Below are 115,343 nucleotides of genomic sequence, written 5' to 3'. Positions count from 1 at the left end.
AGAATCACGACCACGTTCTTGATCGGCAGGGTCTTGTCGGCCGGCGGTGTGTAATCGCGGCGCACGGCAGCGGTGGTGGTATCCACCAGCTTGTCGTCGGGCAACACCAGCATGTCACGCACGGTCTGCTGTGCCAGTGGTTGCTCGAGGGTGGCTTTCCAGATGTTGTCACGGTCTTCGGACATCCGGCTCTTGGCCGCCGCCACCAGCGACAGCGTGCCGTTGAGGCCCAACTGGTTGGCGAAGTTCGAATCGGTGGTATAGACGTCACCCCAACGCAGCGGAGGCCCCTGGCGCAGGGTGCCACGGGCCGCGACCACGGCCACCAGCAGGCAGACGATGAACACCGCCACACGGCCGTACCACGGAGCGATCTGGCGCGTGCCGATGCTGCCGCCGCTGAACGGGCCGCGCGGCCGGGTCGCACGGTCGGCGCCCTTGAACGCCAGGCTCAGGATGATAGTGCCGCCGGCCCAGGCCAGCAGGTAGCGCACTACCGGGAAACCGTACCAGAGCATGCTCATCACGGTTTTCGGATCTTCCTTCACATACTGGAAGACCAGGCCGTTGAGGCGCTGGTGGAATTCACGGTAGAAGTCCATCTCCATCAGACCCAGGAACAGCGCAATGCTGGAGGTGACGGTCAGCCAGAAACGGAAGAAGCCACGGGCCGCCATGGCCCGGGCGCTGAACAGCGCCAGCAGCAGCGGAATGCTGAGGTAGACCACCAGGCGCAGGTCGAAACGCAGGCCATTGGCGAAGGCTTCGACAAAGGTCGAGGCCGGGGTGTCGAGGATCATCTGGCGGTTATAGACCAGCAGCGCCACGCGCAGCAGGCTGAACATCACCATCATCACCAGGGCGCAGAGCAATGTGTAGGCCAGGTGCGATTTGACGGTCGGTTGCAGCAAGCGATGAGTGCTTCGCTGCTGACTCAGGGCGTCCGGGATTGCCATGTCGTTTGAGGACCCTATTGGAGTTGGAGTGACAAAAAGAACAACGGCGCACCCTCTGCTGACCAAGACCTGGCCGGGGGTTTGCGCAAGAGCGCAGATGTTGCACGAACGGCTACGGCATTGCCATTAAATAACCGGCGGCAATAAAAGCGCGGGGGATTGTCCGCAAGATTTTGTGAAAATTTCGTGCAATGAATATCTGGAAACACAAAATGCCGGGGCCAAACCCAATATCAGGCCGAACCCTGTTGTGGCGAGGGGATTCATCCCCGCTGGGCTGCGCAGCAGCCCCCACCAATTGCAACTCGGTGTGTCAGGTTGATTGAGTTGTTTGGAATGGGGCTGCTGTGCAGCCCAGCGGGGCGGTGCGACGTCTCGCTAAATCCCCTCGCCACAAAAAGCCCCCTCAGCCAAATCAGTCGTTACTCGGCTTGTTGATCGCCCGCAATACATACTGTGGCATGGCAAACGCACCGAGATGAATCTCAGGGTTGTAGTAGCGGGTGACGATGCCACTGCCGATGAACCGCTCGTGCAGGGTTTCACGGGACAGTTTGCGATAAGCGCTGTCGGTCGAGCCCCAGGCGAAGGTCATGGCGCCACCGATGTAGGTCGGCACGGCAGCCTGGTAGAAGTGCCAGTCGGCAAACAGGCCTCGCAGGCGCCCGGCGGTGGTCTGCACTTCAGCCAGTTGCATGAACGGCGTGCCGTTCTGGGTCACCAGGATGCCGCCGTCGTTCAGGCAGCGATGGCAAGCCTGGTAGAAGTTCTCCGAGAACAATACTTCGCCCGGGCCGATCGGGTCGGTGGAGTCGGAAATGATCACGTCGAACTTCTCCTGGGTGGTGGAGACGAAGCGCATGCCATCGTCGATCACCAGGTTCAGTCGCGGGTCGTCGTAGGCGCCCTTGGAATGGTTGGGCAGGAATTCCTTGCACATGTCCACCACGGTGCCGTCGATTTCCACCATGGTGATGTGCTCGACGCCCAGGTGCTTGGTCACTTCCCGCAACATGCCGCCATCGCCGCCGCCGATGATCAGCACACGCTTGGCCTTGCCGTGGGCGAGGATCGGCACGTGGGTCAGCATCTCGTGGTAGATGAACTCATCGGCTTCGGTGGTCTGGATCACGCCATCGAGGGCCATCACCCGACCCATGCGCGGGTTCTCGAAGATCACCAGGTGCTGGTGTTCGGTGCGCACTTCGTGCAACAGCTTGTCCATCCGGAAACGCTGGCCGTAGCCTTCGTAGAGGGTTTCCAGGTAGTCGCCGGCCGGGGTGGTCGTCATGGTCAGGTGCTCCGATAGCTCACAAAGGCGCGCATTCTACGACGATGGGGATGACAGGTCGAACCTTGCAGGAGAGATGTAGGAGCTGTCGAGCGAAGCGAGGCTGCGATCTTTCCCCTGGTAATTGAGTCCAGAGTGAAAGACCAGGATCAAGAGATCGCAGCCTTTGGCAGCTCCTACAGCTCAGAGGAGCAAGCGTTCTTCAGTGAAACTGACGCCCCAAGCCCCCCGGTACGCCTTCGATGGTGGTGTCTTCCCAAGGCCCGTTCGGGCTGACGGAGCGGCTCCAGCCGTTGTTCCAGCGGTAGTAGGTGCGCTGGCGGTAGAAGGTGTTGGGCTGGTTATCCAGCACATAGACCCCAAGCTTGGCATCCCAGTGGCTGTTGCCCCCCGGTGGCGGAGCGAAACTGGCGGACGTGCGCGGCAGCGGCTTGGCCGGTTTGTTCGGGGTCACCGGTTTGCCCGGCACGGTGGACGGCACCGGTTTGGTGGTCGGCCCCGAGGGCGGAATGGGTGGCAGCGGCGTCGAGGGCTCCGGCGGACGATGAACCGCACAAGCGCTCAGGCCCAGGACGAGCGTCAGCAAAGTGATACGGGCGATGGCGGTCATGGTGCGAATTCCTGTCATTGGTCCGGGCTGTCGATGGTCAGTTGTTGCGGCGTCGTGGTGCTGCTCGCCAGGGGCTGGCTGCGGCCGATCCATTCGCCGGAGGTCGGTTGACCGGCGCGGGAAATACGCGCCACCAGTTGGACTTCAGGGAAGTTCGACAGTTTCAGTTGCGGCATCATCGCGTCCGCGTCCCCCAGCTCGACACTGACCGGCAGATCGGCGACGGTCAGGCGCTTGGCCGCCAGCGGCGCCGGCGGGCCGGAAACGGCGCGGGCAAAGATGAATACGCTGTCACCCGGCTGGACCTGGGCCTTGAGGGCCGGCGCCAGGTCGACACGCACCTTGAGCACCGCTGCCGTCTTCGCTGCCGGCGCCTGGGCAACCTTGCCGCCAGCGGCCTGGAGCCTCTCGGTGGCGCGGGCAATGCCGCCTTGCAACGCCTCGCGGGATTTGTCGCCCTCCGGCAGTTGCGCCAGCAGACGCCCCCAGTAATCAATCGCGTCCTGATAGCGCTCACCTTCAAACGCGGCGATGCCCAGCAGGCCCAGGCTGGTGACTTCCTTGGGATCGAGCTTCAGTGCTTCGTCGGTCAGGGCCTGGACCTTGTCCGACCATTTCTTGCCATCGGCAAAATACTGCGCCTGGGCCCACTGCCCCAGCAGCTCGGGCTGCCGACCCGCCACCGCCACGGTGCGCTCGTAGATCTTCGCCGCATCCGCCGGCCGATCCTGGGCCATGTAGGTACGACCGAGAAAATACAAACCCTCGGCGGAATCCGGTTGTGCCGCCACCGCCCTTTCCAGGCGCTGGGTCATTTCTTCCATCGACTGCGGCGCCTGGGCAAATTCGCGGGTCAGCTCGACCTTGTCGCTGGCGCCGAAATGCAGGTACAAGCCCAGGCCCAGCACCGGCACCAACACGGCGGCGAGCAACGGCAGCGGTTTGCCCATGCGCGACTCCCGCGGCGCTGCGGCGCCCTCGGTATCGGCGAGCAGTTCCCGGGCGGCTTCTGCGCGACCGGTGTCCAGTTGCGCGGCATTGAGCACGCCCTCGGCCTGTTCGGCCTGCAGCTCGGCGACCCGCTCCTGATACAGCGCCACATTGAGCGCGGTACGGTCCTCCTCCCGCTGGGCGCGACGAACCCGCAATACCGGGATCAACAGAAAACTCAGGGCAATCAGAAGAAGCAGACCTGCGGCGAGCCAGAAATCAATCATGCTTGGTGTTATCCAACAGTTGGTCGAGGCGCTGGCGCTCTTCGACGGAAAGCGTGTCCGGGGCGGCCGTGCGCTGGACCCGACGGCGGCGCACGATCAGCGCGATCACCACGAAGCCGCCGAGCAACAACCCGGCGGGGCCGAACCAGAGCAGCGCGGTCTTGGAAGACAGGGCCGGGTTGTAGCGCACGAACTCACCGTAGCGATCCACCATGAAGTCGATGATCTGCTGGTTGTCCTTGCCCTCGCCGAGCATGCGGAAGATTTCCTTGCGCAGGTCGGCGGCAATCGGGGCGTTGGAGTCGGCGATGTCCTGGTTCTGGCACTTGGGGCAGCGCAGTTCCTTGGTCAGCTCGCGAAACCGCTCGCGCTCGCCCTCGCTGGCGAATTCGTAGGTGTCGATGGCGGCGTGGGCCACGCCGGCGAGACTCAACCCCAGGACGAAGGCGGATAACCAGCGCTTCATGGCTTGGCCTCGTCCACCAGTGCCTGGTATTTGCCAGCCAGGTTCTCCCGCCACACCTGTTCGTCGATCACACCGACGAACTTGTCACGGATGACGCCCTTGGCGTCGATGAAGAAAGTTTCCGGAGCCCCATAGACCCCCAGGTTCAGACCCAGGGTGCCCTCTTCATCTCGAATGTCCAGTTGATACGGGTTGTGGAACTCGGCGAGCCACTTCAAGGCATCGACATTGACGTCCTTGTAGTTGACGCCGTAGATCACCACGCCGTTCTGCGCCAGTTTGTTCAACACCGGATGCTCGACCCGACAGGAAATGCACCAGGTGCCCCATACGTTGACCAGTGCCGGCTTGCCCAGCAGATCGGCACGGGTCAGGGTCTTGTCGCCCTGCACCGAAGGCAGGGTGAATTCCGGGAACGGCTTGCCGATCATCGCCGAGGGCAATGCGGACGGGTCCAGGAAAAGCCCCCGATACAGAAAGACCGCCATCACCAGGAACAGCGCCAGCGGCAATACCATCAACCAACGTTTCATGCAGTGGCTCCCGTCACGCCCAGGGCTTCGCGCACCCGGGTTTTCACCTTGACCCGATAACGCCGATCCAGTGCCGCCAGTGCTCCACCCAGGCCGGTGAGCAGGCCACCGAACCAGATCCAGCGCACGAACGGCTTGACGTGCACCCGCACCGCCCAGGCGCCGTCGCCCAGGGACTCACCCAGTGCCACATAGAGGTCGCGGGTGAAACCGGCGTCGATTCCGGCTTCGGTCATCACCGAGTTCTGCACGGTGTACAGGCGTTTCTCAGGATGCAGTACCGCCACTTCCTGGCCGTCGCGAATCACCCGCACCGTGCCTTTATCGGAGGTGAAGTTCGGGCCTTCGAAGTGTTTGGCGCCTTCGAACACGAATTGGTAGCCGGCCAGTTCCATGGACTGTCCCGGTGCCAGGCGCAGGTCGCGCTCGGCGCTGTTCTGGCTGGACAGCACCACGCCCAGGGCGCAGACGGCGATGCCCAGGTGAGCAACCTGCATGCCCCAGTAGCTGCGGGTCAGGGTCGGCAGGCCCTTGATCAGGCCTTTGTGACGGGTCTTGTCGAAGATGTCCCGTACACCGGCCAGCAGCACCCAGGCCGCCAGCACGAAGGTTGCCAGCACCGCCCAGTTGAAATCGCCATAGGCGATCCCGGCGACCACGGCCAGGGCCGCGGTGCCCAGCAGCACCGGCGTCAACATGCCCAGCAACCACTTGACCGGAGTGTCTTTCCAGCGCACCAGCACGCCGACCGCCATCACCACCATCAGGATCGCCATCAGCGGAATGAACAGCGCATTGAAATACGGCGGCCCGACGGAGAGCTTGGCCCCGGAGAGCGCATCGAGCACCAGCGGGTACAACGTTCCCAGCAGGATCATCGACGCGGCCACCACCAGCACCAGGTTGTTGCCCAGCAACAGCGTCTCCCGGGACCAGAGGTTGAAGCCGACCTGGCTCTTGACCACCGGCGCCCGCAGGGCGAACAGCGTCAGCGAACCGCCGACCACGAACAGCAGGAACATCAGGATGAACACGCCGCGCTCGGGGTCCGAGGCGAAGGCATGCACCGAGGTCAGCACGCCGGAACGCACCAGGAAGGTTCCCAGCAGGCTCAACGAGAACGCTGCAATCGCCAGCAGCACGGTCCAGCTCTTGAACACACCGCGCTTTTCCGTGACCGCCAGGGAGTGGATCAGCGCCGTGCCCACCAGCCACGGCATGAACGAGGCGTTTTCCACCGGGTCCCAGAACCACCAGCCGCCCCAGCCGAGTTCGTAGTAGGCCCACCACGAACCGAGGGTGATGCCGATGCCCAGGAACGCCCAGGCGACGATGGTCCATGGCCGCGACCAGCGAGCCCAGGCGGCATCGAGGCGACCACCGAGCAACGCGGCGATGGCGAAGGCGAAGGCCACGGAGAAGCCGACGTAGCCCATGTAGAGCATCGGCGGGTGCACGATCAGGCCGATGTCCTGCAGCAGCGGATTGAGGTCGCGACCATCCATCGGCATCTGCGGCAGGATCCGCGCGAACGGGTTGGACGTGACGATCAAGAACAGCAGGAAACCGGTGCTGATCATGCCCATCACCGCCAGCACCCGGGCCAGCATCACCTGGGGCAATTGCCGGGAGAACACCGAGACGGCGAAGGTCCAGCCGGCAAGAATCAACGCCCAGAGCAGCAGCGAACCTTCATGGGCGCCCCACACCGCACTGAACTTGTAGTACCAGGGCAAGGCGCTGTTGGAGTTGCTCGCGACGTAGGCCACGGAGAAATCATCGGTCATGAAGGCGTAGGTCAGGCAACCGAAGGCGAACACCATGAAGGCGAACTGCCCCCAGGCGGCCGGCTGGGCCAGGCTCATCCACAGGCGATCGCCGCGCCAGGCGCCGAGCAACGGCACAATGGCCTGCACCAGGGCCAGGCACAGGGCCAGGATCATCGCCAGGTGGCCTAACTCGGGAATAAAGATGCCAGTGCTCATCGATCAGCCCTCCTTCACGGGAGCAGGCGCCGACTGACCACTGTCTTTAAGAGCCTTGGTCACTTCCGGCGGCATGTATTTTTCGTCGTGCTTGGCCAGCACCTCGTCGGCCACCACCACGCCATCGGCGTTGAGCTTGCCCAGGGCGACGATGCCCTGCCCTTCGCGGAACAGGTCCGGGAGGATGCCGCGATAGGTGATGGTCACGGTCTTGTTGAAGTCGGTGACATTGAACTTCACGTCCAGCGAATCCCCGGAACGTACCAGCGAGCCCTTCTCCACCATGCCACCGGCGCGGATGCGGGTGTCCTTGGGCGCTTCGCCATTGGCGATCTGGGTCGGGGTGTAGAACAGGTTGATGTTCTCCCGCAAAGCACTCAAGGCCAGGCCGACCGCGGCACCGACACCCACCAGGATCGCCAGGATGATGACAAGACGTTTTTTGCGCAGCGGATTCACTGACCGTTCTCCCGGCGCAGACGACGCGCCTCTTGTTGCAGATACCGCTTGCGGGCCAGGATCGGCACCGTCACGTTGAGGGTCAGCACCACCAGGCAGATGCCATAGGCCGACCAGACATACAGGCCATGATGGCCCATGGCGAGGAAATCGCCGAATGAAGCGAAACTCATCGAGCGGCCTCCAGGCTGTTCCGGACTTCGGCCTGCACCCAACTGGCCCGGGCTTCACGCTTGAGCACTTCCAGGCGCATGCGCAGCAACAGCACCGCACCGAAGAAACAGTAGAAGCCCAACGCCGTCAGCAGCAGCGGCAGCCACATCTCCACCGGCATCGCCGGTTTTTCCGTAAGGGTGAAGGTCGCGCCCTGGTGCAGGGTGTTCCACCACTCCACCGAGTACTTGATGATCGGGATATTGATCACACCGACAATCGCCAGCACCGCGCAGGCCTTGGCGGCGCTCTCACGATTACTGATGGCGTTGCCCAGCGCAATAAGACCGAAGTACAGGAACAGCAGGATCAGCATCGACGTCAGTCGGGCATCCCAGACCCACCACGAACCCCAGGTCGGCTTGCCCCAGATCGCCCCGGTGACCAGCGCCACGGCGGTCATCCAGGCGCCGATGGGCGCTGCGCATTGCAGGGCCACGTCGGCCAGCTTCATCTTCCAGACCAGCCCGACCACGCCGCACACTGCCAGCATCACGTAGATCGACTGGGCCAGCATCGCCGTGGGCACATGGATGTAGATGATGCGGAAGCTGTTGCCCTGTTGATAATCCGGCGGCGCGAAGGCCAGGCCCCAGACCACGCCGATGCCGATCAGCAGCAGTGCGGCGATGCTCAGCCAGGGCAACAATCTGCCGCTGATGCCGTAGAACCACTTGGGTGAGCCGAGCTTATGAAACCAGGTCCAGTTCATTGCTGTTTCCATCACGGTTGCGGCTCGTCATCACGAACCGCCGGGGCGGCCTTACTTCTACGGAAGTGGTCAGTTTTTGACCAGGCCTCATTATTATTCGCCGACGCTGATCTTCAGGCCAGCGGCTATTGCAAAGGGTGTCAGGGTTATCGCCAAGGCGGTCAGGCTCCCAAGCCAGAGCAGATAACCGGTTGCCGGCATGCCTTGCAAGGCGGCCTGCAAGGCGCCGCTGCCGAGGATCAACACCGGGATATACAGCGGCAGGATCAGCAACGCCAGCAACAGGCCGCCGCGCTTCAACCCTACCGTCAATGCCGCGCCCACCGCACCGAGCAGGCTCAGTACCGGGGTGCCCAGCAGCAGCGACGCCAGCAGCACCGGCAGGCACGCGGCGGGCAACCCCAGCATCATCGCCAGCAGCGGCGAGAGCAATACCAGCGCCAGGCCGGAAAAAACCCAGTGTGCCAGTACCTTGGCCAAAACCAGAAGGGCCAGGGGGTGCGACGAAAGGACCCACTGTTCCAGTGAACCGTCTTCGAAATCACTGCGGAAAAGCCCGTCCAGCGAGAGCAGGACCGATAAAAGTGCCGCCACCCAGACCAACCCTGGCGACAAGGTTTGCAACAATTGAGTCTCCGGTCCGACCGCCAGCGGAAACAACGCAATGACGATCGCGAAGAATACCAGCGGGTTGGCCAGTTCGGCGGGACGGCGGAACAACAGACGCGCTTCGCGGGCGAGCAACAGGCCAAACACACTCATACGGCCCAGTTCCCCAGATCGATATTGCGATAACCGGACGGCATCCGGGCCAGTGTGTGGTGGGTGGTCAAGAGCACCATGCCACCGCCTTCGCAATGCCGGGCCAGGTGTTCCTCGAGCTGCGCCACGCCCTGTTTGTCCAGGGCGGTGAACGGTTCGTCGAGAATCCACAGCGGCGGGCTGTCCAGGTACAACCGGGCCAGGGCCACGCGGCGTTGCTGGCCAGCGGACAAGGTATGGCACGGCACGTCTTCGAAGCCGCGCAACCCCACCATGGCCAACGCCTGCCAGATCGCCTCACGACCGGAGGGCCGATGCAGCGCACAGAGCCAGCTGAGGTTTTCTTCGGGGGTCAGCAGATCCTTGATCCCGGCGGCGTGGCCGATCCAGAGCAGGTTACGGGCCAGTTCGCTGCGCTGGTCCTGCAAGGGCTGACCATTGAGCAGCACCTGGCCGGCGGTCGGCTGCATCAACCCGGCCAGCAGACGCAGCAGGCTGGTCTTGCCGCTGCCGTTGGGGCCACTGATCTGCACCATATCGCCGGGCGAGAGTCTCAATTCGAAGTGTTCGAAAAGCAGCCGCAAGTCTCGCTCACAGGCGAGGCCGACGGTTTGCAAGAGAGGACTGGTCAAGGGATCGCGGGCCTTATACGGTTTAAGTCGGCGGTGCAGCGGCCGTTAAAGAGATGCAGCATAGATGCATTGACGGCCTGTTCCACAGAGCTGCGTCAAACAATTGCAAGGTTTTCGCCACTCCCTGAAAGACGGGCGGCATTATACATGCGATGCCTCCAGGGGGCGTTCTCAATTAGTTTCCAGGGTAAGACCGCAGATGACAGGCGACATGAACATTCAGCCGCTGCCCCAGCCCACCGCAACGACGCGTATGCCGGCGGTCAGTGGCGAGCTGCTCAAACTGCTGACGCCGGTCGAAGGCCTGATCGGTCCCGGCCAGACGGCCAGTGCCGAGGTGCTGTCACTCAAGCAGGCCGACCAGACTTTCCAGCTACTGCTCAAGGTCACCCTGGACAGCGGCCGCCAGACCACCGTGCAGGCCACCAGCGCCCAGCCGCTGCCACAAGGCACCAGCCTGGCGGTGACCCAGCCGTCCGCCAGCAACCTGGCGATCACCGTGCAACAGGCCGTTGCCTCCAGCGTCGCGACCCTGACCCGTATCGACACCACGCAATTGCCGGTCGGCACCCTGCTGCAAGGCAAGGTGATTACCAGCCAGGCGTTGCCGCAGTTGCCGGGCCAACCGGCGGTGTATCGATCACTGGTGAGCCTGCTCAACACTGCGCAGGCTGGCAGCACCCTGGATATCGACAGCCCCCAACCGCTGCGTATCGGCACGCTGTTGAGTGCTCAGGTGCAGGACGCCCAGACGCTGAAATTCATTCCGCTGAGCAACCGCCAGGAACAACTGGCGGTGAGCCAGCAACTGGCAACCCAGGTGAGCCGACAAGGCTCGTTGGACAGCCTGATCAGCGCCCTGCAGAACCTGCCCGCCACGGATGAGACCGGCGTCGAGCTGCGTGCCGCGGTGACACGCCTGCTGGCCGGCCTGCCGGATGTGCAGCAACTGAGCACGCCCAAGGGCCTGGCCCAGGCCTTGGCCGCCAGCGGCGTGTTCCTGGAAAGCAAGCTGCTGGCCGGACAACCACCGAGCCTGGCAGCGGACCTCAAGGGCGATCTGCTGAAGCTGATCGGCCAACTGACGACGACCCTGCCCACCTCCACCAATCTCGGCGCGATCATTGCCGCCAACACCCTGGCCCAGGCCTTACCCAGCTTCGTGCGCAACGCCTTGGGCATGCTCGGCCAAGTCAGCGCAAAGCCACAACCTACTGGCTTCCCCCTGCCCTCCCGCCTGTTGAAGGGCCAGGACGATGAAGGCGACCTGGAACATCTGCTGCGCCTCGCCGCGGCTGCCGTGTCGCGCCTGCAAAGTCACCAGTTGTCGAGCCTGGAACAGACCGGCCTGACCGACGACGGCCGGTTGATGAGCACCTGGCAACTGGAAATCCCGATGCGCAACCTGCAGGACATCGTGCCATTGCAGGTCAAGTTCCAACGCGAAGAAACCCCGCCGCGGGAACAACCCAGCGAGCGTCGGGAAGAACGTGAGGCCAAGCAGCAGCTTTGGCGGGTCGAACTGGCCTTCGACCTGGAACCGCTGGGGCCGCTGCAGGTCCAGGCGCAATTGCTCAGCGGCAGCCTGTCGAGCCAGTTGTGGGCGGAACGGCCCTACACGGCGAACCTGATCGAACGCAACCTGGCGGCGCTGCGCGAGCGCCTGGTGACCTGCGGCCTGAACGTCGCCGACCTGGACTGCCACGTCGGCACCCCGCCCCAAGGCCCCAAGACCCGACTCGAACAACGCTGGGTGGACGAAACCGCATGACAACCCACACCGAACCACGGCAGGCCATCGCCCTCAAATACGACGGCCATCACGCCCCGACTCTCACCGCCAAGGGCGACGAAGCCCTGGCCGAGGAAATCCTGCGGATCGCCCGGGACAGTGAAGTGCCGATCTACGAGAATGCCGAACTGGTGAAACTGCTGGCCCGGCTGGAACTGGGAGAAAGCATTCCGGAGGAGTTGTATCTCACCATTGCCGAGATCATCGCATTTGCGTGGAATCTCAAGGGCAAGTTTCCCAAGGGGTTCGACCCGCATGCGCAGAGTGTCGAGAAGGATGTGACGGAGCGTGGGGACGATTACTGAATGCCGGCGGCGACGCTGAATACAAGCAAGTTCCCCACTGCAGAGCGTCCCGGACTGATCGTTGGCTGACGACGCGGCCAATTTTAAGTCTGTAAATCCTGTGGGAAATAACTGTCTATGGTGACGGAGTTTGTTCCGGCTGGACCGAGAAACAACCCAAACCCTGCTAACCCGTTTCCCCAAACCTAGCGCAACAACCGGTTTTAATGGGCTTGCATCATGGGGCGCGGGAAAATCACTCACCAGGATATCCACCTGAACTTCCTACAGCCCGGTTGCGGCTACCAAAATCGCTGCCTAAAGTTGGCCTGTCGCTGACATCAGTTGGCGAAGGGTTTCGCAGCCCTTAAGATTGATACCTTGTTCGCCATGTACGGCCGGCTTTCGGTTGCGCATCGTTTCATGGCGGTTGTGCGTGGGAGACCTTCGGGTCTGCCGGGTCTTGGTGTTAATCCTCCGGTCTGCGAACCCGCGCATAGCTGCCACCCATCCTGTTTCGCAGCAGAACGGTGGCAATCCAATTTTCATCAGGATTAACACCATGACAAGTCAGCATCCGCTCAACCACTTCACCCCCATGTCTCACTTCGCCACCGAACATCCCGTCCTCCTCATTGATGCAAACGCCCCACTGGGTGAGCTCCACAGCTGCCTTAACGAACGCCTCGAGGCCGTCCTCAAGTACCTCAATCTCATGGCCTGCACCACCCTGCCCGACTATGCCGAAAACGACATTAATACCGTCACCAACATTGCTCGGATCCTGGTTCAGGATGTGAGCGATGTGTTTCGGGTAATCGAAGTGCGGGGATTTGAGGCATCTGAGGGACAGTAGCGGTTCCAGGCATACAACCCGTCTCGGCGGGTTGTTGCTTTTCTGGTTCGCATTCAGAAGCGGTGGAAAGCCTTCTGGGAACGTTCAGTAAGATTAAGGCTCCACTTTTTTGGTCTTTGTCTTGGACGCAAAGTAGCCACCAGCTCTACCGAATTTCACTCAGGAGCAGGCTTTCCAATTTGTCTATAGAATCAGTGCCCATTGAGTAGACTACGTTACGAAAAATGACTCCAAGCGCCTGATTTTAAGAATTTATGTGCTGAGAGCTGAGGATTTGCGATGAAAATTGAATACCTCGAGATCGAAGGCTTCAAGAGCGCGGTAAACATAGTCCTGCGGGATGTGCCACCCTTTACAGCTCTAGCCGGCTCGAACGGTGCAGGTAAGAGCAACATTACTGACGCGCTGGCCTTTCTGGGTGCGGTAGTGAAGCGAGGGGCTGCCCAGGCAATACGTGACTTTGGGGGATTCCAGCAGATTCACTGCTTCAAGCATAGAAAGGAAAAACGTACGACGATCTCCTTTGCGCTCAGGATAAAGCTCAAAGAAGAGGTGTTCGACTACAGCTTGAAAATATCCGGGATAGACCGGGTACCTCAAGTACTTGAAAGCTTAAAGATCAACGGCAAACAGGTCATTGATCGCAAGAGCAGCAATGAAACGCAGATTGCTTTAAGTGACGCCCAGGGTCTGCAGCTCTTGCCTGAATACGCACAGGACATGACTGCGCTCATGCTGCTCAGCCATTCGCCACTGTATCGCATGCTTACCAATATCCAGGTATTCCGGATCGATCCGCTAGAAGCCAAGGAACCTGACAGCTCAACAGCAGATGCTACGACACTCGATAGCCACGGTCGGAACGTGGCAACCATGTTGTCAGTTCTGGAGAAAAACGAACGCTTTCGTGACCAGGTACTGGAATGGATCGAGTTGATAGTTCCGGGAATGGAGAATGTCTCTACCGAGAAGCAAAGGTTGGATGGCTCAACGGTGATCACCTTCAAGGAAGAAGGAACAAAAGCTCGGTTCCCGGCACGGCTGATTTCTGATGGTACGATTTATGCCCTGTGCATCATGACCGCTGTATTAAGCCGTGCAGACAAATCAGGCATCACAATCATAGAGGAGCCCGAACGAGGCATTCATCCGAAAGCTATCGGTGAGCTGGTCCAGTTGATGCGTGAAAATGCGTCCGTGGAACACCCAGTTCTCATCACCACCCATAGCGAATCCGTTGTCCGGAATCTTGATCTTGAAGAACTGTGGCTCGTGAATAAAGAGGATGGCAAGACCAAGGTCAAATGTGCTTCGGACTCAAGGGTCGATAAAAAAGATATCCCGCTGGACACAGCCTGGCTGGCCAATCTTTTTGATGGAGGCCTGCCATGGTAAAAGTTGGATTCATCGTTGAAGGCGACAGCGAAAAAATCGTTATCGAATCCGCTGACTTCAGAGCGTTTCTGCTGGAAAATAATTTTGAACTGATCAATCCCGTGGTCAATGCCAAGGGAGGCGGTAATCTTTTACCGCAAAACATCGACGCCTATCTGGCGCGCCTGGATCAGCAAGCAGTGGATAGAATCGTTGTGCTTACCGATCTCGAAGACGAAGAGTCAGTTGATGTAGTCAGAGAGCGCATCTCGAACGCACGAATCGATATCACATTTGTCGCTGTAAAAGCGTTGGAAGGATGGTTCCTGGCTGACTCAAGTGCAATACGCAAATGGCTTGACGTCCATCACTTCGATGAGCCTCAACCCGAGCAGACACTGAACAAGCCTTGGGACCGCCTCAAAGAAATATCAAATGAGCTTGGTAAACGCGGTCCGGGCAACAAGACCGCATTTGCAAAGAAGATGGTCAAGCATTATGGCTTCAGCATTCGCCAAGCCGCCACGCACCCAGAGTGCCCAAGTGCGAAGGAACTTGTCAGCTACTTCACGAAGCAAGGACAAGCCTAAGCGCAAGACAACCTGCGAGGCTGTAATCTCTTGTAGCTTGCCGCTCAAGGCTCTTAGCCGCCTCGATGCAACTTACTCATCAACTCCGCCTCGGCCTGGGTCAAGCCGCAGGCCTGGGTCAGTTCGTCGACACTGGCGCCCATGCCCACCAGCCGTGCAGCCTGGGCAAAGGACAGGCTCGAGGGGTCGCGCTGTTCCAGTTGGGCCAGTTTGTCCGGCAACGGGCTGAGCACGGCACGCAGCTCATGGATGGCTTCACCCATGCGCACGGTACCGTTCTGGTAATCGTCGACACGCTTGGCCAGGTCCTTGATGCGCTGATCGCGCAGCGCATCGCCCTGGGCCTGCTGAGCGGCGATCTGCCGCTGGCCGCGTATGTACGCCAGGAACATCGCCAGCGTGCCTGCCCAGAAAAGGAACAGGACAATGACTGCTACCTCAAGAATCAATCAGATACTCTCCAGTTCCGACCACTCTTCTTCGCTCATCATTTTTTCCAGCTCGACCAGGATCAGCAACTCGTTGTTCTTGTTGCAGACGCCCTGGATGAACTTGGCCGATTCTTCGTTACCGACGTTAGGCGCGGTTTCGATTTCCGACTGACGCAAGTAAACCACTTCAGCCACGCTGTCGACCAGGATGCCGACCACTTGCTTGTCGGCCTCGATGATCACGATACGGGTGTTGTCGTTGACCTCGGTGGAGCTCAGGCCGAAACGCTGGCGGGTGTCGATCACCGTGACCACGTTGCCACGCAGGTTGATGATACCCAGCACGTAGCTTGGCGCACCCGGGACCGGAGCGATCTCGGTATAGCGCAGCACTTCCTGCACGCGCATCACGTTGATGCCGTAGGTTTCGTTGTCGAGTTTGAAGGTGACCCATTGCAGGATCGGATCTTCGGAACCCTTGAGAGACGACGCCTTATCATTCATACCCTGACCCCTCGAAAAACCGCCTGTGGCGGTGTGTTCTGCGCCGTGACGCTGTGCGCCACCGGCTGTGTTATTTCGGTTTCTGGACCGGCTTGGTGCCGCCCAGGTGTTTTGCCCCGCCACTGGCGATCAGCTCAGCCAGCTCGGAAACGTCCAGCAAGGCGCACATGTGCTCGATCACCGTACCGGCCAGCCATGGCCGTTGCCCTCGATGGCTGCGCCACTTGATCTCATTCGGGTCCAGGCGCAGCGAACGGCTGACCTGGTGCACCGCCAATCCCCACTCGTAACCCTGTACCGAAATCACGTATTGCAGGCCCTGGCGAAAATCATCGCGATAACGGTCCGGCATGACCCAGCGTGCGGTATCCAGGACCTTCAGGTTGCCGGACTGGCTCGGCAGGATCCCAAGGAACCAATCCGGCTGGCCGAACAACGGCGTCAATTCATGCCCGGCCAGGGAATAGATCGATCCCAGGCACACCAGTGGCACCGCCAGGGTCAACCCGGCGACATCGAACAACAGACACTCGAACGGCTCCGCGGCCCAGGCCGGACGGTCGTCCGTCGGTACCGGCGGCGGTGTGTTGCTCGGTGGCGGCAGATGAACTTCCACCACCGGCGTCACCAGGCCCTGCAACAACGGTGCAACGGTGGAAACCGCAGACAGCAGCGGCGCAGGCGCCTCCATGACTTTCACCGGTGGCTTGGCGAACGGTGTCTCGACCGCTGCGGCAACCACTGGCTTGCGTGCATCACGGGCCTGCTCCTCGAGCACGGCCGCCTGAAACTCATCCAGCACACCTTCGGGCTCGACGGGCGCGGGCAAAGCCTCGGGCACCTTCGGTTCCGGCGGCAATTCTTCGGTCGCTTCCTGCAACAGCCCGTCCAGGTAGGACTGCAAGGCCATTTGCGGACGCGAGGTTGTCTTGATCGGGCGGTTCATGAAATCTGTGCGCCGCATATAGACGTTATCGGCATGAGTGCCATGAGACTTGAGCCCGCAGAGCTTTTAGACGCGTTCAATCAGGCCACCTGCTGAGGAACAAGCTGCTGGGCCAGCAGGTGCTTGAGCAACGCCCGATAGGCCAGCACACCGCGGCTTTTGCCATCGAACTGTGAAGGGGTCATACCGGCGCGGCTGGCATCGCGCAGGCGCGTGTCGACCGGGATATAACCTTGCCAGATGTCGTCCGGGTACATGTCTCGCAACACGCGCAGGGTGCCCATGGACGCCTGGGTGCGACGGTCGAACAGGGTCGGCACGATATTGAACGCCAGCGACTGCTTGCGTGAGCGATTGACCATCGCCAGGGTATTGACCATCCGCTCCAGCCCCTTGACCGCCAGGTGCTCGGTCTGCACCGGGATCACCAGTTGCTGGCTGGCCGCCAAGGCATTGACCATCAATAAACCCAGCAGGGGCGGGCTGTCGATGATCGCGTAATCGAAATCCTGCCACAGCTGCGCCAGACTCTTGGCGATCACCAGGCCCAGGCCGCCCTGCCCCGGCGACTGCCGCTCCAGAGTCGCCAGCGCGGTGCTCGACGGCAACAGGGAAATCCGCTCATCACTGGTGGACAGCAGCAGTTGCCCCGGCAAGCCCTCGGGCACCGTGCCGCGGTGCAGGAAGAGGTCGTAGTTGCTGTGCTCCAGGCTATCGGGATCGTAGCCGAAATAGCTGGTCATCGAGCCGTGGGGGTCCAGGTCGACGATGACCACACGCTTGCCCGCCTCGGCCAGCAAGCCGGCTAAAGCGATGGAAGAAGTGGTTTTACCCACCCCACCTTTTTGATTGGCAACTGCCCAGACTCTCATTCAGATCGTTCCTCCCGGCCGAGACAGGCTCGACCGAGAAATAGCTCGGTTATAAAGCGGGTGACGGAGAATTGACGGCACTCTGTCTTCCCGGTGTCTTGACCGGGGTCGGTGCAGTTTGTGTGCCAGCCCGCTTCAATGCCGCATCCGGCGTTGCGTTGGCCGTGCCGGTACCGGTCAGGCTGCGGCGTACATCGAGGTTGCGCGACACCACCAGCACCACGCGCCGATTTTTTGCCCGCCCCTCGACAGTGGCATTGTTGGCGACCGGCTGGAACTCGCCATACCCCACCGATGCCAGGCGACCAGGGTTCACCCCCTGCATGGCGAGCATACGGACGATGCTCGCCGAACGCGCCGAAGACAGTTCCCAGTTGGTCGGATACTGCGCGGTGCGGATCGGCTGGTCATCCGTGAAGCCTTCCACATGGATCGGGTTGTCGAACGGCTTGAGGATCGCCGCCACCTTGTCGATGATGTTGAACGCCATGTCGCTGGGCATGGCGTCGCCGCTGCCGAACAACAGGCTGGAGTTGAGTTCGATCTCCACCCACAACTCGTTGCCGCGCACGGTCATCTGGTTGGAGCTGATCAGGTCGCCGAAGGCCGCACTGATGTCGTCGGCGATGCTTTTCAACGGATCGCTGCCACCGGCGATGCCGGCATCGACCTGCTCGGCGTCACGGACCAGCGGCTTGGCCGGTGTGGTCGTCTTGGGTCGCTCGTCACCAATGGGGATCGGCTTGAGGGCGCGGTCCGAGTCGGTAAAGACGCCGATCAACGCCTCGGAAATGACCTTGTACTTGCCCTCGTTGACCGAGGAGATCGAATACATGACCACGAAAAAGGCGAACAGCAACGTGATGAAGTCGGCGTAGGACACCAGCCAACGTTCGTGGTTGACGTGCTCTTCATGATTCCTGCGACGCGCCATGGTCCATTACTCCCATCAGTCCATGAAGCCCTGGAGCTTCAATTCAATGGAGCGCGGGTTTTCACCTTCGGCGATCGAGAGGATTCCTTCCAGCAACATTTCGCGATAACGCGACTGGCGCAAGGCAATGGATTTGAGCTTGGCGGCAATCGGCAACAACACCAGGTTGGCACTCGCCACGCCATAGATGGTGGCGACGAACGCCACGGCAATGCCGCTGCCCAGTTGCGAAGGATCGGCCAGGTTGCCCATCACGTGGATCAGGCCCATCACCGCCCCGATGATACCGATGGTGGGCGCATAACCGCCCATGCTTTCGAAGACTTTGGCCGCTTCGATATCGCGGCTTTCCTGGGTATAGAAATCCACTTCCAGGATGCTGCGGATGGCTTCCGGCTCGGCGCCGTCTACCAGCAGTTGCAGGCCTTTTCGCGAGTAGTTGTCCGGTTCGGCATCGGCCACCCCTTCCAGGCCGAGCAGGCCTTCCTTGCGGGCGGTCAGACTCCAGTTCACGACGCGATCGATACCACCGGCCAGGTCGACCCGTGGTGGAAACAGAATCCAGACCAGCACCTGTATGGCACGCTTGAACGCGCTCATGGGCGATTGCAACAGCGCGGCGCCGATGGTGCCACCGAGTACGATCAACGCGGCCGGGCCGTTGGCCAGGGCACCGAGATGACCGCCCTCCAGATAGTTGCCACCAATGATGGCGACGAACGCCATGATGATGCCGATCAGGCTGAGGACATCCATTACAGGCATGCCTCGACCAGGTTTTTACCGATGTCGTCCAATCCATACACCGCGTCGGCCAGGTCCGCTTTGACAATTGCCATCGGCATGCCATAAATCACACAACTGGCTTCGTCCTGGGCCCAGATCGCACTGCCGCCCTGCTTGAGCAGGCGTGCGCCTTCGCGACCGTCGGCGCCCATGCCGGTCAGCACCACCGCCAGAACTTTGTCACCGTAGGATTTGGCTGCGGAGCCGAAGGTAATGTCCACACACGGCTTGTAGTTCAGGCGTTCGTCGCCGGGCAGGATTTTCACCGCACCGCGACCGTCGATCATCATCTGCTTGCCACCCGGCGCCAGCAGCGCCAGGCCCGGACGCAGGATATCGCCGTCCTCGGCTTCCTTGACGCTGATATTGCACAGCTTGTCCAGGCGCTCGGCGAAGGCCTTGGTGAAGGCTGCGGGCATGTGCTGGATCAACACGATGGGGGCCGGGAAGTTGGCCGGCAACTGAGTCAGGACCCGTTGCAGCGCCACCGGACCGCCCGTGGACGTGCCGATGGCGACCAGTTTATAGGCCTTGCGCTTGGGCGCCGGCGACGATGCGCTGACTGGAGCCGGGCGCGCGGGCGCAGGGGCTGGAGCACTGCGTACCGGCGGCGGATTGAAGCCGCCCGACGACGGCGCAGGTGCAGGTGCAGGTGTAACCACAGGCGCCGGTGCCGCTGGGGTGTAGCCACTCACACGACGGTTGCTGCGGGAAATGCTGTGGACCTTCTCGCACAGCAACTGCCGGACCTTGTCGGGGTTGCGCGAGATGTCTTCAAAGTTCTTCGGCAGGAAATCCACCGCACCGGCGTCCAGCGCGTCGAGGGTGACACGGGCGCCTTCGTGGGTCAGGGACGAGAACATCAATACCGGGGTCGGGCAGCGCTGCATGATATGCCGCACGGCCGTGATGCCGTCCATCATGGGCATCTCATAGTCCATGGTGATCACGTCCGGCTTGAGTGCCAGGGCCTGATCGATTGCCTCTTTGCCATTGGTTGCGGTACCGACGACCTGAATCGTCGTGTCCGCCGAAAGAATTTCCGAGACGCGGCGGCGGAAGAACCCCGAATCGTCCACCACCAGGACTTTAACTACCATAAACACTCCGTTAGACGAGGCGCGGCGCCGGGCCACGCCCCTCCAGAATCAAATACGCCGTGCGGCGTAACGCTTGAGCATGCTCGGCACATCGAGGATCAGCGCGATGCGGCCGTCGCCGGTGATGGTGGCGCCGGACATGCCCGGGGTGCCCTGGAGCATCTTGCCCAACGGCTTGATGACCACTTCTTCCTGGCCCACGAGCTGGTCGACGACGAAGCCGATCCGCTGGGTGCCCACCGAAAGGATCACCACGTGGCCTTCGCCCTGCTCCACATGCGCCGCGGAGCTGACCAGCCAGCGCTTGAGGTAGAACAGCGGCAGAGCCTTGTCCCGCACGATCACCACTTCCTGGCCGTCCACCACGTTGGTGCGCGACAAGTCGAGGTGGAAGATCTCGTTGACGTTGACCAGCGGGAAGGCGAATGCCTGGTTGCCCAGCATCACCATCAGAGTCGGCATGATCGCCAGGGTCAGCGGGACCTTGATGAGGATCTTCGAGCCTGCGCCCTTGACCGAGTGGATGTTGATCGAACCGTTGAGCTGGGAAATCTTGGTTTTCACCACGTCCATGCCCACGCCACGACCCGACACGTCGGAGATCTCGGTCTTGGTCGAGAAGCCGGGGGCGAAGATCAGGTTGTAGCACTCGGTGTCGCTCAGGCGGTCGGCGGCGTCCTTGTCCATCACGCCGCGTTTGACGGCGATGGAGCGCAGCACGTCGGGGTCCATGCCCTTGCCGTCGTCGGAGATCGACAGCAGGATGTGGTCCCCCTCCTGCTCGGCGGCCAGGATCACCTTGCCGCTGCGGACCTTGCCCGAAGCTTCGCGCTCTTCCGGCGATTCAATGCCGTGGTCGACCGCGTTGCGCACCAAGTGGACCAGCGGGTCGGCCAGGGCCTCGACGAGGTTCTTGTCGAGGTCGGTTTCTTCACCCACCAGTTCCAGGTTGATTTCTTTCTTGAGCTGGCGAGCCAGGTCACGTACCAGGCGCGGGAAGCGCCCGAAGACTTTCTTGATCGGCTGCATCCGGGTCTTCATGACCGCGGTCTGCAGATCGGCCGTGACCACGTCGAGGTTCGACACGGCCTTGGACATGGCTTCGTCCTGGCTGTTAAGGCCCAGGCGCACCAGGCGGTTACGCACCAGCACCAGTTCGCCGACCATGTTCATGATCTCGTCCAGGCGCGCAGTGTCGACCCGAACGGTGGTCTCGGCTTCACTGGTCGGTTTTTCCGCCGGTGCAGCCGCCGCCGCGGCCGGTGCACGGGCAGGCGCAGGCGCGGCAGCCGCTGCTGCAGGCTTGGGTGCGGGTGCGGGCGTCTCGGCCTTGGGTTCCGGCGCCTTGGCGACGGGTTTGGGCGCAGCCTTGGCGGCGGGTGCGGCGGTCGTGCCGGCAGCGGGCGCAGCAGCGGCCGTGCCGACCTCGGTGAACTTGCCTTTGCCGTGCAAATCGTCGAGCAGCGATTCGAATTCCTGATCGGTAATCAGGTCGCTACCGGCCGCTGCGGCAGCGGGCTTGCTCGGGGCAGGCGCGGAAGCAATGGCCGACTCCAGGGCGTCGACGGCAAAGGTACCCTTGCCATGCAACTGATCGAGCAGGGCTTCGAACTCATCGTCAGTGATGTCGGAGCTGTCGCCTGCGGCTTTCGGCGCGGCAGGGGCTGTCGCCGGGACAACCGCATCGACGGCGAACTGGCCCTTGCCGTGCAGTTGATCGAGCAGCGACTCGAACTCCGCATCGGTGATTTCATCGCTGGCCGCGCCAGCATCGGCGGGTGCAGTCACTACCGGAGCCTGGGTCTGGGCCTGGGCTTCGGCCTTGACAGCACTCAGGGAGTCCAGCAGTTGTTCGAATTCGTTATCGGTGATATCGCCCGATTCCTCGGCGACCGGCTCCTCGACCGCAGGTTCTTCAACCATGGCTTCGACCGGAGCAGCTTCGTCAGCCGATTGCGGCTCGGCCAGGCGCGACAGCGCGGCGAGCAACTCAGGCGTGGCGGCGGTGATCGGCGAACGGTCACGCACCTCACTGAACATGCTGTTGACCGCATCCAGCGCTTCAAGCACGACGTCCATCAGTTCCGAATCGACGCGACGCTCACCCTTGCGCAGGATGTCGAACACGTTCTCGGCAATGTGGCAGCACTCCACCAGCTCGTTGAGCTGGAGGAAGCCGGCGCCTCCTTTTACAGTGTGGAAACCGCGAAAAATTGCATTGAGCAGATCCGCATCATCCGGTCGGCTTTCCAGCTCGACCAGTTGCTCGGACAGTTGCTCTAGAATCTCGCCGGCCTCAACCAGGAAATCCTGAAGGATCTCTTCATCGGCGCCGAAGCTCATTAATGGCTGCTCCTAAAACAGGGCTAAAACTCAGAATCCAAGGCTGGACAGCAAATCGTCCACATCGTCCTGGCCGGACATAACGTCTTCTCTTTTATCGGCATGAATCTGCGGACCTTCACCCTGAGAGAGATGTTTTTGTGGATCTTTTTCAGCAAGCATCGCCTCACGGTCGTGTTCGATGCCTGCAAAGCGGTCGACCTGGCTGGCCATCAACACCAGTTTGAGCAGATTGCTTTCGACTTCGGTGACCAATTGGGTGACGCGCTTGATCACCTGGCCGGTCAGGTCCTGATAGTCCTGAGCCAGCAGAATATCGTTGAGGTTGCTCGCTACCGCGCGGTTATCGGTGCTGCTGCGTGTCAGAAAACCGTCGACCCGACGCGCCAGGTCGCGGAATTCTTCCGCCCCGACTTCACGACGCATGAAACGCCCCCAGTCGGCGCTCAAGGCCTGGGCTTCATCACCGAGGCCATTGACCAGCGGCGTGGCGCTTTCCACCAGGTCCATGGTGCGGTTGGCGGCGGCCTCGGTCAGCTTGACCACATAGGACAGGCGCTCGGTCGCGTCAGTGATCTGCGAGACCTCTTCGGCCTGGGGCGTGTTCGGATCGATCTGGAAATTGACGATGGCGCTGTGCAGTTCACGGGTGAGCTTGCCGACTTCCTGGTACAGACCACGATCCCGGGTCTGATTGAGCTCGTGGATCATCTGGACTGCATCGCCGAAACGACCTTTTTCGAGGCTGTCGACCAGTTCGCGGGCATGTTTTTTCAGGGTCGATTCGAAATCGCCCATTGAAGCTTCATTATTCTCCATAGCTCCCCCGTGGCGCCGTTAACCGATGCGTTCGAAGATCTTTTCGATCTTTTCTTTCAACGCCTGGGCCGTGAAGGGTTTGACCACATAGCCGTTCACACCGGCTTGGGCCGCTTCGATGATCTGCTCGCGCTTGGCTTCGGCGGTGACCATCAGCACCGGAAGATGCTTGAGTTTTTCGTCGGCGCGCACATGGCGCAGCAAGTCGATACCGGTCATGCCGGGCATGTTCCAGTCAGTCACCAGAAAGTCGATGCTCCCGCTGTTGAGAACCGGGATGGCAGTGGTGCCATCGTCGGCCTCGACCGTGTTGGTGAACCCAAGGTCACGCAACAGGTTTTTTATGATCCGCCGCATCGTTGAAAAGTCATCAACGATGAGGATTTTCATGTTCTTGTCCAATTCGACCTCCAAGCAGTCTTAAACGCGTGCAGCACCTGAACGCGCCATTTCAATCAATCCGGTACAGCATTCGACAACGGCCCGGGACACCGGTACCGACTGTCAGCGCGCTCGCCACTCCCCCAAACGCCCCCGCAAACGGGCGGCGCACTGGCTGTGTAACTGGCTGACCCGCGATTCGCTGACCCCCAGGACCTCACCGATTTCCTTGAGGTTCAGCTCTTCGTCGTAGTACAGCGCCAAGACCAGTCGCTCACGCTCCGGCAAATTGGCAATCGCATCGGCCAGCGCGCTCTGGAAACGTTCGTCTTCCAGGTCACGCGCAGGCTCCATGTGAGTACTCGCGCCATCCTCGTGCAGCCCTTCATGATCGCCGTCCTGCAACAGGTCGTCGAAACTGAACAGGCGGCTGCCCAAGGTATCGTTCAAAATCCCGTAATAATCATCGAGACTCAACTGGAGTTCGGCCGCAACCTCGTGATCTTTAGCGTCTCGCCCGGTTTTCGCTTCAATTGCGCGAATGGCGTCACTGACCATGCGGGTATTGCGGTGCACCGAACGGGGTGCCCAGTCGCCCTTGCGGACCTCGTCGAGCATCGCGCCGCGAATGCGGATACCGGCGTATGTCTCGAAACTGGCGCCCTTGCTCGCGTCGTATTTGTTCGCCACTTCGAGCAGGCCGATCATGCCCGCCTGGATCAGGTCTTCGACCTGGACACTGGCCGGCAAGCGTGCCAGCAAGTGATAGGCGATGCGCTTGACCAACGGCGCGTAACGCTCGATCAGTTCGTATTGGGCGTCCCGTGCCGATTTTTTATAGAGGTGGTTGTATCCGCTGGCTGTCATAACACGGGCCCTGCTGTTTGTTGCACGAGACGCTCGACGAAAAACTCCAGATGCCCGCGCGGGTTGGCCGGCAGTGGCCAGGTATCGACCTTCTGGGCGATCGCCTTGAACGCCAGCGCGCATTTGGAACGGGGAAAGGCTTCATAGACGGCACGTTGTTTCTGGACCGCCTTACGTACGCTCTCGTCGTACGGCACGGCGCCGACGTACTGCAGGGCAACGTCGAGGAAGCGATCGGTGACCTTGGTCAACTTGGCGAACAGGTTGCGCCCTTCCTGCGGGCTCTGGGCCATGTTGGCCAGGACGCGGAAGCGGTTCATGCCGTAGTCGCGGTTCAATAGTTTGATCAGGGCGTAGGCATCGGTGATGGACGTGGGCTCGTCGCAGACCACCAGCAGCACTTCCTGGGCGGCGCGCACGAAGCTGACGACCGAATCACCGATGCCGGCCGCCGTGTCGATCACCAGCACATCGAGGTTGTCGCCGATGTCGCTGAAGGCCTGGATCAGGCCGGCGTGCTGGGCCGGGGTCAGATGAACCATGCTCTGGGTGCCGGAAGCGGCCGGCACGATGCGAATCCCGCCCGGCCCCTGCAACAGCACGTCGCGCAGTTCGCAGCGGCCTTCGATCACGTCCGCCAGCGTGCGTTTGGGGGTGAGCCCCAGCAACACGTCGACGTTCGCCAGGCCCAGGTCGGCGTCCAGCAGCATGACCCGCCGGCCAAGCTCTGCCAGAGCCAGGGACAAGTTCACTGACACGTTAGTCTTGCCGACGCCACCTTTGCCGCCGGTCACCGCGATCACCTGTACGGGATGCATGCTGCCCATGTTCGTTCTTTACCTGTCTTACTTAGACGAAGGCCACATTACTGGCTGCGCGTTCACATACGGAACATTGCCTGGCAGACCATCGATGTAGGTACAAAAAATATTCATGATTACCTCAGCCAACCTGCTTGGTCGGGCTGTGGTAGATATCAGCGAACATGTCAGCCATGGCTTCTTCGCTGGGTTCGTCCTGCATTTGCACACTCACGGCGCGGCTGACCAGTTGGTGGCGACGCGGCAGATGCAAATCATCCGGAATCCGCGGCCCATCGGTCAGGTACGCCACCGGCAGATCGTGACCGATCGCCAGGCTCAATACCTCGCCCAGACTTGCCGTTTCGTCCAGCTTGGTCAGGATGCAACCGGCCAGTCCGCAGCGTTTGTAGCTGTGGTAGGCGGCGGTTAGAACCTGTTTCTGGCTGGTGGTTGCCAACACGAGATAATTTTTTGACCTGATGCCGCGCCCGGCCAGGCTTTCAAGCTGCATGCGCAGGGCCGGATCGCTGGCTTGCAGGCCGGCGGTATCGATCAACACGACGCGCTTGCGCAACAGCGGTTCCAGCGCCTGGGCCAGGGATTGACCCGGATCCACATGGGTCACCGACACGTTGAGGATCCGGCCCAGGGTCTTGAGTTGCTCCTGGGCGCCGATGCGGAAACTGTCCATGCTGACCAGGGCAATGCTCTGGGCGCCGTATTTGAGCACATAACGGGCGGCGAGCTTGGCCAGGGTGGTGGTCTTGCCCATGCCGGCCGGGCCGACCATGGCAATCACCCCGCCCTCTTCCAGCGGCTCGACTTCCGGCGTGGCAATCATCCGCGCCAGATGCGCCAGCAACATGCGCCAGGCCTGGCGAGGCTCGTGGATATCGTTGATCAGCGCCAGCAGGTCGCGAGCCAATGGGCCGGACAGGCCGATGCGTTGCAGGCGGCGCCACAGGTTCGCCTGGGCAGGACGGCTGCCTTGCAGTTGGTTCCAGGCCAGGGAGCCGAGCTGGACTTCCATCAGCTCGCGCAGGCTGTTGAGCTCGAAACGCATCGAGTCCAGGGCACGCGGATCGACGCCAGCAGCCGGTGCGGCTGGAGCCGGCGCCGGACGACGCGGCTCGGCCGGGGTCGGCTCGATCAGCGGTTCGGCAGCGGTCAGCGGCAGGCCTGCGGTCAACGGCTGACCGGCAAACAATTGACGATTGGTGCCCGCGACGGCCTCGCCCTCGCTGCTGCGCAGGCTCAGTTCGGCCTGGGCGCTGGCGATGCGCGATTGGGTCTTGCGCAGCTCATCCTCAAGCTCCATGTTCGGAACCCGCGGGGCCAGCGCAGACAGTTTGTAGTCCAGGGCCGCCGTCAGCTCGACACCACCGGCGATCCGGCGGTTGCCGATGATGGCTGCTTCGGCGCCCAGCTCGTCACGAACCAGTTTCATGGCCTGACGCATATCGGCGGCGAAAAAACGCTTCACTTGCATAACCCACTACCTCAGCCGTTGGGCCCTACTGTCGCAACAATGGTCACTTGCTTGTTGTCCGGTATTTCCTGGTACGCCAGCACATGCAGCCCCGGGACCGCGAGGCGACCGAATCGCGAGAGCATCCCACGAATCGGACCCGCCACCAGCAGGATCACCGGTTGGCCTTGCATCTCTTGCCGCTGAGCTGCTTCGATCAACGAACGTTGCAGCTTCTCGGCCATGCTTGGCTCCAGCAGGACACCCTCTTCCGAGCCTTGCCCTGCCTTCTGAAGACTATTGAGCAATATCTGTTCCAACCTTGGCTCCAGCGTGATCACAGGCAGCTCCGACTCAGTGCCTACAATGCTTTGGACGATTGCACGGGATACGCCGACCCGCACCGCAGCCACCATGGCGGCGGTATCTTGACTCTTGGAAGCGTTGTTGGCGATGGCTTCGGCAATACTGCGGATGTCGCGTACCGGCACCTGTTCGGCCAGCAGCGCCTGCAAGATCTTGAGCAACTGCGACAACGAAACCACACCCGGCACCAGCTCTTCGGCCAGTTTCGGCGAGCCTTTGGCCAGTACCTGCAGCAATTGCTGGACTTCTTCGTGACCGATCAACTCGCTGGAGTGCTTGTACAGAATCTGGTTCAAATGGGTCGCAACCACCGTGCTGGCGTCCACCACGGTGTAACCGAGGGACTGGGCCTGGGCCCGCTGACTGATTTCAATCCACACCGCTTCCAGGCCAAAAGCTGGGTCCTTGGCGGTAATGCCGTTGAGCGAACCATAGACCTGACCCGGGTTGATCGCCAGTTCGCGGTCCGGGTAGATCTCGGCTTCGGCCAGGATCACCCCCATCAGTGTCAGACGATAGGCGCTGGGCGCCAGGTCGAGGTTGTCGCGGATATGCACGGTGGGCATCAGGAAACCCAGGTCCTGGGACAGCTTCTTGCGCACCCCCTTGATCCGCGCCAGCAGTTGGCCGCCCTGGTTGCGATCCACCAATGGAATCAGGCGATAGCCGACTTCCAGGCCGATCATGTCGATAGGTGTCACGTCGTCCCAGCCCAGTTCCTTGGTCTCCAGGGCACGGGCCGGCGATGGCAGCAGTTCCTGCTGGCGCTTGACCTCTTGCAACGCCTGGACCTTCTGCACGTTCTGCTTCTTCCAGAACAGGTAGGCACCGCCTGCCGCCACGGCCGCCATGCTCAGGAAGGAAATGTGTGGCATGCCCGGGACCAAGCCCATCACCGCCATCAGCCCGGCGGCCACGGCCAGGGCCTTGGGCGAGGCGAACATCTGCCGGCCGATCTGCTTGCCCATGTCTTCGGAGCCCGAAGCACGGGTCACCATGATCGCCGCAGCTGTGGATAACAACAGTGATGGCAATTGCGCCACCAAACCGTCACCGATGGTCAGCAAGGCGTAAACCTTGCCGGCGTCACCGAAACTCATCTGATGTTGGAAGATACCGACGGCCATGCCGCCGATCAGGTTGATGAACAGGATCAACAGGCCGGCGATGGCGTCACCACGAACGAACTTGCTCGCACCGTCCATGGAACCGTAGAACTCGGCTTCCTGGGCCACTTCCAGACGACGGAGCTTGGCCTGGCCCTGATCGATCAGGCCGGCGTTGAGGTCGGCGTCGATTGCCATTTGCTTACCGGGCATGGCATCGAGGGTGAACCGCGCGCTCACCTCGGAAATACGCCCGGCACCCTTGGTGACCACCACGAAGTTGATGATCATCAGGATGGCGAAGACCACGATACCGACCACGTAGTTACCGCCAATCACCACCTCACCGAAGGCCTGGATCACCTTACCGGCGGCGGCATGACCCTCCTGGCCGTGGAGCATGACCACGCGGGTGGACGCCACGTTCAGCGCCAGGCGCAACAGCGTGGCCACCAGCAGAATGGTCGGGAACACGGCGAAATCCAGTGGGCGCAGGGCATACACGCACACCAGCAGCACCACAATCGACAAGGCGATGTTGAACGTGAAGAACACGTCCAGCAGGAACGGCGGTACCGGCAGCATCATCATGGCGAGCATGACCAGCAGCAACAGCGGCACGCCCAGATTGCCCCGGCTGAGGTCTACGACGTTGCTGCGCGCGGTGCTGAGTAACTGAGAGCGATCCACCAATATTCCCCGTTCCTGTGAAGCAAACTTTTGACGCCCGAAACGGGCGCAGACGGGGTATTGCAAGAAGCCTTCCAACTTTTGCCAGACCTTGGAATACAAGCCTGGGACCAGAAATATGAACCCTGTGGGAGCGAGCCTGCTCGCGATAGCGGTGGTTCAGCAATGAAGGTATTGGCTGGAAGACCGCAATCGCGAGCAGGCTCGCTCCCACAGGTTTTGTCGCCAACAGAACCTGGCGCAGATTATTCAGGATCGCGGCGCAGGTCCGGCGGGATCGGCAGGTCCTTGAGCGGATCGGGGCGCTTGCCCTTGCCGGCGCGGTGCTGGCGGATCTGGTAGACGTAGGCCAGGACCTGGGCCACCGCCAGATACAGGCCGCCAGGAATCTCCTGGTCGAGTTCGGTGGAGTAATAGATCGACCGCGCCAGGGCCGGAGACTCCAGCAGCATCACTTCATTGGCCACGGCAATCTCACGGATTTTCAGCGCCAGGAAATCACTGCCCTTGGCCAGCAATACCGGGGCGTTACCCTTTTCCGGGTCGTATTTGAGCGCCACGGCGTAGTGGGTCGGGTTGGTGATGACCACGTCGGCCGTCGGAATCGCCGCCATCATCCGTCGCTGGGATACTTCATGTTGCAACTGGCGAATCCGCTGCTTGACCTCCGGTTTGCCCTCCGAATCTTTGTACTCGTCGCGAACCTCCTGCTTGGTCATCATCAGCTTCTGCTTGCTCTGGTACAGCTGGATCGGCACATCGATGGCAGCAATCAGGATCAGGCCGCAGGCCATCCACAAGGTGCTCCAGCCCACCAGTTGCACGCTGTGGATAATGGCCTGCTCCAACGGCTCATGGGCGATGCGCAGCACATCGTCAATGTCCGACTGCAACACCGCCAAGGCCACAGACAGGACCAGCAGGAATTTCCCGAAGGCCTTGAGCAGTTCCATCAGGGCCGAGGTGGAAAACATGCGCTTGAGGCCCGCCATCGGATTCATCCGACTGAACTTGGGGGCCAGGCTACCCGCTGCGAACAACCACCCCCCCAGGGAAATCGGGCCGATGAACGCAGCCAGCAGGAGGAAGATCAGGATCGGCTGCACCGCCCCGATCGCGATCTTGCCCGAGTGCAACAGGTATTGCGCCATGGCGCCCGGACTGAGCAGCACTTCGCGAGGCAGGGAGAAATTCAGGCGCATGATTTCCAGCAGGTCCAGGGCCAACCCACCCCCATAGATCAGCAGCCCGCCAGCACCGGCCAGCATCACCACAAGGGTATTGAGCTCCTTGGAGCGCGCGATCTCGCCCTTCTCCCGGGACTCGCGCTTGCGCTTTTCCGTAGGGTCTTCTGTCTTGTCCTGGCCACTCTCGCTCTCGGCCATGGTTCAGCGCGCCTGTGCCATGTCGCGTAGCAGCTGCAAGGCCTGGGTGGCCAGCGGCTGATACTGATTGAGAATATCCCCCAGGCTGACCCAGAAGATCACCATGCCCAGTACAAGAGTCAGCGGAAAGCCAATGGAAAAAATGTTCAGTTGCGGCGCCGCCCGGGTCATCACGCCAAATGCGATGTTGACCACCAGCAAGGCCGTGATCGCAGGTAGCACCAATACCATCGCCGCCCCCAGGACCCAGCCGAGCTTGCCGGCAACCTCCCAGAAATGGTTGACCAGCATCGCACTCCCAACCGGCATCGTGGTGAAGCTCTCGGTCAGCACCTCGAATACCACCAGGTGTCCGTTCATGGCGAGAAACAGCAACGTCACCAACATCGTCAGAAACTGACCGATCACCGCCGTATTAACGCCGTTCGTAGGGTCGATCATGGATGCGAAAGCCATGCCCATCTGAATCGAAATGATTTGCCCGGCCACCACGAACGCCTGGAAAAACAGTTGCAGCGAAAAACCCATCAAGGACCCGATAAGAATCTGTTCGGCCACCAGCATCAGCGCACTGAGGTCCAGGGCATGAACCTGTGGCATCGGTGGCAACCCAGGCACGATGACCACCGTGATTGCCAGTGCGAAATACAGGCGCACGCGCCTCGGCAGCAGGGTCGTACCGAAGACCGGCATGCTCATCAACACGGCGGTGACGCGAAACAGCGGCAAGACGAAAGCCGCCACCCAGGAGCCGATCTGGGTATCCGTCAGCGCGAGCATCGACATCGGGTCAGCCGATCAACTGCGGAATACTGCCGTACAGCCGCAGGATGTATTCCATGAAGGTTTGCACCAGCCAGGGCCCGGCGACGATCAGCGTCACCAGCATGACCAGCAGGCGCGGCAGAAAGCTCAGGGTCTGTTCGTTGATCTGGGTCGCGGCCTGGAACATCGCCACCAGCAGGCCCACCAGCAGACTGGGGACCACCAGGATGGCGACCATGACGGTGGTCAGCCAGAGCGCTTCGCGGAACAGGTCTACCGCTACTTCAGGAGTCATATCGCCCTACCTGCAAATGGTCTAAACACCGCCGAAACTGCCCGCCAGGGTGCCGATGATCAAGGCCCAGCCATCCACCAGCACGAACAGCATGATCTTGAACGGCAAGGAAATGATCAGTGGCGACAGCATCATCATACCCATCGCCATGAGTATGCTGGCGACCACCAGGTCGATGATCAGGAACGGGATGAAAATCATGAAACCGATCTGGAACGCGGTTTTCAGTTCGGACGTCACGAACGCCGGCACCAGGATGGTCAGCGGCGCCTGGTCGGCACTGGCGATGTCGGTGCGCTTGGACAGGCGCATGAACAGCTCCAGGTCGCTGCTGCGGGTCTGGGCCAGCATGAAGTCCTTGATCGGCACCTCGGCCTTGGCCACCGCGTCCTGGGCGCTGAGTTTTTCCGCCAGGTAGGGCTGCAGCGCATCCTGGTTCACCCGGTCGAACACCGGGGCCATGATGAACATGGTCAGGAACAGCGCCATGCCGGTAAGGATCTGGTTCGATGGCGTCTGCTGCAGACCCAGGGCCTGGCGCAGGATCGAAAAGACGATGATGATCCGGGTAAAACTGGTCATCAGCATGACGAACGCCGGGATGAAACTCAGCGCGGTCATGATCAGCAGGATCTGCAGGCTGACCGAGTATTCCTGGGCTCCTTGGGCATTGGTACCGAGGGTGATGGCCGGGATCGACAACGGATCGGCGGCGAACGCCAACGGCGCGGCCAGCATCAGGGCCAGCGCCAACAGAATGCGCAACGGCATTACTTCTTATCCTTCTGATCTTTACCCAACAGTTCCATGAGGCGCTGGGCAAATTCGGGGGTGGCCTGGTCGGTGGCGGGCACCTGCACCGGCTCCTTGAGGACATGCAACGCAGTAATGGTGCCCGGGCTCAGGCCCAGCAGAATCTGTTCGTTGCCGACCTGCACCAGCACCAGCCGGTCCCGCGGGCCGAGCGCGCGGGAGCCGACGATGTCGATGACCTGCCCCTTGCCGGCGGGCCCCGCCTGCTGCACGCGCCGCAGCAGCCAGGCGAGAAAGAAAATCAACCCCAGCACCAGCAACAAGCCGAGCACCAATTGCGCCAGTTGTCCGGCCATGCCGCTGCCGGCCGTCGAGGCAGTGGCCGCGGTGCTCGCGGGCTCGGCCGCCAGAACGCTGAATGGCAGCATCAGGGCGGTAGCGAAAAGACCTTTCACTCAGCGCAGCTTCTTGATGCGTTCGCTCGGGCTGATCACGTCCGTCAGGCGAATGCCGAACTTCTCGTTGACCACCACCACTTCGCCATGGGCGATCAGGGTACCGTTGACCAGCACGTCCAGCGGCTCACCAGCCAGGCGATCCAGCTCGATCACCGAGCCCTGGTTGAGTTGCAACAGGTTACGGATGTTAATGTCGGTGCTACCCACTTCCATGGAAATCGACACCGGGATGTCGAGAATCACATCCAGGTTCGGCCCGTCCAGCGACACCTGTTCGTTGTTTTTCGGCGCGCTGCCAAACTCCTCCATCTGCAGGCGATTGGACGAACTGGCACCCGTGTCGGCGGCCAGCAAGGCGTCGATGTCGTCCTGCCCGGTTTCACCGGCTTCTTCCAGGGCGGCAGCCCACTCATCGGCCAGCGACTGGTCGTCCTGGTTGTTCATATCATTAGCCATCATTTGTCCTCGGCGGGCAAAAAATCAGTTAAAAACCAAATTCAGCTACAAACTAAAGCGTTCGACATTGCTCAGCGGCGTTCGATCGGCTCGATCACCTGCAACGCCAGGTTGCCTTTGTGAGAACCCATCTTGACCTTGAAGGCCGGTACGCCATTGGCGCGCATGATCATGTCTTCGGGCATTTCGACGGGAATGATGTCCCCCGGCTGCATGTGCAGGATGTCCCGCAGGCGCAACTGACGCCGGGCAACCGTCGCGCCGATCGGCACATCGACATCCAGCACGTCCTGGCGCAAGGCATTGATCCAGCGCTCGTCCTGATCGTCGAGGTCCGATTGGAAACCGGCGTCGAGCATTTCGCGCACCGGCTCGATCATCGAGTACGGCATGGTCACGTGCAGGTCCCCGCCGCCGCCATCGAGCTCGATGTGGAAAGTCGATACCACGATGGCTTCGCTCGGACCGACGATGTTGGCCATGGCCGGGTTCACTTCCGAGTTGATGTACTCGAAGTTCACTTCCATGATCGCCTGCCAGGCTTCCTTCAGATCGACGAAAGCCTGCTCCAGCACCATGCGTACGACCCGCAGCTCGGTCGGGGTGAACTCACGCCCCTCGATCTTGGCGTGACGACCGTCACCGCCGAAGAAGTTGTCCACCAGCTTGAATACCAGCTTGGCATCGAGGATAAACAGCGCGGTGCCACGCAACGGTTTGATCTTCACCAGGTTGAGGCTGGTGGGTACATACAGCGAGTGCACGTACTCCCCGAACTTCATCACCTGCACGCCACCGACCGCCACATCGGCGGAACGACGCAGCATGTTGAACATGCTGATGCGGGTATAGCGGGCAAAACGTTCGTTGATCATCTCCAGGGTCGGCATGCGTCCGCGAACGATGCGATCCTGGCTGGTCAGGTCGTAGCTTTTGACGCTGCCCGGTTCAGCAGCGTTTTCGGTCTGTACCAGGCCGTCGTCGACGCCGTGCAACAGCGCGTCGATTTCGTCCTGGGACAACAGGTCCTGCACGGCCATGGCGGGTTCCTACTGCAATACGAAGTTAGTGAAGAGCAACTGTTCGATCACCACTTTGCCGAGCTCTTTCTGAGCCACTTCCTGCACGCTGGCCGTGGCTTTCTGACGGAGCATTTCCTGGCCGACCGGGGTGGCCAGGGTGTCGAAATTCTGTCCGGAGAACAGCATCACCAGATTGTTGCGGATCAGCGGCATGTGCACCCGCAGTGCTTCCAGGTCCGCCTGGTTACGACCCAGCAAAGTGATGCTGACCTGCATGTAGCGTTGACGGCCATTCTGGGTGTAGTTGGCGACAAATGCTGGCGCCATGGGCTCGAAAATCGCCGGCTGCTTGCCCACAGGCGCAGCCTCGACCACCGCCGCCGGCTTGCTTTGAGCGCTGTGCATGAAATACCAGGTCGCCCCCACGGACACACCGATGGCCAGGAGCACACCCACCACGATCAGGATGATCATCTTGAGTTTGCCTTTGGTTGCGGGGTCCTTTACAGCTGCTGCTTCGCTCTTCGCCATGCCAATAATCCGTCACTAATCGGGGGTTTACGGTTGCATGGCAAGGCAGGAGCAAGTGTTATGCCAGAAGCAATTTGCAACACCCGAAAACAACTGTGGGAGCGGGCCTGCTCGCGAAGGCGGTGTGTCAGTCGACTAATGTTCAACTGATCTATCGCTATCGCGAGCAGGCTCGCTCCCACAGGATGTAGTGCGCCGGGTCAGGCGTAGTAATCGACCGCGCTGGTACCAATGACGCTGGTGGTAGCGGCCGCCACTTCAGCAACGCTGGCCGGCAGGTGTTCATCTGCCGAATCCACCCGTCCACCGGATGACGACGTCCGTCCGGCCTGGGCCTGCTGCTGCGCCTGCTGGTTCTGGTTCTGCGAGCCACGGGACTGATCGGACACGTTGACGTCGACCTGGCCCATGCCCTGCTGGGCGAAACTGTCCCGCAAGCGATGCAACTGGCCTTCGAGGGCTTCGCGAACGCCGGTGTGGGCACTCATGAACGTCACTTGGGTCTGTTGATCCGGCACCATGTTCACCCGGATGTCCAGGCGACCGAGTTCAGCGGGTTGCAACTGGATGTCGGCTGCCTTGAGATTGACGCTCGACAGGTACATCACCCGGTTGACCACCTCTTCGGTCCAGCCACTCTGGTTCATGGCGATGGGCTGGTTGACCGGCACCGCATTGGCGGTCTTGGGCGTAGCGGCCTGGGTCAGTGCCGCCAGGCGGTTGGCGAAATCATCCACGCGGGTGTCGCTGGTAGCCGAGCCCAGATCCTTGAGCCCCTCGCCGATCAGGCCACTGAAGGCCTTTTCCCCACCCTGGCTGCCAGGGCCGGTACTGTTCTGGTCGGCTTGCACGGTGAGCATGCTTGCCATGCCGGCGGCAAATGTCTGGGCCGACGTCGGCTCACCGTCGAGCGGAGCGGGGGTGACTGTCTTCGACTGGCTGGTAGCGGAAACGTGGCCGCCCTGCTCCATCGCCAGTCGCAACGCCGGCAAGGCATCGAGCGGATCGGCATCGGGGTCGAATTCCGGATCCACCGGCGGCGCAGCCTGGGCTGCCACAGCCAGCGGAACGACCGGGGCCGCCACCGTAGCCGCTACTTGCGGCACCGTCGCGGCGTCCACCACAGGCACGGGCACCACGTCGGCTTGAACCACAGGCGCAACCACCTCCGGCGGCAACATCGGGTCGACGGCAGGATCGGCAGGCGCCGCGTCCGCCACCGGGTTTTCGGTGTCGGAGGCGGCATTGTCGTCATTGTCAGCCGTGTCATCGGCCTTGACCGGCTTGTCGGCAGGCAAGGCTTTGCCGCTATCGGCAACCGTCGGCTCCGGGGCGGCAGCCGTTTCATCACCAGCGTCCTTTTTGACGCTGTTGTCGGGCTTATCGCGCACCGGCTTCATGGATGGCTCAGGGGACGACGAGGATTTGACGGGCGCCTGCTGGGCGAAGACCTGAGCGAAGCTGGAGGCTCTAGTGCCGAGGTCCGGAGCCGCTGCCGGCGGATTGACGGCGGCCTGCGGCTTGGCCTGGGCAGTGGCCTGAAGCAGTGTATTGGGCGTAACGGGCATAAAAGGTCTCCGCTGCACTGAAATCATAGGTACAGTCGAGACTGGACAATGCAAGGGATGGGCCAACGCCTGGACAGTGGCGACGCCCGGTAGTCAACGTTCAGCAGTGAAAGCCTTCGCGCTCTTCCCTGCAAAGATTGCGGACATGAGCAAATTCGCTGTCGATTTCGCTGACCAGCTTCTCGATGCCCCCCAGGGAGGGCTGTTTGGCACGCTGTTCCAGCTCACCGCACAGTTCGGCCAGGCGGATGGCGCCCATGTTGCTGCTGCTGCCCTTGAAGCTGTGGGCGGTGGCGCTCAGCTTTTCGGCATCGCGGGCTTCATGCAGCACGCGCAGGCGTGCCTCTGAGTCATTGAGAAACGTATCCAGTAATTCCAGATACCCTTCCTCCATGACTTCCTTCAACGTGCTGAGCACGTCACGGTCCAGATGAATCTCGTTCACTTGTTCGCTCCCTGATCAAGAGTGGCGCGGATTATGCCAGAGCCTCCCAGAAAAACTCCACACGGACACTACGACCATCGTCTGACCAACGGGCCTGGTGACTCAACTGACGCACCAGGCTTACACCACGTCCCGACAACCGATCACTGTCCAGCGGCCGGGCCAGCACACGACCGACATCAAAGCCCTGACCGCTGTCCTCGACCTCGATCACCAGGCGACCACCGTCGCCGTGGGGTGTGACATGCAAGTGTACCCGGATGTGACCGGTGTCCAGTTCATCCAGTCGGGTACTGCGCTCCATGTAGTACCGGGCAAAGCCCGACGCGTCGCGCTTGATGCTCGAATCGAGCCCTAGCACCCCATGCTCCAGGGCATTGGAATAGAGCTCCGAAAGCACACTGTAGAGAGCGCCACTCTGAGCCCTGAGCCCGTGCACCTCAAGCAGCAATTGCAGCAGGTACGGCATCGGGTTGAAGCGCTTGAGCGTCTGGGCCCGAAACTCGAAACTCACCGACCAGTCCAGCGGACTGGACTGGCCGCTATCGGAATAGACCGGTGGCGGCGGATTGAGTTGCGTCGGCGCGACCATGCGAACTTCGACCATGCTGAAATCGTCGCGGGCCTCGCCGCGAAAGTCCCGCAGGGCCTGCTGGATATCTTCGAAAAGACAGTCGGGCTCACGGTTGGCGGCAAACACCTGTTGCAGCCGCTCCACACCGAACAACTGGTCATCGGCATCGCTGGTGTCGATGACGCCGTCAGATAGCAGGAATATCCGGTCACCCACCGCCATGGGATGCACTTCGGTACGATCATCGAATAATTGCGGCGTGAGCACCCCCAATGGCAGGTGCCGTGCCGGCAGCGGCGTGCGCACGCCGCTGAGGCTGTCATGCAGGTAGCCATCGGGCATGCCGCCATTCCAGATTTCCACGGTGCAGCGCTGGAAACCCAGGCAGAGCAGCGTCGCACAACAAAACATATCCACCGGCAGGATGCGTTTGAGCTTGGCATTCATCTCCCGCAGGATCTGCGCCAGGCCATAGCCTTTGGCGGTCATGCCGTAGAACACTTCCGCCAGCGGCATCGCACCGACCGCCGCCGGCAAGCCGTGCCCGGTGAAATCCCCCAGCAGGATGTGCATATCGCCGGCCGGATTGAACGCAGCCAGCAGCAGGTCGCCATTGAACAGGGCGTAGGGCGATTGCAGGTAGCGGATATTCGGCGCACTCAAGCAGCCGGAATGGGCGATCTTGTCGAACACGGCCTTGGCGACCCGCTGTTCGTTGAGCAGGTAATCGTGGTGCCGGGCGATCTGGTCGCGCTGCTCGACGACCGTGGCCTGCAATCGGCGCAAACGGTCCATGGCCTTGATCTTGGCGGCCAGGATCACCTGGTTGTAAGGCTTGGCGAGGAAATCGTCACCGCCGGCTTCCAGGCAACGGGCCAGGCCTTCGCTTTCAGTCAATGACGTGAGGAAAATGATCGGCACCAGTTGGTCGCCGGCCAACCGCTTGATCTTCTGCGCCGCCTCGAACCCATCCATGACTGGCATCATCGCATCCATCAGCACCAGGTGCGGACGTTGCTCCGTATAGATTTCCACCGCTTCGGCGCCATCGGCTGCGGTGAGCACGTGATGGCCCTGGCGGCGGACAATGGTCGACAACAGCAGTCGGTCAGCGGCACTGTCTTCGGCAATCAGGACCGTCAGCGACTCCAGATCGGACAACATGGCTGTCGATCAGGCTTTGCCCGGATGGACTTTGTCCTGATGGGCATGCCCTGCCTGCGGCTTGTCTTTCTCCGACTTGTCGTCCTTCGGGCCGTCGATATCGAACAGCTTGTCGAAATTGGAGATCGCGAGAATCTTGCGCACATCCGCGCCGCAGTTGGTGACATTCACGTCGGCATCTTCGCCACCGGCATGATCACGGAGCAACAGCAGCATGCCCAGCGCGGAGCTGTCGAGGTAGGTTGTATCCTTCAGGTCCACGACGTAGATTTCGGGCTTCCTGTTGAGCCTCTCGTAGGACTCGCGAAACTCCTGATGCCGTCCGAAATCGAATCGACCCTTGATCGAAATCGTCAGCTTCTTTCCATCATCGGATACTTCGGTAACGACTGACATAGTTGGCTTCCCTGTCATGGACATACGTGTACAAGGTTTAGCATCTGGTAAAGGACTGAGCAAGGTTTTGGAGCACCCAACCGACAAAATCCCGACTTCATGATCAAAACGAATCCTGGCGTGGCAGGCGCTGGGACAATTCATCCAGCAGTTTTTGTTCGCGCTTGTCTTCCAGTTGCCGCGCCTCATCGATATAGCGCTGCACCAGTTTGCGCAGCCCCTCCACCCGGGCAAAGGCTTCTTGCCAGCTCTGCCGCGCCTTTTCCAGGTTGTTCTGGTGCCAGACCAGACTTTGACGCTGCTGGTCGATGGCGGTGCCCAACTGCGCAAGGAAGCCCTGGTAACCCAGCAACCACTGGCCGGAAACGCCATGGCTGCCGCGCGCGATCCATTGTTCCTGGTATTCGAAGCGGAAATTCTCCAGGTCCGCCAGCTTGCTTTCAGCGACGGCCACCTGCCCCTGGAAATAGGCCAGTCGCTGGACAGCGGTTTTCTCGGCCTTTTCGGCCATGTCCACCACCGGCGCCAGACGTGCCGCACGACTCGTGGCCACGGCCGATTACCCGCCGGCAACCGGGGCGAAGATGGTCTGCAGGTGCGCTTCGCTGGCGCCCATGCCGATGTTGTCGTTCAGGCTCTGGCGCAGGTAGACAGCCATCGCCGGATAGAGGTTGATCGCGGTATCGGTTTCACGGTCGCCACCCGGCACATAGGCGCCGACGCTGATCAGGTCGCGGCTTTGCTGATAGCGCGACCAGTATTGCTTGAACTGCTGGGCCCGCTTCATGTGCTCGGCGCTGATGACCGACGGCATGACCCGGCTGATGGACGCCTCGATGTCGATGGCCGGGTAATGACCTTCTTCGGCCAGGCGCCGGGACAGGACGATGTGGCCGTCGAGCACGCCTCGCGCCGAGTCGGCGATAGGGTCTTGCTGGTCGTCGCCTTCGGACAGCACGGTGTAGAACGCCGTGATCGAGCCGCCGCCCTTCTCGGCGTTGCCGGCGCGCTCCACCAGCTTCGGCAGCTTGGCGAACACGGAAGGCGGGTAGCCCTTGGTCGCCGGCGGCTCGCCGATGGCCAGGGCGATCTCCCGCTGGGCCTGGGCAAAACGGGTCAATGAATCCATCAGCAACAGGACATTCTTGCCCTTGTCGCGAAAATACTCGGCAATGCGGGTGCAATACATGGCGGCCCGCAGGCGCATCAATGGCGCATCATCCGCCGGCGATGCCACCACGACAGAACGCTTGAGGCCCTCTTCACCGAGGATGTGCTCGATGAACTCCTTCACCTCGCGACCCCGCTCGCCAATCAGTCCCACCACGATGATGTCGGCTTCGGTGAAGCGGGTCATCATGCCCAACAGCACACTCTTGCCCACGCCTGTACCGGCGAACAGGCCCAGCCGCTGGCCGCGCCCGACCGTCAACAAACCGTTGATGCAACGAATGCCCACATCCAGCGGGACGCTGATGGGGTCGCGCTTGAGGGGGTTGATGGTCGGGCCGTCCATCGGCACCCAATCTTCGGCCTTCATCCCACCCTTGCCGTCCAAGGCCCGTCCGGCCCCGTCCAGCACCCGACCGAGCATGCTCATGCCCATGGGCAAGCGACCGGTATCGGCCAGAGGCACTACGCGCGCGCCCGGAGCGATCCCGGCGACGCTGCCCACCGGCATCAGGAACACCTTGCTACCGGAGAAGCCCATGACCTCGGCCTCGACCTGCACCGGGTGGTAACTGTCGTCGTTGATCACCAGGCAGCGACTGCCCATGGCGGCACGCAGGCCCTCGGCTTCGAGGGTCAGCCCGACCATGCGCAACAGGCGCCCTTCGAGAATCGGCTGGCCGGCCAGCTCGGTAGCCTCGGCGTAGCTACCCAGGCGCTTGCCGAAGCTGGTGCGTTCAAGACGCATCGCGGCCATCCGGCTCGGCAGCAATCAACTCGGCACCGTCCGCGGCCAAGGGCTCGTCCGGCAACTCCAGGCTCAGGTCGGCGGTAGCCGGGTGCAGGGCCTGCTCATGCAATTGGTCGAACAGCTTGGCCATGATCTGGCCGATACGGGTTTCGATGGTCGCGTCGATACGGCTGTGCTCGGTTTCCACACGACAACCGCCCGGCAACAGGGTTTCATCCTCGACGATGCGCCAGGTTTCCTCATGGCGCTCGCGCAGGGCTTTGACCAGTTCGAAATCCTGGGGATTGATGTACAGCCGCACGTTGCCCACGCCCAGCGGCAAAAGCTTGAGGGCCTCGCGCATGACGTGCTCGATCTGGCTCGAATCGATGGCCAGCTCTCGCTGGATGACCTGCCTGGCGATGTGTTGCACCAGCCCCACCAGGGATTTTTCAATCTGGGTGTCCTGCTCGGCGATGGGCTCGAACAGGTTGAGCATCAGCGATTCCAAGGCCCGCAGCTTGGCCGTCAGCGCCACGTCAGCTTCCTGACGGACCTTGAGCGTGGTGCTGTGGAAACCTTCCTTCTCACCGATGGCAAAGCCTTCGTTGTAGGCTTCCTGGCGAATGCCTTCGACTTCTTCGAGGGTCAGTGGCTGGACTTCCTCCAGCGGCACCTCCTCCATCTCCGGCAGTTCTTCCACCGGCTCAGGCTCAGGCTCCGGCACATGGGGATCGAAGCTGGGCAGCGACCAGACGTCGAAACCGCCGACGTCCCGGGCGCGGATCAGGCCGCTGGGTGAATCATCACTCTTGGCAGACATAACGACCTTAGATCATCTCTTCGCCGCCCTTGCCACCGAGCACGATCTCTCCGGCTTCGGCCATGCGGCGGGCGATGGTGAGGATTTCCTTCTGCGCGGTTTCCACGTCGCTGACGCGCACCGGGCCCTTGGCCTCGAGGTCGTCGCGCAACAGTTCGGCCGCCCGTTTGGACATGTTCTTGAAAATCTTCTCCTTGACACCCTCGTCCGAACCCTTGAGCGCCAGGACCAGCACGTCGGAGGACACCTCGCGCAACAGCGCCTGGATGCCACGGTCGTCGACATCGGACAGGTTGTTGAACACGAACATGAGGTCTTCGATCTGACCGGACAGGTCTTCGTCGAACTCGCGGATCGAGTCCATCAGTTGACCTTCGATCGAGCTGTCGAGGAAGTTCATGATGTCCGCCGCGCGCTTGATACCACCCAGGGTGGTGCGCGAGGCATTGGAGTTGCCCGAGAACTGTTTCTCGAGAATCTGGTTCAATTCTTTCAGGGCCGCCGGCTGCACGGTGTTGAGCGAAGACACCCGCAGAATGATGTCCAGTCGCACCTTGTGGTCGAAGTTGCCCAGCACTTCGCCGGCCTGATCCGGGTCGAGATACGCCACCACGATTGCCTGGATCTGCGGGTGCTCGTAGCGGATCACATCGGCCACTGCCCGCGGTTCCATCCATTTGAGGCTGTCCAGGCCGCTGGTATTGCCACCCAGCAGGATCCGGTCGATCAGGCCGTTGGCCTTGTCCTCGCCCAGGGCCTGGGTGAGCATCTTGCGCACGTAGTCGTCGGAACCGACGCCCAGGCTGGTCTGATCGCCAACGATGTCGACGAACTCGCTCATCACCTGCTCGACCTGCTCGCGGTGCACATTCCCCATCTGGGCCATGGCCACGCCCACACGCTGGACCTCCTTGGGCCCCATGTGGCGCAGCACCTGGGCGGCGTCGGTCGAGCCCAGGGACAGCAGCAGAATCGCGGCTTTGTCGACCCGGGACAATTTGGCAACAGCGGCTCGATTATCACTCATCTGCGTTGATCCACTCTTTCACGACCTGGGCCACACGACCCGGGTCTTCTGCCACCAGACTCTTGATGGCGTTCAACTGAGCGTCATAACCTTCGCTCGGGCTTGGCAGCAGAATGCTCTGCGGCCCGCCGAGGCTGACGCGATCGTTAGCCAATTCGCCATCCAGGCCGCCCATGCCTCCCAGCTCTACATCGCCCAAGCCAGCCAACTGCTTGTTCTTGCCGCCATTGGTAATGTTGTTGAGCACCGGACGCAGGACACCGAACACCAGCACCAGGATGAACACCACGCCCAATACTTGCTTGACCACATCCCAGAACCAGGGTTGCGAATAAAACGGAATATCGGCGATGACTTCACCACGCTCCGAGGAGAACGGCACGTTGACCACACTGACGCTGTCGCCACGGCTGGCGTCGAAACCGACGGCGTCCTGGACCAGGCGAGTGAAGCGCGCCAATTCGTCGGCGCTCCATGGCGCACGGCTGGTTTCGCCGTTGGCCGGATTGACCTTGACCTGGTCATCCACCACCACCGCAACCGACAGACGGGTCAAACGGCCCTGCTGTTGCTTGGTGTGGCTGATGGAGCGGTCGAGCTCGAAATTCTTGGTCGATTGTTGACGCTTGTCGGCCGGGTACGGCGCGAGCATCGGCTGGCCGGTGGCCGGGTCCATGATCTGCTGGCCGTTGGCGTCGACCAGCGGCTGGCCTGGCTGCACCATGCTCGCGGAGGCAGTAGCACCACCGGTGGTCTGCGGTGCACTGGCCGGCGATGGCGGCTGGTTGCTCAGGGCACCGGGTACGCCTTGCGGGCCATTGCTGGCGGTGCGCTGCTCGTTCACCGACTGCTCGCTGCGCAACGCCGGTTGATCGGGGTTGAACTGCTCGGACGTCGATTCGACAGCGCTGAAATCCACGTCGGCCGAGACTTCGGCTTTATAGCGATCGTTCCCCAGGATCGGTTGCAGGATGTTGTGCACCCGCTGGGTCAGCATGCCTTCCATGCGACGGCTGTAATCGAATTGCTTGCCGGCCATGGTCAGTTCGGAATTTTCCGCCTGGTCGGACAGCAAGGTGCCTTTCTGGTCGACCACGGTGATCTGGGACTTGCTCAACTCGGGCACACTGGTCGCCACCAGATTGACGATGGCAAGGACCTGGCCTGGCTCCAGGGAGCGGCCGGGATACAGTTCAACCAGGACCGACGCGCTTGGCTTGCGCTCGTCGCGCACGAACACCGAGCTTTTCGGAATCGCCAGGTGCACACGGGCACCCTTGACGTTGTTCAGGCTGGAGATAGTACGTGCCAGCTCGCCTTCCAGGCCACGACGATAACGGGTCGCTTCCATGAACTGGCTGGTGCCCAGGCCCTGGTCCTTGTCGAGAATCTCGAAACCGATGTTGCCATCGGTAGGCGTCACGCCGGCGGCGGCCAGCTTCAGGCGCGCACGCGCCACGTCGTCGGCCTTGACCAGCAAGGCGCCAGAATTCGGCTCGACGGTATAGGGAATGTCGGCGGAAGCCAGGGTTTCCATGACTTGCTTGGCATCCATACCCGCCAGGCTGCCGTACAAAGGACGGTAGTCTGGCTGCTGGGACCACAGCACCACGGCGAAACCAATTGCCACACTGGCAGCCAGGCCGACCAACAGGCCCACCTGACGCAGCATGGTCATCTCGGAGAGGTTTTCCAGGAAGGACAGCCCGAACAACGGCGGTTTGCCGTCTGGCGGGGTGGCTTTGGCTGGAACGTTATCTACGGCTGCTTCTGCCATGACTCAATAGTTTCCTTAGACCGGCATCTGCATGATGTCTTGGTAGGCCTGGACCAGTTTGTTGCGAACCTGGGTCAGTGCCTGGAACGAGACAGTGGCTTTCTGCGAAGAGATCATGACGTCGGTCAGGTCGACGCCACTTTTGCCAATTTCAAAAGCACTGGCCAGTTGGTTCGACGCCTGCTGGGTATCGTTCACTTTATTGACGGCCTGACCCAGCATGTCGGAAAAACTGCTGCCGCCCACCTGGGGGACCGCAACCGATTTGGGCTGCGACATGGCGTCCATTTGCATGGCCCGCATGTCCAGCATCAACCGATTAAATTCAATACCTTGGCTCATGGTCTACTCTCTCTGGCGGCCCGCGTTTTTTTGACGCTTACTCGATGGGTACACAGGTGTTAGCAACAAGGGTGCCAGCTCCATGGCGATAGCAATAAACTCATGTGGGAGCGAGCCTGCTTGCGAAAGCGGTGGGCCAGTCAACATCTGCATTGGCTGACCCGACGCTTTCGCGAGCAGGCTCGCTCCCACAAGGAAATTACCGGTTTACACAACTCAACTGGCGAACAGATAGGCCTCCACATCCATCCCCGCGTCACGCATCTGCGCCAGTTTGTAGCGCAGGGTGCGCGGGCTGATACCCAGGCGTTCGGCCGCTTCCTTGCGACGGCCGCGTTCGGCGCGCAGGGTATCGATGATCATCTGGAATTCGCGCCGCCGCAGGTCATCCTCCAGCGCACCGGCCGACTCGCTTTCCATCTCCACTTTCAGCGGGGCTGGCGCCAGTGTCGGCAACGGCGCGCACGCCACGGGACCTGTCAGGCAAAAATCTTCCGGCTGGATCAAACCACCCTGCTGCAGAATCAACGCACGCTGAATGGCGTTATCCAGCTCCCGCACATTACCGGGCCAGGGATAAGCGATCAGGCAGGCCCGTGCCTCGGCCGACAATCTGGCCGCTGCATGCTTCATTTTATTGACGTGCCGGGCCAGCAGACGCTCGGCCAGCGGCAGGATATCGGCAGTGCGCTCGCGCAATGGACGCCAGGCGAGAGGAAATACCGACAGACGGTAGAAAAGGTCCTCCCGAAAACGACCCGCTGCCACTTCACCGGACAGGTCACGGTTGGTGGTCGCGACTACGCGAATATCCAGGCTGATGGGTTTGCGCCCCCCTACCCGCTCCACTTCCCGCTCCTGCAATACCCGCAACAGCTTGGCTTGCAGCCCCAAGGGCATTTCGGAAATCTCATCAAGCAGAATGGTGCCACCGTCGGCCTGCTCGAACTTGCCGGCCTGGGCCGCAATGGCGCCGGTAAACGAACCCTTTTCGTGGCCGAACAGCGTCGCCTCGAGCATGTTGTCGGGAATCGCCGCGCAGTTGATCGCGATGAACGGTTCGTTGGCGCGACGGGATTGCTGGTGGATGTAGCGCGCCAACACTTCCTTGCCGGTACCCGACTCACCGGAAATCAACACGGTTGAATCGCTGCGCGCGACCCGTGCAGCCAATTCAAGCAATTGTGCGCTGGCTGGCTCGAGTGCCACCGGGCCGTCCCCCTCGACCACAGGAGCGCCCAACGCATGACGAGCCACCAGATCGAGCAGTGCCTTGGGCTCGAACGGCTTGACCAGGTAATCCGCCGCCCCCTGACGCATGGCGTCCACTGCTCGCTCGACAGCGCCATGAGCCGTCATCAGCAAGACCGGCAACTGAGGCTGCCGAGCACGCAACAGCCCAAGCAGTTGATGGCCGTCCATGCCCGGCATGTTTACATCGCTGACCACCAGACTGAAGGTTTCCCGACCCACGGCCAGCAGCGCATCTTCCGCCGAGCCGACGGCAGCGTAATCGTGCCCGGCCAGCACCAGCGTGTCGGCCAGCGCTTCGCGCAGGGCCCGGTCATCCTCAACCAGCAACACCTTGATCGCCATCGACTTCACTCCACCTCCGGCGCACCGGAAAACAGCGGCAGGAGCACCAGCGCACAGGTGCCACGCCCCAGCCGCGAACGCAGTTGCAATTCTCCCTGATGAGCACGGGCCACAGCCTTGACCACAGTCAGGCCGAGGCCGGTCCCGGTGGTCTTGGTCGTGAAGAACGGCTCGCCGAGACGCGCCAGCACTGCTGGTTCGATACCGCCACCATTGTCACTGACACACAGGCGCAAGGTATTGTCGCGGCGATACAGGTGCACCTTCAGCCGTACGTCTTCGCCACTGGCCTGGATGGCATTTTCGATGAGGTTCAACACTGCGCCCACCAGGGTATCGCGGTTGCAGAGCAGCTCCCCGGCATGGCTATCGCACTGCCAGCGGATCGGCAGATCCCGTACATGGGTCGATGCCGCTGCCTGCAGGGATTGCAGCAGGGCCTTGGGGGTGATGCGGTCGGTCAAGGGCAGCTCGCCACGGGCGAACACCAGCATGTCCCGCACCTGATGCTCGAGTTCGTGAAGGCGCTCTTTCAGGCGCCCAGCGAAGCGCTGCTGGGTTTCCATCGGCAGTTGCTGTTCGGTCAGATGACTGGCGTACAGCAGCGCGGCGGACAGCGGCGTGCGAATCTGATGAGCCAGCGATGCAACCATGCGACCGAGGGACGACAGGCGCTCATGACGAGCCAACTGGTCCTGCAGGTGACGGGTTTCAGTCAGGTCGTTGAGCAACACCAGCTGTCCGGGCTCGGCATCCAGCGAGCGTGTCGAGATGGACAGGCGCCTGCCGTCCTTGAGGGATACTTCATGGCCGTCATCCTCACGGGGAGCAAAACAGCGAGCAATGACGTGTCGCCACAGCTCACCTTCGAGGGGCAACCCGAGCAACTCGCAGGCCGCCGGGTTGGCTTCGCGAACGAAACCATGGGCGTCGATGACGATGACACCGCCAGGCAACAGGTCGAGCAGATTCTGCAAGCGATTGGCCAGACGCTCCTTTTCCGCCAACTCTTGCATGCGCTGGGCGCTGACCACCGCCAGCTCGCCCTTGAGCTCGGTCACCCGGGCTTCGAGCAGGCTGTAGGAATCGGTCAACTGGCTGGACATCTGGTTGAACAGCGAAAACGCCTGCTCAAGTCCAGGCCGGCTTGCCTGCTCGGCGGACGGCATGAGCCCCGACTCAGGGACAGGAGACATCTGGACGTGGGCGGCTTGGCTCATCGAACTCTCTCGCTTGGCTGACCGTCAGTTAAACGGACTGTTGAGAGAGCTTTAGCAATAGCCGTGCCGGAAAGCGGTAAACATGAATCGAGCTGTCGCGGGGGCTTTGTGGCGAGGGGATTTAGCGAAACGTCGCACCGCCCCGCTGGGCTGCATAGCGGCCGCAAAAACAGGGCCGCTTCGCGCCCCAGCGGGGCGGTGCGACGTTTCGATAAATCCCCTCGCCACAAAAAATCAGGCGGTCATGAGACAGGCGTCAATCATCCGCCTGTTCATCGCCTTCGCGACGGCTCATGCCGTACTTGCGCATCTTCTCCACCAGGGTGGTGCGACGGATGCGCAGGCGTTCCGCTGCACGGGCCACGATACCGTTGGCGTCGTCCAGGGCCTGCTGGATAAGCCCTTGTTCCAGGCCACCCAGGTAATCCTTGAGATCCAGGCCTTCCGGCGGCAGCAAGGCATTGCTGGTGAAATCCGGTGTATGGCCATTGATCGCCACGCGCTCTTCCAGGTCGCTACGCAGGGAGTCGACCATTTGCTCGTCTTCGTCGTCGACGTAGCGGAATTTCTTCGGCAGCTCCGCCACACCGATCACGCCATAGGGGTGCATGATCGCCATGCGCTCCACCAGGTTGGCCAATTCACGAACGTTGCCCGGCCAGCCATGACGGCACAGGGACATGATCGCCGCCGAATTGAAGCGGATCGAACCGCGCTTTTCGTGCTCCATGCGCGAAATCAGCTCGTTCATCAGCAATGGAATGTCCTCGACGCGCTCACGCAACGGGGCCATCTCGATCGGGAATACATTGAGGCGGTAGTAAAGGTCTTCGCGGAAACTGCCGACCTCGATCATGCTCTCGAGGTTCTTGTGGGTCGCGGCGATGATTCGAACGTCGACGCTCTGGGTCTTGTTGCTGCCCACGCGCTCGAAGGTGCGCTCCTGCAGGACCCGCAGCAGCTTGACCTGCATCGGCAACGGCATGTCGCCGATCTCATCGAGAAACAGCGTGCCACCGTTGGCCAGTTCGAAGCGCCCGGCCCGGCTGGTGATCGCGCCGGTAAAGGCGCCCTTCTCGTGCCCGAACAGCTCGCTCTCCAGCAACTCGGCCGGAATTGCACCGCAGTTCACCGGCACGAACGGGGCTTCGCGACGCTTGGAGTGGTAATGCAGATTGCGCGCAACCACTTCCTTGCCGGTGCCCGACTCACCCAGGATCAGCACACTGGCGTCCGTATCGGCGACCTGCTGCATCATCTGGCGCACGTGCTGGATCGCCCGGCTGGTGCCAACGAGGCTGCGGAAAAGGTTGGGTTCGCGATGCCTGCCGCGCTCACGGGCCTGATCGTACATCTCGCGATAAACCTGGGCGCGATGCAGCGAATCGAGCAATTTGCTGTAGCTGGGCGGCATTTCGAGCGTGGAAAGCACTCGACGACGCTGGTCTTCGGGCAAGTCAAGGGAAGAATTTTCGCCCATTAACAAAACCGGAAGGAACTCATCCCAGGTTGAGAGTGTCTTTAACAAGCCCAAAAGAGACGCGGGGGCATTTACGGTCCCGATCAGGACGCAAATGACTTCACGACTGGACGCCAGCGAGCCGACGGCCTGCTGCCAGTCATGACTTCCGCACGGTAAATTTTCTTCGCCAAGAAAATTTAAAATCACCGCCAGGTCGCGGCGGCGGACGCTATCGTCATCGATCAGGAGAATTTTGGTTTCACGCCACATGCAATAGCAACTTCCCTAGTCAACTCAGTGCCCGAAATTAGGGGGCAAGCTAGACGCTTGCAGACTTGTCATGCCTGTAGACGCCTGAAATCTGTAAACAGCTACTAGTTAAGTCAAAAAACGGTGCACAGTCAAATTTATGGCGCACTTTGTTCGGATTAACTGAGCATTAACCGAACAGATGGTATACCTTTGCGGCGTTTTGCGCTTGATGGATCTGCTGCATCTCGTCGACGACCGCCTGACGCTCTCCCGTCGCCGCTTCCAGCAACTGCCGATACACTCCCAGCAACTGCTCAAGATTTATCCGCAGCGCCGCCTCGTCCACCTGGGCCTCGCCCAGAACGTCTTCCATGCAGGAACGGCAAGCCAGGTCCAACTGACCGATTGCCTCCCAGTTTCGCTCGGCCAGGGCATCGACCAAGGCATCGCGGGTTTGTTCGATTCGCTGCAGGACAAGACTCATGGGAGCACTCCTTAGAATTGCGGACCAGGTACGGCAATAGCATCCCAGCCTTCCTTGACCGTGCGAAGCAGATCGGCGACTTCGTCGAGGATTTTCGGATCGGCCTTGACGTTGGCTTCGGCCAGACGCTTCATCATGTAAGCGTAAAGAGCATCCAATTCAGCGACCGACTCAGCCTGGTTTTCCAGGTCCAAGCCCTCACGCAAACCACCGACAATACCGATGGCCTTGCTGATCAGAATGCCTCTGTTTGCAATATCCTTGCGCCCCATCGCGCCCTTGGCCTGGGCGATACGATCCAGCCCGCCCTCCATGAGCATCTGCACAAGACGATGGGGGCTTGCCTCGGAGGTTTGCGCCTGGGCACCAATCTTCTGGTATTGGCGAAGGGCCAACATCGGATTCATGTTCTACCTCATCAAAAAACTCAAAAAACTTCGGTTCGTATAAATAGCGTATCGACGCTGCGTCAAAAAACTTTAGACCGAAAAGCCGAAAGCCCGGAACGTTGTCACAACGTTGCCGGGCTTTTTTGCATCGCTCGATGAATCAGCTGTTCTTCTGCTGTGCCGATATCGCCTCGAACATGGAGGTGATGTTATTGGCGGTGGCTTTCAGCTTGCCGACCAGCTCATCCATCTTGTTGTATTTTTTGGTCAGTACGGCCGTCAGAGTTTCGACCCGACGATCCAGGGCCTCCTGATCGCTCGCCAGGCGGGTCTGCGTTCTGTTCAGCGTCGCTGTCCGTTGATCAAGGATTCCGCCAGTCTGAGTGTAGGGTTCGATAGCCTTGCCCATACGCTCCAGCAAACCATTGGTACCGGTGAACATCGTCTGGACTTCACCACTGAGCTTTTTATCATTCATCGCTGTGGTGAATGTGGTGCTGTTGAAGTTCAACGCCCCTGTCTTCTGGTCGGTGGTGATACCCAACTGGGCCAGCACCGTCAGTTTGTCGCCAGCCCCGGTTTCCGACAACGGACCACGAATCGACGCGAGGACCGAACGCGGCATCGCATCACCGGTCAGTTTTGCCGGCACGGTCAGTTTACCGTCAGCATCGAGCGAAGGCTTGGTCAGCGCGGTGATGCTGTTGGCGACGGCGTTGTACGCATCGACAAACTTCTGAATGGATGCTTTCAAGCCATCATTGTTCGGCGCAACGGTAACGGTCGAGGTCGCACTCGCCCCCCCACTGAGCAAATTCAATGTCAGTCCGGAAATGGCCTGGCTTACCGTATTGCTTTTGCTGGTCAACGACATGCCGTCGACGGAAAACTTGGCATCCAGCGCCAGGGCACCAATGGCCCCCGCCGAAGTGGCCGTCAGTGCCGCACCACCGGCCCCCACGACGTTCGTCCCATCGATCTCCAGCCCAGCGATACCACTGACCGAGATGTCGGAACCAGCCCCCGTGGTCGTCGAACCCAGCACCAGGCGCGAACCAAAGGAGTCGGTCACGATGTTGGCACTGAAGCCCGCAGCCTTGAGGGACGAGTCCGCGTTGATCGAGTCACGAACCGATTGCAGGGTCGCACCGGCGTCCACATTGAGGTTGTAGTTGACGCCATTCTGCGTGATGGTCAACGTGCCGCTCGGAATCGCACTGGTAGTGCCACCGGCAAAGGCCGCCGTGGTGACTTTGGAAGACGTTGCGATGTTATCGACCTTGATCGCATAGGTACCGCCCACCGCAGAGTTGCTGGCGGTGGCCGTGAGAACGGTGGGGGAAGAGGATGTTGCAGCGAAACCGGCGAATTGCGGGGTCGTTGTACTGGCCAAGTCCTTCATGGCGGTATTGAAAGCTGCCAACAACGACTTCAGGGTTCCCACCCCGGAGATACTATTGGTAGTCGTCGTCGTCGCTCGGGTGATCTGACCTTGCTTGGCGGCCTTGTCGGAATCGACCAGCGCCTTGACGATCGCAGTGGTATCAAGGCCAGAGCCTAGACCCAAGCCAGGTAGAATTGGACTTGCCATGTGGGACTCCCTTCAGTGTGTCGCCGGCCTTTTGACCTTTACAACGCCCAAAAGAACATAGCTACAAAATTCGTGCCGGTTGTCAGGCTTCGGCGCTGAACAACAAGCTGTTTGCATCATTCAAACTGTTCGCCAGCTTCAGAACTTCTTCGTTCGGGATCTGGCGAATCACTTCACCGGAACCACTGGCAATCACTTTAACCACTACTTTGCCTGAAGGCTCATCGATGGAAAACTCCAGATTACGCTTGACCGATTGAACGAACTTCTCGATCTCCTGGACAGCTTTCTTGAGTTTTTCCTGCTCGGCAGCGGCATCTTTAGGGCCTTCCTTGACCGGCGCCACAACCAAAGCGTCGGCTTGAGGCTTCTCCACTGGCTTGTCGACTACGGTGGGTGCCGGCTTCGCCGCAGGATAAGACAAGTTCAGCTTCACGCTCATATCCATGTCCATCACCTCTTGAACGGAAAAAGCGAGAGAGTACGCAAGCGCACTCCCCCGCTAAAACTCATCCGGCTATTACTGAAGCAGCTTCAGTACAGCGGATGGCAGTTGGTTGGCCTGGGCCAGAACCGAAGTGGAAGCTTGTTGCAGAGTCTGCTGCTTGGTCAGCTGGGCAGTTTCAGCAGCGAAGTCGGTGTCTTGTACGCGACCCAGTGCAGCACTGGCGTTTTCGTTGATGTTCTGCAGGTTGGAGATGGTGCTGGCGAAACGGTTCTGAGCAGCACCGAGGTCGGCACGAGCACTGTTGATGGTATCGATCGCGCTGGTGATTGCATCCATGGCAGCCGAGAAGTTGGTTTCAGCAGTAGCGCTGTCGGAACCAACGATGGTGATTGCCGAGTCAACACCCAGGGCCGCGGCGTCAAAACTGGCGCTCAAGGTCAGGGAGATCTGGTTGTCAGAACCGGTGTTCGAACCGACCTGGAAGGTCATGGTGCTGGCAGTACCGTCGAGCAGGTTCTTGCCGTTCAGGTTGGTGCTGTTGGCGATACGGGTCAGTTCGTCGCTCATCTGCGAGAACTCTTTGTTCAGGGCGACACGGTCGGTTGCGCTGTTGCTATCGTTACGGGACTGGATGGCCAGTTCACGCATACGTTGCAGAATGTTGGTCTGCTCCTGCATCGCGCCTTCAGCGGTCTGCGCCATGGAGATACCGTCGTTGGCGTTTTTGATCGCCATGGTCTGACCGCGGATTTGCGAGGTCATACGGGTAGCGATCTGCAGGCCGGCGGCGTCGTCTTTGGCGCTGTTGATTTTCAGGCCGGAAGACAGGCGGGTCATCGAAGTGGACAGAGCGTCGGAAGCCCGGTTCAGGTTCTTCTGAACGTTCAGCGATGTAGTGTTGGTGTTTACTGTTAAAGCCATGACGAATTCCTCGTTGGTTGGGTACTGCGGCTTTCCGGCCCTTTGGCAACCGCCGGGGGTGTGGCCTAGAGAACCTTCGTAATAGTTATCGTCGGGTTGGGAGCTTGCTTGAGGGCTTTTTTCAAAAAATTTGCTAGCAGGTGGCCATCCCTTGAGAAACAAGGGCTTAGCGCAGGGGAAAGGCTCGAAAAATGGCGCCAGAAATCTGCACCAGCACATTGTGGGCAAAAAAAATGTGGGAGCGGGCTTGCTCGCGAAAGCGGTAGATCAGCTTGTGCTGAACCGACGCCTTCGCGAGCAAGCCCGCTCCCACATCACATCTCAGTTTTTTGATCAGTCGCGATAGAGAATCGCGGAGCCCCATGACAGGCCAACACCAAAACCACTGATCGCCACACGCTTCCAGCTGGCATCCAGGGCATGCTTTTCCAACAGCAGTGGAATGCTCGAGGACACAGTATTCCCGGTCTCGACCATGTCCTTGATGAACTTCTCGGGCTTGTCTTCGAAACGGCGCGCCACGGCATCGACAATCGCCGCGCTGCCCTGGTGGATGCAGAACGCGTCGATGTCGCCAGGCTGCAGTGACGACTCGCCCAGCAGTTCGTGCAAATGAGCCGGCACTTTCAGCAAGGCAAAGTTGAACACCTGGCGCCCGTTCATGAAAAACACGCCGTCACTGACCTTCAGATGCGGTGCTCCGGAACCGTCGGTGCCAAACTTCGCCTTGCCCAGTTGCCAGATCGCCCCCTCCCCCATCCAGGTTGCGGTGGCGGCATCGCCAAACAACATGGTGGTGTTGCGATCTTCAGGATCGACGATCTTCGAGTAAGGATCAGCCGTCACCAACAGGCCATTCTTCAGCCCTGCGGCCTCCATGAAGCCTTTCAGGGCATAGATGCCGTACACATAGCCCGAGCAACCCAGGGAAATGTCGAACGCTGCCACATGGGTCGGCAGGCCCAGCTTGTCCTGTACGATGGCTGCGGTATGAGGCAACCCTTCTTCGTCACCGTTCTGGGTGACGACGATCAGCGCATCGATCGACTCGCGCTTGAGCTCGGGATTGCTGGCGAACAACGCGTTCACCGCTTCGACACACAGATCCGAAGTTTCCTGGTCAGCGTCTTTGCGCGGCAGGAACGCCGAACCAATCTTGCCAAGGATGAACTCTTCATCCTTCTCGAATTTGGCACCCTGAGCGTAGTTATCCACACCAGCGGTCGGCACATAACTCGCTATGCTTTTTATGCCAATCATCATGGCTTCCCGATCATGAACAGCGACTAGGTTCACCCCCGAAAGCTCAGGGGCGCTTCAAATGGTTGATTTCCAAGGGCGGACGCCTGGTCTGGCGAACGGACGAGCCTCCACTCCATGGAACACAATACAGTGAAGATGCACTTTATGACCTATGCGTCACGCCGTTTTGTCCTGAAGGGGCATTTTTTCACGACAAACGAAGCCGTGTCACTTCCAGAGGCGGTGTCGAGCACCGGACAAAAATCCTGGAGATGGCGGCGTGATCAGAGGGGGAAGACGCCGGCAGGTTTCAGTTGCCGGCGTTGAGGGAAAGCCTTGTACGGCTGGGGTTACGCAGCCGGTGCGTCCAGCAAGTCGATCCAGGGTACGTTGCGCACCGGTCCCAGGGCGAAACCCGCGCCTTCCAACGCCAGGTTCCCGTTGTAGAATCGATCCTGGGCCAACGCCTCGGACCACTTTTCACGCAGTGCCGCACGCGCCTGTGGCTTACTCGCCAGTACGCCGGACTGGATAACCTGCACATGCGGCGTCCATACCGTCAGGTACCCGGCCTGTCCGACTCTGAGGCACAGGTCCACATCTCCCAGGGCCTCATCGAACAAACCGCTGTCTATGCCGTCAGCCGCTTCGAACAACTGCTTGGAAATCATCAGGCAGGCAAAGGACACCGCCGAGCAATTCTGCTCGACGACAAGTCTGTTCATGTAGCCTCTGGCAGTCTTCGGTTCGCCAACGAATGCCGAGCCGACTTCGCCGTTCAAGCCCAGGATCAGGCCCGCCTGGGTGACACGTCCATCGCGCTCGATCAGCTTGGCACCCACCACTCCGACCTCCGGACGCAAGGCCTGATTGAGCAGCGATTCGATCCAGTTGACGTTCACTACTTCGCTGTCAGCCGCCAGCGTCACCAGATAGTCGCCCTTGGCCTCCTGGCTGGCCGCGTTGATCAAAGAGCCCGTCGCCATGTCTTGCTCGATATCCAATAAGTGAACACGACTTGCCTGGTGTCCCTGCCCCTGGAGCCAGGTACGCAGCACAGCGTTGTCTGCCGCGGCGGCGCAGAGCAACACCTCGTAGCGCTGATATCGCGTGCGCTGCAGCACGCTGAGCAGACAGCGTTGAAGGGACGTCAGCTCGCAAGCACCATGGATGATGATCGACACCATGGGCCGTTCGGCAAAGCGATAGTCGATTTTATGCGTGCCCGGCACGACCGCGCTCACATCGGCCTGATAGCCACGAACCGCCAGATGACGCAACAGGGTCTTGCGCTCATCGGCGTTGTCTTCCACCGTCGGCGCCTGGCAAATCAGTAGCGGCTCATCCAGGTGGGCAAGCCTCTCCAGGCCGTCCTGCTCGATCAGGCGCAACAACAGATCGAACTCCATCGCATTCTTGAACTCGCGCGAATAACCGCCGAGCTTTACCAACATCTCGCGTCGTACCAGCCAATGCCGCGCCATCAACGCCGGGGAGCTTTGCAGCAAATCAAGGTTGAACCCTGGCCGGAAGACATCGGCCAGCGTCCCGTCAGGCTGGCGATGGACCTCATCCATTGCCACGGCCTGGCACTGTGGCGCGGCCAACAATTCCACACCCGCACGGAACAGACCGCCCGGCGTCAATTCATCGCCGGCCTCGGCCATGACCATCCAATCACAATCGCTCTGGCTGATAACCTGATTGATTTTGTCGACGTAGTTGCTTTCGTTGACTTTGACAAAATGCAGGACCTGCTTTGGTGTCGTCTCGGCCGGCAGGTCACCGGTAGTAAACACGACAATCTTGAACGCCCGGCAATAGCCATTGATCACGCTGTCGAAGGTTGCCTGCATCTTGAATAGGTCGGCGTCCAGATCCAGGATCAAAATGCCGAAACTCGGTCCACCTTTGCGACTGGCCAGGTATTCGGACACTTTCCGGGCTTCACTGGCGCTTGGTTCACGCGCATCGAGCCAACGCAGCAACTGACCGGAGCGCGTGGCGTCGAACAACCTCGCGGTGTTTTCAAAGGCCGCCGCCTTGAGCCGTTTTTCCCAGGCCCGGAGCATTTGCACGTAGCGCTTGTCACCCTTGGCTTGCATGACCTCGAGCAGCTGCTCCACCAGGTCCTGGTTGAAGGCATAGCTCAGGAAAGCCCTCGCCAGCTGTTCATCAAGCGGCTCGGCGCTGGTGTTGCGCTGAGGGCGAGACAACTCCTTCTGCTTGAGCATGACCGCTTCCAGTTCCTTCAACTGCACCGTCCCGCTTGGCGCCGCATGAAGCAGAAACTCCAGGGAAGTGAGCACGTCGAAAAAAGCCTGGTTATAAAAGGGCAACTCAACGTATTGCGTCGGCTCGAAACGCCGAACCGGTTCGCCACGCCGTGAGTCCCAGGTCGACTCGAACAATTTCCCGGCCTGCGGCACCGAACGTTCGACCAGCTTCTTGAGCATGGTCCGAACCTGCTCCCGCACCGAAGCATCAGTACCCAAGACTTGGGCCAACATAGTGCCCATGCGTTCCTGTTCAGCGGCCACTCGCAAGTCCTCGGTACCAGCCGCCATGCCAACCGGGTTCCGTGGCTTCGCCACGCGACTGCGCTCGTGTATAGCGTAAGGAATGTCCAGCAAACGGACCTTTGCATCCGCCACCACCCCAAGGGAATGGCCAGCCTCCTGCAACCGGGAATCAAAACCGACGGGCAACGAAGCGTAACTGCGTCGCAAGGTTTCAGTGCGCGTGAGGGCATTCACCAGGGATGGGCAATCCTCGGCAAACACGGCTAACCGAGCGTCAGCCGATGCGTTGGAGTAACCCTCACGTCCCTTGCGATCGAGCAAGTAATAGTCGACACGGTCGGCATGCGCTTCGAACGCCAGGCCATAGCCTTGGCAGGCACCGTATTCAGTGTGCGCTTCCAGGAAACTCAACGCCTGCTCGAGCCCCTGGGGTAACAGGAAACCCTCGGCATCGGCAATCGCCAGGTAAGGGGTGGCGACTCGCTCGACAGCCTGGCGAACCTTGTCGCCGAAACCAATGGCCGTTGGCGCGTGCAGGTATTGCACGCCGGGGCACGCTGCCGTGATACCAGCGTCGATCAGGCTTGATGAATCGATCACCAGTACGGCAAATGAACTGTCGCGGTAGTGACGCAACGCCCGCCGCAAGGCAGTCGACTGGTCGTGAGCGAGCAGCACCAGGGTAACCCGTTCATTGAACGGCGCAGTCGATCCTGCTGGGACATTGCTTTGCATATTCATTCCTTAACGAGTGGGTGGCCGCACCAGCGATGGCGGGAGTCTCGCGGTTGAAACCCATCAATCCGGCAGCCAACCATTGGCCCAATACTGCAGGTTGTCGCCGCGCAAGATAAAATCGCGCAGCACCACTTCACGTAATTCGTCGCCCATCCGGTAGCTGGCAATCGGATCCGCCAGGTGCATACGGATTGCCTCCAGCCATTCTTCGGTGCTGTTGGTGAGGACCCGTGTACAAGGCAAGTGTCCCCGGTATGCCTCGGTATCCGAACAAATGACCGGATAGCCGCACGCACCGTATTCCAACAGGCGAAGATTGCTTTTGCAGTCGTTGAAAATATGGAATTCCAACGGTGCCAAGGCCAGGTCGAGATTCAGGCTGGCAAGCTTCTTCGGATAATCCGCCAGGCTCACGCCCTGATGAAACTCATGGATATAGGGCTTGAGTAAATCGGGACACATGCCAAAAAAAACCCATTCGACTTCATCAGCCAATTCCCGGACGACATCGGCGATGAGCTCCAGGTCGCCGCGGTGGCTGGTGCCCCCTCCCCAACCGATACGCGGCTTGCTGGAGGTTGCACGTTGGCTTCTGAGCCGGTTCCACAGGCCAGCCGCCAGCATGTTCGGCACGACGCGGATGTCGTGGTGCATGCTGGACAGGACGTCCGCCAGCGGATGGGTTGACACCACGACCCGGTCACACAGGCCTATCCCTTGGCGCAGCAAGTCCTCAAGGTTGTCCGGCATGTTGCGGCGGTGTTCGTTTTTTTCCGGAACCTTGGCGATGTAGTCATCCAATTCGTAGATGCGCATGGCGTTGGAGTAAGTCTTGACCTGAGTGATGTCCTTGAACTTACCGACGTTATAGCGACCTTGAAGGATGATCACATCCGGCGACTGGCGCTCGATGTCGATGATCGAAGGCGTATCGTAGGCCACACGCCCCACGATTCGTCCAGCCGCCTCCAGCTCGAATAACGGTTGACTGACCCGGTAATGCCCCACCGCCGAAGTATTGACCGCCAGCCCCAGGATCGAAGGGACGTTGCGGGTGACCAACGGATTCCAGCCGGTGCGTGGTCCGGGCTCGAGACTGAAGCTTTTCCCGGTCAGGGTCAGGTTACGGTTGTAGGCGGGATCGTTGGCGATCCTGGGCAACCAGCGCTGATAGAACGCTTCTTGTTCATGCTCCAGCCGCTGCTTCCATGCAGGATCACGACTGGCTTCCACACCGGCCGCCAGCACGACATCGCTGTAAGGTGTAGTGACGATCAGGTAACCGTTTTTTCCGACCTGCTGGCATAACTCCAGAGAGTTGATCCGCTGCGTAGTGATCGACTCATCGAAGCCGCCAGCTTCCTCCAGAACCTGCTTGCGCACCAACAGGCAGTGATCGCCGACAGCGCTCCAGTTCTGCACCGTCTGCAGGCGCTGCATATAGCCGCCAGACGTTACCGACTCGTTGACGAAAGCCCTGCCTGCCAACCCACCCAGCCCCATGACCATGCCGGAGTCAATGACCCGGCCTTGCTGGTTGAGTGTGCGGGGTCCGACGATCCCCACCTCGGGACGCAGCCCATGATTGAGCAACTCATCCAGCCAGGCAGCTTCCAGCAGGATGCAACTGGGGTTGAGCAACAACAGGTACTCACCGCGGGCATGCTGGGCGGCGAAATTGCGGATCACGGCTTCGCTGCCGCTTCCCGGGTGCAGGAGTATCCGCAGCTTTTCACTGCCCAGCTCCGCCATGGCCCGTAGCCAATGCTGCAGCTCGGGGTTTTCACTGGCGTTATCGACAATGATGATTTCGTAATGCGGATACACGGTCGTGCTGATCAGGCTGTTTACGCAACGTTCCAGCGCGCCCAGGTCATCCTTGACGCTGATGACGATGGACACCAGAGGGCGCGTATCGAACAGGTATTCGATACGCGGGACCAGCGCCAGGAGCGGCCCCGGATGAAGCCGGTGCGGCACACCGATACGCTGTAGATGAGTGCTGATCAGCCGGGCGTTTTGCTCGATGACCTCGGGCAACGACAGCCATTGGGCAAATGAAAACATCGATTCGACCTGGACTTCCGGGATGTGACTGATGACCTGCGGCCCATCCGTCTCCACCAATCGCCAGATCAAGTCATGGGGCGCCAGCTCGCCCAGGCTCGAATCGAATCCGCCCGAGGCCAGGAATCGGGCACGCTCGAAGGCGAGTGTCCGGCCGACATAGGGATAACCGCGCATCAGGTCCAGATTGAAGTCGGGCTTGAAAATCGGCTCCACCGACTTGTCATCCACCAACGCACCTTCATCGCTGTAGATACAGGCAGAAGCCGGCGAGCTGACAATCCGGTCGGCCATTATCAGCAGCGCAGACTCCGTCAGTCGATCGCCGGCACGCAGCAGATAGAACCAATCAGCCCCGTCCAGTTGAGGCAACAGCCCATTGAGTTGCTGCACCCAGTCCGCTTGCAGGCCAAGGCGCAGGACATGGTTGTCCACGGCCTGGCGCCCATTGGACAGCAGCAGCACCGATTCGCAGGCATAGGCTTGGGCAGCGATGCTCTGCAGGGTAATACCCAACGCATAAGGATCGTCCTGCTCATCGATGATGACGGGTACGATCATTGGTCGATAGGCCCAGCGAGCGATCTGCCGGGACAAGACTTGCTTGCGTAATGGGCTGAAATGTCGACACGCCAACCATTGCACATAGAGGTCTGCGTAACTTTCGATGTCAGTACCGACTTGCGAACCGATGACACCCTGGCGAGTCGCAATGACCGAGTAAACGTTGATTTCCTCCCACTCGGACGTCTCTGGGTCCTTGTTGTGCTCCAGCGCCAGGTAGCGCACCCAGCCACTGGCTGGCGCCGGCTCGCCGCTGCGCTGGGTCAGCATTTCCTTGAGCCACGTCAGCTCCACCGTGGCTGCGTCAAGCATCTTTGCCTGACGCGCCAGGCGCTCCGGATGCAGCCGCTGGCCGCTTCCCTCGGCGTAAAGCTGAACCAGATTACCCCGACGCAACAGGCAGATGAACAAGGCAAAATCGAGGACAGCCTCAAAACCTTCACCGGGCCGGGCCAAGGCCGGCAACAAAGCCTCGACATCTGCGCGACGCATTAATGCGCCACTGAAACCGCCGAGAATATTGCGGGTGGTTTTTTCAAAATACGCCAGCATGTCGCTGCCGTTGAACATCGCATCGAACAGCGTGATGCCGGTGTTTTCAACACGTACCGGCAAGGCGTAATTGTCTGCATCGATTAAATGATGCTTGTTGATCACCAGCGATACTTGCGCATGCTCCTGCAAGATCGCCGCCTGCTGCTTGACGCAGAACGCCAGCAACTGGTCGTCATCGCACAGGAACTTGATGAATTCGCCCCGGGACTCTTCAAGGCAGCGCAATAGATTCTGCTGGAATCCCAGCCGACTCGGGTTGCGCAGGTAGCGCACCGCAACATGGGAGCCCATGCCAATTTGCTGAACAATCTGCTCGATTTCATCGGTGCGGCAATCGTCGCAGATGACAATCTCGAGATTCTCGTAGGTCTGCTCGAGCGCGCTTTGCAAGGCGAGGCGGAAAAAGCGAGGGTTGAACGCGGGAATGGCAATGCTGACAAGAGGAGCTGATTTCACACGCATGGCTCTCAACCGTTGGGCGCCAACTCAGGCGAGAGCAGGACGTCCTGGATCGTATAGAGGAACGAGTCAGGGACCGCTTATAGCGTCACGGTCCCTGCCTGAATCACATTTTGTTGAACAAGCCCAATTGAGCGATCTTGCTGAAGGCCAACTGCGACGCCTGCAGCATAGTCTGCTGCAAGGTCAGGCGCGTCATCACTTCGGCCGGATCGGAATCACGGATTGCAGACTGGGTTTGCGAGTTCGCCAGGACAAAGCTCTGATTGGTATCGCTCTGGGTATCGAGCGCCTGCCCGCGGCCGCCGACCGAACTCAGTGCACTGGTCAACTGGTCGGTGCCACTGGCCAGGTTACCAATACCCGAAGCCAATGCCGCATTCAGTTTCTGGATAGCGATGTTGTCGCCATCGGCTGGCGTGTTCAAAGCCGTCCGCAACTGGCTCACGGTGTCCAGGATGTTCTGCGTCTCATGGGTATTGACCGCGATGCTGAACTGATCGTTGGCGGCCGGGGCACCGTTGAGGGTAAAACTCACACCGGATGCAGTGGCAACGTTGCCCGCCAGCGTGCCGCTGGACACCGGTTTGCTGTCAGCAGTCAGTGGCGCGGCGTACAGATCGAAATCCGTGGCGCTGGTGAACTTCAGCACCGCCGACCCCGTCGGAAAGCTGGCGTGGTACGCCACCGGATCGGTGATTGCGCTACCGGTGATCTGGGTTGCGGTGGTATTGCCCGGGCTGCGGGCCGGAGCGAACGAGTCGGGCTTGGCGGCCAGGGTGAACGTATGGCCAGGCAAGACCGTGCCGGCAACATCACCCGCCTGAAGGTTGACGTTCAATGTCAAGTCTACGCCACGAAAGCTCACCGTCTGCCCGGTCTGGTTGTTCGGCTCGATGACCCCGCCCTTGCTGGCTTCGGCGGTCACATCATTGCCACTCGAATCGGTGATTTTCAACTGGGTGCCGCTGGCAAACTCCACGGTGTACGGCTCGCCACTGCGGAACTGGCTGTTGTAGGTCACACTGGAGGACACTTGGCCGTTGGTCAGCACGACACGCCCGTCATCCACCGCCGGCGCGGTCATGGTGACCTGGCTGCGACTGGTGTTGATGGCTTGCTGGAACGCATCCCAACCCGTGCTGTTGGTGGCCATGGTCATGGTGTCGCCGATCGGCAGGTCAAGGGTGACCTGGTCACCGTTGTAGCTGTAGCTGCCATCGTCGTTATGGGTGAACGGTACGACATCGCCCTTGGAACCGGCAAAGATGTATTTGCCGTTTTCATCCTTGGTGTTCATCAGGCTCAGCAGCTGCTCTTCGATCGAGCCCAATTCCGAGGCAACCGCTTTGCGGTCCGAGTCGGTGTAAGCGGCGTTACCGGCACTCACGGCCAATTCCTTGGCGCGCTGCAGCACATTGCCAATACTGGTCATGACCGCTTCGGTCGTGCCCAAAGTTGCCTTGATGGTGGTGACGTTGGTTTCATATTGGGAAAGCATCGAAGCCTGGTTGCCCAACTGCAGCAGGCGCGAAGCGCCCACCGGATCATCAGCGGCGGTGTTCACACGCACCAGGCTGCTGGCTTCTTCGCTGGTCTTGACCACCTTGGCGAAGTTCTTCTGGTAGTTCGCAGCCGTGCTTTCGTAGAACTGAGAGGTAGAAATGCGCATGGGCTACGGCTCCTTAAAGACTGTTGATCAATGTGCTGAAGATTTGCTGCGCCGCCTTGATGATCTGCGAAGACGCGGTGTAGTACTGCTGGAACTTGACCAGGTTGCCGGTTTCCTCGTCCAGGTCCACGCCTGACAGCGAGTCGCGGGCGTTCTTGGCGTTGTTCAGGATCGCGCCGGTGGCAGCGCTGTCGAGCTTGCCCTGGGCAGCCTTGGAACCTACGCCTTCCACCAGTTTGCCGTAGGCATCACTCAGGGAAATACCACCGCTGGAGGAACCGGTGTCGACGGTCTTGGCGGTCTGCAAACCGGCCAGGATGGTGCCGTTACGGTTGTCCAGGCTACCCGCCTTGCTGACGCTGACGTTGATGGCGGCACCGTTGGACGGTGCTCCGGCGATGGACATCGCGAAGCTGACGGTGCGCTGCACCGGCGGCACCGACGAATCCATGATCGGGTTGCCGCTGGCGTCTTTCAGCGGAACGCTCAGATTCAACGTGTTGCTTTGACCAGGGGTGATCGTGCCAGCGCTGAGTGTGTTGCCCTGGGCATCGAGCAGTTGGTAAGCCTGGCTGGTGCCATCGGCTGAGGTCGCCCCAAACAACACCTTGACCGGCATGGAGGTCTTGATGCCGTTCTGGATGACGGTCGTCGTCGCCGCGTCGTAGATATCCAGGTTGGTCGTCAGGGTCGGCTGGCCGCTGGCCGGAATGGTCAGCGTGCCGCTGCCGCCCGCCGCGATGGCGGCACCCAGCGGCGCAGCGATCGCCAACCGCTTGGAGTCGGTCATCTCGGTCTTGATATTGCCCGCCGCGTTGCGGGTCGGCGTGATCTTGAACGAGTCGCCGGCCGCCGCGGTGCCGTTGGCAAAGGTCATCGAGAAGCCGTCGATTACCGGTGGCGGCGTGGTCGCGGTGCTGAACGCGCCCATCGACGAGCCATCGGGCAGGCGCTGGACGGTGTAGTTGGTGCCGCTGGTAAACGTCACTTTGTAGTCGTTGGTGCTCAGTTGGCCGGCGTCTGTGATGGCCACGTTGAAATTGCCGGAACCTGCACTGTTGGTCAGTGCGGCAACGCTGCGCTGACTGACCTGCGCGGCACTGTTGATGTCGTTGAACAGATTGGAACCAAAGGCACCGTTCATGTCGATGCCCGACGCCTGCACCGTGTTCATCTGGTCAGCGACCACCAGGGCGACGCGGCCCAGTTCGTTCATGGCCGGGTCGAGCACGGTGCTGCGGTAGCGCATCAGGCCGCCGATTTCACCACCGGTGAGCACCGAGGTGAGGTCCATGGAGCTGGAGCCGCTGTTGAGCTGGATACCCATGCGGCCCGGATCGTTCTTGTCCGGTACGGCCTGCAGGGTATTGACGATAGTGCCCATCACCAGCGGCTGGCCGGAGCCCAGGTAGATGTCCAGGCTGCTGCCGTTCTCCACGACCTGGGTGCCGGTGAACGTCGACAGCTGGCGAATGGCTTCGCCACGGGAATCCAGTAGGTCATTGGGCTGGCCGCCCGTGTTGGAGACCTCGGCGATTTTCTTGTTCAACTGAGCAATGGTGGAGGCCAGGTCATTGACCTGATCAACCATGTTCGACAAGTTGCCGTTGATGTTGTCACTCTGCTGCGTCAACTGGCTGGAAATCGAGTTGAACCGGTTGCTCAAGGCCTGGGCATCGCTGAGCAGCAATTGACGGGATGCATCGTCGCCCGGCTTGGCATTGACGTTCTGCACCGAAGCGAAAAACTTGGTCAGCGCGCCGTTGAGGCCGGTGCCGCTGTCCGAGAGCAGGGAGTCCAGGGGTGTGATCTGGCCCTGGAAGGCCGCCGCATCGCTGTTGAGCGAGGTGGTTGTTTTCAGCTGTGCTTCAAGGTAGGAGTTGTAGACCCGACGCACGTCGGCCAGGGTCGTGCCGGAGCCAATGAACACGTTGCCGTATTGATTGGAGGCCTTGGTGGCCTGCACGGTCTGCTGACGCGAATACCCGGCGGTATCGACGTTGGCAATGTTGTTACCCGTGGTCACCAACGCGGTCTGGCTGGCTGACAGACCCGACATCCCTATATTGAGCAAACTCATGGTTCAGACCTTATAAAGTCGTGGTGGCGCCTGCGGATGCGTAGTTCTGGGAACTGGTCATCTGCCGGGCTATATGCGAAATCTTGCTGGCGTAGTGCGGGTCAGTGGCGTAACCGGCCTTCTGCAACTCGCGTACAAACTGTTCCGGGTTATCGGCCGACTTCAGCACATCTTGATAGCGACTGTTGCTTTGCAGCAGATTGACCAGGTCATGGAAGCTGTCGCGGTACGAGGCGTAGGAACGGAACTCGGCCGTTTCCTTGACCATCTCGCCATTGCGGAACTCACTGGTGATCGCCCGCGCCGAATCGCCCTTCCAGTTCTGGCTGGCCTTGATGCCGAACAGGTTGTGGCTGCTGCTGCCATCAGGCTGGCGCATGACCGATTTGCCCCAACCGGTTTCCAGGGCCGCCTGGGCCACCAGGTAACGTGGGTCGACGCCGATGCGGTCCGCCGCTTCCTTGGCCATTGGCAACATAGCGTTGACGAATTCGTCGGCATCGCGGAAGGCTTTGCGGGCCGGTGCCAGCGGTGGTTGTGCCACGGCGCGGCCATAGACCTGCATATCCCCGCCCGACTCGGAAGCCTTGAGCGCGGCCAGCCAGTCGCCATTGGCCATTTCGCCAGTGGCGGACTTGGTGGCGGCGCGATCCGAGCGGATGTTCTGCGTCGACCCATCGGTATTGGCATTGGTCGATGCCGAAGGCACCAGCCCGGCCAGCAGGCGGTCGGCCAGTTTCGGCGGCAAGGCCAGGCGGCGCTGGTTGAGCAATTCCATGTCGTTGCGATGGCCGCCCTCGCCCGCCTCTTGCGGCGCACTGACGGCCCGCGAGGCCCAAAGCGGGCGCTGGCCGTTGATGCGCGACAAAGGGCCGTCGGTGGGCAGGGTTCCGGCAGCCACCGGGGTGGGCACCGCCTTGATTTTGTCCAGCGCTGCTTGCTGCTTGGCAGCCGATGCCGCGGCCGCTTCGCCCGGCGCCACCGGTTTGTTCTTGGACATTTGGCGCAACAGGACATCCGCCAGACCGATACCGCCACCCTCGCGGGACATGGAAACGGCCAACTGCTGGTCGTACATTTCCTGATACTGCTTGGCTTCAGGCGTATTCATGGGATTGTCCTTGCCCAACGCCTCGGTGGCCGAACGCATGGACTTGAGCATTTCGCCAAGGAACAGTGACTCGAATTCCTGGGCCACTTTGCGCAGGTTGCCGTCGCTGTTCTTGTCGCCAACCTTGAGCTGGTTCAAGCGGTTCAGGTCCGAGTAAGAACCTGAATCCCCACTGATCAAAGCGCCCTTGCGCATATCCATGGTTCGATCCTCAGATCACGATCAGGTCGGCTTGCAACGCGCCGGCCTGCTTCAAGGCTTCGAGAATCGCCATCAGGTCGCCCGGTGCCGCGCCGACCTGGTTCACCGCCCGGACGATTTCATCCAGGGTAGTGCCCGGGCCGAACTTGAACATCGGCTTGGCTTCCTGTTCGGCATTGACCCGCGAACGGGGCACCACGGCGGTCTGGCCGTTGGACAACGGGCCCGGCTGGCTGACGATCGGATCTTCGGTGATGGTCACCGTCAGGCTGCCGTGGGTCACGGCGGCCGGCGAAACCTTGACGTTCTGGCCGATCACGATGGTGCCGGTGCGCGAGTTGATGATGACTTTCGCCACTGCCTGGCCCGGATCGACCTCAAGGTTCTCCAGGATCGACAAATAGTCGACCCGCTGGCTCGGATCCAGGGGCGCGGTGACGCGGATCGAGCCGCCGTCGATGGCCTGGGCCACGCCTGGGCCGAGCATGTCGTTGATCTTGTCGACGATGCGCTTGGCGGTGGTGAAGTCGGAGCGATTGAGGTTCAGCGTCAGGCTGTTGCCCTGGTTGAAACCGCTCGGCACCGCACGTTCCACCGACGCACCGCCAGGGATGCGACCGGCCGACGGAACGTTGACGGTGATCTTCGAACCGTCGCGCCCCTCGGCGTCGAAACCGCCCACCACCAGGTTGCCCTGGGCAACGGCGTAGACGTTGCCGTCGATACCCTTGAGGGGCGTCAGCAGCAAGGTGCCGCCGCGCAGGCTCTTGGAGTTACCGATGGACGACACGGTGATATCCACCTGCTGGCCGGGCTTGGCGAACGCCGGCAGATCGGCACTGATCGACACGGCAGCGACGTTCTTCAACTGGACGTTGCCGGAACCTGCCGGCACCTTGATGCCGAACTGCGACAACATGTTGTTGAAGGTCTGCAGGGTGAACGGAGTCTGGGTGGTCTGGTCACCGGTGCCGTTCAGGCCCACGACCAGGCCGTAGCCGATCAACTGGTTGGAACGCACACCGGAAATGCTGGCGATGTCCTTCAGACGCTCGGCGTGAGCGCTGAAGGCTGCCGTCATCACTAACGCACCGACCAACAGCTGTTTGAGGTTCAACCGCTTAAGATTCAACTGGGCCACCTAGAAAGGGAACTTCGGGCTGAGGAAGAAACGGTCGAACCAGCCCGGCTGACTCGCATCGGCAAAGGCACCGGTACCCGAGTACGTGATGCGCGCATCCGCCACACGGGTGGAAGAAACGGTGTTATCGGTGGCGATGTCGTCGGCGCGAACCATGCCGGCGATGCGCACCAGCTCGTCACCGGTGTTGAGCGTCAACCACTTCTCGCCGCGCACGACGATGATGCCGTTGGGCAACACGTCAGCAACGGTCACGGTGATGGAGCCGGTCAGGCTGTTGCTCTGGCCGGACTTGCTGTCACCCTTGGTGGCCCGGTCGGAGCCATAACCGGCGTTGAGGCTCAGGTCGTTGCTGCCGATCGGGTTGTTGGTGGTCAGGCTGGAACCGAACAGCGACGTCAGGCCGACGCTGGTGTTGCTGGTCTTGTCTACCTGGGAGTTGGCGTTCTTGCTCGCCTGGGTCCGCTCGTTCAGGGTGATGGTGATGATGTCACCGACCCGGAACGCCTTGCGGTCGCTGTACAGGTTCTGCTCGAAACCGGCCTGGTAGATCGAGCCATTGTTGGCGGCGGCCGGCAACGGCGTGCGCGGCAACACCGGAGCATAGTACGGGTCATTGGGCCTGGGCGTTGGCGCGACACACCCCGCAAGCGCGGTGATCCCACTCAGTGCCAGTACAGATACAAAGCGTTTCATGACCCTACCTCTCGGTGTTGCAGGCGCCCCTGGGGCCGCCCTATAGAAGTGATTACAGATTCTGCGTAACGAACGAAAGCATCTGGTCGGCAGTGGAGATCACCTTGGAGTTCATCTCGTAGGCGCGCTGGGTGGTGATCATGTTGACCATCTCCTCAACGGTGCTCACGTTGGAGGTTTCCAGGGTGTTCTGCAGCGTGGTGCCGAAACCATTCAAACCCGGGGTGCCGATCTGCGGCGCGCCGCTGGCAGCGGTTTCCAGGAACAGGTTGTTGCCCACCGCTTGCAGGCCGGCCGGGTTGATGAAGTCGGCGGTCTGCAGGTTGCCGATCACCTGGGCGGCCGGGTTGCCCGCCACGGTGATGGACACGGTGCCGTCGCGGCCCACGGTGAAGGTCTGGGCATCGTTCGGGATGATGATGGCCGGTTCCAGGGCGAAACCGCTGGCGTTGACAATCTGGCCGTTGGAGTCGAGGTGGAAGGTACCGTCACGGGTATACGACGTGGTGCCGTCCGGCTGCAGGATCTGGAAGAAACCGCGACCGTCGACGGCCATGTCCAGCGGCTGCTCGGTGGTTTGCAAACTGCCGGCGGTGAAGTTTTTCTGCGTGCCGACAATGCGCACACCGGTACCCACTTGCAGGCCCGACGGCAGTTCGCTGTCCTGGGTCGACTGGGCACCGGGCTGGCGCTTGATTTGATACAGCAGGTCCTGGAATTCGGCACGATCACGTTTGAAACCCGTGGTCGAAACGTTCGCCAGGTTGTTGGAAATGGTGGTCAGGTTGGTGTCCTGGGCGGACAGACCTGTTTTGGCAACCCACAGAGCCGGAAGCATTCGATTCTCCTCGTACGCCTGATTTTCGGCGCGACGCTTTAATTAATGGTTAGATCTGCAAGACCCGAGCCATGGCCTCGTCGCCTTCTTTGGCGGTGTTCATCATTTTCACGTGAAGCTCGAATTGCTTGGCCAGGGCCAGCACCGAAGTCATCTCGTCCACAGCATTGACGTTGCTCGCTTCCTGGAACCCCGACACCAGTTGCACGTTGGCGTCGATCGGTGCCGGCTGGCCGTCCTTGGTACGGATGGAACCGTCCAGGCCCTTGGTCATGTTCTTGAGGTCCGGGTTGACCAGTTTGATGCGGTCCACTTCAGCCATCACGCGTGGGCCTTCGCCCATGGCACGGATGCTGATGGTGCCGTCCTGGCCGATTTCGATCTTCTGCTCCGGCGGCACGGCGATAGGACCGCCGTTACCCATCACCGGCATACCGTTGCCGGCCCGCAGCACGCCCAGGGCGTCGACATTGAGGCTGCCGGTGCGCACGTAGCTTTCACCGCCGTCAGGGTTCTGCACGGCCATCCAGCCCGGCCCGCTGACCGCCACGTCGAGATCGCGACCGGTTTGCACCAGAGCGCCCGGAGTGAAGTCGGTGGCAGGCCGCTCGGACATGGCAAACGCCCGCGCCGGAAAGCTGTCGCCGAACACCGGCATCGAACGTGCCTGCTCCAAGTCTTTCTGAAAGCCATTGGTGGAGATGTTCGCCAGGTTGTTGGCATGGGCCCGCTGCGCCAGTGCGTTCTGGCTGGCGCCGGTCATTGCCACATAAAGGTACTTGTCCACTGTCGTTCCTCTGCATGCCGGACGTTTGCCGCCCACTGCTGTACTGCTCAGCCATAAGCAATTTGCAGACCAACTTTTTTCTGGCGGCTCGAGCCCAGGCAAACAAAGGACTTGCAGGGTTTTTGCGGGGAAGAAGGAAATGTATCGAAGACGAAAAACCGGCGGTGACATGCCGGTAAGTGGCAAGAGTCAGCCTCACAGCTTGCTCACGACAGCGGCGGCGTCACCTGTATCGATCACCGCGCATGAGGCTCAATCACAAGCAAGCCTGCCTCCACCCTTTAGGCAGCGTTCGGCCCTTACCGAGGAGTTGGCCGATTTTTTGCTGGAATCCACACATCAAGAGCCAGTTGCCGGTTTCATGGCGTTGCGACCGTCGATATTGACGGCGGTAACATGCCAGACCGAAAGGACTCTCGAGCTGCGTGCCATTTTTTAGTCAACCCGAGCAGTGTACCCATGGCCAACTCCATCACCGTTACCAGCCCGCTCCTCCCGCCTCTGGAGGAGTTCATCCCTTACCTGCAGCGGATCTGGGACAGTAAACGCCTGACCAACGGTGGTCCCTTCCACGAACAACTGGAACAGGAGCTGGCCGAATACCTCGGTGTCCAGCATATTTCGCTGTTTTCCAATGGCACCCTGGCATTGGTGACGGCCCTACAGGCGCTACGTATTACCGGTGAAGTCATCACGACACCGTATTCATTCGTCGCTACGGCTCACTCGCTGCTGTGGAACAACCTCAAGCCGGTGTTCGTAGACATCGATCCGGTCACCAAGAACCTCGATCCGCAACGTATAGCCGAAGCCATCACCCCGGCCACTTCGGCGATTCTGCCCGTTCATTGCTATGGCATTCCCTGTGATGTCGAGGGCATCCAGGCCGTCGCCGACACCTATGGACTCAAGGTCATCTACGATGCCGCACATGCGTTCGGTGTCCGCCATAATGGCGCGAGCATTCTCAACAACGGCGACCTGTCGATTCTCAGCTTCCACGCCACCAAGGTATTCAACACCTTCGAAGGCGGCGCCATCATCTGCCCTGACGCAAAGATCAAGCGCCGCATCGATTACCTGAAGAACTTCGGCTTTGCCGATGAAGTAACGGTCATGGCTCCCGGCATCAACGGGAAGATGAACGAGCTGCAGGCGGCATTCGGCGTGATGCAGTTGCGCCACATCGACGAGGCCCTCGGTCGTCGCAAAAAAGTGTTCGAGTACTACCAGAGGGCGCTGAAAGGCATCGCCGGTATCAGCCTGCTGGAGCAACCGCAGGGGCTGGACTGGAACTATGCCTATTGTCCGATCCTGGTCGACGGTGAGCGTTTCGGGGTAAGTCGGGACGAGCTGTACGACCGTTACCGCGCAGAAAACATCCTGGTACGCCGGTATTTCTACCCCCTCATCAGCGAATTCCCGATGTACCGCGGCCTTCCCAGTTCGGATCTTTCTCAGTTGGGGAATGCCTACGAGGTGTCCCGCCAGGTGCTATGCCTGCCGATCTATCCGGACCTCGATCCGCAGGCCCAGGAGCAGATCATCGAGGTGCTGCTCAAGGCCCGGGTGGCATGAGCCTGGCCCACACCTCGAATGCCTGCGCCGCGGCAGCGGACCGGCAGCATCGGATTGCCCTGATGCAACCTTATTTCCTGCCCTACCTGGGTTACTTCCAACTGATCGCCGCGGTCGATTGCTTTGTCATCTATGACAATGTGCAGTTCATCAAGAACGGCTGGATCGAACGCAACCGTTATCTACTGGGCCAGGAACCGAAGTGGTTTCGGGTGCCGTTGACCAAGGGCAGTCACACGCAGCAAATCATGGAGAAGCGCATTTCCGAGGCGTTCGACCCTGGCGATATTCTCAACCAGCTGAGCTTCGCCTATCGCCGCGCACCTCACGTTTCACGCATGCTGGCGTGGCTGGAAGCGCTGCTGGTCGCGCCAGCCCGAAGCATTGCCGAGCTCAACGAACGGATATTACGGGCCTGCTGCAGCCTGATCGGGCTGCAAACCCCGATCACCCGTTCCAGCGACCTGCCGATTTCCGCCGACAGCAAAGCCCAGGACCGGGTCCTTGAAGTGGTTCAGGCAAGCACTGGTACCCATTACCTCAATCCCTTCAACGGTGGGCATCTCTATCAGGCCGAGGCATTCCAGCAAGCGGGTATCACCCTTGAATTGCTCAAGCCTACCTTACCCGACTATCGACAGGGTTCGGATGAACACCCCTTCGTGCCCGGTCTGTCGATTCTCGACGCCCTGATGTACAACGATCCGCAAACGGTAGGCGCCTGGGCGAAATGCGGGGAAATTGTCCGTGCCTGAAGCCATCGGCGGTTATTTCGAACTGGAGCTGCGTAAGGGGCAACATCCTTATCCGCAGGCAGTGGGCTTCAACTCAGCCCGCTCAGCCTTCAAGGCTTTGCTATTGGCGCGCAAGCTGCGCCGGGTTCATTTGCCTTTTTACATATGCGACGTCATGCAGGACGTGCTGCACGGATCCGGCATCGAGGTGTTGCGCTATGCACTCTCCGAACAGCTCGAATTGCCGGTCTTCCCGCCCCTGGAGGCCGATGAGGCTCTGCTGTTCGTCAATTACTTCGGACTCAAGACCGACTACATCGGCACAGTGCTTGCCGCACGCTACGGTCAACGACTGATCGTCGACAATTCCCAGGCGCTGTTTTCAGTGCCGCTGCCCGGGATTGCGACCCTGTATTCACCCCGCAAGTTCGTCGGCGTTCCCGATGGTGGCTGGTTGGTCAATGGGCCAGCTGATCTGCCGCAAGCCGAGAGCAGCCGCTCTCAGGCACGTTTCGGCGCGCTTCTGGGTCGCCTCGAAGACCCTCCTCAAGATCACTATGCGGTGTTCCAGGCATTGGAACAGGCACTGGAGAACGACGGCATCAAAGCCATGGCCACCAGCACAGCCCGCGTGCTCGACAGCATCGATTACCAGGAAATCGCCAGGCAGAGGATGGATAACTTCGCGCAACTGCGCCAACGCCTGGACCATTGCAACCGCTTCTGCAGTTGGCCCGCACAGCCTGTTGCCACTCTGTGCTACCCGCTGTTGGCCAAATCCGCCGAAACGGCGACCCGGCTGCGTACTCAACTGCTGGAACAACACATCTATGTGCCTGGTTATTGGCGCGAAGTGCTAAGTACGGCCACCGCGCCGACCATAGAAAGAGACTGGGCAGAATGCTTACTACCGCTACCGATCGACCAGCGATACAACGTCGATGACATGAATCGTCTTGCCGACGCCATCCTTCAGAACACGGGGAAATCATGAGTATTCAAGGTCAACACGTCCTGCTGAGGGCGTTGGAGCTCGAGGACCTACCGCTGCTGCATCAGTGGTCCAATGACGAGGCTCTCTGGAGCCTCCTGGGCGGCTGGCATTTCCCCACCTCACGGGAAGCACAACGGGAGTGGTTGCTGAGCCTCAAGAGCGACTCCCTCAACCAGCGCTTTGGGATCGAGGTTCAGGGCCAGGGCCTGATTGGTACGGCGAACCTGGTCAGCATCGACTGGAAGAACCGCACAGCCGAACACGGCATGATGATCGGTGCCCCATCCCTGCGCGGCCAAGGCCATGGCACCGACGTGATTGCCACAGTGATGCGCTACGCCTTCGACGAACTGGGCCTGAGCCGCCTCTCGACTACCATCATTGAGTACAACGCCGCCTCCCTGGCGACCTATACCCGCAAGACCCCCTGGGTTATTGAAGGCGTGCAGCGCCAGTGGTACTACCGCAAGGGCCAGCGCTGGGACCGCATCCTGCTCGGCGTAAGCGCTGAAGAGTACCGTGCCTGGCAAGCCGCCCGGGGAGACACTCCATGAATCAGGCCTTACAAGCGCTGCAAGCGAACGGCTACGCCTGCCTGCCGTCCCTTATTACGGAACCGCTGCTCGGCCAGTTGCGTGAAGACCTCGCCAGCGCCATAGAACGTTGCCGTCGGGTACAGCTGGAAAACGGTATCACCCAGAGGACCGAGCAAACCGCACACCATATCCTTGCTCAAGACACTCATTTCGTCGAACTGCTCGACCGGTTCGCCGGATGGGGGATCGTCGACCTCTTGCGACATATGCTCGGCGGCGCAGCAATCCTCAATTCATTTGGTGGTCTGAACAACCTGAACAGCACCGACGCCTATGTGCGAAATGTGCACCGGGACGTGCGCTCCTGGTCAGCCGAATCCATGCAGATGGCCCAGGCCCTGGTGCTACTCGACGACTTCACCCCCGACAACGGCGCAACCCTGTTTCTGCCAGGTTCGCATACCGCACCTGAAAAACCCGACCCTCAGGTATTCGAAGCCCAGGCCCGCAAGGCCCTCGGCAGTGCCGGTTCGATTTACTTGTTCGACTCACGCATCTGGCATGCTGCCGGCGTCAACCGCACCGACCTGCCACGACGCTGCCTGACACTGACGTTCACACGCAGCCATTTCAAACCGCAATTCGACTATTGCCGGGCGCTTGGCGACGAATTCTGTCTCGCGCAGACACCGGCGCTGCAACAACTGCTGGGGTGGTATGCCCGCACTCCCTCGACCCTTCATGAGTGGTACCAACCTGAAGAACAACGTTTCTACAGGAAAAGCCAGGAATAACGCCATGTCCACACGCGACTACAACAAAGAATTTCAAGATAACGCTCACCGCAGCTATTTCTACGATTTCGACTCGCGCCTGCGACGCTATATGCTGGACAGCTTCGGCCCCTGGCTGGCGGAGGGGCCGACCTTGGAAATGGGCTGCTTCGAAGGCGCCTTCACGGCCCTGTTCGCCGAACGCTTTGCCGACCTGACAGTCATCGAAGCGGCCAGCGACCTGATCGAAGTCACTCGGAACAAGGTCGGCTCAGGCGTCAGTTTCGTCTGCAGTACCTTTGAAGAAGCCGAGCTGCCACCACGCTTCGCCAACATCTTCCTGATCCACACGCTGGAACACCTCGACGACCGCCAGGCGGTGCTCAAGCGCATTCACAGTTGGCTCGCCCCGGGTGGTCGCCTGTTCATCGCCGTGCCTAACGCCAATGCACCGTCGCGCCAGATCGCTGTCAAAATGGGCCTGATCGAACATAACAGTGCAGTGACCGAAGGCGAACGCCTGCACGGCCATCGGGTCACCTACACCCTCGACACACTGGACCACGAAGTACGCAGTGCCGGTTGGCGAGTCAGCCAGCGCGGCGGGGTGTTCTTCAAGCCACTGGCCAACTTCCAGCTGGACAAGGCGCTGGAAACCCAACTGATCGATGACCGCTTCATGGACGCCTGCCATGCCCTGGGCATGGTCTATCCAGATCTTTGCGCCAGTGTCTTCGTCATCTGTGAACAGCCCTCCAGCCCCAAGGCGACCGTATGACCTCTCCATCTCTGCATGGCCAGCCGCGTCACCCCTACTACATCGCCGCTCCGGACTATCGGGAGACCTCCTCGGGGGTGTGCGTGCTGCACTACCTGTGCCATGCGCTGAATCTGGCCGGCTACGAAGCCTATGTCACACCATGCAAGGTCAATCCGAAACTGCGCACGCCGATTCTTACCGACGAGGTACGCCGGCACCATCTGTCGTTAGGCCTGGCGCCGATCGGGGTCTACTCCGAGGTCATGGATGGCAACCCGATTGGTACGCCGATCGTGGCTCGCTACATTCTGAACCGTGAAGGTTTCCTCACTGGCCGTGCGATCAACGCGCAGAAATCTGACCTGTTCTTCTATTACACCCAGGATTTTCGTGGCAATAGCAAGAGCGATAACCTGCTCCTGCTGCCAGTCATCGACTCGCAACTGTTCTCGCCGCCAACCGATCCCGTGCAGCGCAGCGGCAATTACCTGTATTTGCACCGCTTCGACAGAACCAAGATCGACTACTCGCTACTGCCGGGCGATATCGAAGTCCTGAGCCTGGCCAACCCGAAGACCCTTGCCGAGCTGGCGCAGATTTTTCGAACGGCTTCAACGCTCTACAGTTACGAAATCTCGGCAACGTGCACCGAAGCCATGCTCTGCGGCTGCCCGGTTGTCTATATGCCCGGCGGTCACGTCAAGACCCAGCCGTTCATCGAACAATTCGGTGACGCCGGTTCGGCACTCTTTGACGAGCCTGGCGGACTGGAGCGCGCCCGCGCCACGGTGATGCAGGCTCGCAAGCGTTGGCTGGACATCGAGAACGCCTTCTGGCCCCAGCTGGAACGCTTTCTCGATATCACTCAGCAGGCCGCCATCAAGCGGGTAACCGACAGCCATGTTCCCTCGGTCAGGGACTGGCTGCGCAAGCGTGTCCTCACACCAATCCAGCAACAGCTGGTGGATCAGCGTCGCCAACAACTCAGCGGACAAACCAGCCTGACGCTGTTGATACTCGATCCCCTGGGCGATATGAATGCCTTGAGCGAGACCCTGGAAAGCGTGGCGCTGTGGCAATCGCGCACCTCGATCAGGCTGCGCATGACGGTCCTGAGCACTGTGCAGGGGCCTGCCAGCCTGCCCGGCAGCCTGCGCTGGCTGACCTGCGCCAACCCAGGCGCCAGAGAATTGAACGAAACGCTGCAAACGGATGACAGCGACTGGATCATGCTGCTGACCGCCGGCGAAGAATTCTTGCCCGGCGGCACGTTGATGCTCGACTTGGACTTGCCCGGTGCCGAAGGCTGCCGGATGATCTATTGCGATGACATGTATCGCTCGGCTGATGGCCCAAACCCGGTGTTCCGACCTGACATCAACCTCGATTACCTGTTGAGCTTGCCATTGACCCTGGCCAACCATTGGCTGATCCGACGCGAGCAGGCCCTGCAAGTCGGCGGTTACGACCCACAGGTGCCCGCGGCGCTCGAACTGGATCTGATCCTGCGACTGATCGACACCGATGGCATGAACGGCATTGGCCACCTGAGCGAACCGCTGGTGGTCTGCGACACACCAAAACTGACCGACAACCCTGACGAACTCAATGCCCTGCAGCGGCACCTGAACAATCGCGGCTACCCGAACGCCAGGATCCGGCAGGAACCGAGCAGGCATTACCACATCGAGTATGGTCACGACCAACAGCCCCTGGTGTCGATTCTGATCCCTACCCGGGACCAGCTGACGCTGCTGCAACGCTGCGTGGAAAGCCTGTTGTCGATGACGCGCTACCCGCACTTCGAAATCATCCTGATCGATAACTGCAGCCAGACCGAGGAGGCGCTCAACTGGCTGAGCGAGATGGATTCGATTGGCGGCGACAAGATACGCGTCGTCCGCTTCCCATATCCGTTCAACTTCAGCGCCATGAACAATCTTGCGGCCAGCCAAGCGCGCGGCGAGTACCTGGTATTGTTGAACAACGATACGGCAATCATCCGCGAAGACTGGCTGGACGAATTGCTCAACCATGCCTTGCGCCCCGAAGTAGGTATTGTTGGCGCCAAGCTGGTTACCCCGGCCGGCACCATCCAGCAGGCAAGCCTGATCACCGGGCTACGCGGTCCAGCCGGCAGCCCGTTCATCGGTCAGGCCGCCACTGGCGGCGGCTATCTGCAGCGTCTGCAGGTCGACCAGAATACCAGCGCGGTCAGCGCGGCCTGCATGATGATCCGCACGTCGCTCTATCTGGAAGCCGGCGGTATGGACGAAACGCTGTTCCAGATCACCTGCAACGATCTGGATCTTTGTCTGAAGGTGAAGAGTCTTGGCTACCTTAACGTCTGGACACCGCGTGCGGTGCTCTTGCATGAGGGCGGGGCAACCTTGTCAAAGGCCGACAAGAGCGAGTTCAACGAGCAACGCTTTGCCACAGAACAAGATCAAGCCTTGAGCAAATGGCTGAGCGTCCTGTCCACTGACCCCGCCTACAACAGCAACCTGTCATTGCGCGGCAGTGGCTTTGAGCTGGAAGCCATCAATGAGCTGACCTGGCGGCCGCTGACCTGGCGACCCCTTCCGGTCGTATTGGCTCATCCCGCGCAGTCGGCACAAACCGCCAACCAGCGCGTCATCGAACCATTCACTGCCTTGCGTGACGCTGGAAAAATCGAAGGTTGCCTCCACAACAGCCTGCTGCCGGCGACGACGCTGGAACGCTATAACCCCGATGTCATCGTCTTCCAGCACCAGGACGACCCGCTACGCCTGGAACAGATGCAGCGCATCAGCGTCCTCTCCAAAGCGTTCAAGGTCCTTGAACTGGATACGTTGACACCGGAGAACCCGCAGTGGCTGACGTCACTGCGACAAGCGGCAAGCCTGGTCGACCGCATCATCGTGGCGACGCCTGCGATGGCAGAAGCCTGTGCCGGGCTGCACCAGGATATCCGCGTCCTCGAAACACGTCTGGGCCACAAATGGCGCGACCTGCCGCAGATGCGCCAGACCTCTGGCATCCCTCGCATCGGCTGCGCCATCGACCCGGCGCAGCCCTTCGTCCAACCCCTGATCCTTGAGCTGATGCAAGTGTTGGCAGGTCAAGTGGAGTGGGTACTCTGGGGCGATGTGCCGACGTACCTGCGACCGCTCGCCAACGAGGTTCATGACGACGTTCACGACAATCCCGATGTCATGGCCAGCCTCCAACTGGATATCGTCCTCGCCCCCCAAGGCTTCGGCCCGACCCGAGAAACCGCAAATCTGCTCCAGCATCTGCAATATGGCGCTTGCGGCTACAGTGTGATCGGCAGCGACACCACTGATTATCCGGCCGATCTTGCAATCACGCGCGTAGCGAACAATCGGGAACAATGGTTGAAAGCGATCAGCGACCACCTGGCCGACCGGGACGCATCACGGCAGCAAGCGGCCCGACTGCGCGAGCAAGTGATCAATAGCTGGGTCTTCGACGACGCCTACGCGGCGCGCTGGGTTCAGGGATGGTTACCCGACTGACCGATATCCGGGCGAAACGACTGGGGCAGTGCACGCGGCTTTGAAGAGCCACTATGCGGGCCTGCCCACGTCATATTCGCGCAACTTATTGGCGATGGTGGTATGGGATACCCCCAATCGCTTGCCCAACTGCCGGCTGCTGGGGTGTTCGGAGTAGAGCCGTTCCAGCACCGCTTTCTCGAATCGCCCGACAATCTCATCCAACCCACCGTCCAGGGAGAAGTCGCCCAGGGGCTGGCGCACGCCGTAGTCCGGCAGGCGGATGTGCTCGGCCTTCACCTTCCCACCGTCGCACAGGGAAACGGCCTGGAACAGCACGTTTTCCAGTTGCCGGACATTGCCCGGCCAATGGTAATGACTGAGGCGGTCCATTGCCGCCGGGGCCAGTTTCGGCAGCGCACAGCCGATCTGGCGACTGGCCTGGTCGAGAAAGTGCTCCACCAGCGGCGCCAGGCCATCGAGGCATTCGCGCAACGGCGGGATGTGCAGGGACAGGACGTTCAAGCGGTGATACAGGTCCTGGCGAAACTCGCCTCGGGCACAGAGTTCGGACAAATCCACCTGGGTCGCGCAGATCACCCGGACATCCAGGTACACCTCTTCATCGCTGCCGACCCGACGGAAGCAGCCGTCCTGCAAAAAGCGCAGCAGCTTCACTTGCAGGCGCGGGCTCATTTCCCCCACCCCGTCGAGAAACAAGGTGCCGCCAGCCGTCAACTCCAGCAGGCCGAGCTTGCCTTCGGCACGGGCGCCTTCGAAGGCACCGGGGCCGTAGCCGAACAGCTCGGTCTCGGCCATGGACTCCGGCAACCCGGCGCAGTTGAGCGCCATCAACGGTGACTGTCCGCGCGGGCTCGCCAGGTGGCAGGCCCGGGCCAGCAATTCCTTGCCGGTGCCGGTTTCGCCTTCGATCAATAGCGGCGCGTCCAGCGGGGCCATGCGCCGGGCTTCGCGGACCACCGCAGCCATCACTTTCGAGCTCTGGAAAATACTGTCGAAGCCGCGCAGCTCCTGCTTGCGCACGTTATAGATACGCTCACCGACCCGGTCGGCCCGATGCAGCGTCAGCACCGCGCCGGCCATGGCCTCGCTGTCGTCATGCTCCGATTGCAGTGGAGCGATGTCGGCCAGGAACACATCACCCTTGACCTTGACCCGTAGCCCATTGATGCGCGACTGGTTGGCGCGCACCAGCTCAGGCAAGTCGAAATCCTCGGCGTAGCGGGACAGCGGAATTCCCGGCACCTCGTCCACCCGCACCCCAAGCAACTGCGCCGCCGCCCGGTTCGCCGCGACGATGGAACCGCCCATGTCGATGGACAACACCGGAAATTCCAGGGCGCCAAGCAGCGCATTGAGCTCCATGTGCCGACGTTCGCTGGGCATCAGCCCTACCCGCTTGACACCGAACACGCCGGCAATGCCTTCGAATTTCGGCCGCAACGCCTGGAACTGAATGTTGATCAGGTTCGGGCAGTGCAGGTAGATCGCATTGCCGTGCTCGCCACCGACTTCGCCCCGGGCAACGTTGATGCCGTACTCCACCAGCAGGTTGAGAATGTCCCGCAGGATGCCGATGCGGTTCTGGCAATGGACTTTGATGCGCATAGGGAGGCCCGGGAGCTCGTTGTGAGGGATTTTTTCTGAGGCTGAGTGCAAATAACCGTCAAGATTATGTGACAGTTGTAGGCCATTTCCTAGCTTGAAATCCAACCAGCATCGGATCACAACCCAATCCGTAACGAAAATTTTACAAAAATTCCCTGTTCAACCCGAACACCTCGTCGCCGCCCCGCTGCACATTCGCCTGCTTCGCGCTATCTCTAACGCATCGCTGGACATAACAACAAACACGTCTTCCCCCCGAGGGAAATCAGCAGGAGAGCAGCATGAAGCAGACGCAGTACGTGGCCCGCGAGCCCGATGCGCAAGGTTTTATCCACTACACCGCCGAAGAACATGCGGTGTGGAATACGCTGATCACCCGCCAGTTGAAAGTCATCGAAGGCCGCGCGTGCCAGGAATACCTCGACGGAATCGACAAGCTTGGCCTGCCCCACGACCGCATCCCGCAGTTGGGCGAAATCAACAAAGTGCTGGGCGCCACCACGGGCTGGCAAGTTGCCCGGGTACCGGCGTTGATCCCCTTCCAGACCTTTTTCGAATTGCTCGCCAGCAAACAATTTCCGGTGGCGACCTTCATTCGCACCCGGGAAGAACTGGACTACCTGCAAGAGCCGGACATTTTCCACGAGATCTTCGGTCACTGCCCGCTGCTGACCAACCCCTGGTTCGCCGAATTCACCCACACCTACGGCAAGCTCGGCCTGCAGGCCTCCAAGGAAGAACGCGTGTACCTGGCGCGCCTGTACTGGATGACCATCGAATTCGGCCTGGTGGAAACAGCGCAGGGCCGACGCATCTACGGTGGCGGCATCCTGTCTTCGCCCAAGGAAACCGTGTACTGCCTGTCGGACGAGCCGGAGCACCAGGCCTTCGATCCGCTGGAAGCGATGCGCACGCCGTATCGCATCGACATCCTGCAACCGGTGTATTTCGTATTGCCAGAGCTCAAGCGTCTGTTCGACCTGGCCCATGAAGACATCATGGGCATGGTCAAGCGCGGTCGGGAACTGGGCCTGCACGCACCGAAATTTCCGCCGAAAGCCGCCTGAATGGCGTTTTTTGATCCCAAGTGAGTCTGTTGCACCACGCGGCTTTGCTTTAGCGTGGGAGCCATCGACGCTTTTAAAATATTCGATACAGGAACACATCATGAACACTCTGAACCAAGCCCATTGCGAAGCCTGCCGCGCCGACGCCCCACAGGTCAGCGATGAAGAACTGCCGGTACTGATCAAGCAGATCCCGGACTGGAACATCGAAGTGCGCGACAGCGTGATGCAGCTGGAAAAGGTTTTCCTGTTCAAGAATTTCAAGCACGCCCTGGCATTCACCAATGCCGTCGGTGAAATCTCCGAGGCCGAAGGCCATCACCCGGGCCTGCTCACTGAGTGGGGCAAAGTCACCGTGACCTGGTGGAGCCATTCCATCAAGGGCCTGCACCGCAACGACTTCATCATGGCCGCGCGTACCGATGACGTGGCCAAGACCGCCGAGGGCCGCAAGTAATGCATTTCGACGCCATCGGCCGGGTGCCCGGCGACCCGATCCTCGGCCTGCTGGAGGCCTACGCGGCGGACAGCAACCCGAGCAAGTTCGACCTGGGCGTGGGCGTCTATAAGGACGCCCAGGGCCTGACGCCGATTCTTGAATCGGTGAAACAGGCCGAGCAGCACCTGGTGGATCGCCAGATCACCAAGACCTACATCGGCGGTCATGGCGACGCCAACTTCGGCCGGCTGATCAGTGCGCTGGTCCTGGGTACCGATGCCTTGCAGATCGCGGAAAAACGCGCCGGTGCCACCCAGACCCCGGGCGGCACCGGCGCCCTGCGCCTGAGTGCCGACTTCATTGCCCAGTGCCTGCCGGGCCGTGGCGTATGGTTGAGCAACCCAACCTGGCCGATCCACGAAACCATCTTCGCCACCGCTGGCGTCAAGGCCAATCACTACCCCTACGTGGGCAGCGACAATCGCCTGGATTTCGAAGCGATGCTGACAACCCTGGGCCAGGCACCGAAAGGTGATGTGGTGCTGCTACACGCGTGCTGCCACAACCCCACCGGTTTCGACCTGTCCCAGGACCAATGGCGCCAGGTACTGGAGGTGGTGCGCAGTCGTGAGCTGTTGCCGCTGATCGACTTCGCCTACCAGGGCTTCGGCGACGGGCTGGAGCAGGACGCGTGGGCGGTGCGGTTGTTCGCCCAGGCATTGCCCGAGGTGCTGATCACCAGCTCCTGCTCGAAGAACTTCGGCCTGTACTGCGACCGCACCGGTGCATTGATCGTCTGCGCCCGCGACGCCGACAAGCTGGTGGACATCCGCAGCCAACTGGCGAACATCGCCCGCAACCTGTGGTCGACGCCGCCAGATCATGGTGCGGCGGTGGTCGCGACAATCCTGGGCGATGTGCAACTCAAAAGCCTGTGGGCCGACGAAGTGGAGGCCATGCGCCTGCGCATCGCCCAGCTACGCAGTGGCCTGCTGGATGCCCTCGACCCCCACGGCTTACGGGAACGCTTCGCCCATATCGGCGTGCAACGCGGAATGTTTTCCTACACCGGCCTGTCGCCGGAACAGGTCAAGCAGCTGCGCGAGCGCCACAGCGTGTACATGGTCGGCACGGGCCGGGCCAACGTGGCCGGTATCGATGCAACGCGCCTGGACCGGTTGGCCGAGGCGATTGCGGACGTTTGCAGGTAGGAGCTGTGCCTGCATAACCCTGTTGGAAAAGGACTTATCTGTGGCGAGGGGATTTATCCCCGTTGGGCTGCGAAGCAGCCCCAAAATCAGTCACTGCGGTGTGTCAGGTTACTTCTTATGTAAGCAGTTTGGGGGCTGCTGCGCAGCCCAACGGGGATAAATCCCCTCGCCACAAAAGCGCTGCTACAAACCTGTCCACTCACGGACGAATTCGGCGGTGTCTTCCTTCGGCGCCGTCCGGGCTTCTTTCTGTGGTGTGCCCAGGTAAAGGAAGCCGATCACCTCTTCCCCCACGTCAAGCCCAAGCCCCTTGGCCACGTGCGGCGAGTACGCCAGTTCGCCCGTGCGCCACACACCGCCAATGCCCTGGGCATATGCCGCCAGCAGGATCCCGTGGGCGGCGCAGCCGGCTGCCAGCAACTGCTCGGATTTCGGGACTTTGAAATGGTCCTGCAAACGCGCGATCACGACCACGACCAACGGTGCCCGCAGCGGGCCATTGAGGGCCTTTTCCACGACCGCTTCGGGCACCAGCGGATCATTGAACCGTGCCGCGTCGGCCAGCAGTTCACCCATGCGATAACGCGCCTGCCCTTCGATCGTCAGAAAACGCCAGGGTCGCAACTGCCCGTGATCCGGGGCGCGCATTGCCGCAGCGAACATGATCTCCCGTTGTTCAGGCGTGGGTGCCGGTTCCACCAGGCGAGGAACGGAAACACGGTTGAGCAAAGCGTCGAGAGCCTGCATCGGCCACCTCCCTGAAAAAATGTCTGGCTATTCTAGTGGCTGTACGGTGAGTCCGTTAGCGCAAATTGGCCACCGACGCATACACCCGTCGCGCCGGGTGCGGTTTACATGCCGCTTGCCGTGGGTAGAATGGCGCCCTCTCCTTCCAGCCCGAGCGGACTTCATGGCGTTGCCGACCCTGCGGATCATTGGTTTCATCATCGGCATTTTCCTGATCACCCTGGCGATCTTCATGGTCGTGCCCATGGCCACCCTGCTGATCTTCGAGCGCACCGGCGACCTGCCATCGTTCCTCTGGTCAAGCATGATCACCTTCGTAGCCGGCCTGGCCCTGGTGCTTCCCGGACGCCCCGAGCATGTGCACCTGCGTCCGCGGGACATGTACCTGCTGACGGTCAGCAGTTGGCTGGTGGTGTGCATCTTCGCCGCGCTGCCTTTCCTGCTGACCCAGCACATTAGCTACACCGATTCATTCTTTGAAAGCATGTCGGGGATCACAGCCACCGGTGCCACGGTCCTGAGCGGCCTCGACACCATGTCCCCCGGCATCCTGATGTGGCGCTCGTTGCTGCACTGGCTCGGCGGGATCGGCTTCATCGGCATGGCCGTGGCGATCCTGCCGCTGTTGCGCATTGGTGGCATGCGCCTGTTCCAGACCGAATCCTCGGACCGTTCGGAAAAGGTCATGCCCCGCTCCCACATGGTGGCGCGGCTGATCGTGGCGTCCTATGTCGGCATCACCATTCTCGGCACCCTGGCGCTCTGGTGGGCCGGGATGAGCCCGTTCGATGCCGTCAACCATTCGATGTCGGCGATTTCCACCGGTGGTTTCTCCACCTCGGACCTGTCCCTGGCCAAATGGACCCAACCGGCGGTGCACTGGGTCGCCATCGTCATCATGATCCTCGGCAGCCTGCCCTTCGCCCTGTACGTCTCGATGCTGCGAGGCAACCGCCGGGCGCTGATCAAGGACCAGCAGGTTCAGGGCCTGATCGGCGTGCTGCTGGTGACCTGGCTGGTGCTCGGCACCTGGTACTGGGCGACCACCGACCTGCATTGGCTGGACGCGCTGCGTCACGTGGCCCTGAACGTGACCTCGATCGTCACCACCACCGGCTTCGCCCTGGGGGACTACAGCCTCTGGGGCAATTTCTCGCTGATGCTGTTCTTCTACCTGGGGTTCGTCGGCGGCTGCTCGGGGTCGACGGCCGGCGGGATCAAGATCTTCCGCTTCCAGGTTGCCTACATCCTGCTCCGGGCCAACCTCATGCAACTGATTCACCCCCGCGCGGTGATCAAGCAGAAATATAACGGCCACCGCCTCGACGAAGAAATCGTGCGTTCGATCCTGACGTTCTCGTTCTTCTTCGCCATCACCATTTGCGTGATCGCCCTGCTGCTGTCGCTGCTGGGGGTGGAGTGGATGACGGCACTGACCGGCGCGGCCAGTACCGTGTCCGGCGTCGGCCCGGGGCTGGGGGAAACCATTGGCCCGGCCGGCAACTTCGCGCCGCTGCCGGATGCAGCCAAGTGGATCCTGTCCGGTGGCATGCTGTTGGGCCGGCTGGAAATCATTACGGTGTTCGTGTTGTGCATCCCGGCGTTCTGGCGTCACTGACCGGTTTGTCCAGCCTCGCTGCCCGGTATTCACCGGGCGTGACATCGAACCAGCGGCGAAAGGCGCGAAAGAAATTGCTCGGGTCGGCAAACCCCAGCAGATAGGCAATCTGCAGCAAGGTCATGGCCGGTTGCGCCAGGTACTGCTCGGCCAGTTCGCGACGGGTATCGTCGAGCAGGGCCTGGAAACTGGTGCCCTCTTCCTGCAGACGCCGTTGCAAGGTGCGCTGGGACAGATGCAGTGCCTGCGCCACCACATCACGCTTGGGTTCGCCCTGGGGCAGCAGCCGACACAGCACCTGGCGCGCCTTGTGGGTCACGCGGCTTTCCGAAAAACGCGTCAGGTACTCACCGGCAAAGCGATCGTGGAGCTGAGCCATGGCCTCGTTGGCCGTGGGCAGCGGTGCCTCCATGTCGGCCCGTTCGAAGACCAATGCATCATAGGGTGCACCGAACACCAGCGGCGCAGAGAACGCCTGTCGATAAGGCGTCCGGTCGAGCGGTTCGGGCCCCTGGAACAGCACTTTGACCGGGTGCAAAGTGCGTCCGGTCAGCCAGTTGCACAGGCTCAGCGCACAGGCCAGGGACGCTTCGGTACTTTGCCGGGTCGGTGGGAGATGATCGCCGTGCACCGTCAGAATCAGCCCATAGTTCCCTTCCCACTGGCGGATACTCAGGTCGGCACTTTCGGCAATGATGCGCTGGTAACGCACCAGCCGCTGGAAACCTTCGATCAACGTGCGGCTGGACATCAGGGCATAACCGACCACATGGAACGACGCCGGGCGCATCACCTTGCCCATGTTCAGGCCAATGGCCGGGTTGCCCGACAGCTCCACCGCCAGTTGCCAGAGCCGCGTCATCGAATCCTGGGGGAAACGGGCGTCCGGATCGTCCAGCGCATCAAAGTCCAGCCCCAACTGCCTGAACATCAACCGACAATCCAGGCCGTCCATTTCCAGCGCCTTGACAATCCCCATCGCCCAGCTTGAAGAAGTGGTTCGTTCGCTCATGACGCATCACTTGCATGACAAGCCGCAGAGTACGGCTGGATTTGCGAAGGATACTAAAGTGGCGCTCATTGTCACTGGCTGTTGCAGACGATCGCTCTAGACTTGAAAACAGAACCATCACCAAAGAGCCTGCAGTCTTGGAAAACATCAGACAATTCAAGAGTTTCGCTGACTTCTATCCGTACTATCTGGGCGAGCACAGCAACAGCACCTGCCGACGACTGCACTTCATCGGCACCTCCCTGGTCATTCTGATTCTCACCCTGGCCCTTGTCGCAACCGCTTGGTGGTGGTTGATCACCTTGCCGGTGGCCGGCTACGGCTTTGCCTGGGTCGGGCACTTCTTCTTCGAAAAAAACCGCCCGGCCACCTTCAAGCATCCGCTCTACAGCCTGCTCGGCGATTTCGTCATGTACCGCGACATGTTGCGGGGCAAGGTGCCGTTCTAGAAAAGAAACATCCCCCTGTGCCAGGTTCAGGCCGGCTCGGCGACTTTGAGGGCCTTCAACTGGGCTTCGCGCGCCTGGGCATCCGCCAACCGGTACAACTCGATCGAGCCATCCCAATGCTCGATCAGCGCTGTACAGGATTCGACCCAATCGCCGCAGTTGAGGTACTCCACCTCGCCCACCATGCGAATCTCGGCGTGGTGAATGTGCCCGCACACCACGCCGTGCAGTTCGCGTTTCACGCACTCATGGGCGATGGCTTCTTCGAAGTCGCTGATGAAGCTGACGGCAGTCTTGACCTTGTGCTTGAGATACGCCGACAGCGACCAGTAACCGTACCCATAGCGAGCCCGCCAATGGTTGAGCCAGCGGTTCAGCGTGAGGGTGAATTCGTAGGCCGAATCCCCGAGAAACGCCAGCCAGCGGTGATAGCGGGTGATGACGTCAAACTGGTCGCCATGAATCACCAGCAGGTGCCGGCCATCGGCGGTGACGTGCACCGCCTCGTCCACCAGTTGGATATTGCCCAGGATCAGCTTCGAATAACGGCGCAGGAACTCGTCATGATTGCCGGTGACGTAGATCACTTCGGTGCCGCGCTTGCTCATGGTCAGCAAACGCCGGATGACGTTGGTGTGGGCCTGGGGCCAGTACATGCCGCCGCGCAGCTTCCAGCCGTCGATGATGTCACCGACCAGATAGATCTTGTCGGCGTGATAGCCCTTGAGGAACTGCGACAGATGTTCAGCCTGGCAATCCCGGGTACCGAGGTGCACGTCGGAAATCCACAGGGTGCGGACACGCTGCTTGCGGCTGGGTCTGGCGAGCTCGGCGCTGGTCATGGGCAACCCCTCTGATCGTTTTCACCACTGTGCACACCGGCGGTTAATGGCCCATGACGAACACATGTCGATTAGATGACAGGGCGACGCGACACGCCCTCGGTGTATGCTGGCCGTCAGCCCTGGGAGACTCCGATGAGACCGATCCTCACCCTCCGCCACTACAGCCACGACCTGATCGTCCACAGCCACGACCACGTCCAACTGGTCTTCGGGCTGTCAGGCGCGCTGGATTTCGAGGTGGAAGGACGTGGCAGCCAGGTGGTGCAACAGAGTTTCGTGGTGATACCGGCCGGTGCTCATCATGCTTGCGACAGCCCTCGCGGTAGCCATTGCCTGGTGCTGGACGTGCCGGATGACGATTGGGTCGGCCTATCCCTGGGGGATCACGCCGAGGCCAGCCGTCGCCTGCTGGACAACACCGCTTGCCTGCCCCTGGACGCGGGACAAAGCCAATTGGTCAACTGGCTCGCGGGCAGCCCGGTGAACGACCCGCTGATCGCCCAGCAAGGTGCGGTGCTGCTCCTGGCCAGCCTCAACGGCGTTCGCCAGGTAACCACCGGCGGCCGGCGCCTGCCCTACGCGGCCCTCGACGCGCACATTGACCAATACGCCGCCTACCCGCTGCAAGTGGCGGACCTGGCCCGGATCGCAGGACTTTCCAGTGCTCGCCTGCATGCACGCTTCGTCGCTGAATGCGGGCAAACCCCGATGGACTACATCCGCAGCCGCCGCTTGCACAAGGCGCAAGCGCTGCTGCGCGATTCGGACCTGCCCATCGGCGAGATCGCCCATCGGGTCGGCTACAGCTCCCAGAGCGCCTTCGCTGCGGCGATACTGCGCGAATTCGGCACGTCGCCGGGCAAACTGCGCCGTCCGCGCTAGCCTGGCGCTAAAAGTCGCCAGGATTGCGACAGACGCTGTTCCCTTCCCACGCTTAAATACACAAAACCCTGTGGCGAGGGGATTTATCCCCGCTGGACTGCGTAGCAGTCCTAAACCTGACATGCAGTTAGAGCCGCTTCGCGGCCCAACGGGGATAAATCCCCTCGCCACAGGGTTCTATGTTGACCGTTTTCTATTTGGTTTATCTGCTCTAAGGACTGCAATGACTCCCCGTACCGCCCTCGGCGCCCTGCACATTGGCGCACTGATGTTTGGCCTGACCGGTGTGTTCGGTAAACTCGCCGCCGCCTCGCCGACGATCATCGTATTTGGCCGCGCCGTGTTTGCCGTGCTGGCCCTGGCGGCCTTCGCCCGGTTCGCCAGCCACACGCCCTGGCAGAAACTCCGGGCACGGGACGGCTGGCGACTGCTGCTGAGCGGGCTGTTGTTGACCGGTCACTGGGTGAGTTTCTTCATCGCGGTAAAAATCGCCGGGGTGGCGATCGCCACGCTGGGGTTCGCCAGTTTCCCGGCCTTCACGGTACTGCTCGAAGGGCTGGTGTTTCGCGAACGGATCCGAGCCAATGAAATCCTGCTGGTGGTGCTGGTGAGCATCGGCCTGGTGCTGGTGACGCCGGCTTTCGACCTGGCCAGCGGTGCTACCACCGGCCTGTTGTGGGCAGTGGCGTCGGGCTTGCTGTTTTCCCTGCTGTCATTGACCAACCGCGCCGGCGCAGGCTTTGTACCGCCGGTGCAGGCGGCGCTGTGTCAGAACCTGGTGGTGGCGGCATGCCTGTTGCCGCTGGCCGCGCCACAGCTAAGCGCGGTACGCCCGCTCGACTGGCTGTGGATCGGCCTGCTCGGGGTGTTCTGCACCGGCCTGGCCCACAGCCTGTTCGTCGCCAGCCTGAGGGTGATCAAGGCCCGTACGGCGGCAGTGGTGTTCGCCATGGAGCCGGTCTACGGCATCAGCATGGCCTGGCTGCTGTTCGGTGAAACCCCGACCCCGCGCATGCTGCTGGGTGGCGCGCTGATCATCACCGCCATCGTGGTGTCGAGCCAGCTAAGCGGCGCAAAAAAACCGGTGGCTGGCAGAGAAGCCAGCTCTCACTGAACCCGGTCGTTGTGGCCCAGGTCCCGCTCCGGGTCGATCCGGTCGCGGACCCGTTGCTTGAGCACCTTGGCCTCGGGGAAACCACCGTCGGCCTTGCGCTCCCAGATCTGCTCGCCATCGCAACTGATGTGGAACACCCCGCCGGTGCCCGGCACCAGGGACACCTTGCCCAGATCGTCACCGAAGGTACTGAGCAGTTCCTGGGCCAGCCAGGCAGCGCGCAGCAACCATTGGCACTGGGTGCAATAGGTAATGATGACTTCCGGTTTCTGCTCGGTCATTGCAGGTCGACTCGTGGCTTCGAAGGCGTCGCTATAATACTCGCCTTTGACCGCCCGCCCCGAGATTGACGATGCGCCGCCTGCTGCCTTGCCTGTTCCTGTTGCTATTGCCCTTGTTCGGCCACGCCAACGAGCCCGTCGCCGAAACGTCGCGTCCGAAGATCGGCCTGGTACTGTCTGGCGGCGCGGCGCGCGGGCTGGCCCACATCGGCGTGCTCAAGGCCCTGGAAGAACAAGGCATCAAGATCGACGCCATTGCCGGCACCAGCATGGGTGCGGTGATCGGCGGGCTGTACGCCTCGGGGTACAAGATCGATGAACTGGAAAAACTCGCCCTGGGCATCGACTGGCAGCAAGCCTTGTCCGACGCCCCACCCCGCAAGGACGTGCCGTTCCGGCGCAAGCAGGACGACCGGGACTTCCTGGTGAAACAGAAACTGAGCTTTCGCGATGACGGCAGCCTCGGCCTGCCACTGGGGGTCATCCAGGGACAGAACCTGGCCCTGCTGCTCGAGAGCCTGCTGGCCCACACCAGCGACACCCGGGACTTCGACAAACTGCCGATCCCTTTCCGCGCCGTGGCGACCGATATCGCCAGCGGCGAAAAAGTCGTGTTCCGCAAGGGCCACCTGCCCAAGGTGATTCGCGCCAGCATGTCAATCCCGGCGGTGTTCGCCCCGGTAGAACTGGACGGTCGCCTGCTGGTGGACGGCGGGATGAGCGACAACATTCCCTTGGACGTGGCGCGGGAAATGGGCGTGGACGTGGCCATCGTGGTCGACATCGGCACCCCGCTGCGCAATCGCAAGCAACTGGTCACGGTGGTCGACGTCCTGAACCAGTCGACCACCCTGATGACCCGACGCAACTCCGAAGAACAACTGGCAACGCTGAAGAAAGACGACGTATTGATCCAGCCGGCCCTGGCGAGCTTCGGTTCCACCGATTTCGGCCGGGCCCCGGAAATGATCGATGCCGGCTACCGTGCCACACAGATACTCAAGGCCCGCCTGGCACTCCTGCGCCCTGCCGAATCGACCGACGTCGAACTCATGGCAGCACGTACCCCCAGCCAGCGCACCCCGGTCATCACCGCCATTCGTGTGGAAAACGATTCGAAAGTCGGCGACGACGTGATTCGCTATTACGTTCGCCAGCAAATCGGCGAGCCCCTGGACCTGGGGCGCCTGCAGACCGACATGGGCACGTTGTACGGCCTGGATTACTTTGAACAGGTGCAATACCGCGTGGTGCACAAGGGCCCGGACAACACCCTGGTGATCAGCGCCCGAGGCAAACGTACCGGCACCGACTACCTGCGACTGGGGCTGAGCCTGTCGGACGACATGCGCGGCGACAGCGCCTTCAACCTCGGCGCCAGCTACCGGGTCAACGGCATCAACCGCCTCGGCGCCGAATGGCTGACCCGGGCGCAGCTTGGCGACAGGCAGGAGTTGTACAGCGAGTTCTACCAACCGCTGGACGTGGGCTCGCGCTACTTCGTCGCTCCCTACGGGCAATTCGAATCCCGCAACGTCGAAGCGATCCTGGACAACGATCCGATCGCTCAATACCGCGTCGAACGTTATGGCCTGGGCCTGAACCTGGGTCGGCAGATCGGCAACAGCGGCGAGATCCGTTTCGGCATCGGCCAGGCCTGGGGCAAGGCAGATGTGCGCATCGGCGATCACAACCAGCCCAGCGAGAATTTCAATGAAGGCTTCTACGACCTGAAATACTCGTTCGACTCCCTCGACAACGTGTATTTCCCTCACGAAGGCGAAGACATCGGCCTGTCCTGGCGTCAGTACGAACCGGGGCTGGGCTCCGACCAGCGTTACCGACAATGGGAGTTCAAGTTGGACAAGGCCCTGAGCAGCGGGCCAGACACCTACATCCTGGGCGGGCGCTATGGCCGCACCCTCGACACAGCCGAAATCGTGACGTCGAGCTTTGTGCTGGGCGGCGCGCGGCAGTTGTCGGGCTTTCGCGAAGACGGCATTTCCGGGCAGAACATGAGCCTGATGCGCGCCGTGTATTACCGTCGACTGACGCCGCGGGCCTACCTGCCCCTGGACTTTCCGTTGTACATCGGTGGCTCCCTGGAGCGCGGCCGGGCCTGGAACAACGACAACGAATTCGACAGCGGCTATATCAATGCCGCCAGTATTTTCCTCGGATTCGACACGCCGTTGGGGCCGCTGAACTTCAGTTATGGCTTTAACGATGATGATGAGCAGGCGGTGTATTTGAACCTGGGGCAGACGTTCTGATCGGATCGTCGCCAATACCCTGTGGGAGCGAGCCTGCTCGCGATAGCGGAGTGTCAGTCAGCATCAATGTTGTCTGATGTACCGCTATCGCGAGCAGGCTCGCTCCCACATTGCTTCGGGGGAAACGGTTACTTCAGCGAATCCCGGCCAGCAACACCCGGGCGGTCTGTTTGAGGGGTTCGTCGCCGTCCTCCAGCAGTTCTTCAAGCAGGGCGATTGCAGTTTTCAAGTCGCCGTCATCGATGCAGTTCTGCGCCTGCTCCAGTTTTTCAGCGTGTTCCGGCGCTTCGGGTTCAAGGGACATGGACTCCAAGGACAATGAGTCAGATTCAGGCTCGAGGGGCAGCGCTTCCAGCTCCAGCGACTGCTCTTCATCGGCAAACCCGTCGAGGAAGGCATCGTCCAGCGACTCGGTTTCCAGTGGCGCAGTCCATTGCAGCTCCGGCTCGTCGAACCCCGAAAGAGACAACGCTTCGGAGACGTCAACGGCAGGCGTCGCAACGGGGGCTTTCTCCTCGGCGCTGTCTTGCGCATCGGTCAGGTCCCAGTTGCTTTCCATGGACAGCGCATCCAGATCCAGCTCAAATTCGTCGCTAGGCACGTGGACAGGTGCAGGCACAGGAACGGGGGCTTCAGGTGCTTGAAGCTCTGGCGCCGCCACCACGGGCGCGGCAACCACAGCAACCTTCGGATAACGCCCGCGGATGTCCTCCAGCGTCCTGGCATCGACGCCCTGCGCCAATAAATGATGTTCCTGGGCCTGAAAGCCGATGGCATCGCCCTGCTTGCCCAGCACTTCCAGCAATTTCAGGCCCAGGTCGATACGCTCCGGCTCCGCCAGCAATGCCGCGCGCAACAACCCTGCTGCTTCGGTGAAGCGGCCGTAGGTCAGGTAGATCCCGACGCCTTCCAGCACGTCGCCCACCGGTGAATCACCGTTATTGAACGACGAAGCGACCTCGGGCTGCTCCGTATCGGTTGTCGATGCATAGGCGTCGGCGCTGTCTTCAAGCATCGGTTCGGGGCGTTCCGGCATCGGCTGTGCACCGGCCTGCTCCTGCCGACGACGGAAGAACAGCAGCAACGCAAGCAATCCCAACAGTCCCACCAGCCCCGCCACCCACAGCCAATTGACGCCTTCGGGCTCGGGCTGCTCTGGCGCAGGTTGCGGCGGCGTCACGGGCTGTGGCTCAGCCACTGATGCAGCCTGCGTCGCATCAGTTACAGCGGGCACCGATGGCTGCGCAGCAGACGTAGCCGGGGTCGGTGGGACCTCGGCCAGTTTCGCCTGCAACTCGCTGATCTGCTTGCGGTGACCAGCAATTTCTTCGTCCTGGGCTTGAAGCCGGGACTGCAACTCGTCGATGGTTTTCTGTTGTTGCTGGTTTTGCAGCACGCTGGCGGCCAGTTGCTCGTCGGCGGCGACAGCGGCTGGCGCGGCGGCGGTTTCTGTCGGGGACGGCAACACGGCCGAATCGGGCAGCAGCAGGCGCTGGCCGATGGAGAGCCGCTCGCTGCCCGGGTTCAAGGCCTGGATGCCTTGCATCAATTCATGGATCGAAGCGCCGCTGCCGGCATCATGCAGGCGTTTGGCGATGACCCAGGGGTTGTCTCCCTGCACGACGGTGTAGCGCTTGCCTTGGGTCGCCGGGGGCGGCTTGATAGCCGGCGCCGACGGGGTCGGCATCGAAGACCGGGGCGCAGCGGCAGGCTCGTCGGAAGCGGGGACGATACCCGGCGTGCCCGGCGGGTCGATCAGCACGGTGTATTCGTGCAAGAGACGTCCATTGGGCTGATTGAGCTGCACCAGGAAATTGAGGAACGGTTCTTCCACCGGTTTGCTGGAAGTGACCCGGATGAAACTGCGCTCGCCGCGCAGCACCGGGGTGAAGCGCAGGTTACTGAGAAAGAACACCCGCTCCACGCCAGCGCGATTGAAGTCGTCCGGGCTTGCCAGGCTGGCCGACAGATCACCCTCGCTGAGCCCGGCCGCATCGATCAGGGCGATATCGGCGCGCAACGGCTGGTTCAGGGCGGAATGGAGCGTGATCTCTCCCAGCCCCAGCGCAGACGCCAAGGCCGGATACCCCAATGCACCCAAGACGATTGACACGTTGACCCAACTGCGCAACGTGGACTGCAAACTTTCAAGCATGGGTATCCCTTTCGATTCGAACGCTTCCAATACGATCGCTTACTACTGGTTATAGTTCGCTAATCGCCGAATCTCAAAAGTCGGGATACCGCCGATATGCCTCAGGATTTTTCCAGATTGGCCAGGATCCTGCCGTGAACCCGCATGCACACCCGCATGTCCTCTTCCTCGATGCCTTCGAAGAGCTCCCGACGCAGTTGCGTGGCAATGGTTTCAATCTGTTCGATCAACGGCCGTGCCGGTGCGCAGAGCACGATTTTCTTGGCCCGGCGGTCCTCGGCCACGGCCTGGCGCTGCACCAGCCCCTGGGTTTCCAGGCTGTCGAGCAAACGGGCCAGGGTCGGGCCTTCGACGGCGACGCTCTGGGCCAGTTCGCGCTGGGTCGGTGCGTGTTCGAAGCGAGCCAGGTGCAGCAGCACCAGCCAGCGCGCCTGGGACAGGCCCAGACCGGCCAGGCGACGGTCCAGCTCGGCACGCCAGCCCCGGGACATCTGCGCCAGTTGCATGCCAAAACGGTGTTGATCGGTCAACGACATAAAAAACTCATCAGGTCTGAAATAGGAGAAATACTAATTATTAGTCAGCTAAGCATGCACTTCGGATTCAAGCAAGGCCCGGCCCGCACTGAATCGTTAAAGGAACGCAACTTACTGATCAGACTTCAAATTCCGACTGCAACGCAGCCCTCACGCAATAGAGGACACCTTCCGGCACCCGACCGACGAACAGCGCGGCGACCTCCGCCACAGCCGGTAGCTCGCCCTCGCCGTCGAGAAACGCATCCTGCACCTCGCCCATCAAGTCCTCGGGCAGGTCCAGGGCCTGTTCCAGCGACAATTGCTGCTGCCCGATGGCTTCGGCCAGCATCGTGTAGACGTTTTTCTCCGAGCACTGCAGTTGTCCGGCGATCTGCAACGGCGTCATGCCGGCCCGGGCCAGGGTGATCAGCTCATGGCGCACATCGGCCACTGCCTTCGGCGCCTCGGCCTCGCCGCCCAGCACCTGGAGGAAGGCCTCGCCATAGCGCTCCAGCTTGCGCGCGCCAACGCCGCTGACCCGGGCCATCTCCGCCAGGGAGGTGGGTTGGCTGCGCAGCATTTCCAGCAGCGTCGAATCGGGGAAGATGACGTACGGCGGCACGGCATGCTCTTCGGCCAGCTTGCGACGCAGGGCACGCAAGGCTTCCCACTGATCGCGCTCTTCACCACGGACCAGTTGGCTGGCCTGGCTCTTGCTGCTCTTGACCGCGGTCGCCGGCTTGAGATCGCGGCGCAGTTCCAGGCTCACCTCGCCTTTGAGCAACGGCCGACAGGTCTCGCTCAGGCGCAGGCCGCCGTAGCCTTCCAGATCGATGTCCACCAGGCCACGGGCCACGAGTTGCCGGAACAGAGAACGCCATTCGCTCTCGGAACGGGCCTTGCCGACCCCGTACACCGACAGGTGCTGGTGGCCGAAACTGCGGACCTTCTCGTTGTCCTTGCCCAGCAAGACATCCACCAGATGCCCCACGCCATAGCGCTGGCCGGTGCGGAAAATGGTCGACAACGCCTGGCGCGCCGGCTCGGTGGCGTCCCAGGTTTCCACGCCGTCGACACAGTTGTCGCAGTGCCCGCACGGCTGGGGCATGTCTTCGTCGAAATAGGCCAGCAAGGTCTGGCGGCGGCAGCGGGTTTCTTCGCACAGCGAGAGCATCGCATCGAGCTTATGCTGCTCCAGGCGCTTGTGGCGTTCGTCACCTTCGGAGTTCTGCAGCATCTGCTTGAGCATCACCACGTCTTGCAGGCCGTAGGCCATCCAGGCGTCGGCCGGCAAGCCATCCCGGCCGGCACGACCGGTTTCCTGGTAATAGGCCTCGAGGGATTTGGGCAGGTCCAGGTGCGCCACGAAGCGCACGTTCGGCTTGTCAATGCCCATGCCGAACGCCACGGTGGCGACCATGATCAAGCCTTCCTCGTTGAGAAAGCGCTTCTGGTGATAGGCCCGCAATTCATTGGGCAGCCCGGCGTGATAGGGCAACGCCGGAAACCCCTGTTCGCAGAGAAACGCCGAGACTTCGTCGACTTTTTTCCGTGACAGGCAATAGACGATACCGGCATCGCTGCGCCGTTCGGCGAGGAACGCCAGCAACTGCTTGCGCGGCTGCTCCTTGGGCACGATGCGGTAGAAAATGTTGGGGCGGTCAAAACTGGAGAGGAACCGCTCGGCATCCTGCAAGTGCAGGCGCTCGACGATTTCTTCCCGTGTCCGCTTGTCGGCGGTGGCGGTCAGGGCGATGCGCGGTACGTCGGGGAACAGCTCCGCCAGTTGCCCCAGTTGCAGGTATTCGCGACGGAAATCGTGGCCCCACTGGGACACACAGTGGGCTTCGTCGATGGCGAACAGGGCGATTTCCAGGCTCTGCAGGAAGGCCAGCATGCGCGGCTGCACCAGCCGTTCCGGGGCCAGGTAGAGCATTTTCAGCTCACCGCGCCGGATCCGCGCCGCCAGGTCCCGCTGCTGCTCGGCACTCAGGGTGGAGTTCAGCGAAGCGGCGGCAACGCCCAGTTCCTCAAGGGTCGCGACCTGGTCGTCCATCAAGGCGATCAGCGGCGAAACCACCACCGCCAGGCCATTGCGCAACAACGCCGGAACCTGGAAGCACAAGGACTTGCCGCCGCCGGTGGGCATCAGCACCAAGGCATCGCCACCGCTGGCTACGCGCTCAATAATGGCACCCTGACGGCCACGAAAACTGTCGTAGCCGAAGATGTCCTTGAGGACGCGTTGAGCCTGTTCGAGCATAGAAACTCCAAAAATCACCGAAACATCCCTGCAAGGCTGGTTCAGAATCAAACAGGCTGCACCGGCAAATCGTAAGTGCGCGTTTCGAACCGGTGGGACACCGCAGGGCATCACAAAACGCGGCAGTATACCCGAGGCCTTCGTTGCAAAGGGCGCTGCTGACAAGAGGTGTTCAAGAGCCGCGGCCCCCATGCCTTGCGCTGTGTAGGAGCTGCCGAGTGCAACGAGGCTGCGATCTTTCCCCTGACCATTGAGTCGCAAGCCGAAGATCAAGATCAAAAGATCGCAGCCTTCGGCAGCTCCTACAGGTATCGTGGCCCGCCGGCACGCCAAGGTAGAGGCAAATCTGCCAAGCGGCTGGCCTGGGCGCTCAAGAAGGCCTAGAATTCCCGCATTGTTTATTCCCCCAAGGTAGCCCGTAATGTCCTTCGCTGAGCAACTGACCCGCCTGCAAGTCTTCCTCGACGCCGATGAGCTGCACGAGGAAGCGCTGGACTACGTGGCCGCTCACGGCTACCTGACCGCCCTGTCGATCTGCTCCGAGCAGGTGCCGGATCGCGAGTGGATCGACGCTCTCTTCGCCGAAGAGCCGCACTACACCGACGACGCCCAACGCATAGAAATCGAAGCCACGCTGGTCGGCCTCAAGGCGCACATTGCCCGTCAACTGGCCTCCGACGAAGAATTCGAGCTGCCCTGCGAGCTGGACCTGGGCGATGACCCGGACGACTCGGAGCTGCGTGGCTGGTGCATCGGTTTCATGGAAGGCGTGTTCCTGCGCGAAGCGGCCTGGTTCGAAACCGCCGAAGAGGAAGTCAGCGAAATGCTGCTGCCGATCATGGTCGGTTCCGGCCTGTTCGACGAGCAACCGGAGTTCTCCGACATCGCCGCCGATGCCAACCTGATGGACGACATGATCGTACAGATCCCGGAAGCCCTCACCGCCCTGTACCTGCTGTGCAACGCCCCGGACGAAAAGCCGGCAATCCTCAAGCCTCGTCACCACTAAGACGCGGCCTATGGACAACCCCATAGGCAACCGCCCCCTGATGTTACGCTACGTGCTGCTGGCCATCGGCTGGCTGAGCGTGGCATTGGGAGTGATCGGGATTTTCCTGCCAGTACTGCCCACCACCCCCTTCCTGCTGCTGGCAGCCGCCTGCTTCGCCCGCAGCTCGCCGCGTTTCTACCAATGGCTGGTGGAGCACCCGCGACTTGGGCCATGGATCAAGGACTACCTCAGCGGCAACGGCATCCCGCTCAAGGGCAAGGTCTACGCCATCGGGTTGATGTGGGCGAGCATTCTGTTGTCGTGTTACCTGGTGCCCTTGCCGTGGGCACGGGGGTTCATGTTGACGAGTGCGGTGTTGGTGACGGTTTACATCCTCAGGCAAAAGACTTTGCGCAGGCCTTGACGATGGGAACACCTGCTTGAGAAGACAGCAGTGCTTCGCTTGCGACCATCCGTCTTAAACCAGGCCTCACCTGCTAACTCTGACAGTAGCGGCCCCTGTCCATCGGAGGTTTGATACAGCCTCATCCCGTCCCCCCCTGCGATCAGGAGTCCACTCATGACCGACTCGTCGACTTCCGCCGATCAATCCGTGCTGGAGCTCTACCCACCCAGGCTGCCGCTCGCCACGGAACCAGTCATAGGCGCCCATTACGGGGTGCCTTTGCATATTTATGACCTCGACCCCATGGGTTGCAAAGTGGAGGTTGGTCCCTATTTGGGCCAGCAAGCAGGCGATACCGTTTCGATCAACTTGAATGGCGAGACGGGCCTGGACAGCGACCAGACTCAGGGCATCGACGACGCGGTCACGCTCTATATCCCGCACCGCAAATTATGGCATGGCAACATCAACCGATTGACCTACACCGCGAAGCGCGGCAGTACGAACCTTGACACCTCTCTGCCATTGGAAATCATCTACAACAGCATTCGGCCCGGCAACCAGGACCGGACGCCCGGAGACGGCGAGCATTCGGAATTGGAATTGCTGTTGCCGGACGAAATCAAGAATGGCGTGGGGCCGGGTTTCACCAGCGCCACCGTGTGCGTGAGCTACCCGTATTGCCGGGCCCATGACCGCATCTGGCTCAACTGCAACGGCACGCCCAAATATCACACGGTTACCGAAACCGAAGCACCGCCACCGCCGGAACATGGTTCGGCAACCCCTACCAAGGTGTGCTTCGAAGTCACCAGTGCCGACCTGGGAAACGATCATCCGCAATTCAAATTTTCCTACACGGTGAACGACCAGCTCAACAACTCCCCGGATCCCAATGCCCCGTGGTCAGCCGTACAGACAGTCGACGTGGACCAGGCCGGCAATCGGCTGCCGGCGCCGATTCCGAGGGAAATAGCCAGCGATGTCGTCGATGACCCGAACACCATCGACCTGGATAAACTGGGCAGCAACCCGCTGTTGCTGATTATCCTGACTGTCGACCCGCGCTTCATGCCGGGAGATTCGGTCGAGGCGACCTACATCAGCAAAGTCGCCGGCCAACCGGACGTCGTAACCACCGTGACGGGCAGCGTAGAAGCGGACGAGTTCGGTCAGAAAAAACCCTGCATCCTTCAGATCCTCAACGACAAGGTCATTCCGGCCAGTACGGTGGAGATGACCTACAAGTTATTCAGGAATACGGCACTGATGGGTGCCTCAAGAACGGCCAGGGCGATCGTGGTTGGAGGGGCGCAGGCCCCACTACCCCCGACCATCGACGAGGCCCCGGACGGCCAGCTCGACCCTGCCAATACACCCAACGGTGCCACGGTACGGATACCGGCCGAGGTCAATCTGCTGGGAGGCGATCGCGGCGAAGTGCGTTGGGTAGGACTACCCGGTGCGGGCAGCATCAACGTGCCGTTTACGATCTCGTCCAGCGAAGCTGGGCAGTCGAAACCCGTAGTCGTCCCGCAATCGGTGGTATTGGCGAACGTTGATCGAACCATCACGCTGGATTACACGCTGCGACGTCAGGGAGGTTCGCCCGTTCCTTCGCAACCGGCGGTCTATGACGTGCGACGGCAGGTGGGATCCGGACAGTTGCTGGTCATGGGCGCGCGCGGCACGTCGAATTCCCTGCACTGGACGACAGTGGGAAGCAGCCGCTTGCTCACCGCGTTGAACGCCGTCACACAGCAACCGCTTGAAGCGCTATGGCGGTACGAAGGCGACAGCGGCGACCCGATCCGAAGTGCCGTGTTCCATGACAAACAGCCCTGGCGGTTACTGCACGTGAGCACCAGCGAGGATGAGGTCCGTGTCAATCCCGCTAATCTGTTTGGATGCGGCAACTTTAAAATCCATGACCCCTCGCAACCATGGGGCGCTTTCATCGCTCGCCGGAACCAAGGCAACCTGATTGGGTGGGGGGTGCCAGGGCACGGCGGCGCCGTTCCGTCGACCATTGCGACACTCACCGACATCGTCGGCGTTGCTCACGCTGCCTATGCCTTCGCCGCATGGCGGGCTAACGGTCGTGTGGTGGCTTGGGGCTGGGAGGAGCGAGGCGGTGTCGTACCGGCGGCAATCGGCAATCTTACCGATATCGTCGAAGTGGTTGGGACCGGACATGCCTTTGCTGCACTGCGGGCGACGGGCCACCTGGTGGCGTGGGGAGACGCGATCGCGGGTGGCGTAATTCCTGCGGACATCGCCCAGCTTGATGACTTTGAAGAAGTGGCCGCATCAGCACACGCCTTTGCCGCGCGGCGAGCCAACGGCACCGTGGTGGCATGGGGAAGAGCGGACCTGGGGGGAGCGGTGCCGAGCGATATCGCCTCGCTCACCGATATTGTGGAACTGAGCAATGCTTACTATGTCTTTGCAGCAAGGCGAGCCAATGGATCTGTAGTGGCGTGGGGAACTGAACCGAACGCCGGCGGCACAGTGCCGGCGGCTATTGCGACACTCACTGACATTGTCGAAGTGGTTGGCGCGAGTACGGCACTTGCCGCCCGACGATCCAATGGATCGGTGGTGGCGTGGGGAAATGCGAACAGCGGCGGAGCCATTCCGGCGCCAATTGCGACGCTCAACGACATCATCCAGGTAGTCTCTACATCTGGATCCTTTGCCGCCCTCAGGGCCAGCGGCCATGTGGTGACCTGGGGGAGTTCGGACCATGGGGCGCCGGTGCCTGCCACCATCGGAGTTTTCGACGATATCGTTCAGATTGCAGCCACTGCCGCAGCATTTGCCGCATTGCGCCGCAACGGCACTGTAGTGGCATGGGGTAATGAAACGTGGGGAGGCGTGGTGAACGTGAATGACCTGACGAATGTACGGGCTCTTTACGCCAACAGTCAGGCCTTTGTCGCGCTCACAAGCGATGGGCGAGTGGTCACCTGGGGCCTTGCCGACGCTGGGGGTAACAGCGACTCGGTCCAGGGACAGCTACGCGGTCAGATCTCCTATTACGCAACCCCCGCGTCGCGCGGCGCCGCGCTCAAGCGCCAAGCGCGCAGCGAGGGCGCATAGGCGACTGGAGCGGGCTAACGACGAACTGCGCCAGCCGGCGCGAGGCGGCCCTCTGTGTTTAGTTCACTGTAGGACGCTGCAGGACCGGGCTACACCGCCTTGCGCCTTTGCCTACAACTACGCCAGAATCCGCCGGCTTGTGCACCAGGGGGGCGAGATCTATCGTTTGCCAGTCGCTGACAAATCAGCGATCGGGTTTGGTAGCCCGTATGCCACATGACATATCGCATCACCTTGACGATGGCTTTCTTGGCATCTGTTCAATGGTGGTCATGCATGGAGCTCCACCTTATGCCCAACACCCCGGACACCAACCTCACTCCTCCCACGACAAAGCCGCCGATCGCGCCCTCGACTTTTACCTGAAACCCAAACCGAACGAGTCCGAGATCAATCCGCCCTCCGATCAGCTCTTTGCCGTCGTCAATGGCATCGACACTGAAGTCCTGCTCGCCAACCTCAGCGAAACCCTCGCCTCGGCCAATGCCATGGTCAGTGATCTGGCCTTCGAGCTGAACAATTCCCGGCGGCATGTGGCGTTGGGTATCCAGCAATTGATTGAACTGGCCGCATTGCTGGCGAACCGTGCACTGGATAACGTCGAACAGCGCTAGCCAAAACAAAACACCCTGTGGCGAGGGGATTCATCCCTGTTGGGGTGCGAAGCGCCCCCAAAACCGGACGACGCGGTGCATCTGGTAAACCCCATCAACCGATTTGCGACTGTCGCGCAGTCGGACTGGGATACCCCTCTCGCCATAGAAGTCTGCGCCCCGAGCAACTCCGGGGTGGCATCCGCCAATTCCACATCAACCGCTCGTCTTAAACCCACGCTCACCTGTAAGTTCTGACAGTAGGCAATTGCCTCGGCCTGGCGTGTGATAACCCTGTCCCAAGAGGCTCACATCCGTCACCTGCCAGGAGAATCCGATGGATATCCAATCTTCTACCCTGGACGATTTGTTCGAGCTGTACCCCGTGATCATCCCGGGTTGGATCACGCCAGTGAAACCGGCCGGCCTCGCCGATGGGGGGATTCCCAAAAGCCTTTATGACCAAGAGCCCCAAGGCCTTCAATGCCTGATTGATCCCTGGAGCGAACTCAAGCGCCAGTCGTGGACAATGGCGACGGATGATCGCGTCGATCTGTACGTCAATGACAATCCGACTCCCGTGGCCGGCAAGACTGTAGCACCGGGGGAGGAGACGGAACGCATACGCTTGAACATTCCCCACGGACAGCTGACGCCCGGGGTCAACAGGCTGCATTACAAAGTGACCCGTCCCGGTGAAAACGCCGCGCCGTCCAGGGACCTGCATGTCCTATATCACCTGCGTGCCCCCGGTGAGCCGGCACCGACAGGCCTGGATCTGGTGATCCCGCCCGATGTTGTCCGCGATGGGGTCAACGCCGAGCGGGCGGCGCAAGGCGTAGAGTTCGGTTTTACCTATACCAACCGCCGCCCCTACGACCGCATCAACTTTCTCGTGGGCGAAGTCACTGTTCCATTTGAGATAGTCGACGCCTCGCCGCCGGTAGTGAAGACGTTGTTCACCGACACCTTCCAACAGGCCGGCGACAACCCCGATACAGTGGTCGAGTTTACGGTGAGCGATCAATTGGGCAACTTCAACCGGTCACCCGCCAAGCGCCTGGATGTCCATTTGAACCAACTTGTCGCGCCGGAAATCACCTCGGTAAAAGATGACCAAGGCAATGAGATCCCCAATGGCACAAGCACCGGAGCGACCGCCGTAACGCTCGGAGGCACCGGGGTGAGCGATCAACGAGTGGAGATTTTCGACGACATGGCCTCCAAAGGTATCGCCTATGTCGACGGCGGCCTCTGGGCCCATGCCGTCATCGGCTTGGCTATCGGCCACCACTGCTTCACGGCCGAGGGGATCCACGGGGTGTCGCAACCTTGGACTTTCACCGTCGGCCCCTCGGACATCATCGACACGACCCCACATGTTTTTACCAAGGTGATATACACCACCAGCAATTTCCAGCCGAAAAATCGTTACTACGACCTGGAGCGCAAGCCTGCCGGCGGCACACCTCCCTATACCTACAGGTCCAGCAAACCTAGCGTTGCCACGGTCGATGCTGACGAAGGAGGCGTTCTGGTCAAAGGGGCCGGTACCACCACCATCACTGTCCGCGACTCCGCAGCAAACACCTCGAGCTACGATGTCACAGTCCACTTCGTGCACGATGTTATTTTCAATAATGGGAGTGCCTACATGGACGCGTGGCAAGCAAATGCCTGGGCCACTCCATACATCCAGTCCGGAGGCTTCAGGCCTGAATCCGGCTGGGGAAGCGCGCTGATTGCACGCTTTGAGATAGGAAGCGAGTGGCTATACCCTACCGCATGGATATGGGCTCCTCCGCCTCTTCCCCCGAATGGTAACTGGGGTTTTACCTCATTCCCCTCGGACATCGTGAGCTTTACCGACAACGCCACGCAGTTTGCGGGACGGGCCCTGATCTGTTTGCGGGTCATCGGGTAATACACAACCCTGAATCCCCGGGGCCGGCTGCGTTTGCATTCTTCTGCCCTCGACCGAACTGGGCGGATTGTCGGCGACCGGGCGCTGCATACCGATCCGCTTCAGCCTGTTCATCGCGGTGCTCCAGCCTAGTGCGGGAAGGCATCCGCCAATCCCACATCAACCGCTCGTCTTAAACCCGCGCTCACCTGTAAGTTCTGACAGTAGGCAATTGCCTCAGTCTGGCGTGTGATAACCCTGTCCCAAGAGGCTCACATCCGTCACCTGTCCGGAGCATCCGATGGATATCCAATCTTCTACCCTGGACGATTTGTTCGAGCTGTACCCCGTCATCATCCCGGGCTGGATCACCCCAGTGAAACCGGCCGGCCTCGCCGATGGGGGGATTCCCAAAAGCCTTTATGACCAAGAGCCCCAAGGCCTTCAATGCCTGATTGATCCCTGGAGCGAACTCAAGCGCCAGTCGTGGACAATGGCGACGGATGATCGCGTCGACCTGTACATCAATGACAATCCGACCCCCGTGGCCGGTAAAACCGTAGCACCTGGGGAGGAGGAGGATCGCATACGCTTGAACATCCCCCACGGACAGTTGATCCATGGAGTCAACAGGCTGCACTACGTCGTGACCCGCCCCAGTGACAATTCCTCGCAGCCCTCCAGGGACTTACTCGTGTTGTATCACCTGCGCGCACCCGGAGACCCAGCGCCTGAAGGCCTGGATCTGTTGATCCCGCCCGACGTTGTCCGCGATGGGGTCAGCGCCGAGCGGGCGGCACAGGGGGTGGAGTTCGGCTTCGACTATGCCAACCGACGAGACTACGACCGTATTCGCTTTATGCTGGGCAACACGACCGTTGAATGGGAAATCATGGACGGTTCGATACCGGTGGTGAAAACCCTGTTCACCGATACCTTTCAACAAGCGGGTGACAACTCCAACACGCTGGTGGAGTTCGTGGTTTTCGATCAGTTGGGCAACTTCAACCGGTCGCCGGCCAAACGTTTGGATATTCATCTGCATAGTGTGCTAATTCCTCCAACCCTCGACAGCGTAAAAGACGTCGACGACAAAGAAATTCCCGATGAAGGCCGGACGACTAACACCACGCTGAAATTATCAGGTCATGCACATCAGGGAAAAGAAATCGAGGTCTACGATGGAAGCGGAGCCAGCGCGGCTCCCATGGGTAGGGCGACAGCCGATACGACAACGGGTGTGTGGACGAAAGAAATAACCGTCCAGGTTGGTCCACACCGCTTGTACGCAAAATCGCTTTACCACAACACAAATGTGTATTCGAACGTACGTACCCTCACTGTGGTACGTCCGTTATCCATTGATCAATCCGAAATGCAGCTCAATCGTCTCAACTACTACAAGGCCCCCTGGTCACGGAGACAACCCGAAGTCATTGATAACGAGGAGCGCTTGGCCAGCGATGGAATGCCTCCATACATCTACACTTCCAGCAATTCCGACGTTGCAACTGTCAGCATGGCAACGGGGATAGTTCAAGGGCTACGTAATGGGGTCTCGACCATTGCAGTGACAGACAGCGATGGACAGACAGCCTCGTACGACGTCAGGGTATCGCGTAAATATGAAATCGTCGTCAATGGGGGCATTCTCAATGCCATCCAGGCTTACGACTGGCTATTGAGTATCGACTTCGTATACGACGCCGATTATGAATTCGCTTACCACAACATAGCTGACGTGTTTCAGGTCCCGGCAAACTGGACGAATTTATGGTTGGGTTCGTCAGCAATAGGTCGAGCCACCTACTACCGGTATCTTGAAATCCAGCTAAAACGGACCAACGCCATCACTGACCCATACCGTTCCGACGTTACTCAAGCGTTAGGGTTTCGGTCATGAAGTTATCGTTTAGCAGGAGCGGTAGCTGTTACCTGTCAGCCTCAGATACGGTTATGTCCATAAGACCCATAAAATGGTTTAGTCCACTCAATCTCAAGCCGTCCCAACCGTTCATCTTAAACCTGATCCCACCTGTAAGTTCTGACAGTAGGCAATTGCCTCGGCCTGGCGTGTGATACCCCTACCCAAGAGACTCACGCCCGTTACCTGCCAGGAGAATCCGATGGATATCCAATCTTCTACCCTGGACGATTTGTTCGAGCTGTACCCCGTGATCATCCCGGGTTGGATCACGCCAGTGAAACCGGCCGGCCTCGCCGATGGGGGGATTCCCAAAAGCCTTTATGACGACCAGCCCCGGGGCCTTCAATGCCTGATTGACCCAATAACGGAGATGCGGCGTCATTCCTGGCCGCTGGCGGCTTGGGATCGAGTCGACCTGTATGTCAATGACAACCCCGCTCCCGTCGCAGGCGATACGGTCAAGCCAGGGGAGGAAGAAGATCGCATGCCGCTGTACATCCCCCACGGGCGTTTGATCCATGGAGTCAACAGGCTGCACTACGTCGTGACCCGCCCCAGTGACAATTCCTCACAGCCCTCCAGAGACCTATTCGTGTTGTATCACCTGCGCGCCCCCGGAGACCCGGCGCCTGAAGGCCTGGATCTGTTGATCCCGCCCGACGTTGTCCGCGATGGGGTCAGCGCCGAGCGGGCGGCGCAGGGCGTGGAGTTCGGTTTTGCCTACACCAACCCGCGAAACTACGATCGCATCGATTTTTTGTTAGGGGATATCACCGTCCCGTTCGAGGTGGTCGACGCCTCGACACCCGTAGCGAAGACCTTGTTCACCGATACCTTCCTACAGGCGGGAGACAACGCCACTACATTGATCCAATACCGGGTGACCGACCAATTGGGCAACGCCAACCAGTCGCCAACCAAGCGCCTGGACATTCACCTTGGCCGCCCGTTGGAGCTCCTTCCGCCGACCATTGACGAAGCCCTGGGCGACCAACTCGACCCTGCCGATACACCCAACGGCGCCACGGTGCGGATACCGGCGGAGGTCAATCTGCTGGGGGGTGACTCCGGCGAAGTACGCTGGGCAGGGTTACCGGGGGCTGGCAGCATCAATGTGCCGTTTACTGTTTCGGCCAGCGAGGCGGGGCAGGACAAGACCGTACCCGTGCCGAAGTCAGTGGTGGAGGCCAATGTTGATCAGACCATCACGCTGGAGTACACGTTGCGGCGTCAGGGAGGCTCGCCTCTACCTTCGTCTCCGGCGGTCTATGACATACGGCGGCAGGTAGGCTCTGGACAATTGTTGGTCATGGGCGCGCGTAGTGTTTTTTTCAAACATTGGGTAACCAGCGAGATACGCCAGTTGACGGCATTGGATAAAACGACGCGTAAGCCGTGCGAGGCACTGTGGCAGTACGAAGGAGACAGTGAGAGTGTAAGCGCAAGCCACTTCCCGGATACCCAACCCTCAAAACTGCTGCACGTACGCAGCGGTAATGATGGGGTCCGTATCAACCCCGTTAACGTCTTCAGCAATGGTAACAATGTGTACACCGACCACGCGGCGCCCTATGCCGCTTTTGTGGCTCGACGTGACAGTGGTCATCTGGTCGGATGGGGCATGGCGGTGTATGGCGGTGATATTCCGTCGACCATCAGGACCTTCACCGACATCGTCGAGGTTGCCGGCTCAGCCTTTTCCTTCACAGCATTGCGCGCCAATGGCCATGTGGTCGCCTGGGGCAGCCTGGTGCACGGTGGGGAGGTACCGGAGTCGATCGCCAGGCTCAAGGATATCGATGCGGTATACGCTAACTCTTACGGATTTGCGGCACGCCGCACCAATGGCAGGTTGGTTGCCTGGGGTGATGAGAGATTTGGTGGCACGCTGCCAGGGCCCATCGAGGCGCTGGCTGACATCGATGAAGTCACAGGTGGTCATTGGGCTTTTGCTGCACGCCGTACCAATGGTCAAGTGGTCGCCTGGGGCCATCCTGAAACAGGTGGCACGGTGCCGAATGCCCCCCAATACAACGACGTTAAACGGATCATAGGCTCTGCCGCGGCTTTCGCGGCACTGCGTACCGACGGCAGTGTGGTCGCGTGGGGCCATGCCAGCGGGGGCGGTGAGGTGCCGCGCGACATCGCCACGCTCGACGACATCGTCGACGTATCCGCCACCCATGTGGATGCTAATGCCGATCGTGACCAGGGCGCCTTTGCCGCACGCCGGGCCAACGGGCATGTGGTCGCTTGGGGCCATCCATCCCTTGGTGGATCAGTGCCCCAGGATATCGCCGATCTGAACGACATCTTGCAACTGACATCCAGCTCGGGAGCCTTCGCCGCGTTGCAGGCCGACGGACACGTAGTCGCCTGGGGCCATCCGGAATATGGCGCGGCGGTGCCGGGGCCGATCCTCACCCTTGATAACATCGTGCAATTGACCTCCACACAAGGCGCTTTTGCCGCGCTACTGGCCGACGGCACAGTCGTGGCATGGGGGCTTACCGCTTGGGGCGGCGACACTCGGGCAGTGGCTGACCAGCTCTTCGATGTAAGGGCTGTCTACGCCAACAATCAGGCCTTTACGGCGCTGACAAACGATGGACGAGTGGTCACCTGGGGCTTGGCCGATGCTGGCGGCAACAGCGACGCCGTTCAGAACCAACTGCGCGGTCAAGTTTCCTACTATGCCACCCCTGCATCGCGCGGAACCGCGCTCACGCTTCTGGCTCGCAGCCAGGAAAGCAGAAGCAGTTGAAAGAATAAGCCACCCAACCGGTGAGGTGCTGTGCTGTGCGTTGGGCATTCAGCAACTGATCGAACTGAATGGATTGCTGGCAAACCGTGTGCTGGACAACGTCGACCCGCGCCAGCCTCTGACTCAAGCCTTGGGGATTCGGTCATGAGTGTTAGGCCAGTTCCCATGCAGACTCCCTCACCACAAACAGACTGCACCCCATGTGTTTACTTCACCGTAGGACGCTGCCGGACCGGGCTACATCGTCTTGCACCATTGCCTACAACTACGCCAGAATCCGCCGGCTTGTGTGCCAGGGGGACGGGCTCTATCGTTTGCCAGTCGCTGACAAATCAGCGATCGGGTTTGGTAGCCCGTCCTCCACATGACGCACAGCGTCACCTTCAACGGTGTCTTTTTGGCATTCGTCTTATGGTGGCCATGCGCAGGGCGCCCTCGGGCGCGCCGGCTTTCCATGTGGTCCGGTCTACCAACCTTCGTATGGCCGCCACCCTTCGTTTGGTAGCGAGGGTGATGGCTCCTTTCATTACACATGGAACTTCATCTTATGTTCAAAGTAACTCCCAATCCGCCAGACACCGACCCCACATCCTCTTACGACAAAGCAGCTGATCGCGCCCTCGACTTTTACCTGAAACCCAAACCGAGCGAGTCCGAGATCGATCCGCCTTCCGATCAACTCTTCACCGTAGTCAGCGGCATCGACACCGAGATCCTGCTCGCCAACCTCAGCGAAACCCTGGCCTCGGCCAATGCCATGGTCAGTGATCTGGCCTTCGAGCTGAACGGTTCTCGGCGGCATGTGGCGCTGGGCATCCAGCAATTGATTGAACTGGGTGCATTGCTCGCGAACCGGGCACTCGACAACGTCGAACAACACTAGCCACTCCGCCCTTGATCGTTCCCACGCTCTGCGTGGGAATGCCTCGACGGACGCTCTGCGTTCGGCTCTTGGGGACGCAGAGCGTCCCAGGCTGCATTACCACGCAGAGCGTGGGAACGATCAAAAAAAACCCGCCATATCCAAATCGGACATGGCGGGTTTTGTCATTTCAGCTCACCTCACACCGTATCCACCTTCAACGAATGATCATTCAACATCCCATTGATAATGGTCGCCGTGTCCGCCCCGCCCGCAATCATCCCCCCTGCGCCCGGTGTCACGCCGTAGTGGCTGGCGAGGTCGACGCCGGCCAGATCGATGGTCTGGTTCGGCGTGGCGCCGGCGGTGGCGCTGACGTCGATGCTGGTGATGACCGATGCGCCGCTGCCGGTAACAGTGAAGTGCAGGTAGTCGTCCAGCGATGCACTGGTGCCGTTTTCTCCCTGCAACAGTTGTGACAGGTCGAGTTTGTCGAGGCCGGGGGTGAAGTCGGTGATCACATCATGACCGCTGTTGCCTGCCTGCCACTGGAACGTGTCGGCGCCGCTGCCGCCGGTGAGGGTGTTGTTGCCCAGGCCGCCGATCAGGATGTCATCGCCACCACCGCCGTTGAGCACGTCATGACCCAGCCCGCCGTCGATGCGGTTGGCGGCACCATCGCCGGTGAGGGTGTCATTGAAGTTCGAGCCGACGAGGTTTTCGATGCCACCCAGGGTGTCGGTACCGGCACCCAGCGTGTTTTGCGCGGCAAGCAGGCCCAGGTTCACCGTGACGCCGGCGGTGGCGTGGGCGTAGCTGGCGGTGTCGTTGCCGGTGCCGCCGTCGAGCAGGTCATTGCCCGCGCCGCTGTAGAGCAAGTCGTTGCCTGCTCCGCCGTGCAAAGTGTTGTTGCCCGAGCCGGCACTGAGGATGTCGTTGCCCTCCCCGCCGTTGAGGATGTTGTCGCCACTGCCGGCCAACAACACGTCATCTCCCGTGGTACCGGTCAGGGTATGGCCCGCCTGGTAGCTGATGCTCACCGCCGCGCTGTCGCTGCCGCCGTGGTTATCGCTGGCGGTGTAGCTGCCATGGTAATCCGGCGTGCTGTCCTGGGCGCCGGCGTAGTTGACGGTCAGGGTCAGTTGGTAGTTTTCCGCAGCGTTGGCGTTGCCGCCACCGGGGTTGGGGATGTTGGTGACATGGATCTGGTAGTTGCCGTCCGCCGCCGCAGTGAACGAAGCCCCATCGTTGATCGCGATGAACGGCCCGCCATTGAGGGAGTATTCCATGGCAATGCGACCAGCCGCGAGATTGTGGTCCAGGGTCAGGGTTTCGCCCTGTTTGAGGCTGATGTTGAGCCGGTCCTCATCGTTGGTATTGTTGTTGGAGACCATCCCCAATGCGCCGCTGACCACCAGCATCGCGGTCATGGCTGCGGCGTTGGCGACAAAGGTGCCGCGGTCGAGGTTGATCGACTGCACGTTGTTGCCAGTGAAACTGACCGTGCCGGTGCTGCCGGTGAAGTCCGCGCCCTTGGCGACCCAGCCGGTGTTGAAGCTGGTGGGTGAGGCGGTCAGCGGATCGCCATTGGCGTCGCTGTCGTTGCCCAGCAGCAATTCCCCCGGCACCACGATATTGCCCGACAGCACATTGGTGATGATGAGGTCGTCGACCGCCACGGGTGGGCTGTTGGGCACGATTTTGATCACCAGGCTGGAGCTTGCCAGGTCGCCATCATTGTCGCTGACGGTGTAGGCGATATTTTCGCTGATCACCGTGCTGGTGGTGGTCTGGGAGGTGTAGCTGTACTCGCCGCTGTCGAGGTTGATCACCAGCGTACCGCTGTGGGCAGTGGCGATGCTCACGCTGTTGTTCAGGCTGTTGAAGGTGCCATGGTTGGCCCCGCCACTGGCCGTCAATGCGCCCTGCCCACCGTTGGCGGCCGGGTCATAGCTGTACGTGGTGCCGTCGACCACCAGGCTTTTGACATACCCGCCGTCGGCGCCAAACGTGCCGCCCTCGCCCAACAGGCTGCCGGTAACCGGCACGCCCTGTACGGTGCCGGACAGCACCGAGTTGAGCTGGTTGAGGTCGGTCACCACCACGGCGTTGGTGTTGGTGTGGGTGCTGCCATCGTAGGCCAGCGGGTCGAGGTTGGCATTGCTGACGCCGCTGCCCAGGCCGATGGCGTAGTTCTTGATGCCGTTGGCGTCGAGGAAGGCTTTCCAGGCCGCTTCGTCTGCCGCACCGGTTTCCTGGCCGGTGGTGGGCTTGCCGTCAGAGAAAAAGTAGCCGATGTTCTGCGCCCCGGGCAGTTGCCCCGAGGTCACGAACGCCGTCTTGGCTGCCGCCACCGCAGCGTCATAGTTGGTCCCGCCGCCCGCCGACAGGCTGGTGAGCAGCGTCTTGGCGGTGGCCACATCGACCCACACCGAAGTCTGGTCGGTCGCGCTGCTGCTGAAGGTCACGAGCTGGACTTTCACATCCCCCAGGTCGTCGTATTTATCGAGCAAGGCGCTGATGGCCTGCTTCGCCAGGTCCAGCCGCGACAGCCCTGTCACGCCAGAGGCATCGGCCATGCTGCCGGAGACGTCGAGCACGATCAGCAGGTTCGAATCGATCTCCAGCGCCGTCACCGAACGTTCGGACGCGACGGCTGTGGGCACATCGTCGACGATGCTCACCACCAGGCTGCCGGTAACGTGGTTGCCCAGGGAATCCGTGGCCTGGTAGGTGAAGCTTTCGCTCAAGACATTCGGACCGTCATTGGCATGGGGCGTCGTCGTGGCAGGCGAGGTCAGCGTGTAGGTGTAGGAGCCATCGGGATGGAGCGACAGCTGACCGTAGGCGCCCGTGGCGTTGCCCACCAGGGTAAAAGTCAATGCCCCGGTGGCACCGGTCACCGAGCCGACAAGGCTTCCGGTGGCGGTTTCGCTGGTGGCGCTCGGGTCGCTGCCGGTGACCGTGCCGGGGGCCAGGTCCTGGCCGTCCTGATGCAGGTCGAGGGCTTTTTCGTAGACGGTAATGTCGTGGTCGGTTTCGGCGACCAGGCAGCTGTCATGCACATTGATAGTGAGGGTGGTGGTGCTCTCGTCACCATCGGCGTCACGCACGGTGTAGGTAAACACATCGGTGGCGCCCGCTGCGCCGACAGCGTCCGGGTTGCTGTGATAGACGGCGTTACCGCTGGCGTCCAGGGTCAGGTAGCCGTAGGTACCGTTGATCTGGGTGTTGAGGCCGCCAATCGCCGGGGTTGACGTGTCGCTGCCACCGCGCACGCCGACCACCGTCCCGCCATCGGCGCCGAGCACATCGTTGTCCAGTACGTTGCCATTGACCGTTCCGCCCTCCACCACCGAGGTGATGTCGGCGCGGGCCTCAGGCACGTCATCGACGATGTTGATGACGATGGTGCTGGTGACGGTGTTGCCCAAGGAGTCCGTGGCCTGATAGGTAAAACTTTCACTCGTCACGTTCGGGCCGTCGTTGGCGTTGGGTGTCGTCGTGGCGGGCGAGGTCAGTGTGTAGGTGTAGGAACCGTCTGGGTTGAGCAACAGTTGCCCGTGGGCACCGGTGGCGTCGCTCACCAGGGCGAAGGTCACGGCGCCAACGGCACCGGTCACCGCCCCGACGAGACTGCCGGTGGCGGTTTCGCCGGTGGCACCCGGGTCGCTGCCGGTGACCGTGCCGGGGGCCAGGTCCTGGCCATCCTGATTCAGGTCGAGGGCTTTTTCGTGGACGCTGATGTCCTGGTCCGGCGTGGCGACGAGACAGACGTCATGCACGTCGATGGTGATGGTGGTGGTGCTTTCATCGCCGTCGGAATCGCGCACGGTGTAAGTGAACACGTCCGTGGCGCCGGGTGCGCTGACGGTGTCCGGATGGCTGTGATAAACCGCGTTGCCATTGGCGTCCAGGGTCAGGTAGCCGTAGGAGCCGTTGATCTGGGTGTTGAGGCCGCCGATTGCCGGGGTCGAGGTGTCGCTGCCGGCGCGTACGCCGATCACCGCGCCGCTGGCAGCAGGCCCATCGGCACCGCCCACGTCGTTGTCCAGGACATTGCCGCTGACCGTCCCGCCTTCGTTCACCGAGGCGGAATCGGCGTGGGCGGTGGGCAGGTCATCGACGATGTTCACGTCGAGGTTGCCGGTGGCGGTGGTGCCGTTGTCATCAGTGACGACGACATTGAATTGCTCGCTGAGGCTGTTGGCACCGTTGGCGTTTGGATGGGCATCGTTGTCCAGCAAGGTGTAGCTGTAGCTGACCACGCCGGTGGCGGCGTTGAAACCGGTGATGGTCAGGGTGTTGCCCAGCGCCGTGGTGATGGACTGTGGAAAACCAGCGACCACACCACCAGTGACGACGTTGATGCCGCCCACACTCATGGTCTGCACGCCGTCCAGCGCGGTGATGGTGAAGGTGCCGCTCTGAGTCAACGCCGATGCATCCGGGCTGCTGCCATCGCTGAGGTTTTTTTCCTGCACCGTCAACTCACCGCCCTCGGTGTCCAGGCCGCTGATGATCACCGGATCGTCGTTGTTATGGACTTGCAGCACCAGGTTCGCGGTGCTGGTGTCGCCATCCGCATCGGTCAGGGTGTAGGTGAAGGTTTCAGTGCCGTTGCCGCCGCCGTGCAACCCTTTGAAGTCCGTGTCGGCGGGGTTGAGGGTGTAGGTGTAGGAGCCATCGGCGTTGAGGATCAATGTGCCGTAGGTTCCGGTGAAGGTGCCTGGCGTTACAGGGCCAGAAGCCACGCGGTCGGCGCCTTCGGTGTCGTTGGTCAGTACGCTGCCGGTCAGGGTCAGGTTGGTTTCCGAGGCGGTGCCGGCGTTGCTGTCGTCCGCGGCGTGAGGCAGGTCATCGACAACGTTCACGTCGAGGTTGCCAGTGGCGGTGGTGCCGTTGTCATCAGTGACGACGACGTTGAATTGCTCACTGAGGCTGTTGGCGCCGTTGGCGTTTGGATGAGCTTCGTTGTCCAGCAAGGTGTAGCTGTAGCTGACCACGCCGGTGGCCGCGTTGAAGCCGGTGATGGTCAGGGTGTTGCCCAATGCGGTGGTAATCGACTGTGGAAAACCAGCGACCACACCACCGGTGACGACGTTGATGCCACCCACGCTCATGGTCTGTACGCCGTCCAGAGCAGTCACGGTGAAGGTGCCACTTTGAGTCAGCGCCGATGCATCCGGGCTGCTGCCATCGCTGAGGTTTTTTTCCTGCACCGTCAACTCACCGCCCTCGGTGTCCAGGCCGCTGATGATCACCGGATCGTCGTTGTTATGGACTTGCAGCACCAGGTTCGCGGTGCTGGTGTCGCCATCCGCATCGGTCAGGGTGTAGGTGAAGGTTTCAGTGCCGTTGCCGCCGCCGTGCAACCCTTTGAAGTCCGTGTCGGCGGGGTTGAGGGTGTAGGTGTAGGAGCCATCGGCGTTGAGGACCAGGGTGCCGTAGGTTCCGGTGAAGGTGCCTGGCGTTACAGGGCCAGAAGCCACGCGGTCGGCGCCTTCGGTGTCGTTGGTCAGTACGCTGCCGGTCAGGGTCAGGTTGGTTTC

General features: G+C 60.9%; 98 protein-coding genes and 1 pseudogene (2 of these 99 only partly in view). 28 read left to right on the top strand and 71 right to left on the bottom strand.

What is annotated here, in order from left to right; translation table 11 throughout:
- The 12 genes from LOY67_RS07955 to ccmA form a co-directional block, all read right to left on the bottom strand.
- Positions 1-956: the 5' portion of an LTA synthase family protein gene (locus tag LOY67_RS07955; RefSeq protein WP_265066685.1), read on the bottom strand. 1,138 nt of this gene lie to the left of the window's left edge; 956 of the gene's 2,094 nt are visible here — the first part of the coding sequence; its start codon is at positions 954-956; its stop codon lies beyond the left edge, outside the window.
- A 415-nt stretch (positions 957-1,371) separates the two neighbouring features.
- Entirely contained in the window at positions 1,372-2,247 is an 876-nt protein-coding gene (gene speE, locus LOY67_RS07950; RefSeq protein ID WP_265066684.1) for a polyamine aminopropyltransferase, read from the bottom strand.
- A 202-nt stretch (positions 2,248-2,449) separates the two neighbouring features.
- Positions 2,450-2,857 carry a hypothetical protein gene (locus LOY67_RS07945; RefSeq protein ID WP_265066683.1) on the bottom strand — a complete coding sequence of 136 codons (408 nt, stop codon included), beginning with the start codon at positions 2,855-2,857 and terminating at the stop codon, positions 2,450-2,452.
- Positions 2,858-2,871: 14 nt separating this feature from the next.
- Positions 2,872-4,074 carry a c-type cytochrome biogenesis protein CcmI gene (ccmI, locus tag LOY67_RS07940; RefSeq protein WP_265066682.1) on the bottom strand — a complete coding sequence of 401 codons (1,203 nt, stop codon included), beginning with the start codon at positions 4,072-4,074 and terminating at the stop codon, positions 2,872-2,874.
- A complete protein-coding gene (locus tag LOY67_RS07935) occupies positions 4,067-4,540 on the bottom strand; it encodes a cytochrome c-type biogenesis protein (protein WP_265066681.1) in 474 nt (157 codons plus the stop codon). The genes ccmI and LOY67_RS07935 overlap by 8 nt, the downstream gene beginning before the upstream one ends.
- The gene (locus LOY67_RS07930) at positions 4,537-5,073 is read right to left on the bottom strand and encodes a DsbE family thiol:disulfide interchange protein (RefSeq protein WP_265066680.1); all 537 of its coding nucleotides are present in this window, start codon (positions 5,071-5,073) and stop codon (positions 4,537-4,539) included. The genes LOY67_RS07935 and LOY67_RS07930 overlap by 4 nt, the downstream gene beginning before the upstream one ends.
- Positions 5,070-7,058: a heme lyase CcmF/NrfE family subunit gene (locus LOY67_RS07925; protein WP_265066679.1), complete on the bottom strand. Its 1,989-nt coding sequence runs from the start codon at positions 7,056-7,058 to the stop codon at positions 5,070-5,072. Before LOY67_RS07925 ends, LOY67_RS07930 begins: the two co-directional genes overlap by 4 nt.
- Before the next feature lie 3 nt (positions 7,059-7,061).
- The gene (ccmE, locus tag LOY67_RS07920; RefSeq protein ID WP_265066678.1) at positions 7,062-7,517 is read right to left on the bottom strand and encodes a cytochrome c maturation protein CcmE; all 456 of its coding nucleotides are present in this window, start codon (positions 7,515-7,517) and stop codon (positions 7,062-7,064) included.
- Positions 7,514-7,690, bottom strand: coding sequence for a heme exporter protein CcmD (gene ccmD / locus LOY67_RS07915; protein ID WP_265066677.1), 177 nt, complete (start codon positions 7,688-7,690; stop codon positions 7,514-7,516). Before ccmD ends, ccmE begins: the two co-directional genes overlap by 4 nt.
- The gene (locus tag LOY67_RS07910) at positions 7,687-8,442 is read right to left on the bottom strand and encodes a heme ABC transporter permease (RefSeq protein WP_265066676.1); all 756 of its coding nucleotides are present in this window, start codon (positions 8,440-8,442) and stop codon (positions 7,687-7,689) included. Before LOY67_RS07910 ends, ccmD begins: the two co-directional genes overlap by 4 nt.
- A gap of 93 nt (positions 8,443-8,535) precedes the next feature.
- Positions 8,536-9,204 (bottom strand): heme exporter protein CcmB, encoded by a 669-nt coding sequence (gene ccmB / locus LOY67_RS07905; protein ID WP_265066675.1) that lies wholly within the window; start codon positions 9,202-9,204, stop codon positions 8,536-8,538.
- Positions 9,201-9,836, bottom strand: a complete 636-nt coding sequence (ccmA, locus tag LOY67_RS07900; protein WP_265066674.1) for a cytochrome c biogenesis heme-transporting ATPase CcmA — start codon at positions 9,834-9,836, stop codon at positions 9,201-9,203. The genes ccmB and ccmA overlap by 4 nt, the downstream gene beginning before the upstream one ends.
- A gap of 199 nt (positions 9,837-10,035) precedes the next feature.
- Between ccmA and LOY67_RS07895 the strand changes: the two genes are divergently transcribed.
- The 5 genes from LOY67_RS07895 to LOY67_RS07875 all read left to right on the top strand — a co-directional run bounded on the left by LOY67_RS07895 (position 10,036) and on the right by LOY67_RS07875 (position 14,732).
- A complete protein-coding gene (locus tag LOY67_RS07895) occupies positions 10,036-11,607 on the top strand; it encodes a flagellar hook-length control protein FliK (RefSeq protein ID WP_265066673.1) in 1,572 nt (523 codons plus the stop codon).
- Positions 11,604-11,933 carry an EscU/YscU/HrcU family type III secretion system export apparatus switch protein gene (locus tag LOY67_RS07890; RefSeq protein WP_265066672.1) on the top strand — a complete coding sequence of 110 codons (330 nt, stop codon included), beginning with the start codon at positions 11,604-11,606 and terminating at the stop codon, positions 11,931-11,933. The genes LOY67_RS07895 and LOY67_RS07890 overlap by 4 nt, the downstream gene beginning before the upstream one ends.
- 541 nt (positions 11,934-12,474) lie before the next feature.
- A complete protein-coding gene (locus LOY67_RS07885) occupies positions 12,475-12,768 on the top strand; it encodes a fructose-bisphosphate aldolase (RefSeq protein WP_265066671.1) in 294 nt (97 codons plus the stop codon).
- A 279-nt stretch (positions 12,769-13,047) separates the two neighbouring features.
- On the top strand, positions 13,048-14,163 hold the full coding sequence (locus LOY67_RS07880) for an AAA family ATPase (protein ID WP_265066670.1): 1,116 nt from the start codon (positions 13,048-13,050) through the stop codon (positions 14,161-14,163).
- On the top strand, positions 14,157-14,732 hold the full coding sequence (locus LOY67_RS07875; RefSeq protein ID WP_265066669.1) for a DUF4276 family protein: 576 nt from the start codon (positions 14,157-14,159) through the stop codon (positions 14,730-14,732). Before LOY67_RS07880 ends, LOY67_RS07875 begins: the two co-directional genes overlap by 7 nt.
- Before the next feature lie 53 nt (positions 14,733-14,785).
- On the opposite strand, the gene LOY67_RS07870 is transcribed toward LOY67_RS07875, so the two are convergent.
- The 50 genes and pseudogenes from LOY67_RS07870 to LOY67_RS07625 all read right to left on the bottom strand — a co-directional run bounded on the left by LOY67_RS07870 (position 14,786) and on the right by LOY67_RS07625 (position 69,865).
- Positions 14,786-15,181, bottom strand: coding sequence for a DUF2802 domain-containing protein (locus LOY67_RS07870; RefSeq protein ID WP_265066668.1), 396 nt, complete (start codon positions 15,179-15,181; stop codon positions 14,786-14,788).
- A complete protein-coding gene (locus tag LOY67_RS07865; RefSeq protein ID WP_003183968.1) occupies positions 15,182-15,667 on the bottom strand; it encodes a chemotaxis protein CheW in 486 nt (161 codons plus the stop codon).
- A 70-nt stretch (positions 15,668-15,737) separates the two neighbouring features.
- Complete coding sequence (locus LOY67_RS07860) at positions 15,738-16,613, bottom strand: CheW domain-containing protein (protein ID WP_265066667.1); 876 nt, start codon at positions 16,611-16,613, stop codon at positions 15,738-15,740.
- Positions 16,614-16,693: 80 nt separating this feature from the next.
- Positions 16,694-17,485 (bottom strand): ParA family protein, encoded by a 792-nt coding sequence (locus tag LOY67_RS07855; protein ID WP_265066666.1) that lies wholly within the window; start codon positions 17,483-17,485, stop codon positions 16,694-16,696.
- A gap of 49 nt (positions 17,486-17,534) precedes the next feature.
- Positions 17,535-18,419 (bottom strand): flagellar motor protein MotD, encoded by an 885-nt coding sequence (gene motD, locus LOY67_RS07850; RefSeq protein WP_265066665.1) that lies wholly within the window; start codon positions 18,417-18,419, stop codon positions 17,535-17,537.
- Between the two features lie 15 nt (positions 18,420-18,434).
- Positions 18,435-19,175: a flagellar motor protein gene (locus tag LOY67_RS07845; RefSeq protein ID WP_024778677.1), complete on the bottom strand. Its 741-nt coding sequence runs from the start codon at positions 19,173-19,175 to the stop codon at positions 18,435-18,437.
- Complete coding sequence (locus tag LOY67_RS07840; RefSeq protein ID WP_265066664.1) at positions 19,175-20,305, bottom strand: protein-glutamate methylesterase/protein-glutamine glutaminase; 1,131 nt, start codon at positions 20,303-20,305, stop codon at positions 19,175-19,177. The genes LOY67_RS07845 and LOY67_RS07840 overlap by 1 nt, the downstream gene beginning before the upstream one ends.
- A 48-nt stretch (positions 20,306-20,353) precedes the next feature.
- Positions 20,354-22,648 (bottom strand): chemotaxis protein CheA, encoded by a 2,295-nt coding sequence (locus LOY67_RS07835; protein WP_265066663.1) that lies wholly within the window; start codon positions 22,646-22,648, stop codon positions 20,354-20,356.
- Positions 22,649-22,678: 30 nt separating this feature from the next.
- A complete protein-coding gene (locus tag LOY67_RS07830) occupies positions 22,679-23,467 on the bottom strand; it encodes a protein phosphatase CheZ (RefSeq protein WP_265066662.1) in 789 nt (262 codons plus the stop codon).
- 18 nt (positions 23,468-23,485) lie between these two features.
- Positions 23,486-23,857, bottom strand: a complete 372-nt coding sequence (locus tag LOY67_RS07825; RefSeq protein ID WP_003183998.1) for a chemotaxis response regulator CheY — start codon at positions 23,855-23,857, stop codon at positions 23,486-23,488.
- Positions 23,858-23,971: 114 nt separating this feature from the next.
- Entirely contained in the window at positions 23,972-24,715 is a 744-nt protein-coding gene (gene fliA, locus LOY67_RS07820) for an RNA polymerase sigma factor FliA (protein WP_024778673.1), read from the bottom strand.
- Positions 24,712-25,542, bottom strand: coding sequence for a flagellar synthesis regulator FleN (fleN, locus tag LOY67_RS07815; protein WP_003184001.1), 831 nt, complete (start codon positions 25,540-25,542; stop codon positions 24,712-24,714). The genes fliA and fleN overlap by 4 nt, the downstream gene beginning before the upstream one ends.
- Before the next feature lie 115 nt (positions 25,543-25,657).
- Positions 25,658-27,007 carry a flagellar biosynthesis protein FlhF gene (gene flhF / locus LOY67_RS07810; RefSeq protein WP_265066661.1) on the bottom strand — a complete coding sequence of 450 codons (1,350 nt, stop codon included), beginning with the start codon at positions 27,005-27,007 and terminating at the stop codon, positions 25,658-25,660.
- A gap of 11 nt (positions 27,008-27,018) precedes the next feature.
- Positions 27,019-29,148 (bottom strand): flagellar biosynthesis protein FlhA, encoded by a 2,130-nt coding sequence (gene flhA, locus LOY67_RS07805; RefSeq protein ID WP_265066660.1) that lies wholly within the window; start codon positions 29,146-29,148, stop codon positions 27,019-27,021.
- 245 nt (positions 29,149-29,393) lie between these two features.
- On the bottom strand, positions 29,394-30,533 hold the full coding sequence (gene flhB, locus LOY67_RS07800) for a flagellar biosynthesis protein FlhB (protein WP_265066659.1): 1,140 nt from the start codon (positions 30,531-30,533) through the stop codon (positions 29,394-29,396).
- A 3-nt stretch (positions 30,534-30,536) separates the two neighbouring features.
- Positions 30,537-31,319 carry a flagellar biosynthetic protein FliR gene (fliR, locus tag LOY67_RS07795; protein WP_265066658.1) on the bottom strand — a complete coding sequence of 261 codons (783 nt, stop codon included), beginning with the start codon at positions 31,317-31,319 and terminating at the stop codon, positions 30,537-30,539.
- Positions 31,320-31,323: 4 nt separating this feature from the next.
- Complete coding sequence (gene fliQ / locus LOY67_RS07790) at positions 31,324-31,593, bottom strand: flagellar biosynthesis protein FliQ (RefSeq protein ID WP_265066657.1); 270 nt, start codon at positions 31,591-31,593, stop codon at positions 31,324-31,326.
- Between the two features lie 21 nt (positions 31,594-31,614).
- Entirely contained in the window at positions 31,615-32,364 is a 750-nt protein-coding gene (gene fliP / locus LOY67_RS07785; RefSeq protein ID WP_265066656.1) for a flagellar type III secretion system pore protein FliP, read from the bottom strand.
- The gene (gene fliO, locus LOY67_RS07780; protein WP_265067716.1) at positions 32,364-32,774 is read right to left on the bottom strand and encodes a flagellar biosynthetic protein FliO; all 411 of its coding nucleotides are present in this window, start codon (positions 32,772-32,774) and stop codon (positions 32,364-32,366) included. The genes fliP and fliO overlap by 1 nt, the downstream gene beginning before the upstream one ends.
- Positions 32,775-32,801: 27 nt before the next feature.
- Positions 32,802-33,260: a flagellar motor switch protein FliN gene (gene fliN / locus LOY67_RS07775; RefSeq protein WP_265066655.1), complete on the bottom strand. Its 459-nt coding sequence runs from the start codon at positions 33,258-33,260 to the stop codon at positions 32,802-32,804.
- Positions 33,261-33,331: 71 nt separating this feature from the next.
- On the bottom strand, positions 33,332-34,300 hold the full coding sequence (fliM, locus tag LOY67_RS07770; RefSeq protein WP_003184019.1) for a flagellar motor switch protein FliM: 969 nt from the start codon (positions 34,298-34,300) through the stop codon (positions 33,332-33,334).
- Positions 34,301-34,309: 9 nt separating this feature from the next.
- A complete protein-coding gene (fliL, locus tag LOY67_RS07765) occupies positions 34,310-34,813 on the bottom strand; it encodes a flagellar basal body-associated protein FliL (RefSeq protein ID WP_041020351.1) in 504 nt (167 codons plus the stop codon).
- A 200-nt stretch (positions 34,814-35,013) separates the two neighbouring features.
- Positions 35,014-36,381 (bottom strand): flagellar hook-length control protein FliK, encoded by a 1,368-nt coding sequence (locus LOY67_RS07760; RefSeq protein WP_265066654.1) that lies wholly within the window; start codon positions 36,379-36,381, stop codon positions 35,014-35,016.
- 100 nt (positions 36,382-36,481) lie between these two features.
- Complete coding sequence (locus LOY67_RS07755; protein ID WP_139647220.1) at positions 36,482-36,826, bottom strand: Hpt domain-containing protein; 345 nt, start codon at positions 36,824-36,826, stop codon at positions 36,482-36,484.
- A 31-nt stretch (positions 36,827-36,857) separates the two neighbouring features.
- Positions 36,858-38,564 (bottom strand): fused response regulator/phosphatase, encoded by a 1,707-nt coding sequence (locus LOY67_RS07750; protein ID WP_265066653.1) that lies wholly within the window; start codon positions 38,562-38,564, stop codon positions 36,858-36,860.
- A 96-nt stretch (positions 38,565-38,660) separates the two neighbouring features.
- Positions 38,661-38,960: pseudogene (locus LOY67_RS07745) on the bottom strand (STAS domain-containing protein); the annotation flags it as partial.
- Between the two features lie 103 nt (positions 38,961-39,063).
- Positions 39,064-39,513, bottom strand: coding sequence for a flagellar export protein FliJ (gene fliJ, locus LOY67_RS07740; RefSeq protein ID WP_265066652.1), 450 nt, complete (start codon positions 39,511-39,513; stop codon positions 39,064-39,066).
- Between the two features lie 6 nt (positions 39,514-39,519).
- Entirely contained in the window at positions 39,520-40,878 is a 1,359-nt protein-coding gene (gene fliI, locus LOY67_RS07735) for a flagellar protein export ATPase FliI (protein ID WP_041020346.1), read from the bottom strand.
- Complete coding sequence (gene fliH, locus LOY67_RS07730; protein ID WP_265066651.1) at positions 40,868-41,683, bottom strand: flagellar assembly protein FliH; 816 nt, start codon at positions 41,681-41,683, stop codon at positions 40,868-40,870. Before fliH ends, fliI begins: the two co-directional genes overlap by 11 nt.
- 7 nt (positions 41,684-41,690) lie before the next feature.
- On the bottom strand, positions 41,691-42,710 hold the full coding sequence (gene fliG / locus LOY67_RS07725) for a flagellar motor switch protein FliG (RefSeq protein WP_003199086.1): 1,020 nt from the start codon (positions 42,708-42,710) through the stop codon (positions 41,691-41,693).
- Positions 42,703-44,487: a flagellar basal-body MS-ring/collar protein FliF gene (gene fliF / locus LOY67_RS07720; RefSeq protein WP_265066650.1), complete on the bottom strand. Its 1,785-nt coding sequence runs from the start codon at positions 44,485-44,487 to the stop codon at positions 42,703-42,705. Before fliF ends, fliG begins: the two co-directional genes overlap by 8 nt.
- A gap of 15 nt (positions 44,488-44,502) precedes the next feature.
- Positions 44,503-44,829, bottom strand: coding sequence for a flagellar hook-basal body complex protein FliE (gene fliE / locus LOY67_RS07715; RefSeq protein ID WP_041020343.1), 327 nt, complete (start codon positions 44,827-44,829; stop codon positions 44,503-44,505).
- 216 nt (positions 44,830-45,045) lie between these two features.
- Entirely contained in the window at positions 45,046-46,425 is a 1,380-nt protein-coding gene (locus LOY67_RS07710) for a sigma-54-dependent transcriptional regulator (RefSeq protein WP_265066649.1), read from the bottom strand.
- Between the two features lie 5 nt (positions 46,426-46,430).
- A complete protein-coding gene (locus tag LOY67_RS07705) occupies positions 46,431-47,621 on the bottom strand; it encodes a sensor histidine kinase (protein WP_265067715.1) in 1,191 nt (396 codons plus the stop codon).
- A gap of 280 nt (positions 47,622-47,901) precedes the next feature.
- Positions 47,902-49,377 carry a sigma-54 dependent transcriptional regulator gene (locus LOY67_RS07700; protein ID WP_265066648.1) on the bottom strand — a complete coding sequence of 492 codons (1,476 nt, stop codon included), beginning with the start codon at positions 49,375-49,377 and terminating at the stop codon, positions 47,902-47,904.
- Between the two features lie 169 nt (positions 49,378-49,546).
- Entirely contained in the window at positions 49,547-49,843 is a 297-nt protein-coding gene (locus tag LOY67_RS07695) for a hypothetical protein (RefSeq protein ID WP_047701652.1), read from the bottom strand.
- An 11-nt stretch (positions 49,844-49,854) separates the two neighbouring features.
- The gene (gene fliS, locus LOY67_RS07690; protein WP_265066647.1) at positions 49,855-50,250 is read right to left on the bottom strand and encodes a flagellar export chaperone FliS; all 396 of its coding nucleotides are present in this window, start codon (positions 50,248-50,250) and stop codon (positions 49,855-49,857) included.
- 142 nt (positions 50,251-50,392) lie between these two features.
- Complete coding sequence (gene fliD / locus LOY67_RS07685; RefSeq protein WP_265066646.1) at positions 50,393-51,823, bottom strand: flagellar filament capping protein FliD; 1,431 nt, start codon at positions 51,821-51,823, stop codon at positions 50,393-50,395.
- Between the two features lie 82 nt (positions 51,824-51,905).
- Entirely contained in the window at positions 51,906-52,271 is a 366-nt protein-coding gene (locus LOY67_RS07680; protein WP_265066645.1) for a flagellar protein FlaG, read from the bottom strand.
- A gap of 72 nt (positions 52,272-52,343) precedes the next feature.
- On the bottom strand, positions 52,344-53,192 hold the full coding sequence (locus tag LOY67_RS07675) for a flagellin domain-containing protein (protein WP_265066644.1): 849 nt from the start codon (positions 53,190-53,192) through the stop codon (positions 52,344-52,346).
- A gap of 333 nt (positions 53,193-53,525) precedes the next feature.
- Positions 53,526-54,452, bottom strand: coding sequence for a ketoacyl-ACP synthase III (locus LOY67_RS07670; protein ID WP_265066643.1), 927 nt, complete (start codon positions 54,450-54,452; stop codon positions 53,526-53,528).
- A 332-nt stretch (positions 54,453-54,784) separates the two neighbouring features.
- Complete coding sequence (locus LOY67_RS07665) at positions 54,785-57,691, bottom strand: glycosyltransferase family 2 protein (RefSeq protein WP_265066642.1); 2,907 nt, start codon at positions 57,689-57,691, stop codon at positions 54,785-54,787.
- Between the two features lie 63 nt (positions 57,692-57,754).
- Positions 57,755-61,336 (bottom strand): glycosyltransferase, encoded by a 3,582-nt coding sequence (locus LOY67_RS07660; RefSeq protein ID WP_265067714.1) that lies wholly within the window; start codon positions 61,334-61,336, stop codon positions 57,755-57,757.
- Between the two features lie 109 nt (positions 61,337-61,445).
- Complete coding sequence (locus LOY67_RS07655; protein WP_265066641.1) at positions 61,446-63,011, bottom strand: flagellar hook-associated protein 3; 1,566 nt, start codon at positions 63,009-63,011, stop codon at positions 61,446-61,448.
- A 13-nt stretch (positions 63,012-63,024) separates the two neighbouring features.
- Entirely contained in the window at positions 63,025-65,091 is a 2,067-nt protein-coding gene (flgK, locus tag LOY67_RS07650) for a flagellar hook-associated protein FlgK (RefSeq protein WP_265066640.1), read from the bottom strand.
- Positions 65,092-65,101: 10 nt separating this feature from the next.
- Entirely contained in the window at positions 65,102-66,403 is a 1,302-nt protein-coding gene (gene flgJ, locus LOY67_RS07645) for a flagellar assembly peptidoglycan hydrolase FlgJ (protein ID WP_265066639.1), read from the bottom strand.
- Positions 66,404-66,413: 10 nt separating this feature from the next.
- Positions 66,414-67,484, bottom strand: a complete 1,071-nt coding sequence (locus tag LOY67_RS07640; protein WP_265067713.1) for a flagellar basal body P-ring protein FlgI — start codon at positions 67,482-67,484, stop codon at positions 66,414-66,416.
- Between the two features lie 60 nt (positions 67,485-67,544).
- Complete coding sequence (gene flgH, locus LOY67_RS07635) at positions 67,545-68,240, bottom strand: flagellar basal body L-ring protein FlgH (protein ID WP_047701662.1); 696 nt, start codon at positions 68,238-68,240, stop codon at positions 67,545-67,547.
- 52 nt (positions 68,241-68,292) lie between these two features.
- A complete protein-coding gene (flgG, locus tag LOY67_RS07630) occupies positions 68,293-69,078 on the bottom strand; it encodes a flagellar basal-body rod protein FlgG (protein ID WP_265066638.1) in 786 nt (261 codons plus the stop codon).
- Between the two features lie 49 nt (positions 69,079-69,127).
- The gene (locus tag LOY67_RS07625; RefSeq protein ID WP_144928307.1) at positions 69,128-69,865 is read right to left on the bottom strand and encodes a flagellar basal body rod protein FlgF; all 738 of its coding nucleotides are present in this window, start codon (positions 69,863-69,865) and stop codon (positions 69,128-69,130) included.
- A 459-nt stretch (positions 69,866-70,324) separates the two neighbouring features.
- On the opposite strand from LOY67_RS07625, the gene vioA reads away from it, so the two are divergent.
- The 7 genes from vioA to LOY67_RS07590 are packed head-to-tail and all read left to right on the top strand — an operon-like array spanning position 70,325 to position 78,761.
- Positions 70,325-71,443: a dTDP-4-amino-4,6-dideoxy-D-glucose aminotransferase VioA gene (vioA, locus tag LOY67_RS07620; protein WP_265066637.1), complete on the top strand. Its 1,119-nt coding sequence runs from the start codon at positions 70,325-70,327 to the stop codon at positions 71,441-71,443.
- Positions 71,440-72,198, top strand: a complete 759-nt coding sequence (locus tag LOY67_RS07615) for a WbqC family protein (RefSeq protein ID WP_265066636.1) — start codon at positions 71,440-71,442, stop codon at positions 72,196-72,198. The genes vioA and LOY67_RS07615 overlap by 4 nt, the downstream gene beginning before the upstream one ends.
- Positions 72,191-73,171 carry a hypothetical protein gene (locus tag LOY67_RS07610; RefSeq protein WP_265066635.1) on the top strand — a complete coding sequence of 327 codons (981 nt, stop codon included), beginning with the start codon at positions 72,191-72,193 and terminating at the stop codon, positions 73,169-73,171. The genes LOY67_RS07615 and LOY67_RS07610 overlap by 8 nt, the downstream gene beginning before the upstream one ends.
- Entirely contained in the window at positions 73,168-73,725 is a 558-nt protein-coding gene (locus tag LOY67_RS07605) for a GNAT family N-acetyltransferase (RefSeq protein ID WP_265066634.1), read from the top strand. Before LOY67_RS07610 ends, LOY67_RS07605 begins: the two co-directional genes overlap by 4 nt.
- Positions 73,722-74,501 carry a phytanoyl-CoA dioxygenase family protein gene (locus LOY67_RS07600; protein WP_265066633.1) on the top strand — a complete coding sequence of 260 codons (780 nt, stop codon included), beginning with the start codon at positions 73,722-73,724 and terminating at the stop codon, positions 74,499-74,501. The genes LOY67_RS07605 and LOY67_RS07600 overlap by 4 nt, the downstream gene beginning before the upstream one ends.
- Before the next feature lie 4 nt (positions 74,502-74,505).
- Positions 74,506-75,258: a class I SAM-dependent methyltransferase gene (locus tag LOY67_RS07595; protein ID WP_047701668.1), complete on the top strand. Its 753-nt coding sequence runs from the start codon at positions 74,506-74,508 to the stop codon at positions 75,256-75,258.
- Positions 75,255-78,761 (top strand): glycosyltransferase family 2 protein, encoded by a 3,507-nt coding sequence (locus LOY67_RS07590; protein WP_265066632.1) that lies wholly within the window; start codon positions 75,255-75,257, stop codon positions 78,759-78,761. Before LOY67_RS07595 ends, LOY67_RS07590 begins: the two co-directional genes overlap by 4 nt.
- Before the next feature lie 51 nt (positions 78,762-78,812).
- On the opposite strand, the gene LOY67_RS07585 is transcribed toward LOY67_RS07590, so the two are convergent.
- The gene (locus tag LOY67_RS07585) at positions 78,813-80,369 is read right to left on the bottom strand and encodes a sigma-54-dependent transcriptional regulator (protein WP_265066631.1); all 1,557 of its coding nucleotides are present in this window, start codon (positions 80,367-80,369) and stop codon (positions 78,813-78,815) included.
- A gap of 281 nt (positions 80,370-80,650) precedes the next feature.
- Between LOY67_RS07585 and phhA the strand changes: the two genes are divergently transcribed.
- The 3 genes from phhA to LOY67_RS07570 all read left to right on the top strand — a co-directional run bounded on the left by phhA (position 80,651) and on the right by LOY67_RS07570 (position 83,086).
- Positions 80,651-81,436, top strand: a complete 786-nt coding sequence (gene phhA / locus LOY67_RS07580) for a phenylalanine 4-monooxygenase (RefSeq protein WP_265066630.1) — start codon at positions 80,651-80,653, stop codon at positions 81,434-81,436.
- Between the two features lie 100 nt (positions 81,437-81,536).
- On the top strand, positions 81,537-81,893 hold the full coding sequence (locus LOY67_RS07575; RefSeq protein WP_013692526.1) for a 4a-hydroxytetrahydrobiopterin dehydratase: 357 nt from the start codon (positions 81,537-81,539) through the stop codon (positions 81,891-81,893).
- On the top strand, positions 81,893-83,086 hold the full coding sequence (locus LOY67_RS07570; protein ID WP_265066629.1) for an amino acid aminotransferase: 1,194 nt from the start codon (positions 81,893-81,895) through the stop codon (positions 83,084-83,086). The genes LOY67_RS07575 and LOY67_RS07570 overlap by 1 nt, the downstream gene beginning before the upstream one ends.
- 183 nt (positions 83,087-83,269) lie before the next feature.
- On the opposite strand, the gene LOY67_RS07565 is transcribed toward LOY67_RS07570, so the two are convergent.
- Positions 83,270-83,833, bottom strand: coding sequence for an NAD(P)H nitroreductase (locus LOY67_RS07565; RefSeq protein WP_265066628.1), 564 nt, complete (start codon positions 83,831-83,833; stop codon positions 83,270-83,272).
- Positions 83,834-83,996: 163 nt separating this feature from the next.
- Between LOY67_RS07565 and LOY67_RS07560 the strand changes: the two genes are divergently transcribed.
- Positions 83,997-85,451 carry a TrkH family potassium uptake protein gene (locus tag LOY67_RS07560; RefSeq protein WP_265066627.1) on the top strand — a complete coding sequence of 485 codons (1,455 nt, stop codon included), beginning with the start codon at positions 83,997-83,999 and terminating at the stop codon, positions 85,449-85,451.
- On the opposite strand, the gene LOY67_RS07555 is transcribed toward LOY67_RS07560, so the two are convergent.
- A complete protein-coding gene (locus LOY67_RS07555; protein WP_265066626.1) occupies positions 85,408-86,463 on the bottom strand; it encodes an AraC family transcriptional regulator in 1,056 nt (351 codons plus the stop codon). The genes LOY67_RS07560 and LOY67_RS07555 overlap by 44 nt on opposite strands.
- A 137-nt stretch (positions 86,464-86,600) precedes the next feature.
- On the opposite strand from LOY67_RS07555, the gene LOY67_RS07550 reads away from it, so the two are divergent.
- Entirely contained in the window at positions 86,601-86,912 is a 312-nt protein-coding gene (locus LOY67_RS07550) for a DUF962 domain-containing protein (protein ID WP_265066625.1), read from the top strand.
- A gap of 26 nt (positions 86,913-86,938) precedes the next feature.
- Here the strand turns inward: LOY67_RS07550 and LOY67_RS07545 are convergent, their stop codons facing one another.
- Positions 86,939-87,754 (bottom strand): UDP-2,3-diacylglucosamine diphosphatase, encoded by an 816-nt coding sequence (locus LOY67_RS07545; protein WP_265066624.1) that lies wholly within the window; start codon positions 87,752-87,754, stop codon positions 86,939-86,941.
- Positions 87,755-87,889: 135 nt separating this feature from the next.
- Between LOY67_RS07545 and LOY67_RS07540 the strand changes: the two genes are divergently transcribed.
- Positions 87,890-88,639 carry a helix-turn-helix transcriptional regulator gene (locus tag LOY67_RS07540; RefSeq protein ID WP_265066623.1) on the top strand — a complete coding sequence of 250 codons (750 nt, stop codon included), beginning with the start codon at positions 87,890-87,892 and terminating at the stop codon, positions 88,637-88,639.
- Positions 88,640-88,862: 223 nt separating this feature from the next.
- Positions 88,863-89,753, top strand: coding sequence for a DMT family transporter (locus tag LOY67_RS07535; protein WP_265066622.1), 891 nt, complete (start codon positions 88,863-88,865; stop codon positions 89,751-89,753).
- Here the strand turns inward: LOY67_RS07535 and LOY67_RS07530 are convergent.
- On the bottom strand, positions 89,747-90,034 hold the full coding sequence (locus LOY67_RS07530) for a SelT/SelW/SelH family protein (RefSeq protein ID WP_024778616.1): 288 nt from the start codon (positions 90,032-90,034) through the stop codon (positions 89,747-89,749). The two genes, LOY67_RS07535 and LOY67_RS07530, sit on opposite strands and share 7 nt — an antisense overlap.
- Positions 90,035-90,105: 71 nt before the next feature.
- Here LOY67_RS07530 and LOY67_RS07525 point away from each other — a divergent pair, with 71 nt between their 5' ends.
- On the top strand, positions 90,106-92,307 hold the full coding sequence (locus tag LOY67_RS07525; protein WP_265066621.1) for a patatin-like phospholipase family protein: 2,202 nt from the start codon (positions 90,106-90,108) through the stop codon (positions 92,305-92,307).
- 133 nt (positions 92,308-92,440) lie between these two features.
- Here LOY67_RS07525 and LOY67_RS07520 read toward each other — a convergent pair whose 3' ends face one another.
- The 3 genes from LOY67_RS07520 to recQ all read right to left on the bottom strand — a co-directional run bounded on the left by LOY67_RS07520 (position 92,441) and on the right by recQ (position 97,243).
- Positions 92,441-94,462, bottom strand: coding sequence for a FimV/HubP family polar landmark protein (locus LOY67_RS07520; RefSeq protein WP_265066620.1), 2,022 nt, complete (start codon positions 94,460-94,462; stop codon positions 92,441-92,443).
- Between the two features lie 101 nt (positions 94,463-94,563).
- Positions 94,564-94,998, bottom strand: a complete 435-nt coding sequence (locus LOY67_RS07515) for a MarR family transcriptional regulator (RefSeq protein WP_265066619.1) — start codon at positions 94,996-94,998, stop codon at positions 94,564-94,566.
- A gap of 118 nt (positions 94,999-95,116) precedes the next feature.
- Positions 95,117-97,243: a DNA helicase RecQ gene (recQ, locus tag LOY67_RS07510; RefSeq protein WP_265066618.1), complete on the bottom strand. Its 2,127-nt coding sequence runs from the start codon at positions 97,241-97,243 to the stop codon at positions 95,117-95,119.
- Positions 97,244-97,664: 421 nt separating this feature from the next.
- Here recQ and LOY67_RS07505 point away from each other — a divergent pair, with 421 nt between their 5' ends.
- From LOY67_RS07505 to LOY67_RS07470, 8 genes are all read left to right on the top strand, one after another.
- Entirely contained in the window at positions 97,665-98,252 is a 588-nt protein-coding gene (locus LOY67_RS07505) for a YecA family protein (protein ID WP_265066617.1), read from the top strand.
- Positions 98,253-98,262: 10 nt separating this feature from the next.
- Complete coding sequence (locus LOY67_RS07500; RefSeq protein ID WP_265066616.1) at positions 98,263-98,658, top strand: YbaN family protein; 396 nt, start codon at positions 98,263-98,265, stop codon at positions 98,656-98,658.
- A gap of 156 nt (positions 98,659-98,814) precedes the next feature.
- Positions 98,815-101,742, top strand: coding sequence for an RCC1 domain-containing protein (locus LOY67_RS07495; protein WP_265066615.1), 2,928 nt, complete (start codon positions 98,815-98,817; stop codon positions 101,740-101,742).
- 272 nt (positions 101,743-102,014) lie between these two features.
- Entirely contained in the window at positions 102,015-102,356 is a 342-nt protein-coding gene (locus LOY67_RS07490; protein WP_265066614.1) for a DUF6124 family protein, read from the top strand.
- A 316-nt stretch (positions 102,357-102,672) separates the two neighbouring features.
- A complete protein-coding gene (locus LOY67_RS07485; RefSeq protein WP_265066613.1) occupies positions 102,673-104,259 on the top strand; it encodes an Ig-like domain-containing protein in 1,587 nt (528 codons plus the stop codon).
- 280 nt (positions 104,260-104,539) lie between these two features.
- The gene (locus LOY67_RS07480; RefSeq protein WP_265066612.1) at positions 104,540-106,141 is read left to right on the top strand and encodes an Ig-like domain-containing protein; all 1,602 of its coding nucleotides are present in this window, start codon (positions 104,540-104,542) and stop codon (positions 106,139-106,141) included.
- Between the two features lie 223 nt (positions 106,142-106,364).
- Entirely contained in the window at positions 106,365-108,929 is a 2,565-nt protein-coding gene (locus tag LOY67_RS07475) for a hypothetical protein (protein ID WP_265066611.1), read from the top strand.
- 547 nt (positions 108,930-109,476) lie between these two features.
- Positions 109,477-109,812 carry a DUF6124 family protein gene (locus tag LOY67_RS07470; RefSeq protein ID WP_265066610.1) on the top strand — a complete coding sequence of 112 codons (336 nt, stop codon included), beginning with the start codon at positions 109,477-109,479 and terminating at the stop codon, positions 109,810-109,812.
- A gap of 179 nt (positions 109,813-109,991) precedes the next feature.
- On the opposite strand, the gene LOY67_RS07465 is transcribed toward LOY67_RS07470, so the two are convergent.
- Positions 109,992-115,343, bottom strand: the 3' portion of a protein-coding gene (locus LOY67_RS07465) for a retention module-containing protein (RefSeq protein WP_265066609.1). 1,761 nt of this gene lie beyond the right edge of the window; 5,352 of the gene's 7,113 nt are visible here — the last part of the coding sequence; its start codon lies beyond the right edge, outside the window; the stop codon is at positions 109,992-109,994.

Source organism: Pseudomonas sp. B21-056 (assembly GCF_026016325.1).
In the GTDB taxonomy this organism is placed as follows: domain Bacteria; phylum Pseudomonadota; class Gammaproteobacteria; order Pseudomonadales; family Pseudomonadaceae; genus Aquipseudomonas.
This window is presented reverse-complemented; position numbering and strand designations above follow the sequence as displayed.

Bases quoted from the DNA above. Each gene is read 5' to 3' on its own strand.
- speE (WP_265066684.1), bottom strand. From the start codon at position 2,247: ATGACGACCACCCCGGCCGGCGACTACCTGGAAACCCTCTACGAAGGC.
- LOY67_RS07945 (WP_265066683.1), bottom strand. From the start codon at position 2,857: ATGACCGCCATCGCCCGTATCACTTTGCTGACGCTCGTCCTGGGCCTG.
- ccmI (WP_265066682.1), bottom strand. From the start codon at position 4,074: ATGATTGATTTCTGGCTCGCCGCAGGTCTGCTTCTTCTGATTGCCCTG.
- LOY67_RS07935 (WP_265066681.1), bottom strand. From the start codon at position 4,540: ATGAAGCGCTGGTTATCCGCCTTCGTCCTGGGGTTGAGTCTCGCCGGC.
- LOY67_RS07930 (WP_265066680.1), bottom strand. From the start codon at position 5,073: ATGAAACGTTGGTTGATGGTATTGCCGCTGGCGCTGTTCCTGGTGATG.
- LOY67_RS07925 (WP_265066679.1), bottom strand. From the start codon at position 7,058: ATGAGCACTGGCATCTTTATTCCCGAGTTAGGCCACCTGGCGATGATC.
- ccmD (WP_265066677.1), bottom strand. From the start codon at position 7,690: ATGAGTTTCGCTTCATTCGGCGATTTCCTCGCCATGGGCCATCATGGC.
- LOY67_RS07910 (WP_265066676.1), bottom strand. From the start codon at position 8,442: ATGAACTGGACCTGGTTTCATAAGCTCGGCTCACCCAAGTGGTTCTAC.
- ccmB (WP_265066675.1), bottom strand. From the start codon at position 9,204: ATGAGTGTGTTTGGCCTGTTGCTCGCCCGCGAAGCGCGTCTGTTGTTC.
- LOY67_RS07895 (WP_265066673.1), top strand. From the start codon at position 10,036: ATGACAGGCGACATGAACATTCAGCCGCTGCCCCAGCCCACCGCAACG.
- LOY67_RS07890 (WP_265066672.1), top strand. From the start codon at position 11,604: ATGACAACCCACACCGAACCACGGCAGGCCATCGCCCTCAAATACGAC.
- LOY67_RS07885 (WP_265066671.1), top strand. From the start codon at position 12,475: ATGACAAGTCAGCATCCGCTCAACCACTTCACCCCCATGTCTCACTTC.
- LOY67_RS07880 (WP_265066670.1), top strand. From the start codon at position 13,048: ATGAAAATTGAATACCTCGAGATCGAAGGCTTCAAGAGCGCGGTAAAC.
- LOY67_RS07875 (WP_265066669.1), top strand. From the start codon at position 14,157: ATGGTAAAAGTTGGATTCATCGTTGAAGGCGACAGCGAAAAAATCGTT.
- LOY67_RS07865 (WP_003183968.1), bottom strand. From the start codon at position 15,667: ATGAATGATAAGGCGTCGTCTCTCAAGGGTTCCGAAGATCCGATCCTG.
- LOY67_RS07860 (WP_265066667.1), bottom strand. From the start codon at position 16,613: ATGAACCGCCCGATCAAGACAACCTCGCGTCCGCAAATGGCCTTGCAG.
- LOY67_RS07855 (WP_265066666.1), bottom strand. From the start codon at position 17,485: ATGAGAGTCTGGGCAGTTGCCAATCAAAAAGGTGGGGTGGGTAAAACC.
- motD (WP_265066665.1), bottom strand. From the start codon at position 18,419: ATGGCGCGTCGCAGGAATCATGAAGAGCACGTCAACCACGAACGTTGG.
- LOY67_RS07845 (WP_024778677.1), bottom strand. From the start codon at position 19,175: ATGGATGTCCTCAGCCTGATCGGCATCATCATGGCGTTCGTCGCCATC.
- LOY67_RS07840 (WP_265066664.1), bottom strand. From the start codon at position 20,305: ATGGTAGTTAAAGTCCTGGTGGTGGACGATTCGGGGTTCTTCCGCCGC.
- LOY67_RS07835 (WP_265066663.1), bottom strand. From the start codon at position 22,648: ATGAGCTTCGGCGCCGATGAAGAGATCCTTCAGGATTTCCTGGTTGAG.
- LOY67_RS07830 (WP_265066662.1), bottom strand. From the start codon at position 23,467: ATGGAGAATAATGAAGCTTCAATGGGCGATTTCGAATCGACCCTGAAA.
- LOY67_RS07825 (WP_003183998.1), bottom strand. From the start codon at position 23,857: ATGAAAATCCTCATCGTTGATGACTTTTCAACGATGCGGCGGATCATA.
- fliA (WP_024778673.1), bottom strand. From the start codon at position 24,715: ATGACAGCCAGCGGATACAACCACCTCTATAAAAAATCGGCACGGGAC.
- fleN (WP_003184001.1), bottom strand. From the start codon at position 25,542: ATGGGCAGCATGCATCCCGTACAGGTGATCGCGGTGACCGGCGGCAAA.
- flhF (WP_265066661.1), bottom strand. From the start codon at position 27,007: ATGCAAGTGAAGCGTTTTTTCGCCGCCGATATGCGTCAGGCCATGAAA.
- flhB (WP_265066659.1), bottom strand. From the start codon at position 30,533: ATGGCCGAGAGCGAGAGTGGCCAGGACAAGACAGAAGACCCTACGGAA.
- fliR (WP_265066658.1), bottom strand. From the start codon at position 31,319: ATGTCGATGCTCGCGCTGACGGATACCCAGATCGGCTCCTGGGTGGCG.
- fliQ (WP_265066657.1), bottom strand. From the start codon at position 31,593: ATGACTCCTGAAGTAGCGGTAGACCTGTTCCGCGAAGCGCTCTGGCTG.
- fliP (WP_265066656.1), bottom strand. From the start codon at position 32,364: ATGCCGTTGCGCATTCTGTTGGCGCTGGCCCTGATGCTGGCCGCGCCG.
- fliO (WP_265067716.1), bottom strand. From the start codon at position 32,774: ATGCTGCCATTCAGCGTTCTGGCGGCCGAGCCCGCGAGCACCGCGGCC.
- fliN (WP_265066655.1), bottom strand. From the start codon at position 33,260: ATGGCTAATGATATGAACAACCAGGACGACCAGTCGCTGGCCGATGAG.
- fliM (WP_003184019.1), bottom strand. From the start codon at position 34,300: ATGGCCGTGCAGGACCTGTTGTCCCAGGACGAAATCGACGCGCTGTTG.
- fliL (WP_041020351.1), bottom strand. From the start codon at position 34,813: ATGGCGAAGAGCGAAGCAGCAGCTGTAAAGGACCCCGCAACCAAAGGC.
- LOY67_RS07760 (WP_265066654.1), bottom strand. From the start codon at position 36,381: ATGCCCGTTACGCCCAATACACTGCTTCAGGCCACTGCCCAGGCCAAG.
- LOY67_RS07750 (WP_265066653.1), bottom strand. From the start codon at position 38,564: ATGTTGTCCGATCTGGAGTCGCTGACGGTCCTGATTGCCGAAGACAGT.
- fliI (WP_041020346.1), bottom strand. From the start codon at position 40,878: ATGCGTCTTGAACGCACCAGCTTCGGCAAGCGCCTGGGTAGCTACGCC.
- fliH (WP_265066651.1), bottom strand. From the start codon at position 41,683: ATGTCTGCCAAGAGTGATGATTCACCCAGCGGCCTGATCCGCGCCCGG.
- fliG (WP_003199086.1), bottom strand. From the start codon at position 42,710: ATGAGTGATAATCGAGCCGCTGTTGCCAAATTGTCCCGGGTCGACAAA.
- fliF (WP_265066650.1), bottom strand. From the start codon at position 44,487: ATGGCAGAAGCAGCCGTAGATAACGTTCCAGCCAAAGCCACCCCGCCA.
- fliE (WP_041020343.1), bottom strand. From the start codon at position 44,829: ATGAGCCAAGGTATTGAATTTAATCGGTTGATGCTGGACATGCGGGCC.
- LOY67_RS07710 (WP_265066649.1), bottom strand. From the start codon at position 46,425: ATGGCGATCAAGGTGTTGCTGGTTGAGGATGACCGGGCCCTGCGCGAA.
- LOY67_RS07705 (WP_265067715.1), bottom strand. From the start codon at position 47,621: ATGTCTCCTGTCCCTGAGTCGGGGCTCATGCCGTCCGCCGAGCAGGCA.
- LOY67_RS07700 (WP_265066648.1), bottom strand. From the start codon at position 49,377: ATGTGGCGTGAAACCAAAATTCTCCTGATCGATGACGATAGCGTCCGC.
- LOY67_RS07695 (WP_047701652.1), bottom strand. From the start codon at position 49,843: ATGAGTCTTGTCCTGCAGCGAATCGAACAAACCCGCGATGCCTTGGTC.
- fliS (WP_265066647.1), bottom strand. From the start codon at position 50,250: ATGAATCCGATGTTGGCCCTTCGCCAATACCAGAAGATTGGTGCCCAG.
- fliD (WP_265066646.1), bottom strand. From the start codon at position 51,823: ATGGCAAGTCCAATTCTACCTGGCTTGGGTCTAGGCTCTGGCCTTGAT.
- LOY67_RS07680 (WP_265066645.1), bottom strand. From the start codon at position 52,271: ATGGATATGAGCGTGAAGCTGAACTTGTCTTATCCTGCGGCGAAGCCG.
- LOY67_RS07675 (WP_265066644.1), bottom strand. From the start codon at position 53,192: ATGGCTTTAACAGTAAACACCAACACTACATCGCTGAACGTTCAGAAG.
- LOY67_RS07670 (WP_265066643.1), bottom strand. From the start codon at position 54,452: ATGATTGGCATAAAAAGCATAGCGAGTTATGTGCCGACCGCTGGTGTG.
- LOY67_RS07665 (WP_265066642.1), bottom strand. From the start codon at position 57,691: ATGCAAAGCAATGTCCCAGCAGGATCGACTGCGCCGTTCAATGAACGG.
- LOY67_RS07655 (WP_265066641.1), bottom strand. From the start codon at position 63,011: ATGCGCATTTCTACCTCTCAGTTCTACGAAAGCACGGCTGCGAACTAC.
- flgK (WP_265066640.1), bottom strand. From the start codon at position 65,091: ATGAGTTTGCTCAATATAGGGATGTCGGGTCTGTCAGCCAGCCAGACC.
- flgJ (WP_265066639.1), bottom strand. From the start codon at position 66,403: ATGGATATGCGCAAGGGCGCTTTGATCAGTGGGGATTCAGGTTCTTAC.
- LOY67_RS07640 (WP_265067713.1), bottom strand. From the start codon at position 67,484: ATGACGGCAGCCTTCAGCGCTCACGCCGAGCGTCTGAAGGACATCGCC.
- flgH (WP_047701662.1), bottom strand. From the start codon at position 68,240: ATGAAACGCTTTGTATCTGTACTGGCACTGAGTGGGATCACCGCGCTT.
- flgG (WP_265066638.1), bottom strand. From the start codon at position 69,078: ATGCTTCCGGCTCTGTGGGTTGCCAAAACAGGTCTGTCCGCCCAGGAC.
- vioA (WP_265066637.1), top strand. From the start codon at position 70,325: ATGGCCAACTCCATCACCGTTACCAGCCCGCTCCTCCCGCCTCTGGAG.
- LOY67_RS07615 (WP_265066636.1), top strand. From the start codon at position 71,440: ATGAGCCTGGCCCACACCTCGAATGCCTGCGCCGCGGCAGCGGACCGG.
- LOY67_RS07605 (WP_265066634.1), top strand. From the start codon at position 73,168: ATGAGTATTCAAGGTCAACACGTCCTGCTGAGGGCGTTGGAGCTCGAG.
- LOY67_RS07600 (WP_265066633.1), top strand. From the start codon at position 73,722: ATGAATCAGGCCTTACAAGCGCTGCAAGCGAACGGCTACGCCTGCCTG.
- LOY67_RS07595 (WP_047701668.1), top strand. From the start codon at position 74,506: ATGTCCACACGCGACTACAACAAAGAATTTCAAGATAACGCTCACCGC.
- LOY67_RS07590 (WP_265066632.1), top strand. From the start codon at position 75,255: ATGACCTCTCCATCTCTGCATGGCCAGCCGCGTCACCCCTACTACATC.
- LOY67_RS07585 (WP_265066631.1), bottom strand. From the start codon at position 80,369: ATGCGCATCAAAGTCCATTGCCAGAACCGCATCGGCATCCTGCGGGAC.
- phhA (WP_265066630.1), top strand. From the start codon at position 80,651: ATGAAGCAGACGCAGTACGTGGCCCGCGAGCCCGATGCGCAAGGTTTT.
- LOY67_RS07575 (WP_013692526.1), top strand. From the start codon at position 81,537: ATGAACACTCTGAACCAAGCCCATTGCGAAGCCTGCCGCGCCGACGCC.
- LOY67_RS07570 (WP_265066629.1), top strand. From the start codon at position 81,893: ATGCATTTCGACGCCATCGGCCGGGTGCCCGGCGACCCGATCCTCGGC.
- LOY67_RS07565 (WP_265066628.1), bottom strand. From the start codon at position 83,833: ATGCAGGCTCTCGACGCTTTGCTCAACCGTGTTTCCGTTCCTCGCCTG.
- LOY67_RS07560 (WP_265066627.1), top strand. From the start codon at position 83,997: ATGGCGTTGCCGACCCTGCGGATCATTGGTTTCATCATCGGCATTTTC.
- LOY67_RS07555 (WP_265066626.1), bottom strand. From the start codon at position 86,463: ATGAGCGAACGAACCACTTCTTCAAGCTGGGCGATGGGGATTGTCAAG.
- LOY67_RS07545 (WP_265066624.1), bottom strand. From the start codon at position 87,754: ATGACCAGCGCCGAGCTCGCCAGACCCAGCCGCAAGCAGCGTGTCCGC.
- LOY67_RS07540 (WP_265066623.1), top strand. From the start codon at position 87,890: ATGAGACCGATCCTCACCCTCCGCCACTACAGCCACGACCTGATCGTC.
- LOY67_RS07535 (WP_265066622.1), top strand. From the start codon at position 88,863: ATGACTCCCCGTACCGCCCTCGGCGCCCTGCACATTGGCGCACTGATG.
- LOY67_RS07530 (WP_024778616.1), bottom strand. From the start codon at position 90,034: ATGACCGAGCAGAAACCGGAAGTCATCATTACCTATTGCACCCAGTGC.
- LOY67_RS07525 (WP_265066621.1), top strand. From the start codon at position 90,106: ATGCGCCGCCTGCTGCCTTGCCTGTTCCTGTTGCTATTGCCCTTGTTC.
- LOY67_RS07520 (WP_265066620.1), bottom strand. From the start codon at position 94,462: ATGCTTGAAAGTTTGCAGTCCACGTTGCGCAGTTGGGTCAACGTGTCA.
- LOY67_RS07515 (WP_265066619.1), bottom strand. From the start codon at position 94,998: ATGTCGTTGACCGATCAACACCGTTTTGGCATGCAACTGGCGCAGATG.
- recQ (WP_265066618.1), bottom strand. From the start codon at position 97,243: ATGCTCGAACAGGCTCAACGCGTCCTCAAGGACATCTTCGGCTACGAC.
- LOY67_RS07505 (WP_265066617.1), top strand. From the start codon at position 97,665: ATGTCCTTCGCTGAGCAACTGACCCGCCTGCAAGTCTTCCTCGACGCC.
- LOY67_RS07500 (WP_265066616.1), top strand. From the start codon at position 98,263: ATGGACAACCCCATAGGCAACCGCCCCCTGATGTTACGCTACGTGCTG.
- LOY67_RS07495 (WP_265066615.1), top strand. From the start codon at position 98,815: ATGACCGACTCGTCGACTTCCGCCGATCAATCCGTGCTGGAGCTCTAC.
- LOY67_RS07490 (WP_265066614.1), top strand. From the start codon at position 102,015: ATGCATGGAGCTCCACCTTATGCCCAACACCCCGGACACCAACCTCAC.
- LOY67_RS07485 (WP_265066613.1), top strand. From the start codon at position 102,673: ATGGATATCCAATCTTCTACCCTGGACGATTTGTTCGAGCTGTACCCC.
- LOY67_RS07480 (WP_265066612.1), top strand. From the start codon at position 104,540: ATGGATATCCAATCTTCTACCCTGGACGATTTGTTCGAGCTGTACCCC.
- LOY67_RS07475 (WP_265066611.1), top strand. From the start codon at position 106,365: ATGGATATCCAATCTTCTACCCTGGACGATTTGTTCGAGCTGTACCCC.
- LOY67_RS07470 (WP_265066610.1), top strand. From the start codon at position 109,477: ATGTTCAAAGTAACTCCCAATCCGCCAGACACCGACCCCACATCCTCT.